The organism is Methanococcoides sp. NM1 (genome assembly GCF_900774285.1).
GTDB lineage: Archaea > Halobacteriota > Methanosarcinia > Methanosarcinales > Methanosarcinaceae > Methanococcoides > Methanococcoides vulcani.
In genome coordinates this window covers 1-115,343 of record NZ_CAAGTW010000005.1, presented here as the reverse complement: position 1 = coordinate 115,343, position 115,343 = coordinate 1, and the positions used below count along the sequence as shown (strand labels likewise).

Annotated in this window: 118 protein-coding genes, 3 tRNA genes and 4 pseudogenes (1 of these 125 running past the window's edge); 64 read left to right on the top strand and 61 right to left on the bottom strand. The window is 45.0% G+C overall.

The window, feature by feature from the left end:
- Both E7X56_RS06495 and argC read right to left on the bottom strand, forming a co-directional pair.
- Positions 1-172 carry the 5' end (the start) of a CBS domain-containing protein gene (locus tag E7X56_RS06495; RefSeq protein WP_135605989.1) on the bottom strand. 293 nt of this gene lie to the left of the window's left edge, so 172 of the gene's 465 nt are visible here — the first part of the coding sequence; its start codon is at positions 170-172; its stop codon lies beyond the left edge, outside the window.
- Positions 173-195: 23 nt separating this feature from the next.
- Positions 196-1,209: an N-acetyl-gamma-glutamyl-phosphate reductase gene (gene argC, locus E7X56_RS06490; protein WP_135606096.1), complete on the bottom strand. Its 1,014-nt coding sequence runs from the start codon at positions 1,207-1,209 to the stop codon at positions 196-198.
- A 410-nt stretch (positions 1,210-1,619) separates the two neighbouring features.
- Here argC and E7X56_RS06485 point away from each other — a divergent pair, with 410 nt between their 5' ends.
- The 3 genes from E7X56_RS06485 to E7X56_RS06470 all read left to right on the top strand — a co-directional run bounded on the left by E7X56_RS06485 (position 1,620) and on the right by E7X56_RS06470 (position 4,579).
- Positions 1,620-2,504 (top strand): DUF1616 domain-containing protein, encoded by an 885-nt coding sequence (locus E7X56_RS06485; protein WP_135605987.1) that lies wholly within the window; start codon positions 1,620-1,622, stop codon positions 2,502-2,504.
- 1 nt (position 2,505) lies between these two features.
- Entirely contained in the window at positions 2,506-3,447 is a 942-nt protein-coding gene (locus E7X56_RS06480; protein ID WP_135605985.1) for a CPBP family intramembrane glutamic endopeptidase, read from the top strand.
- A 703-nt stretch (positions 3,448-4,150) separates the two neighbouring features.
- Entirely contained in the window at positions 4,151-4,579 is a 429-nt protein-coding gene (locus E7X56_RS06470) for a nucleoside 2-deoxyribosyltransferase (protein ID WP_135605981.1), read from the top strand.
- An 18-nt stretch (positions 4,580-4,597) separates the two neighbouring features.
- Here the strand turns inward: E7X56_RS06470 and E7X56_RS06465 are convergent, their stop codons facing one another.
- The 5 genes from E7X56_RS06465 to E7X56_RS06445 form a co-directional block, all read right to left on the bottom strand.
- On the bottom strand, positions 4,598-5,200 hold the full coding sequence (locus E7X56_RS06465; RefSeq protein ID WP_135605979.1) for a TIGR00296 family protein: 603 nt from the start codon (positions 5,198-5,200) through the stop codon (positions 4,598-4,600).
- 21 nt (positions 5,201-5,221) lie between these two features.
- On the bottom strand, positions 5,222-6,466 hold the full coding sequence (locus E7X56_RS06460; RefSeq protein ID WP_135605977.1) for a phosphoglycerate kinase: 1,245 nt from the start codon (positions 6,464-6,466) through the stop codon (positions 5,222-5,224).
- Positions 6,467-6,581: 115 nt separating this feature from the next.
- Complete coding sequence (locus E7X56_RS06455; RefSeq protein WP_135605975.1) at positions 6,582-7,649, bottom strand: phosphotransacetylase family protein; 1,068 nt, start codon at positions 7,647-7,649, stop codon at positions 6,582-6,584.
- Between the two features lie 49 nt (positions 7,650-7,698).
- Positions 7,699-9,789 (bottom strand): acetate--CoA ligase alpha subunit, encoded by a 2,091-nt coding sequence (gene acs / locus E7X56_RS06450; protein ID WP_135605973.1) that lies wholly within the window; start codon positions 9,787-9,789, stop codon positions 7,699-7,701.
- A 99-nt stretch (positions 9,790-9,888) separates the two neighbouring features.
- Complete coding sequence (locus tag E7X56_RS06445) at positions 9,889-10,431, bottom strand: dihydrofolate reductase family protein (RefSeq protein WP_244603434.1); 543 nt, start codon at positions 10,429-10,431, stop codon at positions 9,889-9,891.
- Positions 10,432-10,640: 209 nt separating this feature from the next.
- Here E7X56_RS06445 and E7X56_RS06440 point away from each other — a divergent pair, with 209 nt between their 5' ends.
- Together E7X56_RS06440 and E7X56_RS06435 are read left to right on the top strand one after the other, a co-directional pair.
- Positions 10,641-11,204 carry a flavodoxin family protein gene (locus tag E7X56_RS06440; RefSeq protein ID WP_135605968.1) on the top strand — a complete coding sequence of 188 codons (564 nt, stop codon included), beginning with the start codon at positions 10,641-10,643 and terminating at the stop codon, positions 11,202-11,204.
- Positions 11,205-11,316: 112 nt separating this feature from the next.
- Positions 11,317-13,056 carry a chloride channel protein gene (locus E7X56_RS06435; RefSeq protein WP_135605966.1) on the top strand — a complete coding sequence of 580 codons (1,740 nt, stop codon included), beginning with the start codon at positions 11,317-11,319 and terminating at the stop codon, positions 13,054-13,056.
- Between the two features lie 60 nt (positions 13,057-13,116).
- On the opposite strand, the gene E7X56_RS06430 is transcribed toward E7X56_RS06435, so the two are convergent.
- From E7X56_RS06430 to cgi121, 3 genes are all read right to left on the bottom strand, one after another.
- Complete coding sequence (locus E7X56_RS06430) at positions 13,117-14,409, bottom strand: tRNA (N(6)-L-threonylcarbamoyladenosine(37)-C(2))-methylthiotransferase (RefSeq protein WP_135605964.1); 1,293 nt, start codon at positions 14,407-14,409, stop codon at positions 13,117-13,119.
- 12 nt (positions 14,410-14,421) lie between these two features.
- Entirely contained in the window at positions 14,422-15,510 is a 1,089-nt protein-coding gene (glpX, locus tag E7X56_RS06425) for a class II fructose-bisphosphatase (protein WP_135605962.1), read from the bottom strand.
- An 89-nt stretch (positions 15,511-15,599) separates the two neighbouring features.
- A complete protein-coding gene (cgi121, locus tag E7X56_RS06420; RefSeq protein WP_244603433.1) occupies positions 15,600-16,133 on the bottom strand; it encodes a KEOPS complex subunit Cgi121 in 534 nt (177 codons plus the stop codon).
- A 157-nt stretch (positions 16,134-16,290) separates the two neighbouring features.
- Between cgi121 and thrC the strand changes: the two genes are divergently transcribed.
- A complete protein-coding gene (thrC, locus tag E7X56_RS06415) occupies positions 16,291-17,499 on the top strand; it encodes a threonine synthase (RefSeq protein WP_135605960.1) in 1,209 nt (402 codons plus the stop codon).
- Between the two features lie 27 nt (positions 17,500-17,526).
- Complete coding sequence (gene leuS, locus E7X56_RS06410) at positions 17,527-20,409, top strand: leucine--tRNA ligase (protein ID WP_135605958.1); 2,883 nt, start codon at positions 17,527-17,529, stop codon at positions 20,407-20,409.
- A gap of 63 nt (positions 20,410-20,472) precedes the next feature.
- On the opposite strand, the gene E7X56_RS06405 is transcribed toward leuS, so the two are convergent.
- Complete coding sequence (locus E7X56_RS06405) at positions 20,473-21,081, bottom strand: hypothetical protein (protein WP_135605956.1); 609 nt, start codon at positions 21,079-21,081, stop codon at positions 20,473-20,475.
- A 238-nt stretch (positions 21,082-21,319) separates the two neighbouring features.
- On the opposite strand from E7X56_RS06405, the gene E7X56_RS06400 reads away from it, so the two are divergent.
- From E7X56_RS06400 to E7X56_RS06390, 3 genes are read left to right on the top strand one after another with little or no spacing between them, the layout of a single operon-like run.
- Positions 21,320-21,829, top strand: a complete 510-nt coding sequence (locus tag E7X56_RS06400) for an ArsR family transcriptional regulator (RefSeq protein ID WP_135606094.1) — start codon at positions 21,320-21,322, stop codon at positions 21,827-21,829.
- On the top strand, positions 21,826-22,614 hold the full coding sequence (locus E7X56_RS06395) for a winged helix-turn-helix transcriptional regulator (protein ID WP_135605954.1): 789 nt from the start codon (positions 21,826-21,828) through the stop codon (positions 22,612-22,614). Before E7X56_RS06400 ends, E7X56_RS06395 begins: the two co-directional genes overlap by 4 nt.
- 38 nt (positions 22,615-22,652) lie before the next feature.
- Entirely contained in the window at positions 22,653-23,183 is a 531-nt protein-coding gene (locus E7X56_RS06390) for a metallophosphoesterase (protein WP_135605952.1), read from the top strand.
- Between the two features lie 360 nt (positions 23,184-23,543).
- Here the strand turns inward: E7X56_RS06390 and E7X56_RS06380 are convergent, their stop codons facing one another.
- The 12 genes and pseudogenes from E7X56_RS06380 to E7X56_RS06330 all read right to left on the bottom strand — a co-directional run bounded on the left by E7X56_RS06380 (position 23,544) and on the right by E7X56_RS06330 (position 36,826).
- Complete coding sequence (locus tag E7X56_RS06380) at positions 23,544-24,110, bottom strand: RPA family protein (protein ID WP_135605950.1); 567 nt, start codon at positions 24,108-24,110, stop codon at positions 23,544-23,546.
- Positions 24,111-25,373 carry a replication protein A gene (locus tag E7X56_RS06375; RefSeq protein WP_135605948.1) on the bottom strand — a complete coding sequence of 421 codons (1,263 nt, stop codon included), beginning with the start codon at positions 25,371-25,373 and terminating at the stop codon, positions 24,111-24,113. It lies immediately after the preceding gene.
- A gap of 106 nt (positions 25,374-25,479) precedes the next feature.
- Entirely contained in the window at positions 25,480-27,312 is a 1,833-nt protein-coding gene (locus E7X56_RS06370) for a cation:proton antiporter (RefSeq protein ID WP_135605946.1), read from the bottom strand.
- Between the two features lie 202 nt (positions 27,313-27,514).
- Positions 27,515-28,918 (bottom strand): annotated as a pseudogene (gene mtbB / locus E7X56_RS06365) ([dimethylamine--corrinoid protein] Co-methyltransferase).
- 23 nt (positions 28,919-28,941) lie between these two features.
- Positions 28,942-29,607: a dimethylamine corrinoid protein MtbC gene (gene mtbC / locus E7X56_RS06360; RefSeq protein ID WP_135605944.1), complete on the bottom strand. Its 666-nt coding sequence runs from the start codon at positions 29,605-29,607 to the stop codon at positions 28,942-28,944.
- Between the two features lie 124 nt (positions 29,608-29,731).
- Positions 29,732-29,890: a hypothetical protein gene (locus E7X56_RS11765; protein WP_167879458.1), complete on the bottom strand. Its 159-nt coding sequence runs from the start codon at positions 29,888-29,890 to the stop codon at positions 29,732-29,734.
- A gap of 12 nt (positions 29,891-29,902) precedes the next feature.
- Positions 29,903-30,199: a hypothetical protein gene (locus tag E7X56_RS06355; protein ID WP_135605942.1), complete on the bottom strand. Its 297-nt coding sequence runs from the start codon at positions 30,197-30,199 to the stop codon at positions 29,903-29,905.
- Position 30,200: 1 nt separating this feature from the next.
- Entirely contained in the window at positions 30,201-31,247 is a 1,047-nt protein-coding gene (locus tag E7X56_RS06350; protein ID WP_135605940.1) for a DMT family transporter, read from the bottom strand.
- A gap of 129 nt (positions 31,248-31,376) precedes the next feature.
- On the bottom strand, positions 31,377-32,027 hold the full coding sequence (locus E7X56_RS06345) for a B12-binding domain-containing protein (RefSeq protein WP_135605938.1): 651 nt from the start codon (positions 32,025-32,027) through the stop codon (positions 31,377-31,379).
- 41 nt (positions 32,028-32,068) lie between these two features.
- Positions 32,069-33,559 (bottom strand): annotated as a pseudogene (gene mttB, locus E7X56_RS06340) ([trimethylamine--corrinoid protein] Co-methyltransferase).
- Between the two features lie 842 nt (positions 33,560-34,401).
- Positions 34,402-36,024, bottom strand: a complete 1,623-nt coding sequence (locus E7X56_RS06335; protein ID WP_135605936.1) for a methylamine methyltransferase corrinoid protein reductive activase — start codon at positions 36,022-36,024, stop codon at positions 34,402-34,404.
- 214 nt (positions 36,025-36,238) lie between these two features.
- Positions 36,239-36,826: a hypothetical protein gene (locus E7X56_RS06330; protein WP_135605934.1), complete on the bottom strand. Its 588-nt coding sequence runs from the start codon at positions 36,824-36,826 to the stop codon at positions 36,239-36,241.
- A gap of 428 nt (positions 36,827-37,254) precedes the next feature.
- Here E7X56_RS06330 and E7X56_RS06325 point away from each other — a divergent pair, with 428 nt between their 5' ends.
- On the top strand, positions 37,255-37,569 hold the full coding sequence (locus E7X56_RS06325; RefSeq protein ID WP_135605932.1) for a DUF6951 family protein: 315 nt from the start codon (positions 37,255-37,257) through the stop codon (positions 37,567-37,569).
- 56 nt (positions 37,570-37,625) lie between these two features.
- Here the strand turns inward: E7X56_RS06325 and E7X56_RS06320 are convergent, their stop codons facing one another.
- A complete protein-coding gene (locus E7X56_RS06320; RefSeq protein WP_135605930.1) occupies positions 37,626-38,489 on the bottom strand; it encodes an RPA family protein in 864 nt (287 codons plus the stop codon).
- 5 nt (positions 38,490-38,494) lie between these two features.
- On the bottom strand, positions 38,495-39,796 hold the full coding sequence (locus tag E7X56_RS06315; protein ID WP_135605928.1) for a Single-stranded DNA binding protein: 1,302 nt from the start codon (positions 39,794-39,796) through the stop codon (positions 38,495-38,497).
- Between the two features lie 210 nt (positions 39,797-40,006).
- Between E7X56_RS06315 and E7X56_RS06310 the strand changes: the two genes are divergently transcribed.
- Positions 40,007-40,228 carry a histone family protein gene (locus E7X56_RS06310; protein ID WP_135605926.1) on the top strand — a complete coding sequence of 74 codons (222 nt, stop codon included), beginning with the start codon at positions 40,007-40,009 and terminating at the stop codon, positions 40,226-40,228.
- A 15-nt stretch (positions 40,229-40,243) separates the two neighbouring features.
- Here E7X56_RS06310 and E7X56_RS06305 read toward each other — a convergent pair whose 3' ends face one another.
- From E7X56_RS06305 to E7X56_RS06255, 11 genes are all read right to left on the bottom strand, one after another.
- Entirely contained in the window at positions 40,244-40,750 is a 507-nt protein-coding gene (locus tag E7X56_RS06305; RefSeq protein ID WP_135605924.1) for a small multi-drug export protein, read from the bottom strand.
- Between the two features lie 4 nt (positions 40,751-40,754).
- Positions 40,755-41,729: a replication factor C small subunit gene (locus tag E7X56_RS06300; RefSeq protein WP_135605922.1), complete on the bottom strand. Its 975-nt coding sequence runs from the start codon at positions 41,727-41,729 to the stop codon at positions 40,755-40,757.
- 150 nt (positions 41,730-41,879) lie between these two features.
- Positions 41,880-42,212: a DUF4870 domain-containing protein gene (locus E7X56_RS06295; protein ID WP_135605920.1), complete on the bottom strand. Its 333-nt coding sequence runs from the start codon at positions 42,210-42,212 to the stop codon at positions 41,880-41,882.
- 16 nt (positions 42,213-42,228) lie between these two features.
- Positions 42,229-43,026, bottom strand: a complete 798-nt coding sequence (gene rnfB, locus E7X56_RS06290; protein WP_135605918.1) for an Rnf electron transport complex subunit RnfB — start codon at positions 43,024-43,026, stop codon at positions 42,229-42,231.
- A complete protein-coding gene (gene rnfA / locus E7X56_RS06285) occupies positions 43,023-43,613 on the bottom strand; it encodes an Rnf electron transport complex subunit RnfA (RefSeq protein ID WP_135605916.1) in 591 nt (196 codons plus the stop codon). Before rnfA ends, rnfB begins: the two co-directional genes overlap by 4 nt.
- Before the next feature lies 1 nt (position 43,614).
- Positions 43,615-44,226, bottom strand: a complete 612-nt coding sequence (gene rnfE / locus E7X56_RS06280; protein ID WP_135605914.1) for an Rnf electron transport complex subunit RnfE — start codon at positions 44,224-44,226, stop codon at positions 43,615-43,617.
- Positions 44,227-44,237: 11 nt separating this feature from the next.
- A complete protein-coding gene (gene rnfG / locus E7X56_RS06275) occupies positions 44,238-44,810 on the bottom strand; it encodes an Rnf electron transport complex subunit RnfG (protein WP_135605912.1) in 573 nt (190 codons plus the stop codon).
- A complete protein-coding gene (gene rnfD / locus E7X56_RS06270) occupies positions 44,803-45,732 on the bottom strand; it encodes an Rnf electron transport complex subunit RnfD (protein ID WP_135605910.1) in 930 nt (309 codons plus the stop codon). Before rnfD ends, rnfG begins: the two co-directional genes overlap by 8 nt.
- Position 45,733: 1 nt before the next feature.
- A complete protein-coding gene (gene rnfC, locus E7X56_RS06265; RefSeq protein WP_135605908.1) occupies positions 45,734-47,092 on the bottom strand; it encodes an Rnf electron transport complex subunit RnfC in 1,359 nt (452 codons plus the stop codon).
- A gap of 13 nt (positions 47,093-47,105) precedes the next feature.
- Positions 47,106-48,581: a methanogenesis multiheme c-type cytochrome gene (gene mmcA / locus E7X56_RS06260; protein WP_135605906.1), complete on the bottom strand. Its 1,476-nt coding sequence runs from the start codon at positions 48,579-48,581 to the stop codon at positions 47,106-47,108.
- A 12-nt stretch (positions 48,582-48,593) separates the two neighbouring features.
- The gene (locus tag E7X56_RS06255; protein ID WP_135605904.1) at positions 48,594-48,995 is read right to left on the bottom strand and encodes a hypothetical protein; all 402 of its coding nucleotides are present in this window, start codon (positions 48,993-48,995) and stop codon (positions 48,594-48,596) included.
- A gap of 257 nt (positions 48,996-49,252) precedes the next feature.
- Between E7X56_RS06255 and E7X56_RS06250 the strand changes: the two genes are divergently transcribed.
- Positions 49,253-50,149 carry an FAD:protein FMN transferase gene (locus tag E7X56_RS06250; protein ID WP_371413357.1) on the top strand — a complete coding sequence of 299 codons (897 nt, stop codon included), beginning with the start codon at positions 49,253-49,255 and terminating at the stop codon, positions 50,147-50,149.
- 77 nt (positions 50,150-50,226) lie between these two features.
- Here the strand turns inward: E7X56_RS06250 and thpR are convergent, their stop codons facing one another.
- Entirely contained in the window at positions 50,227-50,772 is a 546-nt protein-coding gene (gene thpR, locus E7X56_RS06245) for an RNA 2',3'-cyclic phosphodiesterase (protein WP_135605902.1), read from the bottom strand.
- 123 nt (positions 50,773-50,895) lie between these two features.
- On the opposite strand from thpR, the gene E7X56_RS06240 reads away from it, so the two are divergent.
- Positions 50,896-51,792 (top strand): diadenylate cyclase, encoded by an 897-nt coding sequence (locus E7X56_RS06240; protein ID WP_135605900.1) that lies wholly within the window; start codon positions 50,896-50,898, stop codon positions 51,790-51,792.
- A 3-nt stretch (positions 51,793-51,795) separates the two neighbouring features.
- Here the strand turns inward: E7X56_RS06240 and E7X56_RS06235 are convergent, their stop codons facing one another.
- Positions 51,796-52,839: an mRNA surveillance protein pelota gene (locus tag E7X56_RS06235; protein WP_135605898.1), complete on the bottom strand. Its 1,044-nt coding sequence runs from the start codon at positions 52,837-52,839 to the stop codon at positions 51,796-51,798.
- Positions 52,840-52,888: 49 nt separating this feature from the next.
- Complete coding sequence (gene rqcH, locus E7X56_RS06230) at positions 52,889-54,886, bottom strand: ribosome rescue protein RqcH (RefSeq protein WP_135605896.1); 1,998 nt, start codon at positions 54,884-54,886, stop codon at positions 52,889-52,891.
- 143 nt (positions 54,887-55,029) lie between these two features.
- On the opposite strand from rqcH, the gene priS reads away from it, so the two are divergent.
- The 9 genes from priS (at position 55,030) to E7X56_RS11760 (ending at position 60,550) form a co-directional block, all read left to right on the top strand.
- On the top strand, positions 55,030-56,202 hold the full coding sequence (gene priS / locus E7X56_RS06225) for a DNA primase catalytic subunit PriS (RefSeq protein ID WP_135605894.1): 1,173 nt from the start codon (positions 55,030-55,032) through the stop codon (positions 56,200-56,202).
- Positions 56,192-56,902: a hypothetical protein gene (locus tag E7X56_RS06220; RefSeq protein WP_135605892.1), complete on the top strand. Its 711-nt coding sequence runs from the start codon at positions 56,192-56,194 to the stop codon at positions 56,900-56,902. The genes priS and E7X56_RS06220 overlap by 11 nt, the downstream gene beginning before the upstream one ends.
- A 29-nt stretch (positions 56,903-56,931) precedes the next feature.
- The gene (locus E7X56_RS06215) at positions 56,932-57,210 is read left to right on the top strand and encodes a 50S ribosomal protein L44e (protein WP_048195501.1); all 279 of its coding nucleotides are present in this window, start codon (positions 56,932-56,934) and stop codon (positions 57,208-57,210) included.
- A complete protein-coding gene (locus E7X56_RS06210; RefSeq protein ID WP_048195503.1) occupies positions 57,207-57,392 on the top strand; it encodes a 30S ribosomal protein S27e in 186 nt (61 codons plus the stop codon). Before E7X56_RS06215 ends, E7X56_RS06210 begins: the two co-directional genes overlap by 4 nt.
- 11 nt (positions 57,393-57,403) lie before the next feature.
- Entirely contained in the window at positions 57,404-58,204 is an 801-nt protein-coding gene (locus E7X56_RS06205; RefSeq protein WP_135605890.1) for a translation initiation factor IF-2 subunit alpha, read from the top strand.
- A gap of 7 nt (positions 58,205-58,211) precedes the next feature.
- Positions 58,212-58,382: an RNA-protein complex protein Nop10 gene (locus tag E7X56_RS06200; protein WP_135605888.1), complete on the top strand. Its 171-nt coding sequence runs from the start codon at positions 58,212-58,214 to the stop codon at positions 58,380-58,382.
- A complete protein-coding gene (locus E7X56_RS06195) occupies positions 58,375-59,148 on the top strand; it encodes a proteasome assembly chaperone family protein (RefSeq protein WP_135605886.1) in 774 nt (257 codons plus the stop codon). Before E7X56_RS06200 ends, E7X56_RS06195 begins: the two co-directional genes overlap by 8 nt.
- A 9-nt stretch (positions 59,149-59,157) precedes the next feature.
- Entirely contained in the window at positions 59,158-60,381 is a 1,224-nt protein-coding gene (locus E7X56_RS06190) for a TIGR00375 family protein (RefSeq protein ID WP_135605884.1), read from the top strand.
- A gap of 51 nt (positions 60,382-60,432) precedes the next feature.
- Positions 60,433-60,550, top strand: a tRNA-Ser gene (locus E7X56_RS11760).
- 49 nt (positions 60,551-60,599) lie between these two features.
- Here the strand turns inward: E7X56_RS11760 and E7X56_RS06185 are convergent.
- The 3 genes from E7X56_RS06185 to E7X56_RS06175 all read right to left on the bottom strand — a co-directional run bounded on the left by E7X56_RS06185 (position 60,600) and on the right by E7X56_RS06175 (position 62,768).
- A complete protein-coding gene (locus tag E7X56_RS06185; protein WP_135605882.1) occupies positions 60,600-60,941 on the bottom strand; it encodes a DUF3795 domain-containing protein in 342 nt (113 codons plus the stop codon).
- 177 nt (positions 60,942-61,118) lie between these two features.
- On the bottom strand, positions 61,119-61,955 hold the full coding sequence (locus tag E7X56_RS06180; RefSeq protein ID WP_135605880.1) for a protease inhibitor I42 family protein: 837 nt from the start codon (positions 61,953-61,955) through the stop codon (positions 61,119-61,121).
- Between the two features lie 120 nt (positions 61,956-62,075).
- On the bottom strand, positions 62,076-62,768 hold the full coding sequence (locus tag E7X56_RS06175) for a DNA alkylation repair protein (RefSeq protein WP_244603432.1): 693 nt from the start codon (positions 62,766-62,768) through the stop codon (positions 62,076-62,078).
- A 104-nt stretch (positions 62,769-62,872) separates the two neighbouring features.
- Here E7X56_RS06175 and E7X56_RS06170 point away from each other — a divergent pair, with 104 nt between their 5' ends.
- Both E7X56_RS06170 and E7X56_RS06165 read left to right on the top strand, forming a co-directional pair.
- On the top strand, positions 62,873-63,982 hold the full coding sequence (locus E7X56_RS06170) for a hypothetical protein (protein ID WP_135605878.1): 1,110 nt from the start codon (positions 62,873-62,875) through the stop codon (positions 63,980-63,982).
- Positions 63,979-65,154: an ABC transporter permease gene (locus E7X56_RS06165; RefSeq protein WP_244603431.1), complete on the top strand. Its 1,176-nt coding sequence runs from the start codon at positions 63,979-63,981 to the stop codon at positions 65,152-65,154. The genes E7X56_RS06170 and E7X56_RS06165 overlap by 4 nt, the downstream gene beginning before the upstream one ends.
- Before the next feature lie 285 nt (positions 65,155-65,439).
- On the opposite strand, the gene cofD is transcribed toward E7X56_RS06165, so the two are convergent.
- Entirely contained in the window at positions 65,440-66,360 is a 921-nt protein-coding gene (gene cofD / locus E7X56_RS06160) for a 2-phospho-L-lactate transferase (protein WP_135605876.1), read from the bottom strand.
- A gap of 64 nt (positions 66,361-66,424) precedes the next feature.
- On the opposite strand from cofD, the gene E7X56_RS06155 reads away from it, so the two are divergent.
- The 8 genes from E7X56_RS06155 to E7X56_RS06120 all read left to right on the top strand — a co-directional run bounded on the left by E7X56_RS06155 (position 66,425) and on the right by E7X56_RS06120 (position 70,363).
- Positions 66,425-67,621 (top strand): HD domain-containing protein, encoded by a 1,197-nt coding sequence (locus tag E7X56_RS06155; RefSeq protein ID WP_135605874.1) that lies wholly within the window; start codon positions 66,425-66,427, stop codon positions 67,619-67,621.
- A gap of 18 nt (positions 67,622-67,639) precedes the next feature.
- Complete coding sequence (locus E7X56_RS06150; RefSeq protein ID WP_135605872.1) at positions 67,640-67,987, top strand: hypothetical protein; 348 nt, start codon at positions 67,640-67,642, stop codon at positions 67,985-67,987.
- A 2-nt stretch (positions 67,988-67,989) separates the two neighbouring features.
- The gene (locus tag E7X56_RS06145) at positions 67,990-68,541 is read left to right on the top strand and encodes a UbiX family flavin prenyltransferase (RefSeq protein WP_135605870.1); all 552 of its coding nucleotides are present in this window, start codon (positions 67,990-67,992) and stop codon (positions 68,539-68,541) included.
- A 219-nt stretch (positions 68,542-68,760) separates the two neighbouring features.
- Positions 68,761-68,838, top strand: a tRNA-Pro gene (locus tag E7X56_RS06140).
- A gap of 115 nt (positions 68,839-68,953) precedes the next feature.
- Positions 68,954-69,238: a ubiquitin-like small modifier protein 1 gene (locus tag E7X56_RS06135; protein WP_135605867.1), complete on the top strand. Its 285-nt coding sequence runs from the start codon at positions 68,954-68,956 to the stop codon at positions 69,236-69,238.
- A gap of 41 nt (positions 69,239-69,279) precedes the next feature.
- Positions 69,280-69,672, top strand: a complete 393-nt coding sequence (gene crcB, locus E7X56_RS06130; protein ID WP_135605865.1) for a fluoride efflux transporter CrcB — start codon at positions 69,280-69,282, stop codon at positions 69,670-69,672.
- Positions 69,656-70,021 carry a fluoride efflux transporter CrcB gene (gene crcB / locus E7X56_RS06125; protein WP_135605863.1) on the top strand — a complete coding sequence of 122 codons (366 nt, stop codon included), beginning with the start codon at positions 69,656-69,658 and terminating at the stop codon, positions 70,019-70,021. The genes crcB (E7X56_RS06130) and crcB (E7X56_RS06125) overlap by 17 nt, the downstream gene beginning before the upstream one ends.
- 21 nt (positions 70,022-70,042) lie before the next feature.
- On the top strand, positions 70,043-70,363 hold the full coding sequence (locus E7X56_RS06120) for a DUF190 domain-containing protein (RefSeq protein ID WP_135605861.1): 321 nt from the start codon (positions 70,043-70,045) through the stop codon (positions 70,361-70,363).
- 3 nt (positions 70,364-70,366) lie between these two features.
- Here E7X56_RS06120 and E7X56_RS06115 read toward each other — a convergent pair whose 3' ends face one another.
- The 3 genes from E7X56_RS06115 to E7X56_RS06105 form a co-directional block, all read right to left on the bottom strand.
- Complete coding sequence (locus tag E7X56_RS06115; RefSeq protein WP_135605859.1) at positions 70,367-70,633, bottom strand: YhbY family RNA-binding protein; 267 nt, start codon at positions 70,631-70,633, stop codon at positions 70,367-70,369.
- An 89-nt stretch (positions 70,634-70,722) separates the two neighbouring features.
- Complete coding sequence (locus E7X56_RS06110; RefSeq protein ID WP_135605857.1) at positions 70,723-71,424, bottom strand: RAD55 family ATPase; 702 nt, start codon at positions 71,422-71,424, stop codon at positions 70,723-70,725.
- Positions 71,425-71,656: 232 nt separating this feature from the next.
- Positions 71,657-72,190, bottom strand: a complete 534-nt coding sequence (locus tag E7X56_RS06105; protein WP_135605855.1) for a molybdenum cofactor biosynthesis protein B — start codon at positions 72,188-72,190, stop codon at positions 71,657-71,659.
- A 326-nt stretch (positions 72,191-72,516) separates the two neighbouring features.
- On the opposite strand from E7X56_RS06105, the gene E7X56_RS06100 reads away from it, so the two are divergent.
- The 5 genes from E7X56_RS06100 (at position 72,517) to E7X56_RS06080 (ending at position 78,146) form a co-directional block, all read left to right on the top strand.
- Positions 72,517-73,035, top strand: a complete 519-nt coding sequence (locus E7X56_RS06100) for a 50S ribosomal protein L16 (RefSeq protein WP_135605853.1) — start codon at positions 72,517-72,519, stop codon at positions 73,033-73,035.
- Between the two features lie 32 nt (positions 73,036-73,067).
- A complete protein-coding gene (locus E7X56_RS06095) occupies positions 73,068-73,676 on the top strand; it encodes a translation initiation factor IF-2 subunit beta (RefSeq protein WP_135605851.1) in 609 nt (202 codons plus the stop codon).
- Positions 73,677-74,062: 386 nt separating this feature from the next.
- Positions 74,063-75,274, top strand: a complete 1,212-nt coding sequence (locus tag E7X56_RS06090; protein WP_135605849.1) for a radical SAM/SPASM domain-containing protein — start codon at positions 74,063-74,065, stop codon at positions 75,272-75,274.
- 68 nt (positions 75,275-75,342) lie between these two features.
- Positions 75,343-76,641, top strand: a complete 1,299-nt coding sequence (locus E7X56_RS06085) for a tryptophan--tRNA ligase (RefSeq protein ID WP_135605847.1) — start codon at positions 75,343-75,345, stop codon at positions 76,639-76,641.
- A gap of 23 nt (positions 76,642-76,664) precedes the next feature.
- Positions 76,665-78,146 carry a phenylalanine--tRNA ligase subunit alpha gene (locus E7X56_RS06080; protein ID WP_135605845.1) on the top strand — a complete coding sequence of 494 codons (1,482 nt, stop codon included), beginning with the start codon at positions 76,665-76,667 and terminating at the stop codon, positions 78,144-78,146.
- 65 nt (positions 78,147-78,211) lie between these two features.
- Here E7X56_RS06080 and E7X56_RS06075 read toward each other — a convergent pair whose 3' ends face one another.
- From E7X56_RS06075 to larE, 5 genes and pseudogenes are all read right to left on the bottom strand, one after another.
- Entirely contained in the window at positions 78,212-78,664 is a 453-nt protein-coding gene (locus tag E7X56_RS06075) for a DUF362 domain-containing protein (RefSeq protein WP_135605843.1), read from the bottom strand.
- A 203-nt stretch (positions 78,665-78,867) separates the two neighbouring features.
- Positions 78,868-79,563, bottom strand: a pseudogene (locus tag E7X56_RS06070) (DUF362 domain-containing protein); the annotation flags it as partial.
- Between the two features lie 5 nt (positions 79,564-79,568).
- On the bottom strand, positions 79,569-80,129 hold the full coding sequence (locus tag E7X56_RS06065) for a DUF531 domain-containing protein (RefSeq protein ID WP_135605839.1): 561 nt from the start codon (positions 80,127-80,129) through the stop codon (positions 79,569-79,571).
- A 3-nt stretch (positions 80,130-80,132) separates the two neighbouring features.
- Positions 80,133-80,567 carry a GNAT family N-acetyltransferase gene (locus tag E7X56_RS06060; RefSeq protein ID WP_135605837.1) on the bottom strand — a complete coding sequence of 145 codons (435 nt, stop codon included), beginning with the start codon at positions 80,565-80,567 and terminating at the stop codon, positions 80,133-80,135.
- Between the two features lie 2 nt (positions 80,568-80,569).
- The gene (gene larE / locus E7X56_RS06055) at positions 80,570-81,391 is read right to left on the bottom strand and encodes an ATP-dependent sacrificial sulfur transferase LarE (RefSeq protein ID WP_244603430.1); all 822 of its coding nucleotides are present in this window, start codon (positions 81,389-81,391) and stop codon (positions 80,570-80,572) included.
- 114 nt (positions 81,392-81,505) lie between these two features.
- Between larE and E7X56_RS06050 the strand changes: the two genes are divergently transcribed.
- From E7X56_RS06050 to E7X56_RS06000, 11 genes and pseudogenes are all read left to right on the top strand, one after another.
- Complete coding sequence (locus E7X56_RS06050) at positions 81,506-81,967, top strand: hypothetical protein (RefSeq protein ID WP_244603429.1); 462 nt, start codon at positions 81,506-81,508, stop codon at positions 81,965-81,967.
- A 43-nt stretch (positions 81,968-82,010) separates the two neighbouring features.
- On the top strand, positions 82,011-83,135 hold the full coding sequence (locus E7X56_RS06045; protein WP_244603428.1) for an ATP-binding protein: 1,125 nt from the start codon (positions 82,011-82,013) through the stop codon (positions 83,133-83,135).
- Positions 83,136-83,148: 13 nt separating this feature from the next.
- Positions 83,149-84,744, top strand: a complete 1,596-nt coding sequence (locus E7X56_RS06040; protein WP_135605835.1) for a VWA domain-containing protein — start codon at positions 83,149-83,151, stop codon at positions 84,742-84,744.
- A 57-nt stretch (positions 84,745-84,801) separates the two neighbouring features.
- Positions 84,802-85,374: a hypoxanthine/guanine phosphoribosyltransferase gene (hpt, locus tag E7X56_RS06035; RefSeq protein ID WP_091688180.1), complete on the top strand. Its 573-nt coding sequence runs from the start codon at positions 84,802-84,804 to the stop codon at positions 85,372-85,374.
- A complete protein-coding gene (gene dph2 / locus E7X56_RS06030) occupies positions 85,361-86,356 on the top strand; it encodes a diphthamide biosynthesis enzyme Dph2 (RefSeq protein ID WP_244603427.1) in 996 nt (331 codons plus the stop codon). The genes hpt and dph2 overlap by 14 nt, the downstream gene beginning before the upstream one ends.
- A 7-nt stretch (positions 86,357-86,363) precedes the next feature.
- Complete coding sequence (locus E7X56_RS06025; protein WP_135605830.1) at positions 86,364-86,969, top strand: METTL5 family protein; 606 nt, start codon at positions 86,364-86,366, stop codon at positions 86,967-86,969.
- Positions 86,970-87,118: 149 nt separating this feature from the next.
- Positions 87,119-87,889 (top strand): exosome complex RNA-binding protein Csl4, encoded by a 771-nt coding sequence (locus E7X56_RS06020; protein WP_244603426.1) that lies wholly within the window; start codon positions 87,119-87,121, stop codon positions 87,887-87,889.
- Positions 87,890-87,922: 33 nt separating this feature from the next.
- Complete coding sequence (locus tag E7X56_RS06015; RefSeq protein WP_135605828.1) at positions 87,923-88,198, top strand: DNA-directed RNA polymerase subunit L; 276 nt, start codon at positions 87,923-87,925, stop codon at positions 88,196-88,198.
- Positions 88,199-88,285: 87 nt separating this feature from the next.
- Positions 88,286-89,440, top strand: a pseudogene (gene pscS, locus E7X56_RS06010) (O-phospho-L-seryl-tRNA:Cys-tRNA synthase).
- A gap of 136 nt (positions 89,441-89,576) precedes the next feature.
- Positions 89,577-89,648 (top strand) — tRNA-Gly (locus E7X56_RS06005).
- 252 nt (positions 89,649-89,900) lie between these two features.
- Positions 89,901-90,095 carry a YegP family protein gene (locus E7X56_RS06000; protein WP_091688150.1) on the top strand — a complete coding sequence of 65 codons (195 nt, stop codon included), beginning with the start codon at positions 89,901-89,903 and terminating at the stop codon, positions 90,093-90,095.
- A gap of 333 nt (positions 90,096-90,428) precedes the next feature.
- Here E7X56_RS06000 and E7X56_RS05995 read toward each other — a convergent pair whose 3' ends face one another.
- Positions 90,429-91,190 carry a site-specific integrase gene (locus tag E7X56_RS05995; RefSeq protein WP_167879461.1) on the bottom strand — a complete coding sequence of 254 codons (762 nt, stop codon included), beginning with the start codon at positions 91,188-91,190 and terminating at the stop codon, positions 90,429-90,431.
- Positions 91,191-91,224: 34 nt separating this feature from the next.
- Between E7X56_RS05995 and E7X56_RS05990 the strand changes: the two genes are divergently transcribed.
- Together E7X56_RS05990 and E7X56_RS05985 are read left to right on the top strand one after the other, a co-directional pair.
- Entirely contained in the window at positions 91,225-91,626 is a 402-nt protein-coding gene (locus tag E7X56_RS05990; RefSeq protein ID WP_167879460.1) for a CPBP family intramembrane glutamic endopeptidase, read from the top strand.
- A gap of 87 nt (positions 91,627-91,713) precedes the next feature.
- Positions 91,714-92,298 carry a metal-dependent hydrolase gene (locus E7X56_RS05985; RefSeq protein ID WP_135605822.1) on the top strand — a complete coding sequence of 195 codons (585 nt, stop codon included), beginning with the start codon at positions 91,714-91,716 and terminating at the stop codon, positions 92,296-92,298.
- A gap of 143 nt (positions 92,299-92,441) precedes the next feature.
- Here E7X56_RS05985 and E7X56_RS05975 read toward each other — a convergent pair whose 3' ends face one another.
- From E7X56_RS05975 to E7X56_RS05965, 3 genes are all read right to left on the bottom strand, one after another.
- Positions 92,442-92,960 (bottom strand): phosphate-starvation-inducible PsiE family protein, encoded by a 519-nt coding sequence (locus E7X56_RS05975; protein ID WP_244603425.1) that lies wholly within the window; start codon positions 92,958-92,960, stop codon positions 92,442-92,444.
- Between the two features lie 130 nt (positions 92,961-93,090).
- A complete protein-coding gene (locus tag E7X56_RS05970) occupies positions 93,091-93,606 on the bottom strand; it encodes a GNAT family N-acetyltransferase (protein WP_135605820.1) in 516 nt (171 codons plus the stop codon).
- 61 nt (positions 93,607-93,667) lie between these two features.
- Entirely contained in the window at positions 93,668-94,270 is a 603-nt protein-coding gene (locus tag E7X56_RS05965; RefSeq protein WP_135605818.1) for a YigZ family protein, read from the bottom strand.
- Positions 94,271-94,398: 128 nt separating this feature from the next.
- Here E7X56_RS05965 and E7X56_RS05960 point away from each other — a divergent pair, with 128 nt between their 5' ends.
- The 10 genes from E7X56_RS05960 (at position 94,399) to comE (ending at position 105,488) form a co-directional block, all read left to right on the top strand.
- Complete coding sequence (locus E7X56_RS05960) at positions 94,399-95,532, top strand: aldo/keto reductase (protein WP_135605815.1); 1,134 nt, start codon at positions 94,399-94,401, stop codon at positions 95,530-95,532.
- Positions 95,533-95,619: 87 nt separating this feature from the next.
- Complete coding sequence (locus E7X56_RS05955) at positions 95,620-97,617, top strand: PAS domain S-box protein (protein WP_135605813.1); 1,998 nt, start codon at positions 95,620-95,622, stop codon at positions 97,615-97,617.
- 241 nt (positions 97,618-97,858) lie between these two features.
- Positions 97,859-100,609 carry a PAS domain S-box protein gene (locus E7X56_RS05950; protein WP_135605811.1) on the top strand — a complete coding sequence of 917 codons (2,751 nt, stop codon included), beginning with the start codon at positions 97,859-97,861 and terminating at the stop codon, positions 100,607-100,609.
- 48 nt (positions 100,610-100,657) lie between these two features.
- A complete protein-coding gene (locus E7X56_RS05945; protein ID WP_135605809.1) occupies positions 100,658-100,891 on the top strand; it encodes a cytochrome b5 domain-containing protein in 234 nt (77 codons plus the stop codon).
- Positions 100,892-101,074: 183 nt separating this feature from the next.
- Positions 101,075-102,334: a cysteate synthase gene (locus E7X56_RS05940; RefSeq protein ID WP_135605807.1), complete on the top strand. Its 1,260-nt coding sequence runs from the start codon at positions 101,075-101,077 to the stop codon at positions 102,332-102,334.
- Positions 102,331-103,095, top strand: coding sequence for an ATP-binding cassette domain-containing protein (locus E7X56_RS05935; protein WP_135605805.1), 765 nt, complete (start codon positions 102,331-102,333; stop codon positions 103,093-103,095). The genes E7X56_RS05940 and E7X56_RS05935 overlap by 4 nt, the downstream gene beginning before the upstream one ends.
- Positions 103,092-103,790, top strand: coding sequence for a GTP-binding protein (locus E7X56_RS05930; RefSeq protein WP_135605803.1), 699 nt, complete (start codon positions 103,092-103,094; stop codon positions 103,788-103,790). The genes E7X56_RS05935 and E7X56_RS05930 overlap by 4 nt, the downstream gene beginning before the upstream one ends.
- 3 nt (positions 103,791-103,793) lie before the next feature.
- Positions 103,794-104,420 carry a (Fe-S)-binding protein gene (locus tag E7X56_RS05925; RefSeq protein WP_135605800.1) on the top strand — a complete coding sequence of 209 codons (627 nt, stop codon included), beginning with the start codon at positions 103,794-103,796 and terminating at the stop codon, positions 104,418-104,420.
- A gap of 4 nt (positions 104,421-104,424) precedes the next feature.
- A complete protein-coding gene (comD, locus tag E7X56_RS05920; protein WP_135605798.1) occupies positions 104,425-104,922 on the top strand; it encodes a sulfopyruvate decarboxylase subunit alpha in 498 nt (165 codons plus the stop codon).
- On the top strand, positions 104,919-105,488 hold the full coding sequence (gene comE / locus E7X56_RS05915; protein ID WP_135605796.1) for a sulfopyruvate decarboxylase subunit beta: 570 nt from the start codon (positions 104,919-104,921) through the stop codon (positions 105,486-105,488). The genes comD and comE overlap by 4 nt, the downstream gene beginning before the upstream one ends.
- On the opposite strand, the gene E7X56_RS05910 is transcribed toward comE, so the two are convergent.
- The 6 genes from E7X56_RS05910 to E7X56_RS05885 all read right to left on the bottom strand — a co-directional run bounded on the left by E7X56_RS05910 (position 105,451) and on the right by E7X56_RS05885 (position 112,207).
- Positions 105,451-106,728, bottom strand: coding sequence for a methanogenesis marker 16 metalloprotein (locus E7X56_RS05910; protein ID WP_135605794.1), 1,278 nt, complete (start codon positions 106,726-106,728; stop codon positions 105,451-105,453). The genes comE and E7X56_RS05910 overlap by 38 nt on opposite strands.
- Before the next feature lie 19 nt (positions 106,729-106,747).
- The gene (locus E7X56_RS05905) at positions 106,748-108,748 is read right to left on the bottom strand and encodes a cation:proton antiporter (RefSeq protein WP_135605792.1); all 2,001 of its coding nucleotides are present in this window, start codon (positions 108,746-108,748) and stop codon (positions 106,748-106,750) included.
- A 136-nt stretch (positions 108,749-108,884) separates the two neighbouring features.
- Entirely contained in the window at positions 108,885-110,021 is a 1,137-nt protein-coding gene (locus E7X56_RS05900) for a hypothetical protein (RefSeq protein WP_135605790.1), read from the bottom strand.
- Between the two features lie 99 nt (positions 110,022-110,120).
- Positions 110,121-111,074, bottom strand: a complete 954-nt coding sequence (locus E7X56_RS05895; RefSeq protein ID WP_135605788.1) for a tyrosine--tRNA ligase — start codon at positions 111,072-111,074, stop codon at positions 110,121-110,123.
- 120 nt (positions 111,075-111,194) lie between these two features.
- Positions 111,195-111,926 (bottom strand): tRNA(His) guanylyltransferase Thg1 family protein, encoded by a 732-nt coding sequence (locus E7X56_RS05890; protein ID WP_135605786.1) that lies wholly within the window; start codon positions 111,924-111,926, stop codon positions 111,195-111,197.
- Between the two features lie 8 nt (positions 111,927-111,934).
- Complete coding sequence (locus tag E7X56_RS05885; RefSeq protein ID WP_048195595.1) at positions 111,935-112,207, bottom strand: PRC-barrel domain-containing protein; 273 nt, start codon at positions 112,205-112,207, stop codon at positions 111,935-111,937.
- 180 nt (positions 112,208-112,387) lie between these two features.
- Between E7X56_RS05885 and E7X56_RS05880 the strand changes: the two genes are divergently transcribed.
- From E7X56_RS05880 to E7X56_RS05870, 3 genes are all read left to right on the top strand, one after another.
- On the top strand, positions 112,388-113,149 hold the full coding sequence (locus E7X56_RS05880) for a ribonuclease H-like domain-containing protein (RefSeq protein WP_135605784.1): 762 nt from the start codon (positions 112,388-112,390) through the stop codon (positions 113,147-113,149).
- A gap of 49 nt (positions 113,150-113,198) precedes the next feature.
- On the top strand, positions 113,199-115,004 hold the full coding sequence (uvrC, locus tag E7X56_RS05875) for an excinuclease ABC subunit UvrC (RefSeq protein ID WP_135605782.1): 1,806 nt from the start codon (positions 113,199-113,201) through the stop codon (positions 115,002-115,004).
- 236 nt (positions 115,005-115,240) lie between these two features.
- Positions 115,241-115,343 (top strand): helix-turn-helix domain-containing protein (locus E7X56_RS05870; protein WP_135605780.1); only part of this gene is annotated, 103 nt, incomplete at its 3' end.

Genomic DNA, 115,343 nt, shown 5'->3' with positions numbered 1-115,343 from the left:
TCTCCAGAAGTTTTAGAAGATCACCTTCTGAGACAATACCCATAACATTACTGGCAGAAACCACAGGAACGCCGCTTATGTCCTCTTTCTTCAGCAACTGTGCAACACTGCTGATGGAATCTTCAGGACTGCATACAATGACACTACTGCTCATAATATCCTTTACTTTCATGATCATATCTCCTTTTTCTTTATTTACGGTGAAGTTGCCGGCATCCAGATGCCAGTGGTCTCATCAAGCCCACACATCACGTTCATGTTCTGGATCGCCTGCCCTGAAGCACCTTTCACAAGATTGTCTATCGCTGAGATCACAACGATGCGACCATTATTAGCATCTACTTCAAATCCGATATCGCAGAAGTTCGAGCCCCTTACAGCACCAAGGGATGGGATGTCATCCAGTACCCTGACAAAAGGTTTGTCCTTGTAGAAATCTGCATAAATGTTCCTGACATCTTCCACAAACAAGCTGTCATTTACGAACAGGTGGGCTGTCGTAAGAATTCCACGAATAGATGGAATAACGTGTGGTGTAAAGCTTACATCCGTCAGTTTGCTGTCCAGACGATTCAGTTCCTGGAAGATCTCAGCCCTGTGCCTGTGGGTCGTCAGCTTGTATGCCTGCACATTCTCTGCCAGATTAGGATAATGGGATGACGGTGTTGGATTGATACCCGCACCTGTGATTCCTGATTTGGAATCGAAGATCGCCATTTTGAGAAGCCCGGCAGCAGCAAGTGGTGCTGCAGAAAGAGTTGCTCCAGTGGGGTAGCATCCCGGATTTGCGATGAATGACTGCCCCTTTATCTCAGGATGGAGTTCGACAAGGCCAAAGACCGCATCTCTGGGATCAGCGTGTTCCATTCCATAGACCTTTTCGAAAATATCGGTATTCAAACGATAATCTGCGCTCAGGTCAATGACCTTCACGTCATTGTCGATAAGCTCAGGAACTATGTTCATTGCGGTTCCATGTGGTACGGCCACAAATACGACATCGCAACGCTCTTTGATCTCTTCCAGACCAAGATCTTCGAACTTAAGGTCAGAAAATCCACGCAGGTGTTTGTGCGTATCACTTACAGCTTCCCCTGACAATCTGCGGGACGTTGCTGCTTCAATGTTAACGTTCGGATGGTTCAAAAGCAGGCGCATCAGTTCGCCACCTGTGTAACCGGAGGCACCGACTATTCCTGCATTGATCATATCGGTCATGCATTTATGTATAGTTCCAAGATTAATTAAGGTTGTTATATTTACGGTACTTTTATCCGGTTGTGCTTTACCGCTAATCTTGAAAATTTTTTGTCACATACACCATCATGGCAACAACTGAAAACTTTTGTGATTTGCTTCTTTGAACCAGATAATCAAAACACGTTTATTTATTTCGACCTACACACGAATATTTTATCTGCTTTTGAGCTTATTGTAATTATACAAGAATTATATATAAAGTGGTCAAAATGTTTATAAAGATTGGATGCAACTGTACTGATAACTTTTTGGATTTGAACTGCAAAAGCTGAATGCCGTACAAAGATTTTCAAGCATATTTATAAGGCATAACACATCATTTCGGTGTGTAGCAAAACATAACCCATTGAGAAATAACAATGTTCCATAAAAAGAATATTCCCTCTGATATCCGAGTTGTCATAGCACTTGTTATACTTACCTGCATATTCATAACGATCCCAACCTTGAGTAATACGCCCATACGAACAGCCCTTGGGCTTCCAATGGTCTTGTTCTTGCCAGGTTATGCATTGATAGCAGCACTTTTTCCGGGCAAGGATGACCTGGACGGGATCGAGCGATTAGCACTTAGTTTTGGTCTTAGTATTGCAGTAGTTCCCCTTATTGGCCTTGCCCTCAACTATACACCATGGGGAATAAGGCTATTCCCTATACTGATATCACTTTCAGCTTTCACCGTCATAATGTGTGCAGTAGCAGTGTTCAGAAGGAATAATCTTCCGGAAGATGATAAGTTCACCGTTCCCTTTTACTCAGTATATGTTTCAGCAAAGGAAGAGATCTCAAAGAAACCGGAGAACAAGATCGACAGAATCCTGACAATTCTTCTCGTAATATCAATAGTAGCTTCAATAGTAACTCTTGCATACGTTGTCGTTACACCAAAAGAAGGTGAAAAATTTACTGAATTCTACATACTCGGACCTGAGGGGATAGCTGATAACTATCCCACCAATCTCCAGTTTGGTCAAAGCGGTACCGTTATCATTGGGATTGTGAACCATGAATATGCAGATACTGAATATTCCATAAAGCTAATGCTTGAGAATAATTCACAGATGATGGGACAGGATCTACATCAAATAATCCTTCAACACAACCAAACGTGGGAGAAAGAAGTAACATTCACACCTGCATCTGCAGGTGAAGACATGAAACTGCAATTCTTGCTCTACAAAGACAACAACATGACAGAATCTTATCGAGACCTTCTTTTATGGATCGATGTGAAGGAGATGTGAAATGGAGACAGGAACTGAAGATGTTGTTGTGGAAAATGATCTCTTCAACAAGATAGGGAGAATGGACCAATTCAAAATCGATCTTCTTGTTATAGCCATCCCTTCATTAATGATAATAATTGCGGAGATGTCATTATTTGCGGGCATGACAAAGTTCACGTTGTGGACACATTTTATCCTGCTGATAATTTTAACATTGTCTACAATGATATTTAACGACAAGAACAAACAGCATATATTGCATGCATTCATTCTCCTGTCCTTGCTAAGGATACTCAGTCTATTAATGCCAGTGTTCTTTGAGATGACACTTTATTCCTATGTATTCATCTATGCACCTCTGGCAATTCCGATATATATTCTTGTAAAGGACCAGGGTCTTGGGCTTTCAGACCTTGGTATTACCAGGAATATAAGGTACTATGACCTGCCTCTTGTCCTGATAGCAAGTATTGTGATCGCAGCAGGGGAATTCCTTATCATCAAACCCAGCTATCTTATACCGGATCTATCATTATTGAACTTACTTAAGTTATCTATCATAATGATTTTTTTTGTAGGTCTGATCGAAGAACTTATATTCAGATCAATACTGCAAACGAAGCTTGAAGAAATGATAGGCAAGTACCAGGGACTTATCCTTGCAACTATACTTTTCGCAGTTATGCATTCCGGATATGGTACGCAATATGAGATAGCATTTGCCGGGTTTGCAGGTTTTATACTTGGAACCATGTACTTAATAAGAAGAAATCTGTTACTCGTGACGATGACACAGGGACTTGTGAACATAATGCTCTTTGGAGTACTCCCTCACATAGTAACTCCCAAATTGGATACTTCAGAGTTAGCTACGGAAAATAACAAGTTGATAGTTGGTTTAATAATTTTGGTCTTATCAATCGTTGCAATCGGATTTATTGAATTAAGAAGGAATAAATAAGTCAAAAGAAAACAAATCCTTTGACCTAGTTTAATATGAGGTCTGCTTCAATTGATGGTCAGACTTTATAAAAGCAAATATAATTTCATAACATCCATATAGTATACTACTAATGTTTTAATTAAGGGAGAGAGTAGCAAATGCTAACGAGCATAATTTCAACTACTAGTACTGTATCAATGATGACAGATATAGGGTTACCTGAATATAGTGTACTAACAGTCATTGTTCTTATATTTCTATTGTCCGCAAAAGAGATTTTATCTGCTTCAAAGTACTGGACTAAATCCTTAGGTACATCTCTTAATATGGACATATTCGCACTTCTCGTAGTATTTACAGGCATTGTGATCTTCAAGATCACAGAAATAATTTAAAATTAATATCAAATTAGTAGGAAAAGTTTTTCCTTTAACCTTTTTTCGACTTTTTTTAGCTTTTTTCTTGCATATGAGCATCTTGAGAAATAGTCTCCACAGGTACATCTTCAAACGGCTCCTCAAGAATAACTTCACCCCAGTTTTCAACTGGATTTCAATTTCATTGGAAACGCTCACCTTGTGAAAGGAAGGCGGATTAACAACATCGGCAATAATCGGAAATAGAACTTATGCCCAAAAGCTCAACTACAGTTGAAGTCTCCAGAATGATTATGAATCTTAACTTACATTACTAGAGGGCAGAATTAAGACAAGGAGATAAAATGAGCATAACTAAAAAAATATATCTTGCAGCACCCCTGTTCTCTGAAGCTGAACAGGAATTCAACAAAAAGCTGGAAACTGCACTGGAAGAGCTTGGATTCTCGGCCTTTGTACCCCAGGAGGATTCGAACGATACAGAAGCAGCAAGAGAGGACATGGATTCCAGTAATATATTCCAATTAAATGTTGAAGCCATCGATGCCTGTGATATACTGGTCGCTGTTCTTGATGGTGGCACTGACGTGGACTCCGGGACCGCATGGGAGATAGGGTATGCCTATGCAAAGAACAAGACAGTAATAGGCATTAAAACCGATTTCAGGACACTGGGACCCGAGGGTCTTGTAAACCTTATGATAGGGGAATCTGCTAATGAGCTTGAGACCAGTGTCAAAGCCCTTCTGAAAAAGATGGAAAAATACAGATAAGAGGAATCCACACCCTCTTCACTTACAACATGAATTGAACTTTTCTTCTTCAATATTACCCCGCGGGCTTATCTCTTTGAAGATCTGACCCTCGAACCAATACATTTGTGCACCTGTCAGCCAGGCATCGTGTGACAGACCGGCCTTTAAGCAGGTGTGACTCAAAAAATCTATCGCATCAAAATCGTTCTCAGGTGCCACCTGTGGAAGCAGCAAGCCCTGGTACGGACCGTCCTTAGCAATCAGGCCGTGTCTGCCTATCTCTATGACATCAGGGAGCTTTTGAGGAGGTACATCAATAAGCTCAGGTTGTGTCAGTATAGTGACCTCCACAACAATGCCATCCATCTCAGAGATAACCACTGCAGGAAAACGAGGATCCCTTGTTGCTGCCGAGATAGCAGAATCAATGATAGCATCACTCAAAGGAGAATCAGGATATGGATGACCGATACAGCCTCTCAGATCACCTTCGATCGTCAATGTCACAAAGACCCCGCGCAATTCATCAAAAACTTCCGGCAAACCGGATACCTGCATTTTCTTTCCATTCTCAAGGAACAGTTCGATCGTATCCCTTGCAAGAACTACCGCCTTCTCACCTTCGAAATCACTGAGCATATTCAACCCCCCCCATCACATTCATTCAGTGTCAAGATATTTCTTTGCAGCCACTTTCAAGGCCTCTATACCGGGTAGTGCATCCCCTGCAAGATAATCGATACATGCCCCGCCGCCGGTGCTGATATGTGAGAACTTATCCTCATAGCCCATATTGCGCACCTCGGCAGTGATATGGCCGCCGCCGGCAATCGAATATTCGGCATTCGCTGCAGCCTTTATTATCTCAAAGGTCCCGATCTCAAAACCATCGATCTCCGAAACACCTGCAGGACCATTCAGGACAACGGTCTTTGCATTCTCGATCTCACCGGAATATGCAACAATGGTCTCAAGACCAATGTCATTTATCGGAAGGTTCCTTGAACCAACTTCTTCAATGCTAACATTGACCCTGTTGCCCTTATCGTTCAGTGCAGCATCGCGAGGCAGTCCGATCTTTCCTTCGAATCTGTTAAGGACCTGTTTTGCTTTATCGATCTGGCCCAGGTACCCCTGAGATTCTATGAACTTCATATTGGGTTCACCAATATCAACACCTGATGCAGCAAGCATGACGTTTGCCACAACACCTGTGACAAGAACCCTGTCAGCACCGCCACTGGAGAGAACGTTCTCTGCAACTTTGATGGAATCATCCGCTTTTGCACCCCCAAGTACGAATATACATGGGCACTCAGTCCCTTTCAGGCTCTTGTCAAGAGCTGTGATCTCCCGCTCCATCAAACGCCCTGCACCACATGGAAGCAGTCCGGTAAAGCCAACGATGGACAGTTGTGACCTATGGGACACTGCAAAAGCATCATTAAGGAAAATATCAAAAAGCGGAGCCAGTTGTCGTACCATGTGAGTACCCTGCTGTTCGCTTACAGGTCTTTTCAGGGATTCTTCCGAATAGAAACGCACATTCTCAAGAAGTATAACATCCCCGTTCTCCATTGCAGATATACTTGACCTTGCATACGTGCCAAAGATATCATCAATATAGGTCACCTTGCGATCAAGGTGTCCGGACATTATCCGCGCATGTGCCTCCATGGTAGAAAAATCGTTCTTCCCGGGTCGGCTCTGGTGGGCAAGAAGTACGACTTTTGCGTTCTCAAGGTCTCTCAGAGTGGGAATATGACTATTGATCCTCATGTCATCAAGAATGCCGCCCTCCGGATCCATTGGGGAGTTCAGGTCAACCCTCACAAGAATTGTTCGATCCTCAATGTCAAAATCGTCGATCGTGAGAAAATCTTTAGCAGTCAAGGTATTCATCACCAGTATCAATATTTGGATTAGTAAGATAATTTTGTTTTTAAGCGAAACGAATGCGATGCATGACACTATATAGCAATTATATATTTATCTATATCCATCTGAAATTTTCTAAAGCTCATAAACCTATAATTGATAACAAGCTATTAACGTCCACATTGTTCTCGATAAGCTCGACCATGCGATCAAGTTTATGCTCTTTCCTGAACCTTGCATGTCCGATCAGGCCTTCCATCCTCCCTATGGTAGACATGGTATCGCCGCGAACAAGTACTACAGGAATTCCTGCCTCATCCGCACTTCCCAATACCGCACCACTTGGCTGGAGATTGCCGGTAAGTACAAGACATTTTACACGCGCTTCAATGGCAGCCATCTGAATATCTGCCCTGTCACCGCCGGTGATGACAACTGAGCCAGGGGTGCGTCGGAAATACTTGATAGCCGAGTTGACCTCCATTGCACCTACAAGATAGTGCTCTACAAGCTCTTTAAGGTGCTCTGAACCTGCAAGAACCTCCGCATGAAGGTCTTCCACGATCTCTGAGATGGGAACTGAACGAAGTGTTGAGTCCTTTGGCAGAACACCAACAACCTTGATGCCCTTATCCTTCAGGAAAGGGACCACCAGTTCACAAACATACGTCATCTGGCTTTCGTCGACCTCGTTGAGTATAATGCCTGCAAGCATATCAGGATCGTGTATCAACTCAATATCACAGAGGATACGATCCACAGCATGGACAGAATCATAGCGTGTCACCAGAAGCATCTTTGTTCCAAGTATAGAACTGATCTGGGGATCGGAAAGACCATACATCGCACCCCCCCCGATGCCACCGGTCCCTTCAATGAGAACGACATCCTTGTCTTTCGAAACTTCAGAGAATGCATCAGCAAGGGTCTTATCAAAATGTTTCTCAACCCCTGCAAGAGCATCTTCCGCGAGGTTGTCGGTCAGCAATATAGGAGTGATATGATTTCTATCGTCCTTCAGATCGAAGACCCTGCGCATCTGTTCCGCATCCTCATCGGAGAGGATACCGTTAACATCCACCAGCATGTTACCTATCGGTTTCATGTAACCGACAGAATAACCCTTGTTCTGGAGGATGATACCAATTCCCGTACAAAGGGAGCTTTTACCCGAGTATTTTTCAGAGGAACTTATCAATATAGATGCCACAATAACCACCTTTGTTGTTCTATTATCTCAAATATCAATGTTAGCATGTTCATTCGCCCCCAAGGGTCAGCCTGATGTCCATTGCAACGCAGCCCTGACCTTCAGGCAGCACCATAAGCGGGTTGATATCAAATTCAAGGATCTCCGGGAAATCCATTACGAGCTGTGACACCTTGCAAAGGGTATCAACTATTGAATTAAGATCAGAAGGACTCTCACCACGCACACCCGTCAATATCGGATAGGTCTTGATCGAAGAGAGCATCTTTCGGGAGATGTCCTTGCCTATGGGAGCAACACTGAAAGATACGTCCTTAAGCACCTCCACATAGGTACCCCCAAGGCCGAACATTAGCAGGGGACCGAACTGGACATCCCTGTTCATGCCAATGATAACCTCTTTCCCACCTGTGACCATCTTCTGTATCTGCACACCCGATATAACGGCGTTTGGCATGTATCGCCTTACATCCGACATCATGGTATGATATGCTCTTACAACATCATCTCGGTCCTTAAGACCAATGCGAACACCTCCGACATCGGTCTTGTGGGAAATGTCAGCAGAAAGTACTTTCATTACCACAGGATATCCCATTTCCTCAGAGGCATCAATTGCTTCCTGCAAGGTCTTCACGTTGGAAGTTCCCACTGTGGGGATCCCATATGCCTTCAGGATATCAAAGGATTCCAGTCCAAGTGTGTGCCTGGTCTCAGAACGTGCTTTTTTCAATATGGAAGATACAGATTCCGTATCCACATCGATTAGTTCAGGTTTCAAGTGAACGCGTTTCCTTATCACTCCATAATTGCACAGCGCTGCCATACTTGAAACTGCCCTTTCCGGAAAAGCAAAATTTGGAATATGATGCTGATCAAGTATACCCTCGCCTTCCTCGATCCTGGTACCGCCAACAAAACTACACAGGATAGGTTTTCTGGAATCTGCGCATTTCTCTGCAACCACTTCAGCGATGCTCTTAACGTCCGTCATTGCCTGTGGTGATGTAAGTACGATTATGCCATCAACATTGGGATCATCAAGGATCGTTTCAAGTGCATGCCCGTAGATATCCGGATGTGCATCACCAAGCACATCCACCGGATTGTAGAAATTTGCCGCAGGAGATAGCTTCTCCCGAAGGCTATCGATCGTGGATTCATCAAAAGAAGATAGTGAAAGACCTGCATAATGACAGGCATCAGCTGTCAGTATGCCCAGACCGCCCGCATTGGTAACTATGGCAATGTTCTTTCCATCCGGCACGGGCTGGCTGGAGAATGCACGTATGTAGTCAAGCATCTGCTCAACGGAATCTGCCCGCATCACACCGCTCTGCGCAAATGCTGCATTGTAGGCCTCATCTGAACCCGCCAGCGTACCGGTGTGAGAAGATACTGCTCTTGAACCCACAGCAGTCCTACCGGATTTCACCACAATGATAGGCTTCTTGTGTGATACCTCGCGGGCAATCTCCATGAACTTTGGCCCGTCCTTCACGCCTTCAAGATAAGCTGCTATCACCGAAGTGCTGTCATCATCAGCCATCTCAAGCAGGAAATCGTTCTCTGAAAGGTCTGCCTTGTTCCCGAGACTGATGAACTTCGAAAACCCGACCCCTCTGGCATCTGCCCAGTCAAGCGTAGCAGTACATATCGCACCGGACTGAGACATCATTGCAATATTGCCTTTCTTTGCCATGGATGCAGCAAAGGAAGCATTCAGACCGGATCCGGTGTCAATGATACCAAGACAATTGGGGCCGACCATTCGCATCCCGTACTTCCTGACGATATCAGCACATCTTCGTTCCAGTTTCGCTCCTTCGATACCCGACTCCTTGAAGCCTGCAGAGATAACAACAACGTTGCTTACATCTGCAAGGCCACATTTTTCCAGTGCATCAGGAACCATTGCTGCAGGCAGGACAACGACTGCAAGCTCTGCTGTATTGGGAGCATCCAGAATGGTCGGATAGCAGCGCAGGCCAAGGATCTCATCAGCCTTCGGGTTTATAGGAATTATCTCGCCCTTGTAGCTCTCGATAAGATTATCAAGTACCGCCCGCCCCACTTTCCCTTTCGTACGGGAGGCACCAATTACCGCCACAGAGGTTGGTTCAAATAATTTTTCAAGCATTGTTATACCTGTAATTTTCTACCTAATATTGAAGATAAAGGTAGATAATGGTTTTTATTAGATATTGCTTAAAATATTCAATGAAGATAGCTTATCGTTTCAGGAACCATCAACTACTCTGTAATGCACTTGTACCATGCCTTTTAGATAGCTGCTTATATCCAACAGTTCCAGTTTAGTTTCACCTGACCCCTCCTGGAAAAGAGGAATACCATCGCCTAATAGGACAGGCATAATTCCAATAATGATCTCATCGATCAAGCCGGAAGTTAAAAATTCACTGACCACTACCCCTCCGCCCAGTATCCAGATATCCTTTTCTGTCCTGGAACTTATCTCATCAACGAGTTCATCGACCGGGGAGTTAGTAAAGCTGACAATATCAGTATCATTAAATTCATCACTGCTGGTCAGAACGAAACAGGGAATTGATCCATATGGCCAGTCGATATCAAAGGAAAGTATCTTTTCATATGTTTTTCTTCCCATTATTATAGATCCGATGTTCTCAATGAACCGTTCATAAAAATCATAACCCGGATCTTCTACCAGCCAGTCAATATCCCCTGACCTGGTTGCAATGTACCCATCCAGGCTCATGGCAATATACAGGATCTTTTTCAGTCCCGCCTTTTCACTCACAATAGAAGTCATACCGTTAATTGCAATTCACCCCATTTCATCCCACAATATAACAATAATAGAGCATGACCTTTAAGGTTAAGTAATAAACCGGATCCTCCAAAAGGACTTCTGTAAAAACTGTTCATCAACAGGTTTAAGAAGTTACAGCCCGGAAACGGTACCCAAATACTAATAATACCGCACTGACTATGCGTATCGGTGATCATATGAAGATACTTGGAATATCCGGAAGCCCTACAAAAGAAGGGAACAATGAGAAGATCATAAGCGTAGTTCTTGAGATCGCAGGAACAAAAGGTTTTGAAACAGAAAGCATACTGCTCTCCGAAAAGAAGGTCAACCCATGCATCGCATGCGGGACCTGTGCACGCGGTGAGAAATGTCCGATCAATGATGACATGCAGGAGATATACACCAAGCTCGCAGAGGCAGATGCAATCGTGTTCTCATCCCCGGTCTACTTCGGCGGAATGACAGCACAGCTCAAAGCACTGTTTGACAGAAGTGTCCTTCTCAGAAGGCAGGGATTCCAGCTCAAAGGCAAGTTCGGTGCAGCCATGGCAGTGGGAGGATCACGCAACGGTGGGCAGGAAAAGACCATCCAGGGAATCCATGACAGCATGCTCGTCCACGGTATGATGCCTGTGGGAGACGGTGCACACTTTGGAGGCATTGCACAGAAACCGGTGGATGATGACGAGATCGGAATGAAAACGGTCATTGACACCATCGAGAACCTTTGCGAGACGCTGGAAAGGATAGAAGCCTAAAAAACCAAGTCCACATTAAAAGTTCGTGCAAAAGAGCAGGCAGGCCCTGTTCTTTTTAATTTGTTCTTAATGGCTCTTCCAAGAACCATTTAGTGTTTCTAAGAGGCGCTTCTTGACCAACAGGTTCACCAAATGGGACATAAGGAATGCAGTATTCAGAAGACTGCATTCAGAACCAGGAATATCAAATAATCTGGCAGTACTGATAGGTATCTTCACAGGCCTTACTATCGTTGCATATGACCTTTGCCTGAAATATGCAGAAGGTTTGTTCTGGAATGGAGGGGTTTCAGGCCAATATTATGTGATATTTATCCCTGCAATCGGAGGACTGTTCGTCGGGCTCGTTACCCACCTCTACAAAGATCTGAAACGATGCAATGTAGCTGAAGTTATCGAAGGCACTGCATTACACGGAGGAAGGATCCGCATACGTGAAGCTTTCAGGGAAGTCTTGCTATCCATAGTATCGATAGCCACCGGTGGTTCCGTAGGAAAAGAAGCACCCGGGATCCTTGCCGGAGCAGGTATAGGAACTATTTTTGCCAAAACCATCAATGCACCTGACAACCGTTACAGGATATTTCTTGGCTGTGGTGCTTCCGGAGGCATAGCTGCCGCATTCAACGCTCCCCTTGCAGGAGTTGTCTTTGTCGTAGAAGTGATATTTGGAGAACTTGAAACAAGGACGTTCATACCCATCGTACTGTCCTCGGTCTTTGCGACACTTGTTGCAAACCTCATTTTCGAAGTACATCCAATAGAAGTTTCCTATTACGGGTTTGTAGACCCTATCAGGGAATCCGGCCTGTATCTTGTATTGGGCATCCTTTGCGGCATCACATCTGTTATACTGATACGAACCCTCTACATCACCCATGATGCCTTCCGGACAATACCGGTACATCCGGCATTCAAACCGGCTATTGGCGGACTTTTTGTAGGTATCATTGGATACTTCTACCCACAGGTAAGAGGCATAGGATATGAGGTGATCACAGAAGTTCTGGCTAACAACTTCACACTTCAGTTGCTACTGATACTTCTTGTCCTTAAGATCCTTGCCTTTTCGTTCACCATCGGATCAGGAAATGCAGGAGGTTCCATCGTTCCTTCGATGTTCGTAGGCGCTATGCTGGGTGGTGCATACGGAACTATCGTGCATCAGCTTTTTCCCGCAACTACCGCCGTTTCCGGAGCTTATGCACTTGTAGGGATGGCAGCGACCCTTGCCGGAACCGCGAGGGCTCCCCTTACATCCATGCTGATCCTCTTTGAGCTCACAAAGGACTATAATCTAATTCTCCCATTGATGTTCGCCTGCGTTGTAAGTAACTCGATATCAAATGGCCTTCATGAAGAATCCATATTCACAGAAGTTCTCAAAAGACGCGGATTCACAATTCGCCGGGGAAAAGAGATCAACGTAATGGAATCCATGCTTGTAAGAGGCAATATGAGAAACGATGTCCATACGATCTCAATGAACGATACTGCAAAGGACCTGCTTGACCTTATGCAGTCAAGCCGTCATGCAGGATTCCCTGTCCTTGACGAGAATAAGAAGCTCTGTGGCATTGTGACCCTGGAAGATATGAGAGAAAAAGTGAAGTATGGAGAACTTGACACAAATATCCGTGACATCGCAACCCTTGAACCAGTGGTGGCATATCCTGATGAATCACTGGACGTTGTCCTTAAAAGACTTGCAATAAGGGACATAGGAAGACTACCTGTGGTTTCCAGGACCGATGAGACCGAACTAGTGGGAATAATCACAAGAAGTGATGTTGTCAAATCCTACAACAAAGAGATAGTCAACAGTGTTCGTGAAAAGGAAGCAAAAAAATAAAGGATAATTCAGCCAATCGATCAGCAGATCAATCAATCAATCAATCAATCAATCAATCAATCAATCAATCAATCTTGCAAGGAAATAACCTGCAGTGGTATCGTAGATCTCAACATTGCATGAACTGCCAGGCTGAATGGAACCTTCGGGGATCACCACAGGTTTGTAGGAAGACGTGCGTGCCATAACTCCTTTGACCTTGGCATCCATGGATACGAACACCTCACCTTTCCAGCCGACCATTTTTTTCTTCGACCCTAGCTTTATCTCATCGCATAGGCGGTGAAGACTATTGGACCTGTTCACAACGATCCGGCTGTCGAGATTTCGATATTCAAGTGCTTTCGTGAGAGGGCGTGGAGTGTAGCGGGATATGTTCACTTTATCCGGCCTGATATCCTTCACCCATTCAAGTGTCCTGTCGAAATCATCATCCGTCTCTCCGGGAAAACCGACAATAATATCGGTAAATATCGTCAATTCCGGGAAGACTTCCTTAAAGCGTGCGATGATGTCATTGGTTTCTTCTATGGTGTGGAAACGGTTCATTCTTTTCAGGACAGCATCCGATGCAGACTGTATCGGCAGGTGAAGTATCTTGTATATCTTATCCGACCTGAAGATCTCAATGAGATCATCAAGTATAGGCGTCACTGAAAAAGGATTCATCATACCCACACGCACCTTAAAATCGCCTGGTATCGCCACGATACGCCTCAAAAGTTCCGGCAGCAGCACATCCCTGTCAGTGCCATACTGCCCGTTGTCCTGCGAGGTCAGCCAGATCTCACGGCATCCTTCAGAAACTGCCATACGAACATCCTCAACTATCGAATCCGCATCAAAGGACCTTAGATTACCTCTTGCGATCGTCACGATACAGTAAGCACAGCTGTAATTGCAACCCTGTGATATCTGGCAGATATGAATATTGGGATTGAACCTTGAATGAGCGGTCTTAAGGAACCCTTCCGGTTCGGCACTTAATAACTGTACCCTTTCACGTGAACCGCCATTACGGGAATCTTCGATGACATTCAGGACCTTGCCGATCTTTGCAATGGAATTCACGCCAAGGATATGTGCATCAGGGTTCTTCTCAAGTATGGCTTCCAGTTGAACCTGTGGCATGCATCCGGTGACAACCACATCTACACCTTTGTGTCCGATATCCTCGATCTTGAAGAGGATCTTCTGTTCGGTGGCATACTTCACAGTACATGTGTTGATCACAACAACATCGGCATCCTTTTCATCAACAAGCTCATGTCCAAGATCCCTGACCGATGCGATCATGATCTCGGACGATGCCTGATTTGCCGAGCATCCGTATGTTAGGACATGCACTTTCATTTTTTACAAAAATTACAGACGAAGCGGAGTATCCTCTTTGTCTCCTATGTAGATCGAATCAGTGAACTTCACAACACCGGAACTTCCCATGGAGATGCTGTTCACCCTTGCATCGCCGCCACCAAAGAGGTTGACCTGATGCAGGAACTGGCCCGGCGTGATACCTGATGCTGCAAAGATAACATCCTCTCCAGGCACAAGTTTGTCCGTGTCAAGTATATCATTTATGTTCTCCTCGGTGATACCCATGGTCCTGAGCCTTGGCATCTTCTCTGCCTTTTCCTTTTCGATCTCCTCATCAGACATTCCATTAGCAACCGATGGGAGGACAAGCCTTGCAAGGACCTTGCCACCGAGTATCTTTATGGCAGAAGCCGTAAGGACTGCCTCGCCTGAACCGCCTGAACCCATGACAACGTGCACACCTGAACCCCTGATAGCCGTTGAAACACCAGGCATCAAATCACCGTCAGTAACAAGGCTCACACGAGCACCGGTTGCACGGATCTCCTCGATCTTGTTCTTGTGACGTTCCCTGTCAAGGATAACTACGACCAGTTCCTCGATGTCCCTGTTGAGTGCCTTTGCAACGATCTCAAGGTTCTTTGCAACAGGAGCATCAAGTTCGATCTTCTCATCAGGGTGTTCCTTCTCGTATTTCACGACCTGGGAACCTACCACGATCTTGTCCATATAGACATCAGGACCATGGAACAATCCACCAGGTTCTGCCATTGTCATGACCGAGATCGAACCGGGAGTTCCGTCCGCAGTAAGGTTCGTACCCTCGAGCGGGTCTACAGCGATATCCACTGCAATATCACCTTCACCGGTACCCACTTCCTCACCGATATACAGCATAGGGGCCTCATCGCGCTCCCCCTCACCGATCTTGATAACACCTTTGATATCAAGACAGTTCAGCATCCTGCGCATGGCTTCCACAGAAACGTGATCGGCATAGTTCTTATTTCCCCTTCCCATTTGATAGGAAGCGGCAATAGCTGCAGCCTCTGTGACGTGAATGAGGCTGGGTAACAAGGCAGTCTCAATAGGGCCTGCACTTTTCATCATGTTCTCTGCTGTCTTTGGGTGAGGCAAAATATCATCTCCAATAAATGTATGTAGCTGACTAATGTTCCAAAGTTATTAATATTTTCCACCGGCTCCACTTTTCTTCCGGAGTACACTTATTTCAGGACATCCACAAGAGCAACGCGTTCCAGTACCAGCTCAGGGATCATTTCATCCCCCACAGCTTCAAGCTCATCCCCGGTGATGCAGAACTGTGAAACGATAGCATCCTTTTTTGAATCCGAGTAATCCAGTACAGATGCTGGTTTTATTGATCCGGAAAGACTTTCCATAATGCCTTCTACTGAAACAGTTTCCCCGATGACGATGAATAACACATTCATCTGGCCTTCCGTAAGACCAATTGAAAAAGCTTCCCCGATCTGTCTCTTCCCGGAAGCGTAGCGCATGATCTCGACACCCAGGTCCTTGGCCACATTTGTACCATTGTCCATTGAACGCATGGCTTTTCTGATGGCACTGTCCACATGATCCTTACCTGCGACCTTGTCTGCATTGATCCCCTGTATGATGACATCATGTTCTGATGCCATTGTGGAGAGTCTTCCCAGGTATGAACGCAGATCATCAATGAAAAGTGAACCTTCTACAAGCCGGATATCCATGGGTGTAAAGGATGCTATTTTCATTCAATAAGTATAACGGTCGGAATCATGAAAAGAAAAGAACATTTCCCAAAGCTGAACGTTCATTCCGCTTCTTTTATTTAGGTTGTCATTTATTAAACACATTATAATCAGACACTGTAATGAGACCATTGATGCTCTTATTTTGAGGAGACCTTTGATGTACCATCTGGAATGCATAGAATGCGGTCAAAAGTATACAAAGTCAGAAGTCATCTATACCTGCAAATGTGGCGGGTTGCTCGATGTAATCTATGACTATTCCACTATTGAGCTCGATATGCAAAAACTCCGAACAGAAGCACCATCTGTCTGGAAATACAGTGCATTGTTGCCTATTGAGGCAAACCCTGTCAGCATTCATGAAGGTGGCACACCACTCTACCGTTGCGATCGCCTTGCTGAGAAGATCGGGATCAAAGAGCTGTACGTCAAACATGAAGGGCTGAATCCAAGCGGTTCTTTCAAGGACCGTGGGATGACTGTAGGAGTTTCAAAGGCAATCGAGCTTGGGATGAAAACATTGGCATGTGCATCCACGGGAAACACATCCGCATCCCTTTCCACCTACGGTGCTAAGGCCGATCTGCCTGTTATTGTATTGCTTCCGGAAGGGAAAGTAGCTCTTGGAAAGGTAGCACAGGCATTGATACATGGTGCAAAGGTCTTGAGCATCAGAGGAAATTTCGACGAGGCAGTGGTCCTTGTACGTCAGCTTTGTGATGAAGAGAAGATCTACCTGCTTAATTCTATTAATCCATACAGACTTGAAGGCCAGAAGACCATTGGTCATGAGATCATTGACCAGCTTGGTTTCAATGTTCCTGACAGGGTCGTTGTTCCGGTAGGTAATGCAGGAAATGTCGCTGCTATCTACAAGGGTTTCAAGGAGTTCATGACGCTTGGGATCACTGATCGTGTCCCGAAAATGACTGGAATCCAGGCCGAAGGAGCCTGCCCGGTCACAAAAGCATTCAAAAACGGCGTTGAAGATATTGTTCCTGAAAAGAACCCGGAGACCATTGCAACGGCAATACGCATAGGCAACCCGGTCAATGCAAAGAAAGCTCTGAGGGCGATCTATGAGTCAGGCGGTAATTCAGAAGCAGTGTCAGACGAAGAGCTTGTACAAGCACAAAAGGATCTTGCACAGCTTGAGGGGATTGGTGTCGAACCTGCGAGTGCAACTTCTGTGGCAGGACTTAAAAAACTTGTAGATACAGGCGTAATTGGTCGTGATGAAACGGTCGTATGTGTTACAACAGGTCACCTGCTAAAGGACCCTGAAGAAGTTATTAATATATCTGCAGAACCAATTACAGTGGATGCTAATATTGAAGCTGTCCGCAAGGCGGTTTTCTCCAAATGATAAAAAATTGTTGGAACGGTGTTATTCATGCAACAAGATTATATTTCACGTGATATCGAACAGAAATGGCAGCAAAAATGGAATGAAAGCGGTGTATTTGAAGCTGAACCTGATGAACGCGAAAAGTTCTTCATCACCATTCCATACCCTTACCTGAACGGGAACCTGCATGCCGGACATACAAGAACATTCACCATAGGAGATGTTGTTGCAAGGCACAAGAGGATGCATGGATACAATGTTCTGTACCCAATGGGATTCCACGTAACAGGAACACCTATAGTCGGACTTGCCGAACTTATCCAGAACCAGGACCCCCAGACCATGAAGGTCTATTCCCAGTTCCACGGCATACCAATGGAGATATTAACGGGACTTGACACACCTGAGAAGATCGTGGAATACTTCAGTGTGGAAGCTGAGAGATCCATGCGTTCAATAGGTTATTCCGTTGACTGGAGACGCAAGTTCACGACCACTGATCCAACTTACAAGAAGTTCATTGAATGGCAATTCAATCTCTTATACGAAAAGGACCTGATCGTAAAGGGTTCCCACCCTGTAAAATGGTGTCCAAATGACAACAACCCTGTGGAAGACCATGACATTCTCCACGGTGAAGAAGCAACAATTGTCGATTATACCCTTATCAAGTTCAAGTACGACGATATTGTACTGCCCTGTGCTACCCTCAGGCCTGAAACAACCTTCGGTGTAACGAATCTCTGGATCAATCCTGATCTGGAACATGTCAAGATCAAGGTCACATTCGAAGGCCGGGAAGAGTTCTGGGTCGTCAGCAAGGAAGCGTACCACAAGCTCACATTTACTGACAGGGAAGTCGAGTTCATTGAAGATGTGGACGCAAGATCACTTATCGGTATCAAAGTGAAGAACCCGCTAACAGGAGCAGAGATCATCACCCTTCCGGCATCCTTTGTAAAGGGTGAGAACGGAAGCGGTATCGTCATGAGTGTACCATCACATGCACCTTACGATTATCTCGCTGTACGTGACCTTTACGACAAGGACCTCAGCGAATATGGCATTACAGAAGACCTTCGTGACATTAAGTTCATTTCACTTATCAAGGTCCCCGAGTTCGGGGAACTCCCAGCTATAGAAGCTGTGGAACAGTTCAACGTTAAGGACCAGAAAGACCCTAAAGCAGAGGAAGCAACAAAGGTAGTCTATCGCCGTGAGTTCCACGGTGGTATCCTCAAAGAGAACACCGGAAAGTATGCGGGAATGGCAGTCTCCAAGATCAAGGATGTACTTACAAGAGACCTGATCGAGCAGGGACTTGGGGAAGTGTTCTATGAGTTCAGCGAGCCTGTTGTCTGTCGCTGTGGAACTCCCTGTGTTGTCAACATGGTCAAAGGACAGTGGTTCCTGAACTATTCCAATCCGGAGTGGAAGGACAAGGTATACCGTTGTATCGAGAACATGGATATCATCCCTGAGGAACTAAGGGTCGAGTTCAATAATAAGGTAGACTGGCTCAAGGACAAAGCATGCGCCAGGAAAAAAGGTCTTGGTACACTTTTACCATTTGACAAGGACTGGCTTATCGAATCCCTCGGAGATTCCACCATCTACATGTCCTATTATATCGTTGCCAAGTTCATAACAGAAGGCATTGGAACGGAACAGTTGGTTCCTGCACTCTTCGACTATATTCTTCTTGGAAAAGGAACTGTTGAAGATGCTGAGGCACAGAGTGGTGTCAGTTCAGAGATCCTTGGGCAGATCCGCAATGATTTCGAATACTGGTATCCTGTTGACCTGAGATCATCAGGTAAAGACCTGATACCAAACCACCTTCTGTTCTTCCTGTTCCACCATGTTGCGATCTTCGACGAGGATAAATGGCCCCGTGCAATCGCTATCAACGGCTTTGTATCACTGGAAGGGAAGAAAATGAGCAAGTCCAAGGGACCTTTGCTTACCCTCAATGACGCGATAACCAACTATGGTGCAGACATATCCAGAATGTACATCCTGTCCAGTGCTGAACAGATGCAGGATGCTGACTGGAAGAACAGCGGGATCGAATCTGCAAGAAAGCAGATCGACAGGTATTACAAACTTGCGAAGGACATCATCGAATCCGGAGCCACTACCGGTATTGGCAGTGATATGAAAGGTATCGACAGATGGATGCTGAGCAGACTGCAACAGCGCATCCTTGAGACTAATGAAGCCCTGGATACCATAAGAACAAGACATGCATTGCAGAACTCGTTCTTCCTGCTGCTCAATGACCTGAAGTGGTATCAGAAGCGTGGCGGAAGCATACTTCTTTACGATATTCTTGAGACATGGGTACGCCTTATGGCACCGTTCACACCTCACGTATGTGAAGAAATATGGGAAGCAATGGGCAAGGACAACATGGTTTCTCTTGCAGCATATCCGGTATATGATGAAACACTTGTCGACAACCGTGCTGAGTTTGCAGAAGAACTCATTGGCAGCACAGTATCAGATATTGACGAGATCATAAGGGTTACAAAGCTCACCCCGCAAAAAACTATCCTTTACACAGCACCTGAATGGAAAACAAACGCCTTCAAGACAGCACTCTCAATGCAGAAGGAAGGGGCACTTAACCCCGGTGCACTGATAAAAGGATTAATGAGCAATCCGGAAATGAGACGCTATGGAAAAGAAGTGTCTAAATTTGCACAGAAACTTGTTGCAGACATCACATCCATGAGTGAGGATACGTTCAACACACTGGTAAACTTTGATCTTGATGAGAAGATCGCTCTTGAAGAGAACATCGATTTCTTTGAAAAGGAGATCGGATGCCCGGTAGAAGTATATTCAGCTGACAATGCAGAGTATGATCCCGAGAACAAAGCCAGATTTGCGTTCCCATTAAGGCCAGCGATCTATCTGGAATAAGGTGAAAGGGGCATCCCTTCACCACTATTAATTTTTACAGAACGACTCACAGAGAAGATTCACTTAGATAAGAGTTACCTGTTTGGTCTTAGGTATAAGACCGCTCAGATCGGACATGTCCTTTGTCAGTGCAATGAGAACAGAACCTTTCAGTGCAATGAACTCGTCTGTGGCTGAATATTTGTCCGATTCATATGCAGGATCCGGATCGGGGACCCGTATCCTTGTAATAGACCTTCGAAGATCACGAATGTCCTTCCCGGTTGTTTCTTTGACAATTAACAGAGAACGACGATAATTCCTTATATGCGAATCATTGATCCCCATCATCTTTAGCTCTTCCTTAAAGACGGGTCTCTCAAATATGGAGGATAAGATGCAAACTGCTGCCGGAAAACGAGCATCCGGATCAAGTGCATGAAGATGTTTGGCCATCAGGGAATAAATATCATTATCCAATGTTTCAGACCCTTCTACACACACATAGATCTTTGATGGAGGTATTTCCACCTCATTGAGCTTGTGCATATCCCTCAGTGCACGAAGATAACCTGTCAAAATAAGGCGATGCTCATCAAAACCCTCTGCTTTCAGCTCCCTGCTGATCCCACTGATGGACAATTGCTTCTTTTCAAGTATTCTGCATATCTTCGCGTAGAGGTCTTCAGACATAATATCTAACCAATATTGGTAACAAAGTTGGATAAATGTATCGGTCAATTAAAATGATGTGGAATTTCCAACAAAAGCATCCTATAACAACAAAAAATCCGGCCTGTAAACAACCTTGCCACAACACATTTATTTAGTTAGAGTTGCATATGTACCAAAGCTAAGTTAACAATCGAACTGGATTCATATCTATTATATTGTATTATCCCCCTACGTACCCTAATAAGAGGTATTAATGATGCCCAAAAGGACTCGAATTATAAATGATCCCTCAGAACTAGTTCCCCTTCTCCAAACCTTTCAGTCAGGACAACATAAACAGGTCTTCAATCTTCTTTTGGTTGAATGGATGACAAAAGGAGACTTGGAAAATAAAATGGGTTGTGATGTTTCTGAAAGTATCACAATATTGAAAGAATGTGGCTTGCTCGAAAGCCAGTGGCATATGCCAGAACCGGGTAAAAAACCTGAAAAAGAGTACCATTCATCCTATTCCAAAGTGCAGACAAATTTCCAGTGTTCTTTTGAAGATCTAAGCGAAATTATAATGCTCACATTCCACCCTTATGAAGAAATAAAAGACATAATCGAGGAACTGGAAGAACTTGTGGAAAAGGGCAATCACTCAATGAGCAGCTTGACACGTGCAATGAACAAGAGTCCAATATATGTTCGTTCTCTGGCAAGAAGGTCACCTAAACTCACTGTTATGGGACAAAGACTCAAGATCAATGAGGAAACTGAATGATAGATATTCTCCAAAGCAAAAGCGGCATCACTAAATTTCAGATCCTGACAGAAGTTGCTGCTCATCAGCCTAACGTTCGTCAAAAAGAAATTGCTGAAAAGATCGGTGTGACACCACAAGCTGTATCTGAATATATCAAAGACCTTACAGCCGAAGGTTTCATCTATTCAGATGGAAGGGTAAGGTATCGGATTACGAAAAAGGGCGTGGAATGGGTACTGGAAAATGCCGCTGATATGAAACGTTATGCTAATTTTGTCATGAGTGACATCATCAGTCATGTTTCTACATGGACAGCTATCGCGGATGAAGATATTGAAAAAGGGGAAAATGTATATCTTCAGATGAGAAGCGGATTGCTTTATGTGAGCAAAATCATTGAAACCGGTGCAACGGGCATGACCATATCTGCTGCTGAGAAAGGCGATGATGTGGGCGTCACCAACCTTTTAGGCATGATCGATCTTGAAAATGCCAGTATTACGGTCTGCAAGGTTCCACGTAGTGAACGTGGAGGATCACGCAATGTTGACCTGGAGAGGTTACAAAAACTTGCCAGCTCAAAATCCTATATAGCAGCGATAGGCGTCGAATCCCTTGTTGCGTTGAAGAAGATCGACATTATCCCTGATGTCATGTACGGAGCTAAAGAATCCGTTGTTGAAGCAGCTTTCCACGGATTATCATCTCTGGTGCTTGCTATTGATGAAGAAGTACCCCAGATCATGAGTAGATTGGAAATGGAAAATCTGGATTACGAATTAGTTGACCTTACCCTGCAATGAACTGGCAACAGCAGGTTATGAATGAATAAGGGATCGATATGAAGATAATTGCTCTTTCTGATACCCACCTTACGAGAGGGAAGATCCCCCCCACATTCAAAGCCCTTCTTGATGACTGCAATATAATAGCCCATGCAGGCGATTTTACAACGATGGAATGTTACCAGGCCTTTGCCGATACTGGCAAGCTTAAAGCAGTCCATGGGAATTCTGATGATAGCGAATTAAAAGAACTATTGCCTGAAAAATTGGTCTTTAATGCTGATGGTGTCAAAATAGGTCTTGTACATGAAGGAGCCCTATCAATTATGGATACAACCCCATTACGATATCTTGCACTCGAGATGGGAGTTGATGTTTTGATATTTGGCCATATCCACAGGCCACTGGTGGAAACAAGTGATGTGATACTTATCTGCCCGGGATCACCTACAAATCCCCGCATGTCTGATCCTTCCATAGTAGAGATAAACGTTGATAATGGTAAGATCTCTGCAGAGATAGTGGAAATAGAGGGACATTCATGTGGATTTATTGATTTCTCCCGTAAGCTTGAAGGTATGAAGTAAAAAGAGAATGGGAGAATTCCTGTTTATTCATCCGCCCCATTAATCGTTTCGATCTTGAACATTTACCTGTATCATGAAGATTTAAGTGGACCTTGTCTCCAAACCTCAATATCTCATCAAGATCAACGTTGTTGCTCCAATCATAGACATGATCATATGCCCCCTGAATTGGTTTGAAACCCATTGACATCGATCTTCTATTGACATCTGAAGGCTGGCACCATTACTGCAGAACCATATCAATGGGTATGTTTTCATTATTACCCAATCAATAACAAAGATAGACTTCATTATCATTTTTGTGGTTAAAAAAAGATAGCTACTGCACGTAATGTGCAGTAATACATATCAAAATACAGATCAAATATCTTCTTTCAATGATCTCAGGGCTTCCTTTACCATTGAAGAATATTGTGCATTATCAGCACCATAGTGCTCTTTTGCCTTGATAACATTTGGATCCATACTATCAAGGTCTTTGATACGTTCAAGTGTTCTTTTTGCAGTGTCTGCAACCCATAGATCACGTGTAGCACCATCTACCAGGGAAATGGATTCAGGTCTGACAGATGTAAGGACCGTGCCTTCTGCTGTCGTATATGTACTTGGTTTTCCTACAATGGCTACAAAGGCAGGTGTTTCACATTCCGCAAGGAACTGTGCTGCCTCGGGTTGATACTGTCCGGCATATATCATGAAGGATCCTGTGGGATCTGACACTCGCCCCCTCCAATATTCGGAATCGGTACCAATGTCTTCTTTTTCAATAAGTGTTCCCACAATAAAGAGACGATTTACTTTTGCACCTGTGGGTGTTAACAGGTACTGTGGAGAATATTGATCATCGCCATCCTTGAATGTCAAATTGGATTCCCTGAACTCCTGTGCAAAAATACGGCGTGAAACTTCTCTTACATATCCGGCCATTTACAACACCTCCGCCTCTGAAATAAGTTCATCAATCGTTTCCGGGCTCAACTCCGCCTGCTGCTCAATAGAATCAACCAAGATATACCGGTCCATCTTGGAACCTGTGACAATGAAATATTTTCCAAGAAGCTTGAGTTTCATCTGATCAAGAACAACACCCTGATCAAGAGCATCTGCTGCCATGGAGATAGCATCGTCGAGGGTCAAATCCGAGATCTGTTCCGCAAGCTCCCTCTTTAGAAGGGCTTCCTGGGCAATGTTCCCGTCATCAAGAACCGATTTGATACGAAGATCATAAACGCCATCTACTTTGCCATGTTCCATACATGCCCCTTTGGTCAATGCCCTGTTGCATGTAGGACAACGTTTTATCAGACCTGATCCGGACTGAACATCCACCATTACACCACTAAAAGTAACAGAAGATGTGCCGATGTCCACTTCCTCATCAAGCTCCTCTATTGTACTGTTCTTGTTGAGGGTAACTTCAAATCGGTCATTCCATTCCTGAGCAACCACGTTGTTGAAAAGATAGCTTTTCTCTTCTTCGATATCCGGAAGACCAGCACTTGTCCACTTTATGAATTTGATGGTACCGGTTCCATCTCCTATCAGACCGACCTGAGATATGGATTCGTGCGTATTGTCCCAGAGCTGTGACACCCTTACCTTCAGGGAGATCCACTTACCATCTTCGGTAATATCAGCAACACTTACCATAGGTGCAGGCTGGCCATCTCCCGGAGAAGACAGTGCAGTGGATGCCACATCGATATCCTCAGATATCTCTTCGATAACAGTGTTCTTGTTAAGCGTTATTTCGAACCTTCCGTTCCACTCATTGATGACAACATTGTTGAACTGGTAGTTTTTACCTTCCTGGACATCAGGGACATCATCGCGTGCCCACTTAATGAATTTGGTCGTTCCGGTATCATCGCCTATAAGACCTACCTGAGATACGGATTCATGGGTGCTGTCCCAGAGCTGCACGACCTTTCCTCTGATGTTTACCCATTTGCCACCCTCGTTGACCTCATTGATCTTTACAAGAGGTGTTGATGCCTGACCTGTGAAAAAATCATTCCTGTCAATATTGTATTCTTTTAAGAAATATGCTATAACACTCCTGCGGGCTTCATCCACAGGAACCTTGAACTTTGTGACAAGTTTGTCGAGTCTCTCAGTAATGTTCTCAATGGGTATATCTACACCAAGTTCCAAAAATCTGTTCTTTATATTCTCTGCTGTCTTATCCATATTAATTCCTCAAGCCTCTTGTTTGTATCTGATTTGAGAGGCAAGTCAAGTTATACCTCATAACTATATAAAAGTAAAGTTAGCAAGGTGAAAGTATTCACCTTACTTATCTGCCTAACAGGTCTGCAACGATCTTTGCAGCATCCCCTTCGCCTATGACCGTGACCATATCATCGAACTCCAGTACAAGGTTTCCGTTTGCGATGAATGACTCATCACCTCGTCTCACCATCAACAACAAGCTATCCTCAGGAAGTGATAGCTCTTTGATGGCCTTACCGGCAATCTTTGGGTTCGTGACCTTGACCTCAAGGATGTCACCACCTTCACCTACCTCACACATCGAGAACATATGTGGTCTTCCAACCATATTGTCAAGGAAAAGAGCGGTACTCATGGCCGGACTCATGGCACGGATCTCAAGATCCCAGAACGCATGAAGGTTCTCCATGTTGTTGACCCTTGCAATGATCTGATCTTCCTTGAAACCGAACTTGGTCTTGGCTATCTGGCAGACCAGAAGGTTAGTATTGTCCTGATCAGTACTTGCAATGAAATACTTTGCATTTTCGATACCTGCTTTCTTAAGCACATTAACATCTTCGGCATCCCCATGAACCACGCGTATTCCGGATCTCATCAAACGCTGGCAGTTCTCTTCAGAGGATTCAATAACAACAACATTTTCACCCCTCTTTTCAAACCTTTCAGAGAGGATCCTTCCGACCTCCCCTCCACCTACTACAAGAATTTCCATCGGTATCACTCCTAAAAATCTAGCCACATGTTTTGACAGGAAACCTGTCATGAACACAGTAATAATTACAGTTAAGAATACCAGACCAACAAGTTCCTGACCACCTGTTATATTCAGACCATTGAGCTTAATTGCGAAATAGGTTGCAATTGATGCAGGAACAACACCACGTGGTCCTACAAATGAAATGAACAGCTTTTCTTTTGTCCTGAAAGTTGTCCTTGCAGTACTGGCAAACACGGAAAGCGGCCTGACAAAGAATATCAACAGCAATACAACAATGATCCCGACAGTTCCAATCCTAAAGATGTCCTCGAACTTTAGCATTGCAGCCAGAAGAATGAATATCAATGATAGCATCATGGCCACAAGGTCTGATTTGAATTCCTTCAGCACGGGTTTGTGAGGAATGTTAGAAGTACCTACAATAATACCGAACAGCGCTACTGCAAGAATTCCAGATTCAGCACCTAATGACTCAGCTATGACAAAAGTTGCGATCACGGATGTAAATGTCACAATACGGACCACTTGTTCAGAAAGAACAGAACTTGATAAAAACCGGGTAAGCAAAAAGCCACTTGCCACACCCATAATAAGACCTATCATCGCCCTGTAGAGCAAAAAGCCCACAACTTCAAATCCTGAAAGTTGGGAAATAATTACCTCGAACACAAGTGCAGCCAGAATTACACTCACGGCATCATTAAGCACTCCTTCAAGTTCAAGCGCTTTGCTGACCCTGTGGTTTACACGCACCTGCCTTACAACAGGAGTTATCACAGTTGGTCCCGTTGCAGTGACCAATGCTCCGAATACAGCAGATATCTCCAGTGGAAGGCCGACTATATAGTAGGTGAAAAATGTTGCACAGATGAATGTGATCATCACACCCACCGTAACAAGACTAAGCACACCCTGATGGATAGACCTTATAGACTTCACATCGATGTGGAGTCCACCATCAAATACGATCACTGCCACAGATAATGAAACGATCGCTGTCAGACCTTCACCAAGAAGTGCCGGGTCCAGTATACCAAGAACTTCAGGCCCTATGATAATACCTTCAACCAGCAGGAAGATAAGAACAGGCATCTTGAATAATTTGCTCAGGCTCTGGGCCAGCAGACTCATTATAAGCACAGCAAGTACGATCTGCAACAAATATATAGATTCCACGATCAATCTCCAGAATGTACGTTATTATACGCATACCAAAATAACATTGTGGAAATAACGCAATTAAAATATAAATTGTTTTTCAAAACCTGACACTAATTGAGGTCACATTATAAAATTGACAGACCTATAGAATGGTCTTAATATACTTAGTAAAAAGAAGAAATACAGACCGGGTAAACCCCGGGTCTGTTTATTGAATTTATGCAATGGTTTCCCTGAACTTGTCACAGCAGTTGATGTTGATACCGAGGAGTTTCTCGATGTTCATCTTAGCTGCAATACCTTTTGCGCATCCAGGAACTGATGTGATTACACCAATGTCGAGCTCTTCCCTGATCTCTCTCATGACGTACTCGTCGGAAAGATCTGCGTTTGAGACACCGAGCTTCTTTGATACAAAGTCCTTTGCGTCACCGATTCTCATGTTCTTGCTGAATTGCATCCTTGCAACAAGGTCACCAGCTGCTCTCATTCCGGTCATACCTGATGCCATGATGTGTGCAATTGGCATACCGAGTGGGTCACCAACACCGATCTATATACCATCGACGCCTGCGATCTCGACCATTGCCTTGCTTGCTCTGGTTACTGCATCTATTGGTGGAGTCTCAAGCATTGGAATACCGCCGACACCCATACCCATATCTACGTGACATGGTATTGGAGATGCCTCAACAGCTGCTTTCATGAATGTAACTGAACGACCAAGGTTCCATGCGGAGGTCTTGCTGGTGTTGGTGTTACATACAGGACCGAAGATGTTTGCCCCTGCCTTTGCAGCAAGTCCTACCTGCTGGTGTGGCCAGAGACCTGCCAGTACTGTGCCGTCATACTCAAGTTCACCGTGCATACCGAGAACGAGTTCTCCTGCCATACCTGCATTGATGTACATGTTAGGGAATTCTTTCCTCAGTGCTTCGATAGAATTAAGTGATGCATACATGTCACCGTCACCGGCTGCACCGATAGTATCGAAGTTGACACCGTCACAACCGACGTGCTGGAGTCTCTGCATGATCCAGACCATGTCACGAATTCCGTGGTCACCAGCGTTCTTGATGGATTCCTGAGCTTCAGATATCTTGAATGCTTTCATCAGGTCACCTGGGTTCTCGAATGGACCATCAGGTGTGTAGTACAGACCCATGTTTGGCATTGCACCGTAGAGCATAGGAATGACCATGTTCTGCTGGCAAATTTCCATTGTCTGCTGTTCCTGGGAGATAACTGGCTTGACAGGCTTGTAACTGTAATCGATGTGACCGAGTTCCATTGTATCTGCACCGAATGCGCGCTCGTGGATCATGGAACCGACGAGTCTGCTTGCAGGAATACCTACACCACTGTTACCCTGGTCACCGTCGATCCTGATCGCACCGATGTCGTGTGTTACCGGAACTTCCATTCCTGGCTCTACACCAACGATCCTGCCAGGAGATGTGATGATATCGAGCATTTTCTCCATTTCATCTTCTGAAAGGGATGGGATGTCACCAAGGTCAGCTGCATCTGCACAACCTGCTTCGATGTCAGCCATGATGTCTTCCTTGCTCATGAAGATCTTTGCGCCGTCACCCATTCTTAAGAAATATTCTGTTGCCATGTTTACACCTTAATTAGAGGAACTTATAAGAGGAGTTCTTTTGCTTTTACTACAGCTTCGCTTGCATTTTCTGCATAGCAGTCTGCACCGATCTTCTTTGCCCATGCGTCTGTTGCTGGAGCACCGCCGACCATGACCTTGATATCGTCTCTGAGACCGTTCTCCTTGAGAAGCTCAATAACGTCTTTCTGGCCCTGGAGTGTGGTTGTCATAAGTGCGGAGAGACCGACCATGTCAGCATTGGTTTCCTTGATCTTGTCGATGAAGTTCTGGAGTGGAACATCTCTGCCAATATCGTGGACTTCAAAGCCTGCTGCCTGGAGCATTGTTGATACGATTGCCTTACCGATGTCGTGAACGTCACCCTCGACGGTACCGTTTACAATAACACCGAGCTTAGCTGATCCTTCACCAGCTGAAAGCTCATCCTGAAGTAATTCAACACCAGCTGACATTGCATCTGCTGCCATCATAACGTGTGGAAGGAAAAGTTTTCCTCTCTCGAAGAGTACACCGACTTCGTTCATACCTGCTGCGAGACCGTTGTCGATAAGTTCTACTGCTGGTGCCTGGCCCTTTGCCTTGCCCACTGCAGCTATTACATCATCTTTCTTGCAACTTACTACCGCATCGGATAGTTCTTTGAATAATTCTTCTGTTGTCGTTTTAAAACCTCCTTTGAAAACAATTCTATGACAATCCCACAGGGATTTTATAGAAAATGTAAATGTAGTTGGCGGATATGCCCCGGGAATATTGCCCGGTGCTTACCCAAAAGTCCAACTACATATATATATTTTGTGTTTTGTGCCCTTAGAATTGGGACACAAATGTCCTTGCCTGCCACAATGCGACCAAAGCAATAATGATGATCGCAATCATCCAGGTATATTCTGCCATGGGTACAGGGGCCATGGTCATATCAAAGCCTTCGCCATAGTAACCCACCATATAGTCGTTTATTGCTCCCATATTCAAACCTCCTTATACGTACTCCAGACATGCATCGGATGCACGAACCTTTCCGAAATCAGTGATGACATACTTGTGCAAAAGGAAACCTTTCTTGTATATACCATCTTCATCGACCTTTGACTCCACAGATTTGAGCATACCACCTGAAGCAAGCTCGAGGATATCGAAGTTGAGCGAATCCCTTCCGAAATTGCTGTTCATGTTGTATTCTTTCTGCATCTGTGTGACGATCTCGTTGTTCCAGTGCTCCTTCTCATCAGAGAATAGCTCAAGCAACCTGAATTTTATTGGGCGTTGTCCAGCCATATTACTCACCTCTCAGAGATTCCATTTCACCTGTTTCTTCAGAGATCATTACAAAACTACCGAGGACACAAAGTGCACCACCGACAAGTACTGTCCATGCTGGAACCTGTGCAAGGAACAGGTACATGAAGATCACAGCACAAAGACCGTAAAGGTTTCCGATACCCTGACCTCTTCCAACACCGATAAGTGGGAATGACTTATACCAAGTGACATAACAGAAACCAAATGTGATGCCTGCAAATGACATTATCAGTATTGACATTGGGTTGAATGCTGCGATCGCATACTCGAAGATTGGATATCCAGCCAGTGCGACTGCAGGTACGAGAATGACCCACCAGATAAGGTTCTCACCAAGGAACCTGAGTGTAAGACCTACATCGGGTTCTGCGATGTCAAGACCTTTTCCGGCAATTGCGCCTTCAATACCCCATCCTAATGCTGCCATCAATCCACCGACATATCCGATCCATGCGATGTCACCGGCTGCGATCTCAGAGATTGCTCCACCGACGAAGATAGTAAGACCACCAGCAATGATAACAAAGATACCAAGAGCTGCGCGCTTGCTGATCTTCTCACCATACCAGTAGTAAGCAAGGACCGAACCGATCACAGGGTATAACAAAGCAGCGACTGCTGCAAATCCTGCTCCGATAAATCCTATAGCGATAAATGAACCAAGGATAGCGATAGGTCCACCAAAGATAGATGCAAGGAAGAACCATTTACTACATGGGTGGAACTCTTTCAATGTCCTCTTCATCTCACCGAACTTACCAAGCACACCATTCCATACCAAAAGTGCAATAATAACGGTCAGAGCATTGATTGCGGTTATCAAAACAGCGCTTACAAGCAATGCAGATGTAGCACCGTGGGATGCTGTTATTACATCATACATTTCAGGAAATGGAGGTACTGCCCAGATAATAGTACCTGGAATATACCATATACCCCATAACAATGCACAGAAAAGGGCCCACATATAACCCTTGTTCATTTTCCTTTTATTTTCTAATTTCTTCAACTCTCTTATGTCCAAAATAACTCCTCCTCCAACTCTTTTATAATGATGATAATTGACACAAGTTATAATATATACAGATATATCAGCTTAAAGAATAACAGTGAAGAGTTCTTACGAACACTCCACTGCTCTTCCAAAGCAAATTTACTCAGCAGCTGCGTTACATTTTACGACTGCGTCTGTTGCGTTCTCAGCGTAGATGTCTGAGCCGATCTTGTCTGCCCAGTCCTGTGTGACAGGTGCGCCACCGACCATAGTCAGGACAGTGTCACGGATACCAGCTTCCTTGAGCTGTTCTTCGATCTGCATCTGAAGGACCATTGTGGTGGTCATAAGTGCAGAAGAACCGATTACAAGTGGCTTGTGTTCCTTGACTGCATCGACGTATGCACCGATTGCAACATCTCTGCCAAGGTCAACGACCTGGAATCCAGCGATCTTGAGCATTGTTGCAACAATGTCCTTACCGATGGAGTGGATGTCACCCTCAATGGTACCGATGACGACCTTTCCTTTGGATTTTACAGATCCGCCCTGTGCCTCAAGGACAGGGGTAAGTACTGCGACACCAGCGCTCATTGCTTCGGATGCTGCAATGACGTGTGGAAGGAAAAGGGTACCCTGTTCGAACTGGTCGCCCACTTCGTTCATACCTGCAGTAAGACCGTCCTGAATAAGGGATACTACATCGACCTTTGCTTCGATTGCTTCTTCACATACTTCTTCGACTGCTTCGTCATCGAAATCCATGACTGCAGCTTTTGCTCTTGCGTTAATTTCATCCTGTGATACCATTTTTAAAACTCCTTTATTTATTTAGATAATTATAGGCCAATTTACATGCTGGCTCTGAAGTCAGCATCTGCCTTGTCCACTACAGCCTGCATGTCTGCTAAGAGATCCGTGTCGATTGCCTTGACCTCGTGGTTCTTCATGATGTCAACAACCTTCTCGTGTGCGACGGTTGCAAGTTCCTTGGAACCTGCTGCTTCCCAGTCTCCGAACATGTCCCTGTCAATGAGCTCTGGAGCAGATACGAGGCCGATGTGGTTCCTGGAGTCCTTGTGTGCAAGGAAGTTGTTACCGATTCCTATCTTCTGGATAGATGTTACACCAAGTGTCTCGTCTGATACTGGGACACCGCGCATTGCGGACCTTGTCATCTTAATGATATCAGCATCGATTACAAACTGCTCAAGGGAGAATGTCATACCGAGCTCGAGCATACCTCCACCGTAGATGGTGTTACATCCGGCGAATGCTGGGAGCAGGGTGGTCATTGTCTTCTCGTGACCTGCCTGTACATCTGGGACCTTGGAATCTGACTAGGTACCTGCAACATAGGATGGGAGGCCATAGAACTGACCCATCTTACCTACTGCAGCGCTGATAAGGCCGAGTTCTGGTGCACCGACCGGAGCTGTTCCTTTCCTCAGGTCGAAGGTTGTGGTTGAGCTACCGTAGAATACTGCTGCGCCTGGCTGGACGAGCTGCGCAAGTACGATACCTGAGAGAATCTCTGCGTTGTGTGTAACGAGTGTACCTGCTCTGAATACTGGAGAGGATGCACCGGACATTGCCATACTCAGGACGTTCACTGGCATACCGAAGCGTGCACCTTTAATGATGACCTGACATGCGTTGACACTGAGCTCGAGTGGGCTGGTTGGGCAGAGAAGCATGGACATGATTGGCCTCTTGCGAGCTTCCTCAGAGTCGCCACCATAGTATGCGTCGACAATTCCCTTGTAGTACTCGACGTTCTCACCGACAGGGTCGATGTGGTGGAAGTGTTTGGTAGTGCCTGCGAGAGGTGTGAGGGTCTCGTGGACATCCTGTGCTCCCTTTCCTGCCCAGTCCCTTGCGGAAACGGTAAGTGAGAAGTAGCTGAACTCATCGAGGTAGTCACAGACCTTTGCGGTATCTGTAATGTCCTGCTCAACAGAGTCGATTGTCTCGTACTTGCCTGGTGAAACGTAGTTACACATCTTGACACCGGTACCGAAAGGTATGTAGTGGACCTTACCTTTGTGTACCATGTCGACGGTCTTCTTCTTGTCACGACCATAAAGCAGGAACCTTGATGGTGCGTCAATGAGTGCCCTGTTCACAAGGAACTCTGGAATCTTTACGATCTGAGTCTTCTCATCGACTTCACAACCAGCTTCCTTGAAGATTGCCCTTGCTTCTGGGTCAGATACCTGGATACCAGGGTTAAGGAATACTTCCATTGAAGCGTAGTGGATAGCTCTCATATCATCGTCGGAGAACAACTCTAACTGTACACCCTGAAGTGGGAATCTAGCTGGGTAAAAACCTTCTACCATTTTCTTTACAACTCCTTTATTTGTTTTTTTAGTAAGGCCAGGTCACATCCTAACCGAATGATACTGACCATAATACTGACAGATCGCATCCAAAAGCAGACCATGAAGGTCATATCGCCACACAGACGAACCAATGAATGCAGTCATGCCAACATTAAATGTTTCGAAATGAAACCCTGCAAAATGTTTCATGCATGCAGCATAATGCCAATCCCGTAGGAATACATGCAGATCCATCATACAGCATTTCATATGGCGTATTGCAACATCCTGTGGAAATCCATCATTGCATCCCAGGCAAATATCTACAAGAGATCCATGCCAAAAGGATGTTTATCTGAGTCGTTCCACCATCCGTTGTCAGACACACTTTCGATTTAACTGATAGTACCTTGTTTTCAACACGCATATATATATTTACTGGTCTGGTTATCAAAAAATATATCATATACAATGTCCGGATGAGGATAATTTTCGGGAATATGAAGCCTGCTTTTTTTTTATAATACTGACAAATCAAGCATATTTGCCCGCCAATTGTATAGCACACAAATAGCCGGATTGAATTAAAAAACACAAACATGAAAGCCCGATAATAAATAAATGAAGAATATGGAAAAAATAACACAAGAAAAGTTGCCCCTAGAACTGGAATATACACATGTGCCAATTTACAGTATAATAATATTAAAGATGATCGTTGGCGTATAACACCATCTTTCAAAAGACATGTATTAGGTAAAAAAGAAAACCATTTTTGCAAAAGGCTTAAATAGCAAAAAGAAACGCCGCCCTGACTCCCGGGCGACAGAAAATAGTGCATCACAATAGAAAGGCACAGATCATTCCTTAATAGAAATGTTCTTGTAATGGATCGCAGACACCGGACAGATCGAGACACACCGCCTGCAACTGGTGCCAAGACACCTTTCACTATTATAGTTTGCAAAAAGCTTACCATCACGTTCAATCATGGTGATAGCATCCTCAGGACATTCCTCCTCACACTTGTGGCAAAGAATACACTCGGGCGCTTCCTCTTCAATAAAGATCCCAAGATCACTGACGATCTTCAAGCCTTCTTTTCCAACCTCATCAATGTCCTTTGCAACCCTCTTTTCGATCCTCGGGTTCATGAACATCTCTGGAAGCTCGGGCAGATTGTACATGCCGAGCATCTGGTTATACATATCAAGAGGCATACCCTGGGTCCAGTAGGAAAGCTCACAAACATAGATGTTAGAGAATTCATCACTTGTAGCCATCATCAGGTGATCTGCTTTGATCTTCTGTGCGATCTCGATAACCTCGTCCAACTTGGACTCATCCATTACAAGATCCCTTGCAAGAGCAACTGAAGTATTACCAAATTGCACAATATTGTGTGCGAAATTAGGACATGAACCCAACTTTCTTGCCTTGTCTGCATTTACATACGCACCGGTAGCACCGGACATATACATATTCTCAAGGTCCTTGTACTCAGTACCAGCTGCTAGCATAAGTGTCAGATGTGCAGCCCTGATAGCACCAATTGCCTTTCCTGCCTCTTCAATATCCTTCTCAGTAATTTCAATTCTATCCCCAAGTATAAGTTTACCATTTGGTATCTCAGGGATCTTTGTAATAATACCAGTTTCAATAGCCAGAGAAAGTGCAGCAATAGCACCTGTACCGGTCACACCTTTTGCAACAATTTCTGAAGATTCCTTGATCACGCCGGTAAGCGGATCTATCAAATGCCCTTTGCGCTCGTTCATAAGCCCATCGAGGATCGTGACCCTCCAGTAGTCACCTTCAACATTAACATCAGAGATAGCTCCGGGACTTGCCAGCATACCACAGCTCATACCCTGACCTTCTATTGCCGGCCCGGCTGCAGCACTTCCGGTTATGATCTTGTCACCTACTTTAATGGCCATTTCTGCATTTGTACCATAATCAGTTACCATCGAAGGGACTTCCATGTCCATGAAATCGGTCTTGATCATCATAGCCAGTGCATCTGCGCCGATCTCGTGTTTGATAGCAGGAGGCACGATCAAGGTACAATTGGGAAGATCCACGATGCCCTCGAACAATTCGCTTGCAGGAAATACCCTTGCATCACGAGAAACATTCTCAACACCAAGTTTCTTTTGTTTGTTCTCACCGGCATAGGCAAGGTCCCTGATCTCTATATTCTGGAATAAAGACAACTGAATAGGATTACCACACACAGCAAGCCTCTTGATGAGAGTAGTGTCCACATCCAGTTCATCAAATATCCTGCTAACAGTGTCCAGTATGATCTCGTGTGCAAGATCAGCACCCACCTGAATAGCAAAGTCCAGATGATCCATTACATTTCCACCAGGAAGCGGGTGCCTCATGGTAATAGCAGTCTTTAAGACTTCCTTAGCTTCCAGATCGATCAATTGAGCACGAAAACCACTTGTTCCCAGATCCAATGCAATACCATACATTTTGATTACCTCTGACTTGTAATAGTTTATTTCAGTAATAAATAGACATATGCATTAAAAAAAACAAGTTAATGATATATAAGGGCTTTGTATAAACCATGCAAAACCCCGTAACGTGTGTTAACATTCGATAACAGGAGGAAAAGAATAATACATAAAAGAAAATAAAAAAGTAAAAAAAGCAAAATTCTAAAAGAATTTAAGAGGGAATTAATTACTCACATTCGCACTCAATGTCGAACCCAAGAAGAAAGCTCCCAGTACCATGTTCGCTTTCAAGACCCATCAGTTCCTTCAAATACTCATCCGTTGGCGGAGAAGGTGATGCCAGGGTCGCATTGCAGACATGAGGTAACTCTTCGATCTCGTTACAGGGTTTGGAAGGCAATACCACAACGAGAGGCTCGGACTTACTATTAAGAGATGTCAGTACCGATTTATCATATATTACAATATTCCCGATCACAAGGGAATCACTGCTTTGTTCCAGTGACTTTATTTTGTCCGCATCATCAATGTCCTCACCAACAACCTTGTCATCATGCATAAGGATCACATTAGGCCCACATGGCCACTTATACTCCATTGTTGTCTGGAAAGGTATAATGACATCACGCTGAAGAACGGTCTTTACACCTTTATTGTCACCCCTGCCAAGTCCCATCAAGGTCATTTGGTCTGCTTTTTCCTCAAGTTGAGCTATGGTCTTACGGTCCTCCTCATTAAGTACCAGTGTTTTACCAACACCGACCATACATTCTAATCCGTCTCGTACCGTTTTGATAATCTCATCTTTTTCCATGACAATCCCTATACCTGCTTGTAGGTTCAAATTAACATGATCACAGAGGCAATTTGAAGAGATACAATAGCGAAATTACCTATTCCACTTTGCTTATATAAGTATATCGAATACACTTTAAAAAATCAAAGTGATTAGACGTAACAAAATTAAGTGAAGAAAAATAATTGAGTATTTCGATAAACCTATATTTTCAGGTAATCGCTTAATGTATGAATTATAAGCAACTGCTTGAATTTTAGGGTTAATCGAAATCCTCAATTGAAAACACAAAGCATAAAATGATTTCAAATTGATCGAGATGTCCCGGTTTTGCACATGCCTCACAAACCCCTTATATACAAAGTTTACCATAGTAGATAATAGCCCATCGAAATGACGATAAATATTGCTTTTAATTGCTTTCATTACCCATATAGAGGATCAACATGACAGACATCACAGTGAATTCAAGAATTTGTGGTTTTACACACAAAATACACGGAACCAAGGACGGGAAGAACGTTAAAGTAAAGATAGAAACCCAATGTCCAAAGGTCAAGAACATTTCCGAGCTTGAAGTGCCAATGATGCAGCTCTTTGGGATCAAAGAGAATATTGTCACTGCTAAAGCACAGGAAGGAAACTGTTGCGCAACATGCCTGGTACCATGCGGAGTTCTCCATGTATGCAACCTTGAACTGGGACTTATCTCCGAAAAACTTGCAAAAAATGTAGGCGATCTTAGCATCGAGTTCGAGTGATCCGTAAACGATCGATATAATACGCTCCGACCGACATTATCAAAATAAAAATAATGTTATGAGATCGGCTTAATGATGCCGATCTTTGGCTCATAACATTGTCCTTTTGAAAGCAAAGACCTGACTGCTGAATCCACTGCTTTTTCATTTATATTGCGGGAATTTGCAACTGAAAGGAGGTTCATATACTCCACACCTTTCCCCTCATCAAGCTCTTCCAGCAATTCCATTACGACAACATCCAGGTCTTTATCGCCATCTGCAGAAGATGCAAGGTCAATGGAAACAATACACTTTTTAACTACGGACCTCAGCTCATTCAGATAATCAGCATCAGTACCATAATTATCAATGGCCAGGCAGATGCCCTCCGATAAATTCGATGGAATAACCATATTTTCCATGCAACTGCACGAATTAGGATCATTTTCGCATAAGGACAACATTTTTGAAAAAGTATCCACCCTGTCAAGAGTCAGTTCTGCAGTATCAATTACCCAGCAGTTGCGCATACCTTCATCGGCCAGATGGATCTCTTCGGGCCTCAGGGATATGATCGGACTTCCGGGATCCGGCTTATATACACGCACCTTCCCCACTACGGAAACGAATGCAGGAGTTTCAACAGACGAGAGGAATATAGCTGCTTGTAGCTGATACTGGCCGGCATATATTGTAAAAGCACCTGAGGGATCAACCACACGGGCTTTCCATGTATCCGTGTCAGTGCCTACATTATCGACCTCCGTGATAACACCAACAATGAAAACACGATTAACCATTGTTCCTACTGGAGTAAGAAGGTAATTTGGAGTATGGCCCTCTGAATTTATCGCCTCGTCGATAGTAGAATGTATTGTAGAACTTGAATCGTTCAACTCTTTTGCAAATATCCTGTGTGCAATTTCACGCTCCACCATAAAGATCACTCCACCCCTTCAAGTCGCTCCAGAAGAGCTGATACCCGCTTATCAAGATCTTCAGACGGAACCCACACTGATTTTGCTACGAATGTAACACCATACTCGATCTTCGAAGTATTCCCACGCACACCGAGATAACGCCCCGTAAGGATACTTTTCATATCGTCATAAACAACATTTGCAGACATTGCCTTACCCATAAGAGACTCAGACTCCTGAAGTGTTTTACCATAAACGATCTCGGAAAGTTCCCGATTCAGCATAACAAGAAGAGAACCAGTCCCATCATCGAGGATGAGCTTGATACGCATGTCCTGAATCCCTTCTACCACACCATGTGAGCGACAGGTGTTCTTCATGATGACACGATTACATTCCGGGCAGCGGGCGATCACGCCGGAACCCGGACGTACAGAAACAATGTTCCCTTCCACAGATACATCGAACATACCTTCGTTTTGTAAAACTTCTCCTATAGGCAATGGTGTTGGGGGCAGGTTCACTGATACAAAAGTGAAAGGCAGGTGTTCATCAGGCTCTACAATATGAACTGAGGTCGATTCATTCAGATGTATGGAAGGTACACCCCTATACATGCTAACCGATGCATCCTCGAAACGCAATATGGTGCCGATATCAACACCATCGAGAAGAGACCATGAAACAAAAGGCAAGCGACTGGTCTCATCAGCCATTACACCTTCTATAATAGTAAGATCTTTTCCTTTTACATTAACATCCCTGTGATATAGTTCAATGACTGCCGCCACTGAACTTATGAACATATCCGAATAGCCAACCTCATCCAGTTTTTTAACAGGGGTTACTGAAAGTTCTGAGATATCAGGAAGATATGTTTCCTCAAGAAGTTCCACTTCCGAGCGATCCCCTATACTAACTTCCGCCCTGTTATGCCAGGCCCTTACAGTGGCATTCCGGATCCTAATAGCATCCCCGGGATTCAGTGAGATCGGTTTCCATGATGTGAAAGAGCATAATCCGGTCTCATCAGCAAGTGCACCGGAAAAGATAGTAGCAGTATCACCGCGTAAATTAACATTCTTTTCATTGATATTAAGAATACGAACCTCAAGAGCTATTCCTTTGTCACCGATGGCAAGATATTTTACCTTTTTTGATACCAGAGAATCGTTTTGGAATTTCTTAAGAATAGATCTCTTTGCTTCATCTATAGGTACACGGTACTTTAGCAACAGTTCCAGTTCATCTTCTATAGTTGATCTGCTTATATTTCCTAGCGCCTTTGTTAGCTCTTCAATATGAGGCGCAAATTTCTTGTCCATGCTGTCTTCCCTCACGTATGAGATGTTTACATAATCTAAGCTATACACACATAAATAAGATATACCTGCATCATTAGAAAGTGAGATTTTTAAAAAAATACATTTCTGTAGCTTTTTCAGAGCATACAAACATATTTATAGATTTTTGACTAAATTAAGGCTATAAATACAATTAATTAAATATAGAAGAGATAAAAGAGGTTGAATAAAATGCCCATACTACCATTAGCTTCTGTAGAACGTTTAATTCGCAGCGCAGACTCAGAAAGGGTCAGCGAATCTGCAGCATCTGCCCTTTTAGAGATACTGGAAGATTACGGTGTAAAAATATCAAAGGAAGCTATAATCTATGCAAACCATGCAGGAAGAAAAACTGTAAAGGCTGAAGATATAAAGCTTGCCTATGACATGCTCACAAAGCCCCGTGACTAATGTCATATTCCTTTTTTAATTTAACAGGTCAATAGCACCCATTCCTGCAAGGGTCAACAACGTTACCACAATACCTGAGATCATAACACCTGCTGCGATCGCCATCATGGCATGCCTGAACTTTATACCAAACACAAAAGCAGCTGCACAGCCAGTCCATGCACCTGTAACCGGTAATGGAATTGCCACGAACAGCGTAAGTGCGAGTGTGCCATAGCGTTCCATATTCTGAGAATGCTTTTGACGGGTCCTTGTAAAAAGCCAGGTGAAGAAAGAATCCCCTATCCTGAACTGTCTGAGGAAAGAAGATACAGGATCCAAAAAAAGTAAAAGAGGGATCACCGGGAGCATATTTCCTACAATTGCAAGCAAATAGGCATCTATCGGATCAATGCCATAGATCCCGATAGCAATAGGGATCGCACCACGAAGCTCTGAGACCGGCAATGCACTGAGAACTACCGTTGCCAGCCATGAGGGAACGCTTACGAGTGCATCCAGCAATTGCTCTTCGAATGGCATTGCCTTATTGCTCCTTTGTCAGCGCAAAATGTGCCAGTAAAGCATCAAGCTGTATTCTTTCGTTAGCACCTTCGGTAAGCCTGAAATCAACTTCCCCTATCATATCCATAAGATCAACCATACGCTGGCCGGATACTTCCATGTCAAAGATAGCGCGATATATCTGCCCGACGACATCTTCTCCTGAAAGACCTTTTTCCAGCATCAAAGTATCAAGTTTCTTGCGTGCCAGTACAAAATTGCCGGATAGTGCAGTCTTGAGGAGTTCCATGATATCTTCCGGGTGAGCTGTTGCAGTTATCCTGTATATAGCATCCTTGTGGATCGTCTTATCAAAAAGAGCTGCTGCCTGAAGTGCATTTATTGCTTTTCTCATGTCACCCTGGGCAACATACTTCAATGCTTCCATACCATCATCGGCAATTGAAAGACCTTCCTTTTCTGCAATATGCCCGCACCTTTCAGCTACAGAATCTTCAGTAAGGTGGCGGAATCGGTAAACAGCACATCTTGACTGGATAGGTTCGATTATCTTTGAAGAGTAATTGCAGGACAGGATAAAGCGACAGTTACTGGTATAGCGTTCCATTGTACGGCGCAGTGCAGACTGTGCATCGGATGTCAAAGCATCTGCTTCATCAAGGAAAATTATCTTGAAATCGGCACCTCCAATAGGAGATGTCTTCGCGAAGTTCTTTATCTTCGTTCTCACAACATCGATACCGCGCTCATCTGACGCATTGAGTTCCGTGAAGTTCTCGCGCCAGCCATCCCCGAACAATTCCCTTGCAATGGACACAGCAGTTGCGGTCTTTCCAACCCCAGGAGGACCTGAGAACAACAAGTGAGGAAGATTACCGCTCTTTACGTATGAGATCAGCCTTTCTGTAGTTTCCTTTTGACCCACAATGTCTTCAAGCTTAAAAGGCCTGTATTTCTCGATCCATATCTCTTCTTTTATTTCGAACCCTCCAGTCATAACTGATAATCTATGATATCGATGCAGGAAGAATAAGGTTGATTTTACTTTTTAATCTTTCGTGACGTGACAGGAAAAAGAAAATGGAATATAAGGGTCATGTTTCCCGGATACATGATCCCTTAAGGATGAGAACGGAATGATCCGGACTCACTTATATACATAGTTGTAAGCGATCTTGCCGATCACCGGAACCTTGACCTTTGATCCCCTCCAGGCAATGAACATGAAAGAAAGCCAGATGAAGAGAGAAAAGAATCCTCCGAAATCAGCAAGCAACCAGCCGACGTATGGAATCCATGCGACCAGGAAGACGATCGCTGTCAGGATCATAAAGACCATTGCTGACTGGATTGCGTGGAAACGAACAAACTTGTTCTCTTTCTCAATAAAGAGGAAAAGAACACCAGTCATCCAGAATCCCAGATAGCACAATATCCCTACAATGTTCTCATTAAGTCCAATGGAAGTCTTGTATGTCATATAATCACTCCACTCCTTACTTTATTTCAATGCATTTCTGCGGGCATTTCTCAACACAGATCCCACAGGCAGTACATTTATCCTGATCGATCTCTGCAAGAAACTTCGTTACTGTGATAGCGTCTTCCGGACAGTTCTTCTCACATATCTTACAGCCGATACATCCGACTTCACAGACTGCCTTTACAGCCTTACCTTTGTCATGAGAATTACACTGGACATGAACCTTCTCGGAATCCTTTGCGAACATGAGCACCTCGTTGGGACATGCCTCAATACAAAGACCACAGCTTTTACAGAGGTTCTTGTTCACAATAGGAAGACGGTCCTCGCCGATCGTAATAGCATCGAACGGGCATGCACGCACACATGTTCCGCGACCCATACATCCGTAATTACAGCCCTTCTCACCGTCAGAGAGCATGATCACAGCAGTACAATCCTCGATACCTACGTAATCGAACCTGTCAACACAGTGGATGCCACCATTACACCTGAGGTATGGATACTCTTTCTCTGCCTCTGAAACTTCCTGTCCGAGAATTCCACCGATCTCCTTTACAGTCTCAAACCCTCCTACAGGACAGCCGTCAAGAGGAGCATTCTCATTCACAACACGTTCTGCAAAGTCTGCACATCCTGCAAACCCACAGGCACCACAGTTAGCACCTGGAAGAACCTCTACGACCTCTTCAACAAGAGGATTGGTCTCCACTTTGAACAACTTTGATGCTGCGATCAGCATGATACCGATCACAAGACCAAGCCCACCAAGTGTTGCCATTGCCTGGATAAGTAAAGTGGCCAGGCTCATAATGGGATCACTCCGAAGTAGTTAACAAATGCCATTGAGAGCATTGTTGCGATGAAGAAAGCCTGAGGAAGACCACGAACCGAAGACGGAACACTAACAAGAGTACTACGCTCCCTGATACCGGACATCATTAACATGACTATGGCGTAACCGATACCTGCTGCAACTCCGAACACAACACTCTGTATGAAAGAGTATTCATTCAGGACATTGAGCAACACAACACCAAGAACTGCACAATTGGTTGTAATAAGCGGGAGATAGATACCAAGTGAACGGTATAATGAAGGAACATTCTTCCTGACAACGAACTCCACGAGCTGTACAAGAGCTGCGATCACTACAATGAAACTGATCAGGCTAAGGAACTCGAGCTTTAACGGTATCAATACGAAAGCGTATATGAGATAGGATACAGTTGCGGCCAGTGCCATTACAAAAATAACAGCACCTGACATTCCTGCAGCGCTCTTTGTATCCTTGGTAACACCCACGAATGAACAGAGACCAAGGAACTGGATGATCAGGAAGTTCTTTATGAACACACCATCCATGAAAATCTGGAAAAGACTGACATCAGCTGCCATTTTAGCCACCTCTTGCGAGCTTCTTTGCTCTTCTATAATTGACTATTGCCATCAAAACACCTATTGTAAGGAAAGCCCCTGGTGACAGAATCATGAAAGTGATTGGATTAATAGGGATCTGGATGATCTGCACACCAAAGGTCACGATCTGACCTGTTCCCAGAAGTTCCCTGATACCTCCAATAAGCACAAGAACAAGAAGGAAACCAGTTGATGAACCCAATGCATCAATGAGCGAATCGAACATGTTGTTCTTATTAGCATATGCCTCTGCACGTCCGATGATGATACAGTTGACAACAATAAGAGGAATGAAGACACCCAATGCCGCATACATTGGCGGGAAATAAGCTTTCATTACCATCTCTACGATCGAAACGAACGTTGCTATTATCAAAATAAATATTGGCAATCTCACAGAAGCAGGGATCTGCTTCCTCAGACCTGAGACCATCAGGTTGGAACAGATAAGTACGAAAGCTGTTCCGGCCGACATACCAATAGCATTTTCAATAGACGTGGTAACTGCCAATGTAGGACAAAGACCCAATACCAGACCAAATATAGGGTTATCTTTTGTAATTCCACGAATAAATTCACTTAAAGCATTCATAATATCACCTTTTAAGCCTCTGCTCCCTGTATCACTTCAACCTGGGAACTCAGGGCATCTACTACTGCCTGAGATGATATCGTGGCACCGGTAATAGAATCAATTGCGCCACCAGACTTTGACAAACTCAGGTCTGCTACTTTCACGTTCTTGAACTGATCCTTGAAAGCTGGTTCAGTGATCTTGGAACCTAATCCGGGAGTTTCGGAGTGGGACATGACACTCATTCCACTTATCTCATTAAATGAAGCATCAACACCACCTGCAATTACCAATAATCCCTGTGCTCCGGCTTGTTCCCTGAAGAACGCATATCCGATAAGATTGCCGGAACTATCTTTTGCACGGTAGTATAATATTTCCCTGTCACCCTCATCATTAATGATCTCATCACCGTACACTGCCTCAAAATCTGCTGCCTGAGGCATTAGCTCAGCAAGCGTTACAGTTCTCGCTTCTTCATAGTTCTTCTTTAATTGTTCACTTGTAGGCACATATGTTATAGCCAGAAGTGCTGAAGCGATCACCGAGATCAGAACCAGCTTACCTATGATAACTATTACATCCTTGTTTGAATCAGTCATCTAATAACACCTCCAGACGGTCCTTGAAAGGGACCTTTGAAAGGATACGCTTGTACTTGCGCTGCAGATAGGTCTCTGAACCATAAGATCCCGGAAGTGTGTTGTTATCGATCAATGCTGAAACACAGTTTGCAAGGAACAGACCATAGAAGGTCGCATCAATGTAATTTGCAAAATGGCCATATACTACGACCAGAACACCACAAACGATCCCGTAGATCACACGACCGTTCTTTGTTACAGGAGAAGTTGAAGTGTCGGTTGCCAGGAACAGTACTCCAAACAGGACAACACCAAGAATAACGTATGATAAACTGTCACCCAACAGCACTGCAAGCAAAATTGTGGTCACGAAGAAGGAAACTGGAATTCTCCATTCCACATACCGAAGTAATATGAGTATGCAACCTGCCAGCAACAATGCAAGCGGAGATACTCCTGCCATTACACCTGCACCGGTTTCCAGTACCAGATCGGACAAAGCCGTCGTCTGCGGATAGGATGCCGGAGCCATTATTGAACCCCATGCAAGACTAAGGAATACCCATGCAGCAAGGACCGGGTTGAACACATAGGACCCGATTCCACCAAAAGCATGCTTGCCAATTCCGATCGCAAAGACAGAACCGATCATCGGCATCCACAATGGAACTTCCGGCGGGACCACCATCGCGATCATTAAACCGATCAGAACGGCGCTTCCGTCTGCAATTGTTATCTTCTGATCAAATGCTTTCTGTATTGCGACCTCTGTCACAACTGCTGCCAGAATGCTCGCAATGACTATTCCTAGTGCAGGAAGGCCAAATAGATATACAGACAGCAGGACCACAGGCATAAGAGCAATTATCTTAGCCAGGGTCAGCTTGTTAAAAGTAATAGATTCTTTCTTGTGAGGGGGAGCTGAAATCGTAAATGTCATCTTATTCGCCTCCACTGCAGCCACATCCTAACTTAAGGTTAGTAGATGATTCTTTTGGAGCAAAGTCCTCGTATGCTTTTTCAATAGAGCTCTTTGCATACCTTATAAGCTGCAACACGTGTATCTTTGAAGGACAGACAGCTGCACATCTGCCACATTCCACACAGTTCATAATATGCATTTGACGGCACTCGTCAAAACGACCCTGGTCAGCAAGTGCTGTTAACCTGCTTGGCACAAGGTTCACAGGGCATACATCAACACATCTTGCACAGTGAATACATGCAACCGATTCACCCCTTACGACCTCATCGACCGACTGGACGAATATGGATGTCGTTGTCTTGCTCACCGGTACATCATCAGTGTACTGTGCCACACCTGTGATCGCACCATTTGCAATGAGCTTGCCAGCTTCACCTATGTAGCCACCACATGCTTCAATTACATCTTTGAAAGGCGTGCCTATCCTTACAAGGATCTTCTGCGGATCTTTAACTTTTCCGGAAACTGAAACTACGGTCTCGATATATGGTTTTCCCGCATTCACTGCATCGTAAAGTGCTTTTGCAGATTTTACACTGCAGATAGCAACACCGACATCAGTAGGGTCACAACCGAAAGAAACCTTCCTTCCGGTCACATTATAAGTGAAAAGGTCAAGAATCTTTCTTCCATATATGTGGTCCTGTGATACGACCACAATATCCGATGCCATATCTTTAAAGTAGTATTTGACCTTCCTCTTGCCGACCAATGGAGCAACAGTGATGTTCTTTCCATCAAAGTTCAATCCATCAAACGCGCTGATGGATTCAAGGTCATCATTCCTGAGAACGATCGCACCCCTGGAAGCACCTGCTGCTTTCATCAATAATTTCAATGCATCAAGCACCTGTGATGAATACTGGGAAGGTGTATCATAATGCCCGCCTATCCATTCTGAAGAAGTAGCATTTACCAGAACGATATCGATATTTTTACCCTCGGGTTTTAGGACCATATGGGTAGGAGTTCCATAATGCTCAACGATACCAGCGTCCTTTATAAGATTCGCAAGTTCAGAAACCGAAACATCCTTTGGTTTAAAATCAACGCATTCTGCATCTTCAGATGGCTGGATCACAACACTGTTCACCTTATTGCCACTTGGATGGGGAGCTTCCTCAATGGAGACGACTTCCCCGGACACGCTTGAATGGACAGATGCGGAATCATACGATCCGCATTCACCGATCTTCTGCCCTTCACAGACCATATCCCCTTTCTTCACAAGTGGTTCACATATACTACCATCATGCTGCTTTAAAGGAATAATTACCTTCTCAGGCATATTTTTCATAATATTGACCTTTGTCACAAACACCAACTCCTTAGAACGCAGGCTCCCTGTCAACTTCAGGAGGTTTTGCTCCCGGTATGGTCACATCGATCGTCTTTAATGTGAAATCTGTTGGCGGATCGGTCTGTGCCGGATCGGAATCATAACCGATCAGTTCCCAGTCAATTGCTGTTGCAGTTGAACCATGGCAATCAGCACATTCAAGTGGATCTGCCATTCCCACATCTGAACCTGCGATGTTGTGGCTCAGCCTGTAATAAAGCGCAACGGTCCTGAGCACAGCATTCGGATAATCAGCTTCACCGTCATTATCTCCGTCATAGCTTCTCATCTCATCGACTGTCACCGTGCCATCCTGGTCTGAATCGGCAGCTTCCACATATGACACAGCTATCGGGTCACCGACCTCCTTGCTTGTGTCAGGTGACTCTGCAACTTCAGGGTTCAAACCTTCATCCCACCAGATACCAGTTACGATATTGAAAGGTGCAAGTTTAACCTCGGGACCATCCTTTACATCAGGGATGTTCAGTTCATCCTCACCGACGCCATTGGACCATGCAAGTACAGGAATAATAGATTCCATCTTGTAAGAGTCAACGCGTTCACCGTTTGACCAGTCAAAGGATCCAAGGGTAGTTCCACCTGGAAGTTCCCCTCCCGGAAGCGCAGGAATGTGACATGACTCGCATTCTACGGTCTCAAGGTGAGCATCAACGATAGGTCCATGTGAGATGCCTGCATGACAGTCTGCATCATCACAGCTGCGGACCTCGGCTTCTAATTCATGGATATCTTCAACATCCGTTTTTAGCAGAAGACTTGAATGTGATATCTCATGACACTCAACACAATTGACCTCAGCGTGTACATCATAGTCTGCATAATCAGGCGAAGACCACATTACAGCCGTTGTAGGTATATTTGCCACATGGCAATTGTCTGAACATGATTCTTTTACAGGAGCTCCATTTACAGTGTCGTGGAACAACAATAACAATGGAAGCGGAGTAACAGCATTGGAGAAATAAGTGAACTTTCTGATAGCATCGGTCTGCACTGCAACATTTGCATCCACCATTGCTGCTGCATTTGCATTTTCAAAATCCCCTTCAGTGAACTTCATAGCACGTGCTTCGACATCATACCTACCATATTGCTCATGGCAGATCATACAATCAACATCTACACCATACTCTTCCAGTGCTCCGCCACCAGGATGATAAGCACCATAGAGTTTGACCCATTCGTCTTCGCCCTCTACCTCAATATCAAAGTTTGTCAGTGGATCCCATTCATCGATATCTCTTTGAATATGGGTGTTGGTCTCCACATGATCAGATACCGTGAAGTGACAACCTCCACAACTTGAGTCCGACCATTCTCCTTCGGTCATATAGTGATGAGCGATCGCTTCATTACCACTATAACCCATGCTTGCGAAAACGCCTGCAAATGCGAAGATGAAAATGGCGGCTGCCAATAATATTACCTCTAATTTTGCCATATGATCCCCCTCTTAATCCTCTGCCACGTCCTCCAATTCCTTGAGGACAACGCCGATAATCGTAGTCATATGCTGCTCTTCCAGAACAGTCATATCATCAGAAACGTATTTGTGCAGCTCAAAGCTCTTGGGGATCTCTCTTACATTAAAATCAAAGATCTTATCCAAAAGACCTTTCTTTGGCGTTATGCCTAAAAAGTTTACATCAAGACGATTTCCAACCTTGTGTGCCTTCACTTCTACCTTGTCCAATGGAGAACCGGACTTTACGTAGATCATGTGATGATCGCCGCCAAAGTGTTTTTCTATCCCCTTCCAACCATATTTTTCTATGATCTGATGAATTGCAACAGCGAGATACTTGTCTTTACCGGCATTCCCACCCGATGCAATTCCTGCACTAGAATCACTCATACAAACACGTCCTATCATGAATAATAATTAACATCCGTCGACTAATATAATTGCCAGAATCATTGATTGTGAATATTTATAGGTTTCGAAATAAGCTTAATATTAAGCATATCTATCCATACAGCATGGACAAAAAAACAGTTCTATTGCTAGTATTAATCGTTATAGTTTCTATTTCATTCACAGTATTATATGAGGAGCAGGAGGACAATTTAACTACCAAAAATGAAATATTTCATACTGATTCGCGCAGTATAATGGACACAACAGTTACAATCGCCATCTATGATTTTAGTGAAGAACATGCGGTACAGACTGTTGACAAAGCTTTTGGAAGAGTTGGCGATGTCGACGACGTCATGAGCAGTTACAAAAATGATAGCCAGACCAGTATCCTGAATGAAGGATCAAGACTGGAGGGCGCCTCACCAGACCTTATCTACGTTATTGAACGGTCTAGGTATTATTCTACTATAAGCGATGGTGCATTTGACATCACAATAATGCCAGTACTTGACCTCTGGACAAGCAAGTTCAGTCCCGGCGGAACATACCAGCCACCTACACAGGAAGAAATAGACACAACTCTCGAACTTGTTGATTACAGCATGATAACCATCGAAGATGGAAATATCTCCATGGAACCAGGCATGAAGATCGCACTTGGAGGAATAGCAAAAGGATATGCTGTTGACCAGGCCATAGGATCATTGACATCAGAAGACATAACCAGCTGTTTTGTTGATGCCGGCGGAGACGGACGGTACATTGGCACAAAGCCCGATGGGACCATGTGGACAGTAGGACTCCAGAACCCCGACAAACAGGGAGATTTCATCACTGTAATGCAACTGGAAGATATGGCTGTCGCAACAAGCGGTAACTACGAGCGTTACTTCAGTGATGCTGCAAAGGTTTCCCACATCTCCGACCCAAGGACCGGATACTCAGTGAACGAATTGATCAGCGCAACGGTTATTGCGGAAACAGCTATGGATGCCGATGCCCTGGCAACCACGGTGTTCGTACTTGGGGAAAAGGAAGGAATTGAACTTATCGAAACCCTTGACGGGGTCGAATGTCTGATAATCACATCAGACAAAAGGATACTTCGATCAACTGGCTTTGCGGAATACGAAACAACCCAGGAATAATTGAGATTAACAGGAACAGTGGCCAAAAGCCATTTTCCTGTTAATATTATAGTATATTATTTTGTAGTGTAGTATTATTACCCTAACATGACCTCATGAAGTGTCTCGTATATAGGACCCTGTGGTGTCAGAGTACTTTTCTTTAAACTTATCCTGTCAACTACCATGTTCCCAAGTTCAATATCATTAAGCTCATCAAGTAATCCCAGGAATTCATCCATCTGGCCTGCAGGCATAAATTTTACCCTTGCCAGAGTGGCATGTGCGGTGAATTTCTTTTTATCCTTCTTGAATCTGAACTTTGAGAGCTTTGATTCCACCTCATCATGAAGAAGCTCAAAGTTCCCTTCTGCACCCAACCAGACAACCCTTGGAGCTTTGGGCTTTGGAAAAACCCCAATACCGCCGACAAGAGCATCGAAAGGTTTGCATTCAATGGCCTCCAGGGCTTCTGCAACCTCCGGCACTTTTGATTCCTTTACCTCGCCAATGAACTTCATAGTAATGTGCACAAGATCAGGGTCAACCAACTTCAACTTCAGCCCGGAAAAACGCGTTTGTATGACCCGGACCTCATCACGGAATTCCTCTGGCAGATCGACTGCAATAAATATTCTGGCCATATAAACAAAATTGGCTGCATGTATGTTAAATGGTGCCGTTGGATCCAGATGGAAATGTTTGATAGATAATATATATAATCGATAATTACCATAATTAATAATAGAGAATATCTGAGGGAATGGATGGATACTATTAACACACCAACCGTACTGGCAAGACATGCAGTTCAGATCGCTAAAGAACTGGGAGCTCCAGCCATAATAGTATCCGGAGACATTGACCTTGAGAGTGTTGAAACCGATATTCCGATATATTATGTGACCCGGCGGCAAAAAAGCATAATTGATAACCTGATATCCGACACCTCCGATGAAGGCGAAAAGCTGAAAAAGATCATTGAACCCATTAACAGGGAAACATCCGGAAATGTCCGCTATATCGAAGAAGCGGCTGCAATCGAGCATATTATCGGGGAACTCAGGAAAGGCACTATCGTCGGCGTGATCCAGACAAAGGAATCCAGCGCAATCGTGATCCACGAGATCTCACAAAGTCCCCTTATCAGAACACTTCAGGAATGTGAAGAAAGAATAGAACCTGAGGTCATGCGAGCAGCTCTCACCATAGCATTTGATATTGCTGCAAGCGGAAGAGAAGGACACAAAATAGGAACTGCTTTTATCCTGGGTGATACTAAAGAGGTCATGCAGCGTTCCCATCAGATGATACTCAACCCTTATGCAGGCCATAAGGACGAACATAGGAACATACTGGACAGGATGAACTGGGAATCCGTCAAGGAATTTGCCCTTCTTGACGGTATTTTTGTGATATCAGAAACTGGCATTGTCAATGCTGCAGGCAGATATCTCGATGTTGATGCAAAAGACATCAACATTGAGAAGGGGCTTGGAGGAAGACATGTTTCAGCAGCTGCGATCACAAGGGACACTTTTGCAATAGCTGTCACAATATCCGAATCCGGAGGTACTGTCAGAGTCTATATGGATGGCAAGGAGTTACTTTGCCTTGATTACATAGAAAGACCTTCATTACGTAGTGGCAAACCCCGGTATTGAGGATCATATCTTAAATCTTAACAAGGCTGCTATACCACCAAGCGAGTGCAATTTCTGCCCTGGCTCGAACTCTGTACTGAATACCACCATAGTACCCTGTGCATGCTCGACTTCCTGTATCATAGCATCGATGTTACCTGCTTCCCGCTCCAGGCGAAGCAGCTCATCGGCTACAAGAAGTGTTTCGACCGCACCATAATCGATCGCTGTTTTTACTTCATCCATACCATACGCGACCTTGCCCCCAAGAGCCATCTCCCTTAAAAGTTCATCCATAAGTGAAGACTCTCTGGCGATCCTGGACTCTTCCATTATCCTGTCAACAGCACCCCTTCTAAGCACTTCCTGAAAACCGGACATGCCTATGGAAGATGTATCCTCAACAAGGATACCTGCTGCCAGTTCGGAATTGTTTGCAGAGATGTACTTCATAAGATCATCCTTGGTAAAACCAGGTCCTGCAACAACGACCGACTCCGTCCCGCACATGGCATGACTCAACTGCTCGAAGATGGTGCTGAAGAACAATTCACGAAGCGTGCCTTCACCTTTTCCTGATGACTGGCGAATATGGGAATAAAGCTCTATTCCATAGTGACGTACAAAACCAATGTCTGCATCGCCTTCTTCAATGGCCACGATAATGACCTTTGGCCTTTTGGACGCAGCTTCTGCCTCGTTCACACGCTCGACCTGATCCTTTTTCCAGTGCTTTATTATAGAGAGAGCAGTTCCCTCCTCAATATTGAGAGTATGGTGATAACCGGCATCCATCCCATGTTCAATAAGACCGTGGACCCTGAGACGATTGGAGAACTTATGGAACTCAAGGTCATCTACCCTGATACCAAGTCTCACGTTCTTTTTCTCGACCTTCTCCGGCCTGAGCTTATCACTGGCAGCATCAGCTTTCCTTTTAGTAAGAGCAAATACAAGATCGCCTTTCTCGATGATGTATTTCAAATGCCATAGATCATCCAGTGTCTCCGGAGTAAGGGCTATCTCACCTTCCTTATTTCCTCTAAGGTCTCTTTTTGTTACTCTCATAATAATACCCAGCAATTCAGACAGTTATATATCCATACTCATCAAAAGGTCACTTTTTGATATCCGATTCCCCTGGCGGAAGCATCCTTGCAATACTATCAGGAGATGCTACCTGTTTGACAAATGAAGGATCTTTTAGTTCATCTACATAAATGCGATAGACCTTCTTTGCAATATCGTTCTGGTTGAACTTACCGGGAAGCAGCTCGACCACATATTTGCCGGAGCGTTCGATAGCCGACACCGGACCTCCTATGACGCGGGTCTCCGCACCAAGTTCCAGGCCAACAGCAACACCTACAGGAACATCCTTGTAATAATTGCGTTCTCCGCGGATAACGAAGGAACCTTTCCTCAGGTATTCACCGGATTCCGGTGTCTTGGAGACCTGTTCAGGTTTTATCCAGTAACAGTCACCGCTGAACTGTCCTGCTTTCCAGATGCTGGAATAGGAAACCACGAATCTTGCAGCTTCCTCAAGGGTCGTTTCCGGAACATCCTTACCCTCGGTCTTGATAATTGTAATAGGTGCGCCGGGTACCTGCGTGTGGAACACGATGTCTCGTTTTTCCATATACTTTTTCACAAGCTCCTCATTGGTATCTGCATCCCTTCCGCCAACAACAAGGAAACCGTCGGATGAGAAGAACCACCTGAACCGGTCATACCAATGCTTCTTGAAGAAAGCCTTTCTCCTTTTGGATACTTTCTTCTCCCTTTTCTGCATTGCAACCTTCGTATCCTCGATCGCACGCAAAGCACCATCACGTTTTTTGCTTAACTTTTTAGCTTTATCATAATAGATCTGAGCATTTTGCGGAACTGTCTTACGAATATTGATACTCGCATTGATACCGTCAAGATCAACTACGACAAATCCTTCCGCTGAATCGATACTTATGATTAAGCGTGCTGCAGGCAGGTCATCTTTTGCCTTTTTGAGTATAGAACGGATCTCAGCCCAGGAATAACCTTTATTGCGTGCATTCTCCAGAACAGCAAGCACTTGTTCAATGCTCTGGTAATGCTCATAGACCTTCTCTGCAATGGCAGTGTACTTTTCTGAGTCCTTCTCGAACTTCTTGATAGCTTCCTGCTGTTTATGAAGCCTTCTTTCAAATACGTCAACTTTTTCCTTCTTTTTAGCAACTACCTGCTCAATTACTTCTTCAGATGCTTTTTTTCCGAAGAATTCGTCAAGGGCCTGATTGAAAGACGGGAAATATTCTTTCTCATCGGCAGAATACTGCTCAAGCTCCAGAGGGGCAACATCAATTGCCTCTAACTCGCCATTCACCTTCTTTTTGACAATACAGGGCTTCAGCCTATGTTCCACAATCGGGGAAAACACGACCTTTACGGCTTCACAAAGTGCTTTTACATCATCCGGTGTGGCATCTTTTGCTGCTGTTTTCTTATCAACACCTGCCCTCAGGCAGACTTCCTCTGCAAGAACACCGCCGAGATTGTAACTGGTTGCTATCGTCCTGACAACATCTGAAGTGGAAGATGCAAACAGATCTGCCATTCCGGCCTCTTCAACATCAAGCGGACTTAGCTGTGCTTCAGGGTATTCATATATTTCACCACTGCGAATCCTGCGCCCCCTGAAGGTCACGGGATTCATCGGTAGAATGATCTTACGGTCACTGTCAAGAAGAACGATATTTCCTCTTGAGAACAACTCGCATACAAGAATTGTCTCGATGCCTCCGCGGATCACACCAATCTCAATAATCCTGTCAAAGTCATACTGATTAACAGAAGTTATCCTGCCTGCCGATATGTGCTTTCTCAGCAACATAGGAAATGCATGAGGTAGTTTCGGACTCGGGCGCAGATACTTGCTCATGTGCGCTCTCTTGCCGGCCTGTATCACAAGATTGTCACGCCCTTTTCCGAATATGAAAAGATTTATTCTGATCTCACCCGGAACCGGCTGGTAGATCTTATCTATCTTTGCATCGATGAGTGATCCTTCAACATCGACGTTTCCAAGTTCGGATACAAGAGCAGCTACATCTGCACTCGTCATCTCCTGTTTCATAGATGCTTATAGAGTTCGACCTGACTTAAGGTTTATCCATATTGACGCACCTGACAACAACAGGTTGAAGTAATAAAGAAATAGATAAACACATCAATTGGTTGGAGTCTTGAGCAGCAGACAATATCAGCAGGAAACAAGCAATGAACTTTAAGACAAAGTATTTCCTCAAATCGAAGTTCCAGGAATATTACAAGACAGCGGAGATACACATCCCGTCCAGACTGGAAGCTCGCGAATGGGGATTCATCTCTTTTGATGAGATGCCGGAAACCGTGATGAGAAGACATAAGTCATTTGGATCACGCGGAGAGGTCGAGGAATATCTTGCAGGTATGGCACCTGCACATGCATACCATTCTGTTGCATACTATACATATCCCAGTGCACCTACCATGAAAGAGAAACAATGGCAGGAAGCAGATCTTATCTTTGACCTTGATGCAGACCACATCCCCGGTGCACCCAACTCATATTCAGAAATGCTTGATCATGTCAAGAAGGAGACATTAAAGCTCTATGACCTACTGATAAATGATTTCGGTTTTAATGAAGAGGATATACGGGCGGTCTTTTCAGGTGGCAGAGGTTACCATTTCCACATAAGTGACCCGCGTGTTCGCTCCCTTGAAAGCGCAGAAAGAAGGGAGATCGTGGATTATATCAGCGGAAGGGGACTCAATATTGAAAAGATATTCTACAAGAAAGCGATCAGTGGTGATGCAGGTAGTGAGAACGTAAGGATGAACATGCTTTCACCGGAGAGCGAGGGTGGCTGGGGAGGAAGGATCAACCGATACCTTGTATCCTATCTCACGGATCTTGCAAGTAAGGAAGACGCAGAAGAGCTCTTCACCGGTTTCAAGGGTATCGGCAAAAAGACCGCACAAAAGATGATCGACATATTAAGGGACGAAACGCAGGTCGAGTTGTTACGCAAAGGAAACATGGAAGCCCTTTCAAAGGTCAATAAGGGTATTATACAGACCCTCGCATTGCAGGCAGTGAATGACATGTCAGCAAGTGTGGACGAACCTGTTACCGGCGACATAAAAAGACTTATACGCCTGGGCGGGTCACTTCATGGAAAATCGGGAATGCGTGTTACAACACTCTCCATTTCAGAGCTTGAGGCTTTTGAACCATTGACCGATGCCATCGTGTTCTCAGACAAGCCGGTAAAATTAAAAGTGATAAGACCTTTTGCAGTACAAATGAAGGGTAATGACCTCTATGTAGAGGAAGGCACACAGGAATTGCCTGAATACGCAGCCGTGTATCTTATGTGCAGAGGTGCAGCAGAATATGGATCGTAATGAGCTCAAAAGCATACTCAGGGAAGAGAACAGTTCGGCTTTAAGGGCGTTGCCGAATGGGTTCTACCGTCTTGTAGATGATTATATCCATGAGCTTGAAGAAGAGATCAGAAAGATCAACAATCCACGCTCTGCTGAATCGAAGATACTCGAGGATGAGCTCCAGAGTGCCATCAATGATGTGGAAACCATATTCATTCGCAGGGTACGAAAGATCACTTCAAGAGCCACGTCCAATGCATTCTCAAGCAGCTCACCAAGACAGGACCTTGACAAACTCCTTCCTGCAGAGCAGGCGGTATATGAAGCAACGCTTTCGGCAATACAGGTAGCAAGAAACGGATTGCTCGAACCGATACTTGACCCGTCGTCATCCGCAGCCCCTGCAAATGACCAGGAATACACAAAACAGGAAGTATCCTCACAAAAAGTCACAGGTGAACCAACTGCCACAGGATCAGTACAAGAAGCATCAGCATCGGCAATTGTCACCAATGGAGAGGTAAGGGACAAGACACAAATAGCCAAAAGGAATATAAATGAAGAATACTTTGTTGTCCGAATATTGAAAGACCTACCGACATTTAATGCCGTAGATAAGCGAAATTATACTACCCATGCAGAAGATGTCGTTGTTTTACCCGCAATGAACGCAAATGTTCTGGTAAAACGAGGTGCGGCTCATCTTATCACAAAATAAAAGATTCAAATTGATAAAAGGTGTAAATAATGAAAATTCCAAAGAGGTTCAGAACATATTGCCCATCCTGCAAAAAACATACTGAACACATTGCAGAAAGAGTAAAGAAAGGCAAGGCATCGGCTATGACACATATTGCCAGACAGAAGAAGAGGCAATCAGGCATCGGAAACAGTGGTAAGTTCTCAAAGGTTCCCGGAGGAGACAAACCAACCAAGAGAGTACAGCTCAAATACCGCTGCGCCGAGTGCAACAAGTCACACCAGAGGCCATGCTTCAGAGCAAAGAAATTCGAGTTTAAGGAATGATAACAATGACACAACCAAAAAGCAGATTCTTACGCGTAAAATGCAACGACTGCTCCAACGAGCAGGTCATCTTCGGTAGTGCAAGCCGCAAGGTCACATGCCTCGTATGCGGAAGAACACTTGCAGAATCCACCGGCGGAAAGTCAACAATTACAACACATATCCTGGAAGTCCTTGAATAAAGTGGTGTAGAATGGATAATAATAACTGGCCAGAAAGCGGCGACTTTGTAGTTTGTACTGTAAAGAACGTAGTCGACTTTGGGGCCTATACCACCCTTGAGGAATACGGGGGTAAAGAAGGATTTATCCATATCTCCGAGATCAAGGCCGGATGGGTCAAGTATGTCCGTGATTACGTAAGGGAAGGCCAGAAGATCGTCTGCAAAGTGCTGGGCGTAGACCCGAACCGACGTCACATTGACCTTTCCTTAAAGGATGTCAACGAACACCAGAAGCGTGCGAAAATCCAGGACTGGAAGAACGAACAGAAAGCTGAGAAGTGGCTCCAGTTCGTAGCTGAGGACACAAAGACCAGCCCGGAAAAGATGGAAGAACTAAAGTCCCTTTTCATGGAAGAGTTCGGAAGCTGCTACACTGGCTTTGAAGAAGCTGCCATCAACGGAAAGGAAGCTTTCGAAGACATGGCCATCAGCAAGAAACTTGCCGCAAAGATAGCAGACATCGCTCAAGAGAATATTAAACTTCCATTCGTAGACATCGCAGGATACGTGGACCTTACCTCCAATAGCCCTGATGGGATCGATATTATCAAGAAATCCCTCAAATCAGCTACCAAGATCAAGACAGATGATGATGTCAGGATAGACGTTACATACACAGGCGCACCAAGATACCGGATAAAGGTCATCGCACCTGACTACAAGACCGCGGAAGCTGTTTTGAAGAAAGCTTCTGAGAAAGCTATTGACTATATCGAAAAGAAGGAAGGAAAAGGAATTTTCCACCGACATATCGAAACAGCAAAGGCGTGATGTTCCATTGGGAAACAAGATCCGAAAGTGTGCTCAATGCAATGTTTATACATTGAAAGAGAGCTGTCCGGAGTGTGGAGAACCTTCCAGGAATCCACTTCCGGCACGATTTTCCCCGCTTGACCCCTATGGCAAATACCGCCGAATATCTAAAAGGAGGGAGATGGAACATGCGTGAAACAACTGTGATCCGCCTTAAGGATGATATCCAGCTAAACGACCCCATACTACTTGTTGGCCTTCCGGGAGTCGGGCATGTTGGAAAGCTTGTTGTCGATCACCTGATCGAGAAACTTGAAGCAGAAAAAGTATTTGAGATCTATTCCCCTCATTTTCCACCACAGGTAATGGTGAGCGAGGAAAGCACCGTCAAGCTTGTCAATAACGAGATGTACATTTGCAAGACTGACGAAAGGGACCTCGTACTTCTGGGTGGAGACCATCAGAGCACAACTACAGATGGTCATTATGAACTTGGAGGCATCTATATCGAACTTGCCGCCGAACTGGGCGTATCAAAGATATACACTCTTGGAGGATACCCGACAGGCAAGCTGGAGCACACCGACGAGGTAATGGGTGCTGCCAATGATGCAGAGCTTATCGAGGAACTGAAGGAATTCGGTGTTACTTTCAAACCTAACGAACCCGGAGGAGGTATCGTAGGTGCATCAGGTCTTTTGCTTGGACTTAGCAAGTTCAAGGACATAAAAGCTGCATGTTTGATGGGATTGACCTCAGGATATCTGGTTGACCCGAAAAGTGCACAATCCCTTCTGGCGATCTTAAGCAAGCTCCTGAACATCGAGGTCGAGGTAAGTGAACTCGAAGAGCGTGCAAAGGACATGGAGAAGATCGTTGCTAACCTCATCGAAGCAAAACAGCAGCAACAGGGCGTGTTGAGAGATACGGCCGTTGAAGAAGACCTAAGATACATCGGCTAAGGTGGGAACATGCAGATCAATGCTGATCTCCACCTCCATTCTAAATATTCCATGGCGTGCTCCAATAAGATGGAGCTGCCAACAATTGCCGTAGAGGCAAAGAAAAAAGGCATCGACCTTGTGGCTACAGGCGACTGTATCCACCCGAAATGGCTCGATGACATTAAAAATGCCGCTACGGATGATGAGACAATTCTCATCAATGACACTTATTTTATTCCCACCACAGAGATCGAGGATAAGAACCGCGTCCACCATCTCCTGATCCTGCCATCCATCTCAAAAGCCGAGGAGCTGGCAGAGACCATGTCAAAATATGCCGACCTGGCAGTGGATGGCAGACCCACGGTCAAACTCGACGGCAGTGAGATCGCACAGATAGCAAAGGACGTCGGTGCACTGATCGGACCCTGCCATGCATTCACCCCCTGGACAGCCCTGTATGCATACCATGACTCGCTCAAAAGCTGCTACGGAGATCTGACAGACTACATCTCTTTCGTGGAACTGGGACTCAGCGCTGATACCGATTACGCAGACCGCATCAGTGAGCTTCACAGGCTCACCTTCCTGACCAACTCGGATGCACATTCCCCCTGGTCCAACAAACTTGCACGTGAATTCACCCAATTCGAAGTTCCTTCCATCGATTTTGAGGGACTGGAAAAGGCCATCCTTCGCAAGGAAGGCTACAAAGCCACCCTGAACGTCGGATTCTTCCCTGAAGAGGGAAAGTACAACGAATCCGCATGCATCAAGTGCTTCACCCACTACAACCTTGAGGAAGCTATTCAGAATAACTGGCGATGCCCCCAGTGCAGGGGACAGGTCAAGAAAGGCGTATCCGACAGGGTGAACGAGCTAGCAGACCTGGAAACCCCTATACACCCCGACCATCGCCCGGATTATCTCCACCTCGCACCCCTTGCAGAGATCATCATGATGGCACTGGGCCATGCAAGCATCACGACCAAAGGCGTAAGAACAGCATGGGAATCCCTTGTGGAAAAGTTCGGCAACGAAGTTGCAGTTCTCCTTGATGCCAAAACCGACCAGCTTGACATCGTAGACCAAAAAATAGTCGATGCCATACTGGCATTCCGAAACGGCGAGGTCATCATCCACCCCGGAGGCGGAGGCCAGTACGGATGGATAGAACTTCCGGACTCAGAACACAAGCCAAACCAACCTCCCGCCAAAAGCAAGAACCAGAGTTCCCTTTTCGACTTCTGATCCACTTTTTCGACATCTATATAACCCATAAACGCCTTCAAAAACAACAATGCCGGGGTGGCAGAGCGGACTAATCCAACGGTGAATTACAGCCGCGGAGTCTATACGCGGCAGGCTCGAGACCTGTTTCTCCTAACGGAGTGCTTGGGTTCAAATCCCAACCCCGGCGTCCTGATTTTACTGTGGCTTTTTTTGAGAGGAAAAACTTTCACTGAGATTCAATCAAGCTTCCCGTAATGGTTCTTCCACTTGTCAGCCCTTTTAATGAACTCCTCATAGCCTTCTTTTCGGATAAATTCAATTGAATCCCTGCATTTCCTGCGAGAATATCCCTTCGCGTACCATTCCTGAACAATATCACAGGACTCCCATTCCGGGCAATCGGCACAGGTCTTATACCCCTTATCCCTGAAACAGCAGAGCTTCATCTTACACTTGACCCTATTGATGTCCCGTCCCCCATCTTCATAGCCCAACCTGCATCCACGACAGTTCTTGTTCTTTAATTCACGACAGGTCTTACAATACGCCCCACAGCAACCGATCTCAATTGTAGACATAGGTACCCCATACTAATTTTAGACCAGATACTGCAAATAGCTTTTGGAAAACAAAGGTGCTGTAAAAGAGGCATCGCACAGGAAATGTAGACCATATCAGATGAGAGCTCGAATGTTCCCTGAAGAAAAAAAATAAGAGGAAAGGATCTGGAAAAGAATGAGGTCCTTCCTTAAACCTCACTCGATCACATTGTCAACAGTAAACTCGAACGTATCCGTAACACCGTTCACGTTCACTGTATAGACACCTGCTTCAAGACCATACACATCCAGAGGGATGTTCACTTCAAAAGGTACAAGTGCCTGGGTGCACATGGCATCTGCCGGTCTTTTGGTCTTCAGGGCTACATTAAAGATGTTACCATCCCTTGTGACCTCGATGTTGTCCTCATCGATGACAGTGCATCCATCAGGAAGGTTTCCTACAGCATTCACACTTACCTGTAACGGGAATGATTCCATTATGAAGATCTCGATGTCATCGACCACGGCATCACCAATGATGTATTCAGTGTCATCCCCATCCAGAATCGTACCATCTCCATCAGCATCATGTTCACCTGAAGCAAGTACAGTTACTGTCATGCTGAAGGTATCCTCGTCACCAGTAGTGTTTTCCCAGGGTCTCTTGTAGATCGCAGAGATCTCATAGGTACCTTCGGTTTCTGCCTGGAATTCCCATTCATGGATGCCACCTGCTCCCACCAGACCTTCATCCTCCGGAGCAATTACAAAATCGTCCCCGATCAATGTCATGCCTTCAGGAACTGTGAGATTCCAGGAATAACCTGTTGTAGGGTTCTCTTTAAGCTTCAGCACAATGAGATCATTTTGTTCCATTGTAACCTCACTGGCGTTTGCATCCTCAGTTAACACCGTCCCCGATTCAACGATCTCCACATCGTCGGTAAGATCAATTTTCCCATTTTCTGTGCAACCCATAGAAAAAGCAGCCATGGTAACTGCCACAATCGTTATCAGGACCAGAATGCCCATACCTGTATATTTTGACATGATAATTTATCTCCTGTATCTATACAAATGAATGGCTCGTAGCTATATAGCCATTACTTAAGCTACAAATTGATTTGAAGTCATCCAATAACGATTATACAACACAGGAAACACAAACCTTCATTTGTGCAGACGCTTCTGGACAGCTTCACTGGTAAGCTCTTTCAGTGCATCAGTACCTATCCATCTGGCACTGACCAGATTCGATCCGGTAAGCCTTTGTGACACTTCGATGGCTTTTTTGTTCAACTCGATGTTGCGCTTGCCGATCTGTCTTAAGGCCCAGTTGACGGCTTTTTTCACAAAATTGCGTGCATCGATGGATTCCTTTTCGATCAACGGGAAGAGATCCTCGAAAATGGGATCTTCTGCCTTCTTGTCCGCCACAGCCATCCTTGCCATGAGCACAAAACCCGAGCGTTTTACGAACTCCTCTTTGCGGGAGCTCCACTCGATAGCTTTCCTGTAAGAGTGAGGGGTTTTCTGGAAGAGGTTCATACAGCACTGGTCACATATCTCCCAGTAATCAAAGTCCCTGACCCACACTTCCATCTGCTTCTCCGTAACCTGCTTTGGATCATCCACCATGGAAGCAAGAATCATCGTCTCCCTGTAGCCTGCATCCCACAACATGAGAGCCAGTTTATGATCCTTACCGGTATCTTTTGCAAGGTGTCTCAGCTCCGGAATTGATACACCATAGCACTTTTCAGGAGTGATCCAGAAATGTGCCATGCCTTCTATAGCCTCAGGATCGCTCAGTTCTTCCAGTTTAGTGATGATCTCATCAAAGATTTCTTCTGTTGTACCCACAAGAACAGTCCCCGTGTTTTCAATTTGTCACATAAGACATTGTATGGATGCTTTTTAAATATTATTAGAGGATACTTTTTTATTAAGTAAGAAGGGGAAACAACATGAGAGGCGTAATGAGTAAACTGGTTATCTGTATCCTGATAATACTGTTCGCAACAACAGCCCTTGCATCAGCGAACACCGGGAATGATGCTGATACAATGATCGAGATCGGTGAGATATACAGCAGCATTGATACCTGTGATATTGCCCTTTACTCCTCTTCGACAGTAGAAGACCTAATCTTGGAAGTACAGCTTGTACGTGAAGACAGGATCATCGATAGTACCACCATCCCTGTTGACAGGATCAGCGTGAATTCCAGGGTCATAAAAGTGGTCCAGTGGGAAACAAAGACCGCCGAGGATGGCGCATATGAAGTACATGTACAGGTCCTTAATGATGAAAAGGAGCTCAGTTCTACCGAATATGAGTTCGTTCACGGCAGGCAGGTAATCCCGGAGGTCGTAATAGAAGGCACGATCTCCAATTCCGAAGGTGTGACCGCGGTCATAAGACCTGTTGATGCAACCCTTGTCGACATAGAATACATGCTCGTGGATGGTTTTGATGTCATCTACATTGCAAAGGACGAAAAAGTATCCGTGCATACAACCCCCCTTACAGTTCATAAGAGATGGAACACCCTTCTTTTGAACGATAAGGAATACACCGGACTTGTAAAGGTCAGGCCATCCAATGAAAAAACTGCTATTGTGGTAACAGACGCATTCATTTCACGGGATGATGCAAAGATCACCGATGTATATAAGGATGAGATCGGTGCAAGTGCTACCATTGCAGGAAATTCCCAGGTACCTTTCGACGGTTATGTACAATTCACAGTTTATGATGAGAATGGGGAGAATGTCGTCGAATCCGCGATCATGAGATCACCCATACTGCTCACAGATGATGACGAAACAGTAGAAGCCATCTGGGAGAACAGGCTCCAGGAAGGCAAATACAAACTTGTGATCGAGATCATAGGCAATGATGGAGACGGCCTCGACATCCAGGAAACCATTATCGATGTGGAAGAAAGTGTGACCATATCAAATGATGTTCCTGAAGAAGCGGAAGAGGACAACAGCATACCATCATTCCTGATCACACAGGCAGCATTTGTTCTTGCTACTGTGGCATTTGTGCTCCGCAGAAGAAATGCATGAAAAAGGTAATTCAAATGCCATACGAGCTGTTCATTGCCCTGAGACATCTCAAAAGCAGGCGTCGTCAATCGCTCATATCCATAAGTGCCATTGGGATCGCGGTCACTATACTCGTGATCTCGAACGCTTTTATGGCAGGATATACAGAAGAGATCTATGATGTTACCGTCGAGAACCTTCCTCATGTGGTCGTTACTCCTGGTGAGGAAGAGGAATACATTCATTTTTACAATAGCATCATTCCACTTATAGAAAGTATCGAGGGAGTGGTAGGAACCTCGCCTGCCCTGGAGGGGGAAGCTACGCTTCGATACAAGGAGCAAACACTCAACGTCTTTATGCGAGGGATAGAACCCGAAAAGGAAGATTCTGTATCCCGCATCTCAGAGGATATAGTAGAAGGAGATCCCTACAAGCTTATCCACTCCAAGAATACAATTGTGATCGGTGACAGCCTTGCAGAGGATCTTGATGTGAAGATCGGCGATAAGCTATCCGTAAACTTCCCCACAGCAAACCCGGCCTCTTATGAGATAGTAGCGATCTTTGATACAGGAACACCTGCAGATGATATCCTTACATACACATCCCTAAAGACGGCACAGGAATTCTATGATACCGGTGATGCCATCAATGTGATCAACATCCGTCTGGCAGACTATAACGAAGACAAAAAGATCGCAAAAGAGATCGAAGCTCTCGGTTACGAAGCATCGGGATGGACAGGGACAAATCCTGAGATCCTCCAGACCATCACCATTGAAACAACGTCCAATAACATAATACTCGCACTCATACTCCTGATAGCATCGTTCGGGGTGATCAGCACACTGAACATGGTGGTAATGGAGAAGGTAAAAGAAATAGGCGTCCTGATGGCCATGGGAGCACCTGCTTCCGCCATACGCAGGATATTCATTCTGGAGAGCGGCATCCTGGGATTGATCGGTGCGGTCATCGGATCCATACTTGGAACTGCCATTGCCCTGATGATAGGGAGTTATCCGGTTCCTGCTGAGTTTTATGGCATTGAGAAGATACCAGTGATCATCAGTATATCAGATATACTTATAACTGTTATAGTCGTATTTGTACTCAACTTGATTGCAGGGGTTTACCCTGCTCAGCGCGCAGCCGGGCTGGATCCGGTAGAGGCAATTTCAACACATTGAGAATAAATAAATTATCAAGCTCTTTTTGCCACAACACATTCTCAAAAGTGGTAGTGTTGATAAGAAAATACATTAAAAGAAACTTTTCTGCCGCAAAGTGTATATACAATTACTAAATAGTAGTCTTTGTGTAATGAGCGGGATCCTAATTTCTTTTCAAGTACCCCCACTCCCCAACCCGCTCATACCACCTTTCATAAAATGTTCACGCAATAAACTGTTTTTCTGAAGATGTTAACAAGGTTACTTTAATGCATTATTGTATACCGGACATTTATATAAATATCAAATAGTAGCAAACATATCAATGATGCTCCTTGAGAGATCCTTGCTTATATCCACCGATCTCATCAAAGTATCCTTAAAAAAGACATCTATACCCATGTCCTTTATAGCATCCCCTGCTGCGTCATCCCGAACATCAAGGACCATAGCATCAAGGATATCATTGTAGCACTCTGCAACACCAACTGAAGAAACATCGAAGCCACATGCACTCATTAGTTTTCCTGCCGGGCCGCTTATTGGTTCCTTTCCTATGATAGGGCTTACCGCAACCACTTTTTTTTCTTTGAGGATTTCGCGCATACCAGGCAGGTTAATGATCGGACCTATACTTGTGATCGGATTGCTTGGCCCTATCAGGACCTCATCCTCCTTTTCAAGAGCTTCAATTGCCCCAAGAGATATGGATGCTTCCTCGATCCCATCCTGTGAAACCTCGATTACATCCACCTCACCGTGTTGTTTTACCCAGAAATCCTGAAAATGTATCCTGCCGGATGATGTTGTTATCATTGTAGATACAGGATCATCGGACATAGGGAATATACTTGATCTGATCCCGAATGAAGAGGTCATTTTCTGTATAGCTTCTGTAAGGGACATATCCTGCCTTAGCAATTCAGACCGCATGATGTGGGTAGCCCTGTCAAGATCGCCTATCATCATTCCCTCGTCATGACCGGCAAGCTTCATTGCTTCATGGGTACTGAAGGTATCATTTCTTACACCCCACCATTTCTCCTTATCGATCCTGTCAGAGAGTAAATAGAGCACAGTATCAATGTCAGGTGTGATCAGATTTCCAGATACCCACAGGTCTTCAGCTGTGTTCACGACCACCGTTATATCTTCTTCAGGAAGGACATGTCTTAAGCCATCAAGCAATTTGGGAGTTCCGGTTCCACCCGATAATACGATCATACAACAACCTCGGTTTCCTTCAAATAACGGAACATCATTATACAATGAACACTATTTAAAGCATATGAAAGTCATTCGGGATCCGGTACACGGGTACATAGAACTGGACCAGCTTGTATTGTCATTGATAGATACACCTCAAATGCAGCGTTTAAGGAGAATTCAGCAATTGGGTCTGTCCAATCTTGTATATCCCGGAGCTAACCATACTCGTTTTGAACATTCCCTTGGAGTAATGCACCTTGCAACCACCCTGACATCCCAGCTAAACTCGATCGAGAAAGATGAAAAGGATGAGATCCGTGCAGCTGCACTTCTTCATGACATCGGCCACGGGCCACTGTCACATGTCACAGAGAGTATCATAAAACAGTATACTCGCCAGAGACATGAAGATGTGAAACCTATCCTCAAAAAAGGCGAGATCGCAGAAATACTGGACGAACATGGACTTGATCCTGTGACCATTGCAGACCACATAAAGGGTGAGACCTCACTGGGAAAGATAGTGAACAGCGAGATCGATGTTGACCGCATGGACTATCTGGTAAGGGATGCCCATTACACAGGTGTTGCGTTCGGACTTGTGGACCATGCACGCCTGATACATGAAATGCAGTTCTACGAGGACAATCTGGTTGTCGGACTGGGAGGCCTGAAAGCTGCAGAATCACTTCTAGTCTCACGTTTCCTTATGCATCCAGCGGTCTATTACCATCACGTATCCAGGATAGCCGAAACGATGTTCACGAGGGCGGTCCAGGACCTTATCAACAAGAAGACACTCGACCCGTTCAAACTGCGCCAGATGGAAGATGCCAGATTGTTCGAGATGATCAGGGCGGACGAGGGATACGCAGGTGAACTTGGAAAACGACTTGATGAAAGAAGACTTTACAAACGTGCCCTTCATGTTGGCATTGATGTTGTTGGTGAGAACGTCCTGCGTTACAGGGGAAAGGTCGACCGGGTGGAAAATGAGATCGCTGAGATGGTTGGTATCGACAGCAGCGAGATCCTGATCGATATCCCAAAGAGACCAGAGATCGCAGAAATGAAGGCACTGATCAAGGTCGACGGGAAGATGCTGAGGCTTGATGAAGCCTCCAATATTGTGGCGACGATAGAAAATGCCCACCAGGATAACTGGAGAATGGGAGTATACACTATTAAGGAACACAGGGAAACTGTCAGGAAGGCTGCACAGGAATTCTTTGACACAAAAAAGGGAACAAAGCAGTTCAGACTTACAGACCTATGAGGTGATACTTTGCAGGAAATGAGAACACAAACAAGCAGAGGAGAACTTTTACTTGAACATCGGATCATCGGCGAAGACCTGGTGATAACACTTACAGGCGGTAAAGGTCACATTGGAGCAGTAGCTGTAGGTTACTATGACAGGGTTCCAGGACATGCATCCTCATCGGTGATCACCCTCCCATCCCACAGGGATGACGCTATCGCTCTTGATGCTGCAAGGCGTATAAGTTCGGTCACTCATAGCACAACAGTTGTTACCGTAGGAATAAATTTCGAGAATATTACAGTTGAAGAGATCGAAGAAGTGTTGTCCGCTTCGAACGAACTGATAGAGGAGTTCATGGGATCACTGAAGGAGAGATAAGAATGGAGGTAGTTATCGGGATAAGTGGAGCCTCCGGTGCACAATATGGTATCCGGTTGCTTGAGCTTCTGGCAGATATGGATATAGACACCCATCTGATACTCACAAAGGCCGCAGAGAAGATCATCGAAGTCGAGACAGATCTTACACCTGAAAACATAAAGGAACTGGCAACATCGGTCCATGATGAGAATGACTTCACCGCACCCATAGCAAGTGGATCACACCCCTTCGCAGGCATGATCGTAGCGCCCTGCAGCATGAAAACACTTGCATCAGTGGCAAACGGAACCTCAGACAACCTCATTGCACGCACAGCGGATGTATGCCTTAAGGACAGGAGAAAGCTCATCCTCATGACCCGGGAAACCCCGCTCAGTGGCATCCATATCGAGAATATGCTGAAAGCACATAATGCCGGAGCTATCCTGCTACCAGCCTGTCCTGCATATTACAACCGGCCGGAATCCATCGACGACCTCATCAATTTCATGGCAGGACGAGCACTCGACCTTATAGGTGTCGAGAATGATGCCTACAAGCGCTGGAAGTGAAATTTCACATATCCGGCCCATGTCAGGCATATTAATCGAACATGACATCCGCATCAATAACAACTAAACAATATTCATACAAAGAGCACTGAAAATTAAGCAATAAATTACCAAAGATGCGAAACCTGATAGTTAAGTATATCTACTATGACTTCTATTTAGGGGAACGTGCTTCCAAAGGCACTGCATGCGAGGTCTTTTGCATGCAATGAACATGATGGGATAGTAGGGTAGCCTGGTCGATCCTCGAGCGTTTGGGACGCTTGGACTGCGGTTCAAATCCGCGCTATCCCACCAGATTTCTAACTTTTTTAATTAACACTTATCATTGACATTTACAACATGCTACTGAGAAGTCATTTTTGGCGTATTTGGATTAGTTTTATTTAATATGCAGTAGTCAGAAATTCTCATGGTTATGGCAAAAATAAAGTTATTTGCAAATCTCAGGGAATCAGCAGGAGAATCTGAAATGGAGATGCAAGGAGAGAACGTACAGGAAATCCTTGATGGCCTTCTCACAAGATTCCCACAGCTTCAGGAACTGATCTTCAACGATGTCGAAGGGAACAGGAAACTTCGAAGCTACATCAACATACTCATAAATGGAAACAACATCCTGCATCTTGAAGGACTGGATACCATTGTCAATGATGACGATGAGATCGCAATATTCCCACCGGTATCCGGTGGTTGATCTTCTTAAGACGCTGCCTTCATTGAACTTCAATTTCAGAAATGACACTCCCGGAACGAACACAGGACCTGGTAAGCATCGCATTCGGAGGTTTTTTGGGTGCCATATCCAGATATGCAGTTTCATCCAGCACCATTTCACCTAATGGAACACTGGTTGTGAATGTATTTGGAAGCCTTCTTCTGGGAATGATGATGTACGATTATGATTACCTTGGCCACATAAGCCAGAGAACACGACTGACATTTGGCACAGGTTTTATGGGGGCTTTCACGACCTTTTCTACTTTCGCCGTTGAAACCTACACGCTTGGAGGGACCTCTGCGATCTTAAATATCGGAAGCAATCTCGTACTGACCCTATTAGCAGTGTTCCTCGGAAGAGGCATTATCGTCTATCTGTTCAGGAGGAAAGGAAATGGCCATCGGAATTGAAGCATTACTGCTGGTGGGACTTGGAGGCTCTATAGGAGCCTGCCTCAGGTATCTTGTTTCAGGGACCGTACCGCTTCTGAAAGGGCTTCCCACAGGAACCCTTCTTGTGAATGTTATCGGAAGCACCATACTATCCACACTGACATTTCTCTCTGTACCATACGCCAGCTTTCACCTTATCAACATAGGGATCCTCGGCTCCTTCACAACGTTCTCAACCTTTGCATATGAAAGCTTCAAGCTGCTCGAAGAGGGGCGTACAGCATTATTTGTGTCCAATATCACACTCAACCTGTTGCTTTGTCTTTCAGGGGTTTACATCGGACAGCAGATAGCAAGTTTAATCTAATTTGAAAATAGAGATTGATATATGACATCAGCTATTCTCAGGATATACCTCAGTGAGAACGATTGCTGCGATGGAAAACCTGCACATGAGAAGATACTTGAATTTATGAGGGATTCAAAGATCGCCGGTGCAACCGTCCTTCATGGCATCGAAGGATACGGAGTTCATAGCAAGATACATACAACAAGCATCCTGAGACTCGGCACAGACCTGCCAATTATTGTGGAAGCAGTCGATTCCGAAAAAAAGATAAGAAGGATTCTCCCTGAACTTTGCAGTATGGTTCCAAAAGAACTTATCACCTTGCAAAAAGTTGAGATCATTTCAGGGGAGAATGTCTGAACATTAGCGGTAAAGTACTACAGAATGACCCCTTACATCAATGATGGTCGCCCTTGTGGCATCTGCAAGCTTTTCAGCAATACCGTCAATTCCATCCTCGTCCTCGTAAGAAGCACTCTTTAAGACCTTAACTTTGACAAGATGACGATCTTTAATGAGTTTTTTCAGTTCGGTTATCAGTTGGTCGGAAACCCCGCCTTTGCCTACATTTATTATAGGTTTTATGTGGGTTGCTTCGGACCTTAGTTTGTACAGCTTTTCTTTATCCATATGAACCTACACAAAATTTATGCCAATTATACCTTGCGGCAGTATTTGCATGTGGTAATGCAAAATAGCCGACTTTAATAAGAAACGGTTTATTCAGGCTTCCCGATACTTACATTGCTGCCATCGACCTCAAACTCATACCACGGAGTGGGTTTTGGAGTAATGCCCAATATCCTGATAGAATAACCGGAATCTGTTTCCTTTATTTCTATCATCCCATCAAAAAGCTGTTTCAGGGTCGCTACTGTCTGTGGATCATGCATTTCGTCTTCCACAATGAAGATACCAAAGGAATTTGATGCTTTAACACGACCTGTGAAAACATGTAAGAACCTGAACAATGTCTGAAGATTGGAATACATCAGGATAGTAGAAAGGGAATTGATACAAAATCTCAAACCAGGGGCTTCTTTCTGAACAAGGAACTCCTCGAAATACTGGCCTATCCTTACTCCGATACCTGTAAGATCCACAGGACTCGCTGCCCTTTTTATATGATCTTTGTCCAATGCAGGGATACCAAGTGTTTTCGTTACACAATCCACAACACCGAGATTGGCAGTGTCAGTATCCAGGCCGTTATTCGAGAACCAGTCCAGTACACGTTCCCCGGTCTCACGGGTAGAGACAATAATGGAAGAATCGCCCTCTTTAAGCCCGTTGTATATAATAGTATTAACAAGATCATCTTTTCCACTCATAGGAGGACCGATAAGCATCAGGTTGGTGCCCTCTTTAACACCACCGATCAGATCGTCAAGTTCTTTGATACCAAACAAATATTCAGTCATGTAAACCTTCCTACGACGGATTAATTCCTGTTAACGCATAAAATCACAGGTATTTGATTTGACTTTGCATTATCTCACAGTAACTTAAGTGGAATTTAATCCACATTCCAAATAGTACCTATTAAACTATATGCATTATGGATACATCTAAGGGACAATCATATTAATAATATATCTTTTGCAGGGACTATGTAAATATATTGAGTGCATTGTCCCGGAAATTATTAAAGATTTACCTTATGTGTTTTACAACATGACCTGCTTCCGGAAGGATGATCTCTGAGAGTGCAAGTTCCACTGCACCTGGTGATCCGGGAAGACAGAAGATCGCTTTATCCCCTATAGTTCCAGCAGCTGCACGGGTCAGTATCACTGCAGAACCTATCTGATCAATGCTCTTATATCTGAAAAGTTCCCCGAATCCGGGCATCTGTTTCTCGAACATAGGTGCCAGGGACTCGATGGTAACATCAGTGGGGGTCAGACCGGTACCACCAGTAGTAACAATAACATCTGCTTCTTTTTGCAGGGCATCCATAACAGCCTTTTTTATATATGAGGGTTCATCGGAAACAAGCTCATAGCCCAGTACATGATGACCATTCTTTTTCACAAGTTCTTCCATCAATTCACCGGATATATCCTCAGCATCTTCAGGTGACCGGGCTGAGCCATATTTGGCAAACCTTGAAGTAGATATTGAGATCAAATAAAAACCAATACTTTTTCTGGCATCTTTCCTGTGCTTCTGAGTAACAGAGTCCATATGGGAAATTATATACATACAATATATATATATATTGATTTCCAGAAGGTGTCTGTTTGAATATATACGTAAAATGCTCCCAAAACCCGGATATATAAGATGTAAGTTAGAACTGCACAGGAAAAAATGAAAATAGATTTTCTATTGATAAGACTTATAAACCCCTAAGTAGTAGGGGGATGCATCATTGACACATTTACAACTTAAAGATTTTCAAGACGCGTTGCCAACATATCCAGAACAACGATCTGGCAACCAGATCAAAAAAGCAGGAAACTCAATGCGTTCTTAAGATCACACTGATCATATTAAGGAGGTTCAATCTCATGGTAAGAAAACCAGCAAGTATGTACAGAAACGTAAAATCACGCTCAAACACAAGACGAAAATATATGGGCGGTGTTCCAGGCAGCCACGTAATCCACTACGATGATGGAAACAAGACAGCTGAATTCCCGGTGAAGATCACATTGATCTCAGAAGAAAGATGCCAGATCAGGCACACAGCTCTCGAAGCTGCACGTATCACTGCAAACAGAGCAATGACAACAGCAGCAGGTCGTACCGGCTACCATATGAAGCTCAGGGTATATCCTCACGAGGTTCTCAGAGAGAACAAACAGGCCACAGGAGCAGGAGCAGACCGTGTCTCAAGTGGAATGAGAGCATCATGGGGCAAGAATGTAAGTACTGCAGCAAGAGTTTCTGCAGGACAGAAGGTATTCACAATATCTGTGAACAAAGAGCACTTCCCTAACGCAAAGGATGCTCTCCGAAAAGCTGGCCAGAAATTGCCAACCCCTGTAAGGATCGTTGTCGATCAGGGTATGGAACTGGTACAGTAAAAAGAACATTGATCAAACAAGAGGGTATCAAAATGGATGATTACGAAGCGCTATTGGAAAGGGCAATTGAAAACCTGCCAGATGTGGAAACTACGGATGTTCGTTTCGTAATTCCCGAACCCAGGATATTTGTGGAAGGTAAGACCACCGTCCTTGAGAACTTTGGGAACATTGCGGACGTACTGAACAGAGATCCGGACCACATTATGAAATACCTCACAAGGGAAATGGGAACTGCCGGAAAGCTTGATGGAAGTCGTGCAATATTCCAGGGAAAATTCCCAAGAGAGAATATCAAATCAAATATCGACGCCTACGTTGAAGAGTATGTCATATGCTCCGAATGTAATCGTCCGGATACCGAGCTTGTCAAATCAGGTAGGATACTTATATTAAAATGCGCAGCTTGTGGTGCACACCGTCCTGTTAAAAAGAGGAGGACCACAATTGCAACACCCCGCGATGCAGTCGAAGAAGGCGAGGAGTACGAGGTCAGGATCGATGCCGTTGGTTCAAAAGGAGACGGAATCGCTAAACTTGCCAAGTTCACCATATTTGTCCCAGGCGCTGCAAAAGGCGATGTCGTAAAGATCAAGATCAAGAGGATCAGCGGGAACCTTGCATTTGCAGAACGCGCTTAAGCAGCGTTCTTTGATCAGAACATCATTGATCTACACCCTTTCCGAATGTCTGCCCGGAACGATCCTATCAGGGCAGATAATGAAGGAAACATGATATAAAAGAGGGTTTAGATGGACCGGGAACCAATTTCAAGGCCAGAGTTCGATGGACTTATTGAAAGCGGTTTTCCAAACAATGATGTAATATTCTTTACAGAACGAAACTGGCAAACCCGGTTTCGGAGTTCATTTTTTGCACATAATAAATATCAGCAATGCCTAACCGATGGTTTATACAAATGTAAATGAGACTTTTTAAAGATCATCAATATAATACATATCCAAAAGGCATTCCCATAAAACATGATGCAAAAGGTTGTAAGACCTGACATAGAGAGGAGTTTGAAATGGCTAACACTGACAGAAAAACAGATTCGGACCAAAGTGAAGAAGACATTACAGTACTTTCGGTTCCAGGCCTTACCATTGACCTGAAGCATCAGAACGGATTTTTACAACTGGAAGCAAAAGGACATTTACGTGGTGTTTGCTCTCCTTTCCTGAAAAAGTTCAATTCCACCCTTGAAGCTGAAAAACCAGCCCTTGTTGAGAAAGACAGGGTCATAGCATCCACATGGTTACCACCCATACCGGGTAAGGTATTCAAAAGACTTCTTTTTGCAGAAACACAGATCGCACTTGGAAAATATATTCCCGAAACGGTCTCCTTTGAGATCACAAGGCAGTGTAAATGCAACTGTGACCATTGTTTAATGAGTGGCGGTGAAGGAGACCTTGATGTAGATACTGTAAAAAGGGCAATCGATGAAGCCCTTGACATGGGCGCTGTGGTCATCACATTTACCGAAGGGGATCCCCTTCTTCGCGAAGATATATTCGAACTTATTGATTACGTTGACAAGGACCGTGCCATTGTCAACATGTACACACCGGGCACAGATATGACACCGGAAGTTGCTGAACGGCTAAAGGAAGTCGGACTTCACAACCTTTTGGTGAGCATATATTCCACTGTTCCTGAAGAACACGATGATGTGCGAAAGCTGGAAGGCGCTTTTGAAAAGGCGACCGATGCGATCAGATACGGACTCGACGCAGGCCTGCTAGTTACAATGTGCACCCATGTTTCCCCAAAGAACATTGAGAAACTGGCATCCATGTACCAATTCGCAAAAGAACTCGGAGTACATGAATTCTCATTATGGGAGTCCGTGCCAAAGAAACCCGAAGACCCCATAATCACAGATGAGGACAGGGACATCATAATGAAAATGTACCGCAGGATAAATGCCACAGAGGACGGACCCCGAATATTCGCAAATACATATTTCGAAGGGGAGATGCTGGGATGTATGGCTGGCCAGCGCTGGTTGCATGTCTGCGTGGAAGGATCAGTAAAACCCTGCCCCTACATACCATTCAGTTTCGGGAACATCAAAACAGACCCCCTCAAGACGATCTGGAGCAGGATACGCAAGGTCAGTGACTTTAAAGGAGAGAGGCACTCCTGCCTTATGCAGGAGAAGGATTACCTGAAGCTTGTATCGAAAATACCAGAGGATGCCGGAACACCATACGACTTCGATCTTATCAGGTAACCGATATATACGTTTAAGCGATTCAAGGATAATAACAATATTTAAGCGGAATTTGACAGAGGCAGCACATGAATATGAAACTTGACCCCTGGGGTTCAGTCAATATTGACGATTACTCAAAATTGTTCGATGAATTCGGAATCCTTCCATTTGAGGATATTTGTTCTGAACTCCCTGACCCACACAGGTACATGCGCAGGAAGATAATCTTCGGCCACAGGAGCTATGACCTGATCACAGAGGCAATGAAGAACAAGGATCCTTTTTCGGTCATGAGCGGATTCATGCCCACCGGAGGCGGACATCTCGGACACAAGATGGTCATGGAAGAGATCATCTGGCACCAGAAAATGGGAGCTGATGCTTTTGTGGGCATCGCGGACAGGGAAGCCTACTCTGTAAGAGGAATTTCATGGGAAAAATGCCGTCAGATCGGAATTGAAGATTACATCGTTAGTCTGATTGCCCTTGGTTTTGAGCCGAACGGCCACATATACTTCCAGTCAGAATCCGACAATGTCAAGGAACTTACGTTCGAACTCGGTTCAAAGACAAACTTCTCCGAGCTCAGTGCTATCTATGGATTTAGCGGAGAGACAAGCGTATCACACATGACAAGCACACTTTCCCAGAGTGCGGATATACTCCAGCCACAGCTTTCAGAGTATGGTGGTCCAAAGCCCACGGTCATTCCTGTGGGTGCTGACCAGGACCCACACATGCGCCTGACACGTGGAATCGCACACAAGATGAACATGTTCAGGATCGAAGGACGCGAAGATAAGAACAAAGACAAGTATTTCAGTGTTCGTAGCAAGGCTGCTCCTGAAGGTGCACTTGCGGATGTCGCGGAAAGACTGCCATGGGATACAAAGCTTTTCGAAGGACATGTCGATGTCTTCGGAGCTGATGACTACAGCAAGCTCCTGAACACCGTAAGGGAAGTTGAGATCGAGTACGGAGGCTATGCTTTTGTGCCGCCTGCTTCCACCTACCACAGGTTCATGTCAGGACTGCAGGGAGGTAAAATGTCCAGCAGTGTCCCTGAGAGTATCATTTCATTAAAGGAAGATCCAAAGACCGCTGCAAAGAAGGTAAAACGTGCCAAGACCGGCGGCAGGATGACACTTGAAGAACAGAAGAAGCTTGGAGGAGATCCAAATAACTGTTCTGCCTATGAACTCCTTATGTTCCACCTCGTCGAAGACGATAAAGAACTGGAAGAGATCTACGATGAATGTGTTTGCGGAAAACGTATGTGTGGCACCTGCAAAGCCCTTGCTGCAGAACTGATGACCGAATTCCTGACAGAACACCAGGAAAAGCGTGAGCTGGCAAAGGACCGGCTGGACGATTACGGATTATAAACCCAAAAAGGACCCTGACCGACATGAGCAACTATAAACTTACTACGAATGAAAAAAATGTGCTGCTCGCACTGGATGAACTTGCATCCACAACCCCGGAAGATCTTGCAGAAAAAGCATCCATGAAAGTGGAAACTGCAATGCAATCCGCCTTTTTGCTCTCAGAGAACGGACTGGCAGAAGTAAATGATACAATTACTGAACTTTACACACTGACAGACGAAGGTCGTACCTATGCAAAGGAAGGGCTTCCTGAGCGCCAGCTGATCAACGCGATCCAGGAACCAACCCCTATCGATGAGCTAAAAGAAAAGCTCTCACCAAAGATGGTAGGTATCGCAACCGGCTGGCTCCGCAGGAAAGGCTGGGCTAACATCGAGAACGGCATGATAGTCCCATCCGGCGATGCAGGAGAGGCAGAAGACGAAAAAGTCCTTGCAAGATTTACAAAGGAAGCACATACCCTTGAAGAGCTTGGAACCGATAACAAGATCATAAAGGACCTTATCAAACGCAAGCTTGTTTCAAAGACCGAGGATAAGGACCGTACGGTCTCCATCACAAATGACGGAACTGAACTTGTAAAAGCAGGCATCACCATTGAGGAAGAGATCAACCAGATCACATCCCAGTTATTGAAGAGTGGGGAGTGGAAGAACAAGAATTTCAGGCCTTACAATATCCAGACACCTCCAAAACCAGTGTATGGTGCAAAGGTACACCCATACCAGCGCCTTATCGACCAGATGCGCCAGATCTTCCTTGAGATGGGATTCACCGAGATCAAAGGAGATGTTGTACAAAGCTCATTCTGGAACTTCGACGCATTGTTCCAGCCACAGGACCACCCTGCCCGTGAGATGCAGGATACGTTCCACCTGTCCACCCGTTCAGAGCTTCCTGAAGACTACACGGAAGGAATCAGGGACATGCATGAACATGGTGGTGACCTCCAGTCCACCGGATGGGGAGGAAAGTGGAGTGAGGATATTGCAAAACGCGATGTATTGAGAACCCACACCACTGCTGTTACCATCAAGTACCTTGCAGACAACCCGAACCCGCCGGTAAAGGCATTCTGTATTGACAGGGCATACCGCCGCGAGACCATCGATCCAACACACACACCTGAGTTCGAGCAACTCGAAGGTGTGATCATGGACGAGAACATGTCATTCGCAAACCTGCTTGGCTGTCTTGAAGAGTTCTATCACAGGATGGGATTCGAGGATGTTAGGTTCAGGCCGGGATACTTCCCATACACAGAACCAAGTGTGGAACCTGAGGTATACATTGACGGACTCGGCTGGGTAGAACTCGGTGGAGCCGGAGTGTTCCGCAAGGAAGTAACCGAACCTCTCGGGATCAAGCAGCCTGTTCTTGCATGGGGCCTTGGTGTCAGCCGTGTAGCCATGCTTAAGCTCGGGCTCAAGGACCTGCGTGAGCTGTACCAGTCAGACATCGAATGGTTACGCAAGAGCCAGGTCTGCCAGCTAAAAGATTAAAAATAACAATGAATATTACATAAGCGGCCCTGTGCCGCTTAACCCTTTTTTAAGCATATCAGAGATTAGTCCCTGTTCCTTATCTTAAGCAATAGCTTTGCAACAAGTGAACGTTTCATTTCCACAGCACCTGAAGGACAGAGCTCACGGCAACAATAGCAGAGAATACATTTATTGTGGTTGATCTTCAGCCGACCGTCTTTCTGTTCAATAGCATGCGCCGAGCAGTTCAAAACACAGGCGCCACACATGGTGCATTGCGAAGTATTGATAAAAGGCTTGATAGTGAAAAGTTTCCCAAGCCTGCTGACAAGGAAAGGTGGTGCACTTCCCACAAGGGTCGTGCCTGATAGCTTGAACTTCATACGCACATCATCCAGAGGAACTCCTGATACTTCCGGATCCAGAGTACCATATCCCCTCTCAATTGCTGCCTTGTTGGTCGGGACTACAATCGGATCAAGACCAATTACCTTTGATGCTACAACATCCAGGGATACGCAGTCATAGCTTGCCATCACTATACCCGGTTCTCATTAACATCGAGTGGGTAATTTTAACGTCCTGCAAGCAAATATTCGCAATTATAGATAATCTCCCTGTACAATCCTTTAATTGTGATGTGGTATTTTTGCTCATTCGATTGCGATTTGCATTCGTTCTTTGAATTCCATGACGCATGAAAGGTAGATGTGAATAAATTTAGTTACCCACACGATGTTGAAGAGATCCCTATACCCACATTCACAGGCGTGCCTCTTGCAGGACCATTGCCTTCCATTCCCACAACACCATCCATTAACACAAGATGGGGGACCCTTGCGGAATATATATCCACTACCGCCTCTGAGAAAAGGTCCTTTTTACCAAGCATATGGGCTTCCTTCCTGAGCTTCAGGGGGATCGCACCGAACATATTCTTTACAGCACCTGTATAAAGGGTCAGTTCATGGGTCTTAAGTTTTGGAAGTGATATTACCACATCTGCATCCAGTACAGGCTTTGCAATGTAGAGCTTAGAGAAATGTGATGAGGCGGGAACATCAACAACCTCATAGCCGGATGTCTCAAAGCTCAGAACTTCAGCACCTGCTTTTTGGGCTGCTTCCCTTATACCCGATATATCCAGGGCTTCCTCAGTAACTCCCGGATGAGTTATACCTGCCCCATCACCTACAATGGGGATACCTCCTGCCTCCACAACAAGTTCACACATTGCAGATACAATGGCAGGATGTGTAGTGACCGCTTTCTCAGGAGGCATTGCAGCAAGAAGATTAGGTTTGAGAAGTACCCGTGCACCTGGAAAGATAATAGGTTCAAGCCCGCCGATCAGTTCAACTGCTTCTCTGACAGCTTCTTTGGCATGCGAATAATCTTCACAGCGCACTATGGATACCTGAAACCCTGATGTCATCCCTTTTAATGCCCCCTGCCTTTGGAAGTATCTTTCAGCTTCTTTCTGGTGTTAACAATACCCATTATGTAGGAGGGTATCGTGCCGATAGCAGTGCATGTCTCAAGAGAGATCCCTTCACATGTAATGTCAAGATGGTGATCCGAAAATGAGAACAATTTTTTGGGCAGACCTTTCCTGCCAAGCCCGACAAGCAGAAGATAGGACTGATTATGCTCCACTCCATCCGCGATCTCTTCAGGAGTTACAGCGTATTTTACCTCCGGCTTTGAACTGGTTATCACAGCAGTTCCGAACTGGGACTGGAAGCCTTTCTTTGGAAGGTCGAAAACGAACAAGCGGTTGCTTTCATGAAGCAATTTCAGGTATTTCCCGGACTCACCGATGGTCGTCTTGTCCATTACATATTCCACAAGTTCTTCCGGGGTCATCTTGAAAGGAAAATCAAAAAGACAAAGGGTAAAACCATAAGCATAACAAATTGGTGCAGCCCTTGCAATTGCGCGGTAATGGGCATCAAGCACCTTAATTTTATCATAAGTATTCACAATACCAAGAGTTAACACAGTTCAGACCTCATCCATTTGAATGCACATCACGTGCTGTTTACATCTGTCAAATCTATCGCATTTCCGACAATCATCCCATAAGTTAGCTTTCTCAGACATCGGAAGTTCTATAAAACCTAATTTTCTGAAAAAGATAGGCGAAGTGGTCCTGACGTAGATCCTCTCTTTGTTTACACTTTCAAAGATGGAGGAAACCATCTTTGAACCGATCCCGTTACCACGATAATTGGGATGTACCGCTATAGAGTGGATCTCACAGCAGCTCCTGTCCGCAACAGCTGCAACACCCACGATCTTGCCACTGGCCTCTGCAACAATGAAATCATCGATCGGAACTTCATCCATGTCAAGGAAATACGTTGAAAGAAGACACTGGACCGACTCACCATCCTTTTCACCAGCCTCCCTGATCGCCACGTCAATGTATTCGGACATTCTTATAGCACCTCATCCATGCTTCCACTTCTAAATCCTTCCATGTCAAGCGTAATGTAGGAATAACCAAGTTCTTTGAAACGGGACAGCAATTCCTCCCTTTTTTCATGAACAACAGGGAAATCTACCGGCAATACCTCAATACGTGCAATGTCATTATGTTCACGGACCCGGATATGTGTGATCCCAAGAAACAGAAGGAACTCTTCTGCACGTTCAATTCTCCTGAGGGCTGAATTTGTTACTTCTGCACCATAAGGCAATCTTGATAACAGACATGCATTAGAGACTTTATCGGCAACTTCAAGTCCCAGATGGCGCGCCATCTGACGCACTTCCTTTTTTGTGATCCCGAACTCCGTATAAGGTGTAAAGACAAGATCTCCTGCCTCATTTATTGCAGCCCAGCCCGGCCTTCTTCCGGTGATCTCGGAAGCATTGGTGCCTTCAAGCAGCACATTCAGGCCTTCCTGATCAATCACATCCTTCAATGTTCTCATGAAGAGCTTCTTACAATAATAGCATCTGTCCGGGTCGTTCTGCCTGATCATTTCATTGGACAGCATGTCGTGTTCCAATACAATATGACGGATACCGATCTGTTTTGCAGTCCTCTTTGCATTCTCCAGCTCACTTTTGGGGATCGCACAGGAATCAAGCGTCACTGCGAGGGCATTATCCCCCAGAACTTCAAAAGCAAGGGCTGCCAGAGTTGTACTGTCCACACCTCCGGAGAATGCAACCAGTACTTTTTCTTTTTCAGCTATCGCCCCTTTGATCATTTCGATCTTTTCTAACAGGGATGGATCTTCAGGTATGCTCACAACAGTTCCAAAGTTCCATATGGATAAATAAGTAGTGCAAGCTGCAAAATAAGACAATATACAGATAAAGTTTTATTAATTCAACAATATAAATGAAGTAAATTACTGATAATTATGATGATAGCTCGAGGGATGAAGAGCTCATTTACAATAAGAGAGAAAGGTGAAAAAGTGGAAAATGAATGGCAGATCGACTTGAAATTACCGGATATCGGAGCCATGGCCACCCTTCTGGCAACCTCCATATGCTCTGCAATACTGGGTGCTGCAGAGATCGCGTACACTATGATGTGGATAACCTCCGCCTATGAACGCCACGGAAAGAGCTTCTTCATAGACCTGATAAATGCAAATGACCTTACATGGACCGCTGAATTCATAGTCGTGGCAGGATCATTGCTACTACTTTCATCGATAGTGTTCCTGATAACCATGTTATATTCCCTGATAGAGCTAAATGCATTGAGCAAACCGGAAAAGACTGTCAGGATGAAGATCGTATTCATACTGTTCATCATTGGGCTGATACTGCTGTTCATAGCACTCACTTCTGCCCTGATCCTGAGATACATGTGACCAGAATAACATCTATGCTAAAAATTCACAGGATGGAGATATCATGAGCTTTACCAATATCACAGGCAGCATAAAGGAAGTCCCGAAGCCTAGAGAAGAGAAAAGGACCAGATTTGAGGACAGACAGAAAACACCGACCAAAACAAAGAGGGTAATGTATCCCATCTCTGCCATTGTCGGGCAGGAGATGATGCTTCGTGCACTTATCCTGAACGCCATTAACCCTTCTATTGGCGGTGTGCTGATAAGAGGACAGAAGGGGACAGCAAAATCAACCGCTGTAAGGGGACTGGCAGAGATCCTTCCGGAGATCGAGGTCATTGGAGGATGTAAGTACAACTGTGACCCCCTTGACCCGGAAAAGTTCTGCTGGGAATGCAACGATAAGCAGAAAAAAGGGATGATCAAGATAGAGAAGGTACCCATGAAAGTCGTGGACCTGCCGGTCGGTGCCACAGAGGACAGGGTAGTAGGCAGCCTTGACATCGAAAAGGCGGTCAAGGAAGGAGTGCAGGCCTTTGAGCCCGGGATCCTGGCAAATGCTAACAGAAATCTCCTGTATGTTGATGAGATCAACCTTCTGGATGACTTCGTTGTGGATGCCTTACTGGACGCCGCAGCAATGGGCGTTAATACCGTCGAAAGAGAAGGGGTCAGTGTCAGCCATCCTGCCAACTTCATCATCGTTGGAAGCATGAACCCCGAAGAGGGGGAACTTCGACCACAGCTCCTTGACAGGATAGCCCTGCAGGTGGAAGTTGAAGGTATTGCTGATATCGAGCAGCGCATAGAGATCATTGAAAGAAGGAACCAGTTCAACAAGGACCCGCAACAGTTCAGAAGGGATTTTGAGAACGAACAGGAGAAGTTGCGTACCAGGATCATCAAGGCAAAGCAGTTGCTTGGAAGGATCACGACCACACGTGAGAACCTAAGGACCATCGCACAGATATGCGTGGCATTCAATGTTGATGGTCACAGAGCTGACATCATGATCGAGCGTACTGCACGTACAAATGCAGCTTATGAGAACCGTGAAAGGATCACAAACGAGGATATTATCGAGGCTGCCGAGATGGTGCTGCCCCACAGGATGCGAAAGAAACCTTTCGAAGAAGAGGAGTTCAGTGCAGAACAGCTTCGCGCTGTGGTGAACGGAAGTGTCTGATAAGGTATAACGGATGAAGGGCAAAGTTACTGCATCGCGTATGCGAAGAGGTCTTGACCGGGATTATGATATAAAGGTCTTCAACCCCGGGAGACCTGTTCTCAGCATCAGATTGCCGCTGGAAGAACTTTCACAGATCAGCGCGGAGAATACATTAGCAGTGCATGAGAAATTGCTTTCCATGACTGAAAAGCTGCATCCGGAAGATGTGGAAGACGTTTTTATAATCTCTGATAACGACCATGTTGTTGTAGAGCCGATAGCTTTTTTCACTTCAATTGAAGAGGAGGTCAGCGTCCCGAAAGCTCCTGATGAAGAACTAAAAGACGAAACTGAACCTCTACCCATTGATGACACGATCGAAGTTATGAACATCAAGGTCACCGAAGAGATTGAAGAATGCAGTGATGAAGATGTCCAGGTTCATCTTGTTCCAACAGAATACGAACCATGTGTTAAGAGCGGACCGAGAAGGATAAGGAAAAAGGCTCCGGTACTTGTCAAAAAGGCCAACAATAACAACAACAATAACGACACAACAGCTGTGGTCAGGGCTCCTGAGACCGCATTACAAACCGTTTCGAAAGACACTCTGCCGGCAGAGATCCGACCACTGGTAGAGAAACAAGAGGAGGAGCAAGTACAGGCTGATTCGGATGCAGGTATAAGGTCAGAAGCAGAAACCCCTTCAGTCAAAGAAACACCTGCAAACGGGCAGAGGAAAGATTCTTTAGAGGATGAGAAGGTCGTTAGCAAGATACTCACCGATTTTGCCAGGAACAAGCAAAAAAAGAAGGTCGTGACAGGCAGGCTCAAATCGGGCAGGCGTGCAGAAGTACTTACCAAAAGCAAACGTGGGAGGTATGTCAGATACCGGATGCCCGGTGACAAGATCACGGATATTGCTATTGCTCCCACCATTCGTGCAGCAGCACATCGTGCTGTGGACGGGAAGATCGTTGTCAAAAAGAGCGACATACGGGAGAAGATAAGGCGTCGGAGAATATCCACGCTCATTAACATCGTCTTTGATACGTCCGGCTCCATGGATGAGAGCGAGAAGATAAAGATCACAACTGATGTTGTACTTGCATTACTAAAGGATGCATACCAGAGAAGAGACCGTATTTCACTGGTCACGTACAGCGGAAGGTCAGCAGAACTTGTACTGCCGTTCACATCATCGGTGGAAGCTGCAAAGAGGTATCTGGAAATGGTCCCGTTCGGAGGCACGACCCCAATGGCATCAGGAATGCTTACCGGGCTTGAGACACTGCTTCAGGAGGTTAAACGTGAACCTGCTGCGGTTCCTATTATGATACTGGTCACAGATGGTACGGCAAACGTCCCGATGCACCTTGGAGGCAACATCAAACGGGAACTTATGCAGGTGTGCAGGAGGGTCGCAGACCACAAGGTCAACATGCTGGTCGTAGACATCAGCAACAGTGGCAGCGTGCTTGCCGAGGGTCTGGCAGAGGTTGCCGGTGGCAGGTATTACCATCCAGTACTTTTAAGTAAGGAAACACTTTATTCTGCAATAAAAGAGGAACGTGACGATCTGACGGATATTGCATCTTCTGCTTCGTCTAAAGTGACGAAAGCATGATCGTAACGGTCCGAGGCTGTTAATATGGCCTGACCTAAATTGAAAGGGCACGATAATATGTTAGAAGTTCTTCAGGAATCACTCCGGAAAGCACCTATTGTGAACAGAGGCGAATACCCTTATTTCATTCACCCGATATCGGACGGCGTACCATCACTCGAGCCCGAACTGCTCGATGAGATCGCTGAACACATGATCAGCATCGCAGGTACCGATTATGACAGGATAGTTTCTATTGAGGCAATGGGCATCCCCCTTGCAACTACCCTGTCCCTGAAGACAGGCATCCCATTCTCCATTGTAAGGAAGAGGCAATACGGACTCGAAGGAGAGGTAATCCTGTCCCAGAGCACCGGCTACTCAAAGGGAGAACTGTACATCAATGGCGTGAACAAGGGCGAAAAGGTGCTTGTGGTTGACGATGTGATCAGTACCGGAGGTACACTAAAAGCACTTCTGCCAGCCCTTGAGAAGATGGGAGCACAAATCACTAACGTGATCGTTGTTATCAGCAGGGGCGATGGTGCCATTCAGATGCGTGATATGGGCTATGAGATCGACACCCTGGTCAAGATCGATGTTGACCAAAACGGAGTCTCCATTCTGGAGGTGGCTGGTGAGCAGCAGTGAACCCTTCGACTTCAGGATCGAACATATAATTGATATCATAAAGGATGCACAACCTGCAATTATCGGATTGCAGTTCCCTGAAGGCTTTAAAAGACGTGCACCTGCCATCGCATCACAGATAAGTGAAGCTACCGGTGTTGACATACTGATCTCTGCAAACCCCTGTTATGGTGCATGTGATCTTGATGTTGCCATCCTTGACAATGTTGACATTTTGTTCCATTTCGGCCATGCTCAGCTTGATGATAACAGCTACAGTGAGAAGGTCATTTTTATCGAAACACGCTCCGATGCGGACGTGAAGGAAGTTGTCAGGAAAGCTGTTCCTGAGATAAGAGGCAAGCGTGTCGGAGTGCTCACCACGGTACAGCATATACAGAAGCTGCCGGAGGTTTGTGATATCCTTGAATCCGAAGGAAAGGAGTGCCTTATAGGAAGAGGGGACAGCAAAATAGCCTATGCAGGCCAGGTTCTCGGATGCAATTTCTCAGTTGCTGACGGTCTTGACTGTGATGAGTTCCTCTACATCGGAAGTGGGGAGTTCCACCCCCTTGGAGTTTCACTGGCTACCGGAAAAAGGGTATTGGTCGCAGATCCGTTCTCAAATGAGGTGCGTGAGGTAGATCCCAGAAGGATACTAAAACAGCGCAGTGCGGTTATTGCCAATTCACTGGATGCGGAAACCTTCGGGATACTGGTATCGACAAAACCCGGGCAATACCGAATGGCTCTTGCCAGGCAGTTGAAAGAGCTTGCTGAAAAGAGAGGCAAGACCGCTTATATACTCACAATGGACCTGATAACACCTGACCAGATGCTGCAGTTCAAGGTGGATGCTTTTGTGAGCACCGCCTGTCCAAGACTTGCAGTTGATGAAGTTGGCAGGTTCTCTGCACCTATGCTGACCCCACAGGAGTTCGAGATCGTGATCGGAGAGCGCGAGTGGGAAGAGATAACCTTTGATGAGATAAGGGGAGAGTAAGGAAGCAATGAAACAACGCAAGCTGGAGATACTTCTTGAAAAGGTGAGAAGTTTTGATTCCCCGGATGTCACACTTGAACAATATTCGACTCCGGCTGTACTTGCTGCGGAACTGCTTCATTTCGCGTTCATGAAAGGCGACCTTGATGACACCGTCTACGACCTGGGCTGCGGCACAGGGATGCTGGCAATTGGTGCTAAGGTCCTTGGTGCAAAGAGGGTTGTCGGCTTTGATTCCGATCCTGCTGCCCTTGATATTGCAAGGGAGAACGCAGAAAAGCTCGGTGTTGAAGTGGAATTTGAATGTCTTGATGTAAGACAGGTGAGGGGACATGCACATACCGTTGTGATGAACCCGCCATTTGGAGCACAGGTCAAAGGCAGCGACAGGCCGTTCCTTTCAACTGCCATGAAAGTTGGGGATGTTACGTATTCCATACATAATAGTGGAAGTCTGGCCTTTGTCAAAAAATTTATAGAACCTGCTGTTATTACAGAATGGTATAATACAGGGTTTCCAATAAAACGAACCTTTAAATTCCATAAAAAAGATGTAGAAAGAATTGAGGTAGAAATCTACAGGATAACAAAGGAAAATGACCAGGACAATTGAGCAAAATAACCTGGCATATCTAATCTACAAGAGGGATTCCTATTAGAATAAGAAACCGTAAGAAAACGACCAGAAGGAACATTAAGTCTTCAACTGAAGAGACCAAGGTCGAAGAAGAAACAGTAAAGGCTGCCAGCGAAAAGGTAGAAGTGGCAGAGAAAAAGACCGGGGACAGGGAAAAGAGCAGGGCTCCTAAGAGAGACAGCACCCCCAGGAAAGACAACCGAGATTCCAGAAAGGACAACAGAGGATCCAGGAAGGACAGCAGAGACTCCAGGAAAGACAACAGGGGCAGATCCAGACCTAAACCGGAACCAGAAGCAGAGCCTGAAATTGAGGAACTTGAACATATATCTCCTGAAGAGAAGACCTTTGTACTGCCGGGAGACCTTATCGGTACTACAGAAGAGTTCGAAGGCGGAGACAACACATATACGATCAGGGGAGATATCCACACCTTGGCTACCGGATATGTAATGGTCAACAAGAAACGCAGGAAGATCACAGTCAAGCCAACCACAAGCATACCTCCGACCATTAGCAGAGGAGATATTATCGTTGGAACGATCATGAACGTGCGCGACTCCATGGCGCTTGTCCAGATCGGCGGGATCAAAGGAAATGATGACCGTGAGTTCATCAATCCGGGCATCGCTGCGATCCACGTGTCCAATGTGAAGGAATCATATGTGAAGGAAATGTCACAGGAGTTCTCCGTTTCAGATGTTGTTAAGGCAAAGATCATCAACACCGATAACATGAGGATGACCACTGCCGGAGATGAGCTTGGAGTAATGACCGCACGATGTGCCAATTGTGGTACCACCCTTCAGCTCGATGATAATAAACTGAAGTGCCCTGAGTGCGGACATATTGAATCACGCAAGTTGTCTTCAGGCTATGGCACAGGTGTAATTTGATCATATCACATAATCATTGCAGGAGATCATTTAATGGAACTTAAGATCTTAGAGAAATCAGAAGATGAAATGAAACTTGAGATTATAGGAGAAAGTCATACACTCCTGAACATGCTCAAGATCATTCTTCTTGAAGACGAACGTGTCCATACGGCATCATATGACATGAAACACGTTACGATCAGTGAACCGATCCTGTTCATCAAGACAGAGAACGCTGATCCTATAGATGTTGTCAAAGATGCTGTTGCAACACTGATCACAGAGTGCGACGAGTTCATCTCAGTCTTTAACAAGGCTGTTGAATGAACCTTTTTTCTTTTTGCAACTTACAGCAATAGTTGAGACTTTACAAAAAATACGGCTGTATTAATAGCCCGACCCTGATGTGAATATATGACACTTGATGATGCATCATTACAGAAATTTGGATTTATCGAACGCCCGGCCAAGGGTTTGATCAATATCGACCCCCTGCAGACCGGAGGAATACTTACAGAAGATGCCAGACGCGCACTTGTCGAATGGGGAGATGGTTATTCCATCTGCGACAACTGCGGAGGCGTCCTTGACCTTATCAAGAAACCCCCGGTGCAGGAGTTTGTGCATAATGCCCTCCCGGAATTCCTGGGAGTGGACGAAGCAAGGATCACCCACGGCGCTCGTGAGTCAAAGTTCGCTGTGATGCATTCGGTGGGATAGGAAGGCGACACGGTGGTCATGGACGGCCTTGCACACTACTCCTCAGTGGTCGCTGCACAGCGTGTCGGCATGGAGATCAGAAAGGTGCCACACACCGAGCGCCCGGATTACTACATCGATCCTGAAGGCTACGGCACCACCATCGAGGAAACCATCAGTGAGACCGGCAAGGCCCCGGCACTGGCACTCCTGACATACCCCGACGGCAGTTACGGAAACCTTGCAGATGCCAAGAAGATCGCTTCCATCTGCCACGAGTACGACGTCCCTCTGCTCCTCAACTGTGCATATTCCGTGGGAAGGATGCCGGTCAACGCCAAGGAACTGGGCGTTGACTTCATTGTAGGAAGCGGACACAAGTCAATGGCAAGCTGCGGACCTATCGGAGTCCTCGGTGTCAACGGCGACTATGCCGAAACCGTGTTCAGGAAATCCCCCACAAACAAGAACAAGGAAATAGAGCTTCTGGGCTGTACCGCCCGCAGCGCTACCCTGATGACCATGATAGGATCTTTCCCCGAGGTCGTCAAACGAACCCGCAACTGGGACAACGAGGTCGCAGATGCCCGCTGGTTCTCCGAAAAGCTTGAGAACCTCGGCCTGATCCAGATGGGAGAGAAGCCCCACAACCACGACCTGATGTTCTTCGAGGCCCCCAACCTCTATGAGATCTCCACAAGGGCCAAGAAAGGCAGATACTTCCTCTACAAAGAGCTCAAGAGCAGGAACATCCACGGTATCAAGGCCGGCCTTACCAAATACTTCAAGCTCAGCACTTTCGGCGTCGGCAGGGAAAAGCTCTCATACATCGCAGATTCTTTCGACGAGATCATCCAGAAATACGAGTGAGGGTAGCCTCACTTTCTTTTTTTATTCTTTTCATTCTCTTTTTTCACTTGATCGCTAATCACAACGCCCCACAAATCGCCACCGACAAACCAAAACAGCTATAATCTAAAAAGAATAAAGAAAGATAGTACAGTGTGCGGCTGTGGTTTAGAGGCTATGACCTGAGCTTCCCAAGCTTAGAACCCGGGTTCGAATCCCGGCAGTCGCATGGGTTTCTGATAGTGATTTTACCTGTTGTTCCAGTGAAGCTACTCTTGTTTCGAGGTCGGAATTGTCACTTTTTTGTACAACTTTTATGTCGCCATCGAAGTTTTCGTCGAGGGAGATTATGAACAAAGGCTTTCCGGACGAAAAGCATTTAAATCAAAACAGCATTAGAATTTAATAGAAGTCAATAATCGGTGTTATGCTGCTGTGTAACACATTGTTAATAGATTATTTTACTGAAAGGGGTGAGAATATGTCAAAGTTTGAGATATATACTGACAAAAGTGGAAAATACAGGTTCAGGCTCAAAGCAAGGAATGGAGAAATCATAGCAACAGGTCAGGGCTATTCGACCAAAGCAGGCTGCTTGAATGGTATAGAGTCTGTCAAGAACAATGCTATGGATGCCGAGATAGTTGAGATCGAAACACCCTCTGAGGAAGAATAAGTTTTCATTCCGGATATTCGGAATGGATTTTTAAACATATATAAACTTTTTAATATTTTAATATGTTGTGACTGCCCACATTTCCACTGGAAATCAAAAGCAAATCATTCGAATGCGAGTCCTCCAACATCGGCTTTGTTATTGTATCCACCAATAAATATGGGGGGGAGGAATCCGAACCTCCTATTCCTTCAAAATCGGAAATGTCAAACAGATGCTCCTTCTACTGTAGCTATTTTCCATCACCCCATCAAACTCTCCACATGCTGCTTAATCAAGTCCCTTTCAATATCCGGTGTAATCCTCGCACAATACTTCGCAGTAGTCATCGTACTATATATGATTCAACCTGAACGAAATCACTTCCATAGGAACACCTTGTGACAGCAAATACGTCGCCAATCCATGCCTGAAAAGGTGTGGATGAATCTTCCTTATTCCTGCAATTTCCGAGTACTCTTCAAGCATCCTATTGACATACTGCCTCGTAATCACCTTCTCGTCCTTGCCAAAGCCCTTGAAAAGCACGCCTTCAACCTTCCATGTCCTGATATAATTGGAAATAATCAATGCAATATCCGAATCAATACTCAATGTATGCCAAATCCTCCTCTTTTTCACATAGAAGCGGATTGTCAGTTTGTTGAAATCAATATCCTCAGTCCTGATACTCAGAACATCGCTAATCCTTCCTCCAGTAACCCACATCATCTGCAAGAGGAGTTTGTTCCTTTCCTTAATCTGAAGGTTCCTGAGAGCCTTCCTCTCCATTCCATCATACTTCATCTCAACTGCTCTGAGCAGGGTTTGATACTCGTTGATTGTGAGGTGGTCGGTCTGTTCGCACTGGGAGGTATCGGTCCGGCCCTCAGTGCCATTGTGCTGACATACCGTACGCAGGGTCGGGAAGGAAGACGTGATTACTGGCGCCGTATCATCGATCCGAAGCTTATCGGTAAAAAGTGGTATGTGGTGATCTTTCTCACGGTGCCGCTGGTGGCTGCTGTGGAGGGGGTGCTGGATGTGCTGCTTGGGGGGTGTCGGGATGCAACCGGAGGCTCTGGCGCGGTTTATTGGGGAGCCGGTTGCGATCATACCGTTCATGGTCTTTATTTTGTTGTTCGGTCCTGTGCCGGAAGAGATCGGGTGGCGTGGGTATGCTCTTGACCGGCTTCAGGCAAGGTGGAGTGCGGTCGGGTCAAGTCTCATATTGGGATCGGTCTGGGCGCTGTGGCACATGCCGCTGTTCTTTATTGAAGGGAGCTACCATTACGGGCTGGGGTTCGGGACGACGGGCTTCTGGTTGTTTGTGCTAAATCTTATCCTGGTGTCCGTTGTTATGACGTGGATCTACAACAACACCAACCGCAGCACGCTGTCTGCCATCCTGTTCCACTTCATGATCAACTTTGTCGGGGAGCTTTTTGAGCTGCCGGGGTCGGCAGAGGTGTATCAGTTTTTGCTGTGGGCAGGAGTGGCTTTGATAGTAGTTTTGGCGTGGCAGGTGGATGTGGTGATGCGGAATGCTTGATCATTTCATTGGATAAGTGGTAGAACAATTCAACGCCGCCAGCACATCTCAGATAAATTTATACGCACTGAGGTTCTATCTATTAATATGCCATATCCAGTTGCGCATGTTATGTTCTTCGTATTCTGTATCTGTGCAATAGCAGTCTATACTACCTTTGTAGGGCTCCTTCGCAGAGAGATCTCATCCAGAGATATCGGGCATATCCTGTTGCTGCTGTTTATAGGAGCTTTCTTTGCACTGTACCCGGACATTATGACTGTTTATAACATTCTTGTAAATGGTACTATAGAACACTGCCACATTGGACCAATCCCAACGCATTCACTGCTGTTCAGTTCCTCTGCGCTCCTAATTGGAACATTTGTTGGATATATGCTATATCGGGAATTTGGCAAGGCCGTGTACATGGGGCTTTTTGCCGAGTCTGCGTCCCTTTCACATCTATTGCTGGATGATCTTGCCAGATACGACATGGACTATTTTTATCCGATATACAATAGACCAATCAGCATATTTTCGTATGTGGATATGGAATTTGCAAGAGTTGATTTCCTTCATTATCTGCTGGCGTGCTATGCATCGATCTTCTTTATCGCTGTTGTGATAATGATGGCATTGTTTGCGTTGAATCACCTTGGTTTTGAGTTCAGATATAGGTCCGAAAAGTAATTTTCTACTGACATTTGACAAGCACACCAAACTTGTGGTCACAAATGCCATTTATTTTAATGGAAAATGGGAAGAAAGCATAACAAATTCCCGAAAGCAACTAACAGGATGAACAGGACCCATACCTGTTATTTTGTCTTTCATTAATTTTCCATTTCCTTTTCTTTTTGCTTCCCGGCCATAAATGGCGGTACAATATCATGCAGGTCCTCAGGGGAATACCTGATCGCAAGCACACGCACAATTCCCAGTACCAGTATCAGTGCTGCAAGAGCAAGGATGAATCCGGACTCAAACTCCTTTGCGTACATGCCCACAGCGATCTCGCGCATCACGATCAGGATGGTGGCGTCAGTAACATATGTCAGTTTGATGCGCTCATGCTCGTGGTAATCTACGAAAGTGTTGAACAGGTCGATCAGTATGAAGATCGTGAGCACGCTGGAGACCATGTGATTGAAGCCAACATCCAGAGATGAGAATATAGTGAACCTCAGGTCCAGCACTGTTTTAGCCATTCCAACGACCAGTGTCAGGAGAAGGATGTACAGGACAAGGGTCGTTATTGAATTGATTATTTTCCTGAATATTTTTGTATTGTCTATCATAATGTTGCCTGAAGGAGGAGCCATTTTTACGACCCTCAGACGAGGAATAGGCATTGCAATATATAGAGCTTGTCTGGATAGAATATAGATAGGACTGTAGAATAAATAGAGTATATAGATAAAGAAGGGAAGAGGAGAGAATAACCGGAGAGTTGAATTATGGAAAAGCCTGGTTTAAAGAACTTCAGACCTCACAGAATTCCTCAGGATATTCCACAACACCTCTGACATTATCCAGTGCGCCATCAACAAGCTCTATTGCCATGAATGCCTCATCCGGTACATCTTCAAAAGGAGCTCTGATATCCCACTGAGATGCAAGCCTGAAACCAAAGCGCGGATAGTACTCGGGATGTCCGAGAACAATGACCGAACTGTATCCGAGGTTCTCAGCCACAGTAAGTCCTTCCTTTACAAGGGCACTGCCAATACCCTGCTTCTGGAATTTTGGGAGAACGGACATTGGTGCCAGTGAAAGGGAATCAAATTCCTTGCCATCGTCAACAACTTTGATCGGGAAGAACAGGATATGCCCTACAACCTTGCCATCTACCTCGGCAACCAATGAAAGCTCAGGAACAAAATCGGAGTGCATCCTTAAGTTTACAATAAGCTGGCCCTCGTACTCCTGGCCAAAAGCATGATCGTTCACCTCTGTGATCGCGATATAATCGGTATCTTCTTCTTTTCTGATCCGCATATATGATCCCCACAAAAAAGATAGATTGCCTGAAATAAATAGTTTACTTGTAAGAGGGAGATCAATCATTAATATATGCCACATTAGCCCTGTTCCTTGTCAGGTCCGTGATCTGTGAGATGAAAACGTCCTCGGTGCCTTTTCTCACTTCAACAGATAGTTCCACAATATCGGTGTAGTTCTCATTTAGCAGGTTACCATATTCTTCGATCAGCTTCTTCACAGGCTGGATGTCGGAATAGGTGACCTTCAGTTTCAGGGTCGTCATCTCATGCACTTCAATGATACCGGCTTCCTCGATGGCTGCTACTGCTGCCTCCCTGTAGGCTCTGGAAAGGCCTCCGAATCCCAGTTTTATGCCACCGAAATAACGGGTCACCACCACTGCCACATTGCTCAGCTCTTTAAGTTCCAGCACCTTGAAGACCGGCTTCCCTGAACTGCCTGCGGGCTCGCCGTCATCATCATACTTTGCCACAAGGGTGCTGCCGTTCTTGATCAGATAAGCAGAAACATTGTGGTTAGCATCACCATATCGCTCCTTAACGGCAAGCAAAAAGGCCTTTGCAGCAGCTTCATCCCTTATAGGAGCAGCATGGCCTATGAAGACCGAGTTCTTGAACTCCTTTTGGGCAACACCATCAGACCTGACCGTTCGATACAAAGGATCACCAGCACAACGAGTGAATATTAATAGCGGTAAACATCTATCATAAAAACTGTAGAAGAACTTCGATGCAATACCGTGCAACCTCAAGAGATAGCTGATGATACATAAAATAGAGGGATGAGATGTTATACCGCAAATTTGGAAGAACAGGAGAGAACGTTTCAATACTTGGCTTTGGGTGTATGAGGTTTCCTGTCATCGATGGAAAAGATGACCAGATCGATGAAGAGCAGGCAACCAGGATGATAGAATACGCCATCGACCAGGGTGTGAACTATTTTGACACAGCTTATCCCTATCATGAAGGAAAAAGCGAGCCATTCGTGGGAAAAGTGCTGAACAGCGGTTATCGTGAAAAGATCTATCTTGCAACAAAACTTCCACTATGGCTGGTGGAAAAGAAAGAGGATATGGACCGCTATCTTGACGCTCAGCTTCGCAGGCTTCAGACAGACTACATCGATTTCTACCTCATGCACGGATTTACCAGAGGCCACTGGGAAAAGATGAAAGAGCTGGGAATGTTCGACTTTATTGAAAATGCAATATCAGCCGGGAAGATAAAGTATATCGGATTCTCCTTCCATGACGATATCGAAGTGTTCAAAGAGATCGTGGATGGCTATGACTGGGACTTTTGCATGATACAGTACAACTTCATGGATGAGAACTACCAGGCAGGAAAGGAAGGTCTGCTGTACGCTGCCGATAAAGGCCTTGGTGTTGCCATCATGGAACCACTGCGTGGCGGAAGTCTTGTCCGGATCCCCGATGACGTGCAACAGATATGGGACAGTGCAGATGTTAAACGCACACCTGCAAACTGGTGTCTGCAGTATCTCTGGGACCAGCCACAGATCAGCATCGTCCTGAGCGGAATGAGCAATTTCGAGCAGGTGGAACAGAATATCGCCTATGCCGAAAAAGGGGTTGCAGGATCGCTTTCTGAGAAAGAGCATGAGCTCATCGGGAAAGTTAAGGACATATATCTTGAAAAGATCGAAGTTGATTGTACCGACTGCAAATACTGCCTGCCATGTCCTTCCGGAGTGAACATACCTGCTGCATTTACCTACCTGAACAGTGCTTCCATGTACGGGAATCTTGAAAAAGCACGTCTTCACTACGATCTGTTCGTACCACCTGAGGAAAGAGCATCCAGATGTGTTGAATGCGGACTCTGTGAACAGAAATGTCCACAACATATTTCGATACAAAAGATGTTAAAACACGTTTCAAAAATACTTGAGAACTGAAGAAATAAATACATACTCAAAAAAATTCATATAGAATTAAGTACTCATAATTATAAGTATAATTTATTTTTTTGTAGGCAGCCCAAAATGACAGGTCATATAGAGAGCGTCACCATGCATGATGCATTGAATGCGGAAGAAAATAGATGCGACTTCCTCATCGAAACCATCAGCGATATATCCTATATCTTAGATTCGGAAGGTGTTATAGATTACATCAGTCCCCAGATAAGGAAATATGGGCTGGACTCTGAAAAGATGTATGACACTCATTTTTTGAACTATATCAATTCATCAGACCGTGAAAATCTGGCATCCGGATTCCAGAAGATGATGACGGAAAACACATCTTTTGACACATTGCTCAGGGTCTTTGACCAGTATGGGAAAGAACACTGGCTTGAGAACCATGCCGAATTCCAGAGCGGTAGAAATGGGAACCCTTCCAGGATCATCGGCATCATGAAAGATGTCACTGAACACATCGCAATGGAAAAAGAGCTGCAGAGATATCGTGATGAATTTGATGAAAGCCTGGTACTTCGAAATGCTGAACTTACAAGGCCCAGGGAACCCCTTGAACAGGAGATAGAGGACCTGAAAAGAACAGAAGAAAGGATCGTCAGCCTGAGCCAGTTCCAGCAAACCGTCATTGAGAACGCGGACATATGGCTTGATGTGCTTAACAGGGACGTGGAGGTCGTTATATGGAACAATGCTGCAGAAACGATCAGTGGTTACACAAGGGATGAGGTTGTCGGCAGCACGATGATCTGGGATCAGTTATACCCGGATAAAGAATATCGCGATGAGGTCTTTTCAACAATTTCCAGGATCATAGAAAAAGGATCGGAGATATCCGACCTGGAGACCACCATCACAAGAAAGGATGGGGAAAAACGTGTCGTTTCATGGAACTACAAGAAACTCCTGAACTCAAAAGGCGAGAACATCGGAACTATCGGCATCGGTAATGATATTACCAGAAGAAAAGAAGCAGAAGAGATGCAAATAAAGCATGTCCATTTCCTGCAGGAACTCATTGATGCCATACCTGCACCTATATGTTACAAAGATAAAGAGGGGGGTTATCTTGGATGCAACAAAGCATTTGAGAACTTTTCCGGTATCAAAAAAGAAGATATAACTGGAAAAATAACCTCAGAACTACAGGTTGAAGACCCGACCGGTGAATCATATTACACGGACAGGGAACTCATCGAGACAGGCGGATCAAAGACCTATGAAAAAGAAGTCATCTACGCCAGTGATCAGAAAAAGCACAACATTATGGTCAATAAATCTGTTTTTACTGACATAAAAGGGAATATCCTGGGAGTTATAAGTGTAATTCTTGACATCACTGATCGCGTCAGATCTGAAATGATCCTGAAAGAGTATGCTGAACAACTTGAGCATTCCAATGAACTTAAAGAAATATTCACGGATATCATGCGTCATGATCTCCTGAACCATGCAAATGTGGTCAACGGATTTGCATACATGCTTCTTGAGATGGAAAAGGATGAAATGAAGATAAAGAAGCTGGAGAACATCGAGTTCAGTAACCGTAAGCTTATGGAACTCATAGAATCCGCAGCATCTTTTGCTAAGTTCGAAACGATCGATGACATCAAGTTCGAGTCAATAGAACTTGCAGGAATGTTAAAAGATGTCGTGAAACATTTCCAGTATCAGGCCAACCAGAAAAACGTTTCTATCGAACTTCCGATACACGGAGAATACAATGCATTGGCCAATCCTATGATAGAGGAAGTGTTTGCAAACCTGATATCGAATGCCATAAAGTATGGTCCCGATAACTCAAAGATTATTGTTAATATCCTGGATAAGGACAGGGATTGGATGGTCACAGTTACCGATTTTGGAGAGGGTATACCGGATGATGAAAAGTCACTGGTGTTCGACCGTTTCAAACGTGTGGACAAAAAGGGAGTGAAAGGTACCGGACTCGGACTTGCTATCGTTAAAAGGATCGTTGACCTCCATGGAGGAGATCTCAGTGTGGAGGACAATCCAAGAAACAGAGGAACTGTGTTCGGGGTAATGTTCAGGAAAGTATGAAATATCTCCAATTATCCTATGGATCAAAAGTAGCTGTCAGATCACAGATCAGGCACTAATAATTTTAAGTTTTGATTCTCAACTTTGTAGGTCACAGATTATACATTCGCAGAAACACTTTGCAAGTACCATTGGGTCGATAAGTATCGCTTTTTTAGACCAGACAAATATAGTTATATACTTCATCAGAGCATAATAATATTCTGTTTTGTTTTTTTACTGCTCAAGGGGACAAACTACAATGACAGCTACTGCAGACTATGTTTCCATAGACGATCTGGTGAATAAAGGGGAAGAAAAATACCGATACCTGATCGAGAACACCAATGATATGATCTACATCATAAATGAAGAAGGTGTTGTACTTTACATAAGTCCTCAAATTAAACGCTATGGGATCGATCCTGAAGAGATGGTGAACAACTATTTTGAGAATTACATTCATCCGGGAGATCGTGAAAAGGAAGTAGCTGATTTCAAAAAAGGAATGAGGGAAAAGAAAGCATTTACCACTACATTTCGATTGCTCGACAGTGAAGGAAATGTGCACTGGATTGAGAACTACCCATACTTCCAGAGCGATAAAGATGGTAATTCCCCGGGAATAATTGGCGTGATCCGGGATGTCACCAGACACAAGATCGCGGAAGATGAGCTAAAAAAGTACCGTAACCGTCTCGAAGAGTTCGTCGAACTTCGAACTTCTGAACTGGAAAAAGCCAATGATCAGCTCAAAAAAGAGATACTAGAAAGAAAACGTGCTGAAGAGACGTTAAAACAGAAAGAGAAACATATAAGTCGTCTTTTTGATGTTGCTCCGATCGGAATGGGAGTTACGTGTGACAGAAAAATATTGGATTCTAATGAAGAAGCTTCTCACATACTTGGATATTTAAAAGAGGAGATCCTCGGAAAAGACACCCGTATGTTCTATCCATCTGATGAATGTTACAGGATCGTCGGGGAAGAAATGGAGGCCGTTATCAGGGAAAAACGCACAAGAACAACACAAACCCGATTCAGGCACAAAGACGGAAGAATTATTAATATTTCCATGAAACTTGCACTTCTGGATAAGGAAGACCCATCCAGAGGGATCATTTATACATTGCAGGACATCACCGAGAAAAAGAATTATGAGAAGGAGATCAAGGAAAAGGAAGCAAAGATCAGAAGTGTATTCCTTGCAACACCGATAGGAATTGGGGTGGTTTGGGACAGGGCATTCAGAGATGTTAATGACAATATGTGCGAACTGGTCGGATATTCAAGAGAGGAAATTGTGGGAGTTAATTCAAAATTCCTTTATCCTGATGAAGAAGAGTACTACAGAGTCGGCAATATATTGAAAGGACTGGTCGAGGACAAAGAACCAATCCAGGCACAGGGAAAATGGATACGCAAGGACGGAAAGAAAATTGACGTTGCCTTTACTTTTGCCCTTATCGATCCAAAGAACCCACCATCAGGAATTACTTTTACAGTAGAGGATATCACTGAAAAACTACTGGATGATGAAAAGATATGCAACCTGACGCAATTCCAGCAAACCGTTATTGAAAATGCAGATATATGGCTTAACGTTCTCAACAAAGATGCAGAGGTTGTTATATGGAACAATGCTGCAGAAAAAATAAGTGGATACGCCAGAGAAGAGATTATTGGCAGTACTAAGATCTGGGATCTGCTGTATCCAGTAGAAGAATATCGTAATGAGGTATTTGCAGAAGCCAAAGCTATTTTAGAACAAGGTAAGCGAGTAGCCGGACTTGAGACCACTATCACAAGAAAAGATGGTGAAGAACGTATAATATCATGGAACTCGAGAAACCTTGTTAATGAAAATAGGGATGTTATTGGGTCGATCGCTATTGGAAATGATATCACACAAAGGAAAGAGGCTGAAAAGGTTCAAAAGACATATTTCCATTTCCTGCAGGAACTTTTAGATGCTATCCCCTTACCTGTGTTCTACAAGAATAAAGATGGCATGTATCTTGGATGCAACAAAGCATTTGAGGATTTTATAGGAATAAAAAGAGAAGAACTCGTCGGAAGAACTGTTTTTGAACTGGCTCCCGAGGATCTTGCACAACAATATTATGAAAAGGACAATGAACTTTTCGAAAACGGTGAAATACAGGTATATGAATCATGGACCGAATCAATAACAGATGGTTCAAGACGTAGAGTCGTGTTCAACAAATCATTATTCACATATCTGAACGGGGAGAAAGCCGGACTTGTCGGAGCAATTTTTGATGTGACCGAGATCAAGGAAACTGAGGAAATGCTCAGGAAATATGCAAAGCAACTTGAGAACTCAAATGAATTTAAAGGTATTTTTACGGATATCCTGAGCCATGATCTTCTGAACCATGCAACTGTCATAGACGGATATACTCATCTTTTGCTTATCGAGGAAGATGATGAAAATAAGTTACAGAAGCTGGACAGAATTGATAACACAAATCAAAAGCTCATCGAAATTATCGAATGTGTGGCAGCTTTTGCCAAATTGGAATCGACGGATGAGATCGATTTTGAACCAGTGGACATTACAAATATCCTGAATGATTGCCGATCTCATTTTGAATACCAGGCAGCCCAGAAAGAGATGGAGATCGTGCTTGAAACAAAAGGCAGGTATGATGCACTTGTAAACCCGATGATAGAGGAAGTTTTTGCAAATCTGATATCAAATGCTGTAAAATACGGTCCTGAAAACGAAAATATCAAAATTGACGTGAAAGATCAAGATGAATACTGGAAGGTCACAGTAACTGATTCAGGAAAAGGTATTGCAGACGAGGACAAAGACCTGATATTCGATCGTTTCAAACGAGCATCGGGAAATTGCAAAATAAAAGGAAGTGGCCTTGGTCTTGCAATTGTGAGGAGGATCGTTGAACTTCATGGCGGGGAAGTCGGAGTTGAAGATAATCCGGATGGAACCGGTAGTATATTTTGGGTAACGTTAAAGAAAGCGTAAATAATTATTAACACAGAATATCAGATATTGAGAACGGAGGTTATAGAAGTGGAAGAATTCACAAAAGAAGAACTTGCAAAATACAACGGCAAGGATGGAGCAAAGTGCTACATAGCATATCAGGGAGAAGTCTACGACGTAACTGACAGTATGCTGTGGGATGATGGGGATCATCAGGGCCTCCATGAAGGTGGCATAGATCTTACTGAGGAAATGGACGATTCACCCCATGATGATGACGTTATGGAAGATTTCACTGTTGTCGGGAAATTGATCGATTAAAGATCTTTTTTGAGATACGTGATCCCTTTTAAGGGCATGACTGAAAATGCCCATAAATATTTATTATACATTTTCGTATATTTGTCACCCAATAGTCCATACGATTAAGCAGAATGAGCCTAAACCGGCAAATTTTGCCCATTTAATGAAAAAGTATATAAGCAGATTCCCCGACTTGAACCCATGAATAAGTATGTCGTGAAATGTCCAGAGTGTGGACAAGTCAGGGATCCGTATGCATTACATTGCCCTAATGACGATGCATTGCTGCGTACAGAGTATTCTAAGAAACAGATAGAACCGACAGACATGCCTGGCATATGGAGATATTACGACTGGCTGCCTGTAAACGGTATTATAGAGGAAGGTTCCGGCAGACCTGTGACATACAAAAGTGAGGGGTTTGCAAAAGAACTTGGAGTAAAGGACCTGAACATCACTTTCAACGGCTACTGGCCTGAAAAAGAGGCTTTCATAAGAACATGTAGCTTCAAGGACCTTGAGTCCTTCCCCACAATGCAACGCTTGATAGAAAATAATGAAGACCGGATAATGGTGGTTGCATCTGCCGGCAACACTGCCAGGGCCTTTGCACATGTGGCATCCATAACAGGACAAAAATTACTGCTGATAGTACCAAAGAACAGCACACACCGGGTCTGGACAACGAACGATGAAACTTCCTCTATCTGCACGGTAACCGTGGACGGGGACTACTATCAGGCTATTGTAATGGCAGAAAAGATAGCATCAAGAGATGAATTTGTAAGCGAGGGCGGTGCCCGCAACATTGCCAGAAGGGATGGAATGGGAACCGTGATGCTGGATGCAGTACTTACGACCGGAAGCCTGCCACAACACTATTTCCAGGCAGTGGGCAGCGGAACAGGCGGGATCTCGGCCTGGGAAGCATCGATGAGGCTCCTTGAGGACGGACGCTTCGGAAACAACATGCCGCGATTACATCTTGCACAGAACCTGCCATGTGCACCACTCTACTCATTGTGGACAGGTATTGAACTTACAGGATGCTGTCCTGAAGAAATGCATGATGATGTGCTCTACAACAGGAAACCGCCATATTCAGCAAGTGGCGGGGTAAAAGATGCACTGGATGACACGAACGGGATGATCTACGGGATCACTAACAAGGAAGCTGAGGCCGCACAGAAGCTCTTCGAAGAGAGCGAAGGTATCGACATACTACCGGCACCAGCTGTTGCCTGTGCTGCACTGATCAGGGCAGTGGATGCAGGCGAGGTCAAACCTGATGAGCAGATCGTACTGAACATAACCGGAGGGGGGCTAAAACGATTACAAGAAGCATTGTCTACAAAGCAACTGGGCGTCGATCTTACCGTATCCCAAACAGATCCGGATGCAGAGAAAAAGATACTGGAAAAGGTTTCCGAACTTTTCAGTAAAGGAGGTTACTTAAAATGAGCAATTCTATCAAGCTGACGATCATCGGAGGCGTTAACAAAGATGGTACAAAAGAACAGGTGGACAGGATCGAAGTGAATCCCGGAGACATACTTGGAATAGTCGGTCCCACAGGCTCTGGAAAAAGTACACTTATTGATGATATCGAGCAACTGGCACAGGGAGACACACCAACCGAACGCAGGATACTTATCAATGACGAAGAACCGGATGCAAAAATGAGGGTTGACCCACGCCTGAAACTTATAGCACAGCTTTCACAGAACATGCATTTCCTTGCTGATATGAGCGTTTCTGAATTTCTGCAAATGCATGCCAGAAGCCGGGGAAAAGATCCCGAGCTTATGCACAAGGTCGTCGAACTGGCAAACACCCTTACAGGAGAACCCATCCATGAGAGTGACCAGCTTACCGTCCTGAGTGGTGGCCAGTCACGTTCCCTGATGACCGCAGATATAGCAGTGATCAGCGATTCACCCATAGTGCTTATCGATGAGATCGAGAACGCAGGAATTAAAAAACAGGACGCTTTGGCCCTTCTTGCAGGTGAAGGGAAGATCGTAGTTGTAGTTACACACGACCCTGTACTGGCACTTATGGCATCCCGCAGGATAGTCATAAAGAACGGGGGAATGTCCGATATAATCACGACAAGCACTGAAGAGAAGAATGTCGGGAATCGTGTCTCAGAAGTTGATAACTGGATGATGGACCTTCGCGAGATCATTCGACGAGGGGAGATCGTGGAAGGTGTTGTATGAAACTCGTAGTTGTTGCAGGAACCCCTGGTTCCGGAAAAACGTCCGTATTATTGCATACCATAAAGGCCTTGAAAAGACGTGGCAACAAGCCTGCAGTAGTCAAGGTCGACTGTCTCTGGACAGATGATGACAAGAGGTTTGGAAGGCTTGATGTGCCAATTCGGGTAGGTCTTGCAAAGGATATGTGCCCTGACCATTTTACCATCTATAATACAGAACCTATGCTGCAATGGGCAGAAGAAGAGGGTGCCAACATCCTGCTCAATGAGACCGCCGGACTGTGCTTAAGATGTGCACCATATCCCGATTCATGTTTAGCGGTCTGTGTCATCGACGTGACCACCGGTCCGAACACACCTTTGAAAGTAGGACCGCTACTGACAACTGCAGATATTGTGGTCATGACAAAGGGCGACATCGTCTCACAGGCAGAACGTGAGGTTTTCAGGGAAAGAGTACTGGAAGTTAACCCTGATTCTCTTGTGGTAGAAGCTAACGGACTTAGCGGAAAAGGTGCCATCGAACTTGCAGAGCTCATCGAGGATGGAGTTGAAGCAGGAGAAGATATGGTACTCAGGTATAACCCACCACTCGCCATCTGTACCCTTTGTAGCGGTGAAAAACGCGTTGGACGCAAATACCACATGGGAGTTCTTCGCCACCTTGACGGATTCATGGAATATAAGGGGGAGTGATCAATGGAAGGGATACTTGAGCTGCTTCCCGGATATAATTGCGGCAAATGCGGATACAATCAATGCCGTGATCTTGCAGAGAATATGAGAAAGGCCGAGGACATAGGCCTCTGCCCTTTCATGGGGAAACAACAGTTCTCTGAGAACAGGAAGAAGCTAAAGGAACTGTTGAAGGACAGGTCTGACGGTACGAATATTATTGGTGTGATCGATGGTCTCGAAGCAGACTTCACCCTTGCGCCACTGACCGGTGAACCATCATGCAGGGAAGACATTCATCCTATCGACGGCACCGAGTTCAAAGCAGGTGATCTCGTACGATACCGACCACTTGGTTGCCCTATAACTCATTTCGCAAAGGTCATTAAAGCATCCCGTGGAATGAACACCATCCACATGGTGGGTCCGCTGCAGCGTCTTGGAAATGAAAATGTTGAATTTCTCGATGCAGGGATATGCCTGATATTCGCTTTTGACGGTAAGGTAGAAAAAGGACGTATTCCAAGAGTAGGTGAGACCGTGAAGTTCATCCCCACGCATTGCATGATGCAGAAAGTGCATTCCGGTATCGTCGTGGGAGTAGAGGAAAGGAACGTCAGGATCGAAGCTATCGACCTGAAAGTATGGTGAGAAAATGGATCCAAGCACATCGGTATTCAATGGTATGAGGATGACAGGAATCGACCTTGTTGTCAGTGTACCCTGCATCAACCTGAAGGATATACTTCCGATGATCGACAGTGATCCTTCCATGATCCACGTGCCTGTGACCCGTGAAGAAGAAGGTGTGGGCATCTGTGCCGGCGCTTACATGGGAGGAAAGATCCCTGCAATGCTCATGCAGAATTCCGGGCTCGGAAACTCCATCAACGCACTTGCATCTCTTAACAAACTATTCCACATCCCCCTGCTGTTGATCGTGAGCCACAGGGGCGTAGAAGGTGAAACGATCTGTGCCCAGGTACCCATGGGTCAGCTTACAACCTCTTTGCTTGATGCACTTGATATACCATATGTCGTGCCTACCATTGACAATGTGGAAGAAACAATACTTCATGCATGGGCGATCGCATCTGAAAAGGGGCGACCTGTTGCAGTCCTTCTCGAGATTGGTTTCTGGGAGGGAGAATGAAACGCATAGACGTGATCTCCATGATCGCCAGGAAGGCAGAAGAGAAGAATTCCCTCATCGTGTGCAATATTGGATTACCTTCAAGGGAACTGCACCACGTGAAGGACAGAACCGGGAACTTCTACATGCTTGGTTCCATGGGACTTGCATCTTCCATTGGTCTCGGGCTTTCTCTCTCAGTTCCAAAAAGACATATTATTGCAATTGACGGAGATGGTTCTGTTCTCATGAACATGGGCAGTCTGGCAACCATTGCACACCAGAGACCTGAGAACTACCTGCTTGTTGTGATAGACAACGGCACATACGGTTCGACCGGAGACCAGCCTACAGCTACATCCCTTGGAACTGACCTTGGTGCTGTTGCAAGGGGAGCAGGGGTACAGGAAGTTCATACTGCAGACAATGAAAATGAGATTGAACATATACTCAAAAAAATTGACAGGGGAGTGATAGTTGTACGTGTGGATGCCGGAAATGCATCTGTACCCGTGATCGGCCTGTCCCCTGAAGAGATAATCGAGCGTTTCATGGCTGAATGTGCTCGACCATCTGAGTCAGTCTGAAAGAGCCTTCAAGGATCTTTTCTTTTAATTTTTCTGAAAGCTCCAAAGCCCTTTTCTTGTCAGACTGGCGTAGGACGATAGGAACGTTCGCCGAATGGCCACCGAGCTCGAAATTGATGGAGCCCATCTTACCGGTGAATACATCTCCCACACACAACGTTGTGCATAGCCCACAGTTAAAGCATGCATACCTGTCAAGCTTCACTTTGTATTCATCAAAGCTTATAGCAGCCATGGGACATTGTTCCTTAGGCTCACATACAGCACAATTGATGCATTCCTTCGGATCGAACTTTACTTCCAGATCCACATCTTCCCACACGTCACCATAAGTGGAATAACCCACACATGCCCTTTTGTCCACGGCCATTACTGACATCTTGAGCTGCCTGTCACGCTCTGCTATTGCATCCATTACTGAAGGATCGGTCACAGCTATGGGCACTGCCCATGAAACTATACATTCCGGACCTGCTGATGTGAAAAAACCACCCATGTATTCAGGGTCCATGTCATGCATATCCGCAAAGGCCGTCAGGTTTGGTTTCTCTTTCGCACTACGAGTCCCAGATCCCAGTATGAACCCTTCTGAACCGTTCATGAGGATGCGTGTTCCCACACCGATGGATCGCAGCAACGGATCGTTCTTCACAGGATTTATCTGCCCACATCCGGAGATCGTGGCCTCTGTAAGCCTTGGTCCGAAGTCCATTGCATGGAATATGGAAGATACCGGGTCATCTGAGGTGTTAACAAAAGCGGAATAGTTCTTGAAAGCGTGACGGGTACCATACATCATGGCATATGGCATATCACCAAGTGTCACTTGTGTCGTGAAGGTAACATCGCTATCTGTAACGACCTTTACGTCCACAGGATTCCCTGCTGCAAGGTCACGGAAGAGATGTCCTGCACCATAATGATGGTCGTCAAGACTGTGATCGGTACCAAAAAGCATCAGGTCAAGGATACCCAGCCTTTCATTGGGACATGGACCTACATGGGCAGGAACCCCGTTCATATAGACTTCCTTCGCACGCAGGAAACTGCAGGGTGCATCCACCGGGAAAGATAGTATTGCATAGGTCCCGCTCATAATAGCACGTGTTGCTGCTGTCACAACATCCACTTTTTCGATATTTTCCCCGCGGTCTGCAAGTTCACAGACCTCCTGTGCAGTAAGCACAATAGCTTCACCTTTTCCGATGCTTTCGTTTATACTTTCAATGCTACGTTCCATATTAACCCCTCCATGTTACTTATTTCACATCCCCACCTGCAAATAACGGATCTACTTTTGAGATCATTTCCGGCGTACCCATCAGTACGACCACGTCACCCGAGATCAGGGAGATATTAGCATCCGGACTTGCAAGAATTTCCGAGTTCCTGCGGATCGCAAGTATTGTGACGCCATATTTTTTCCTCAGACCAAGCTGGGAAAGTGTTTTGCCGACCACATATGAAGATGACCTCACCCTTACATTCGTAATGTTCATTTCCGGAATATCAACTTCCATGTCATAGATGTTCATTGTACCTGACAACGTCCTGAACATCTCATAACCGTCCGAGCGTATCTCTGAAACTAATTTGTCGATCTCATCCTTTGGAATAAGATATCTCTTCATCAGTCTTACGAATATCTCGATGGATGTCTCAAACTCCTCAGGAATGACCTCATTTGCACCCAGTCCATACAGAGGTTCCATTTCCTGCAGATACTGTGTACGCGTAATAATGTGCAGATTCGGATTTAATTTCCGGGAAAGTGCAACCGTTCTTCTGGTTCCCGCCGGATCGGATATACATACCACAAGTACCCTTGCATTCTTGATATCCGCATGCTCCAGTACACCTTTCTGAGAAGAATCCCCATAATAGACCAATTCACCCTTTAGCTGTTCCTTTCTCACCGTTTCCGGATTTGTATCGAGAATGATATAAGGAATTCCTGCCACTGTTGCTGCCTTTGCAACGGTTCTGCCATTGAACCCGAATCCTGCAATGATCAGATGGTCTTCAAGATGGGTCTTTTTATCCAGAACATCCATCATCGCCCCGGGGTGGAAGCCACATTTGAGCTTTGATGGCAGAGGAAGGTTCACTACCCGGTCTGCAATCCTGGGTGAAAGCGACATGACAGATGAAGTAACTGCCATTGTAAGGATGGAGACCACAAGGAACAGCTGGTACACATCCTGATCAAGGATACCAAATTCCAGACCGAACCTGGACAGAACGAATGAGAACTCACCAACCTGTGCAAGTGCAAGTCCGCCCAGAACCGCAGTACGCAGAGGGAAGCCGAGTAAGTATGAGGCCAGGCCGGCTATAACTGATTTTAACAGCAGTACCCCGACAGCCACAAGTATGAACAACACCGGGTTCTCAAAGAAATGACCAATGTCAAGCAGCATCCCTATGGAAATGAAGAAAAAGCTCATGAAAATATCACGGAAAGGAATGAGATTACTAAGTGCCTGATGGCTGTACTCGGACTCAGAAATGATCAATCCTGCAAGGAAAGCACCCAATGCCAGGGACAGGCCCATGCTGGATGTCAGCCATGCGACCGAAAGACATACAACAATGATGCTCAGGAAGAAAAGCTCTGAATCGCGGGTCTTTGTGATCTGATAGAGAACGGTTGGAACGATCCACTTCGCACTGACCATAACCAGAACGACCAGGCCTATACCTTTTGCAATTATGGGAAGGAGTGCTGCATCCCCTGTAGAACTCACCCCTGCTAAGAACGGTGTCACCAGTATCATTGGAACCACAATAACATCCTGATAAAGCAGAATTGCAAGAGACAGACGTCCATGCGGAGCATGCAACTCACCCCTCTTCTGCAAAAGCTTGAGCACGATAGCCGTACTACTAAGAGAGAACAAAAAACCAATAAAAACGGATTCCGCAAAACCGGACCCGATCCAGGAAGATATGAAATAGACAACTGCTATTGTAAGCAGCACCTGTATAGAACCGCCAATAATAACAGCCCGTTTCATGCCCCAGAGATCCTTTAACGATAGCTCGACACCGATCGTAAAAAGCAACAGTACGATACCAATCTCGGCAAGTACTTCTACTTCTTCAATAGCATCTATGAGACCATAACCATGAGGTCCTAATAACATGCCCGTGAAAAGAAATCCGACGATTATGGGTATATGAAGACGGTGACAGAAATAAAGGATGGCAATGGACAAACCGAAAATTATAGTAAGATTATTTATTATGAAAGATTCCATCAAGCCTTCCCCCGAATAAATATCAGAGAGATTCTAATGTTAACCTCTGTTTCAGGTAATATATATGATAATAAGATAATGAAATAGATAAAAAGATAGGTCATATTAGAGATATGACCATCTTGATCTGAAAGTATCAGGAGCTCTCTACACCAAGAAGGCTTGCGAGTTCCAGGCCTTCACTTCCAAACTCTGAAAGCTGGTCGAACAATTCGGCCTTGCCAACATATTTCTCGGTTCGGGTCCCATCCGTCTGCTCGATCTTTATTGTGATCTCGCCATCAACATAACCTCTATCAATGCATTCGTTAATGATCTCCGTGAACTGCTCAGCTATTAGTTTCAGGCAATCAAATGTCTGGTTGTTACGAATAGCATCTTCACCATCAAGCATAAGCCTGACAAGGGTCTTCTTCTTAACATGGGACCTGATATAGTTTCTAAGAGCATCCAGCATTGATTTGACATGCTCTTCTTTGACAGAGTTCATGAGTGCGGGGTCTGCTGTGACCTCATTGCCATCATAATATATCTCAAGGGCATCTTCACCCATATCCACCTTTAAGCGCTTGCTTGCTTTCTTGTTAACGAATGTAGCACTAATGTGATGATCATCAAAATCCAAAGATGACAGAAGGAGATCGGAAACGTCTTCCAGCTTCACTTTATCTTCCTTGTATATGATACCGGATCTTGTCCAGGTAGGTAAAAAGAGAGTGCCATAGAGCCCCCTTATGGTGATCGTATTATCGGTGAAGGTCAGTTCGGACTCATATTCCATTCCAACAACAGTTGACGTCAGCTTACCTCTCAGAACATTTCGGTCCATTGAAGCAAAATACTTTTCCGTGATCCCATAAATGCCACCTTCAAAAAACGGATTGAGTATGGAGAGGATCTGTTTTTCCACATCATCCAGTCCGCCATCTATATCCTTGTTAATGATCTCGATCTCGGAAAGCATGGCACCTGAACTCTTGTTGAAAGAAGTTTCACATGCATCAAGAATAGAGTTCCTGTAATCAAGGAGATCTTTTTCTTCAACTTCTCCGGTGATGCTGTCAATGAAATCCAGGATCTTACTATTGATGAACTCCAGTTCTTCAGACCCGTTTTCCAGAGATATGCGCCTGCTGATTAGATCTGCATTATTCTCAATGGAAGCGTTCTCAATAGGAAGAACTTTTCTTGATGTATCAACAAAATCCTGAAGATCCTGTATAACATCTCTCTGGATGGATAATTCATTAGAATCTTGAAATGTATATCTCATGTGGTTCCCCAATTCGACTAATTCTCATTGAGTTAATTCTTATAGTGCAAACGATAAATAGGTTACGTAGGCAACAGTGATTCTGCTGCCCCTACCACATTATCCAAGAACTGCCCTTACGGGGTCAAGTATCTCATTGAGGTACTTGCCGGCACCGTTCTTCAGGTCCATTGGATGAAGACTTCCGTCTGCAAACACAGTCTCAAGGTCTGCATAGCTCTTGCAAACAAGGTCACCGCCAAACTTTTCCGGCCTTTCGAAGACGATCTCATCATAGCGAGGCATTATGTGATACTTGAATAGCTCAAGCATCGGATTATCTTCAACAACACCTGCAGGACAGAAGGCTTTCTTAAGTTTCTTCTTTATGGATGCTTCATCATCGTCCACTGAAATGTAGTTCTCGTTAGATGATGACATCTTGGTACCGTCCAGTCCTAGAAGTATTGGGGTATGGATACAGAGCGGAGCTTTGAAGCCAAGTCCTGGAAGGCCTTCTCTTGCAAGCATGTGGATCTTTCTCTGGTCGATGCCACCTACTGCGACATCAACTCCGAGAAGCGCAATATCGACAGCCTGCATGATCGGGTAGACCATCTGGGAAACCTTAGGATCTTCCATCTTCCTTCCCACCTCATCCATGCTTCTCTTTGCCCTGTTCAGTGAAGTGGACTGGGTGAGCTTGAGCACATTGAGCATGTAGTCAGGAGAAAGCTGGAAATCAGAGCCATATACGAAATTCGTTCTTTCCGGATCCAGTCCGAGTGCAAGGAAACATTCCTTATTGTAGTCCGCGGTCTTGCGCACCTCTTCCATCGTACCTTTCTGGTTCAGGTAGGCATGGACATCCGCAAGAAGGATAGTGATCTCAAACCCTGCTTTCTGAAGGTCCATTAACTTGTTCACAGTAAGAACGTGACCCATGTGGACCTTCCCACTAGGTTCGTAGCCGGCATATGCTGAAGGGTGTTCCTTGGTCTCCAGCAATGTTGTAAGCTCCGCTTCTGTGACAATCTCCTGCACGTTTCTTTTTATAAGATCGATCTTTTCCATGAATTCACCTTCAATATCATAGTAGAATTTAAACGGATCACTATGAATGATGGGACTTTAAAGTCAGATCATCACCATATAGATTACGGTACATTAGTAACCAGCATAGAGTACTGTACATCAGTGACCCATAATATATTTTTTCAAAAAATCAGTCCCATCATCGGATGAGAACATAGGAATATCCCAATTCTGGACCACTTTGGTCCTTTTACTTCGGGTCCTTTCGTTTTTCACAGGGTCAAAACCGGTCTTATGGTACTCGGTCTTATGTATAACAACACCCCTTTTTTGCCATGGTGGGACCTTATCAAGATTTATGCCACGCTGAAATAGCATCTCATGTATGTCCTGCGCTTTCTTGCCCTTGATAGCAGCTGCAGCGTCCTTCTCACTCAAGCCTTCTGAACGCAGCGTGTAATATCCATATGAGCTGACACAGTTCCTCCAGGCCTCGTTCTGGCGCCAGACCAGATACTCCGGGACCTGCCCTTTCTCGATGGGAATGATCCTTGAGTCAAATGACACAGGCTCATCGAGGCCCATCTTAATAGTAAAAGCACTGCTAAGGTAGCTGGCGACCACTGAATCGAGCTTCTCCACCCTGCCATCAAAGGGAAGGTCGAAGAAAAGAATGCTCGCCTCGTCAGAAAAAGTATATGCTAACGCTGCACTCATTCCGCTTTTCTTGAAAAAAAGTTCCAGAGAATCTGCCATGGCAGATGCAAACCTTTCATCATACGGCTTTTCACAACCAAGCCGTGATAGCGTATGTTTGAACGTCCTGCCATCAACACGTATGATCACAGGAGGAATGCAACGCAGATCTGAATAGATCTCCCGCTGTTTCATGAGAAGGATCAGTCTTCTTTTTCTTCCTCTTTTGCAGGTTTCTTGAACCTTTTTACGATATCACGTATGAGGACAATGTCCCCTGTAGTTACCACCCAGCGGTATGGAAGGATGACCCCTCTTGTTGCAACATCGAAGATGTCACGGTTGATGTCTGAAAGAGCAAGGCCGGAAACGACCCTCTCATCCACATCAAAGACAAGATCGTTCACTTTTCCCACATACGTACCCTGATTCGTATACACATTTAATCCAAACAGTGATGTTATATCTGCGCGCATGATAGCCCCTGTTGTATTGATCTATTAAAATTGTAAATATGATTTACATGTTGATGATATATATAAAATGCGTACTCTTACGCCTTAAATCCTTCTAAATACCTGATATTAACAACGCATCATCCAACGCACCATAATTAAATAGAAGTATAGCTGAAAGGTTCGAAGGGGCAAAAGAACATGCTTACAAGCACCTACATACATATTCCCGGCATAGGGAAAACAATTGAAAAACGAATATGGGAAAGCGGACACTGCCAGTGGGACGAATACCTGGAAAACCAGGACTGCGTTTCAGTACCGGCAACGAGAAAAGAGAGGATCGAAAAGGGGATCAGTGAATCAAAAGATCACCTTGAGATGAGGGACTTCGAATACTTCGCGAACTGTCTCCCGGGTGCAGAACACTGGAGAGCTTTTGAGCATTTCTCGGATTCTGTCGCTTATGTTGATATTGAGACAACCGGCCTGTCTGCTAATAGTTCTTATATTACCGTGGTCGGGATCTACGACGGGAAGGATGCGAAAACGTATGTCAAAGGCATTGACCTTGATGACATCGTAGAAGAGCTGGAAAAATACGAGCTTCTGGTCTCCTTCAATGGGGCACGCTTCGACCTCCCATTCATCAAACACGAATTCCCGGAGATAAATTTCAACCAGCTTCATGTGGACCTTATGTATCCGCTGCGCCGCATTGGGCTCACGGGAGGGCTGAAGGCCATCGAGAAAATACTGGGGATCCAGCGAACTGATGAAACGGTCGATATCACCGGCTTCGATGCAGTCCGGCTCTGGCATGAATACGAGCGCGGAAGTGAGGAAGCACTGGACCTTCTTCTTGAATACAACCGGGAAGATATTGTTAACCTGAAGACCATTATCATGCAAACATACCCGCAGTTCATCGAAAGGACATTCCAGAAAGCCCTCGGAAAATGATAGTTATCGTCATTCTTTTCCTGCGATATACAAAGGATGATCAAGTATAATGAAACCGGACATATCCAACATTCCTAACCTGCCGGGCGTCTACCTGATGAAGGATGGTTCCGACAACATCATCTACATAGGAAAGGCAAAGTCCCTGAAGAAAAGGGTCAGCCAGTACTTCCAGTCCGGAAAGAACCATTCTTCAAAGACCAGGGCAATGGTCAGGAAGATCGAGGACATCGACTACATTGTCACCGATTCCGAAGTTGAGGCACTGATACTTGAGGCCAATCTTGTAAAGAAGAACAGGCCCCATTACAACATCGACCTGAAGGATGACAAACGGTATCCTTACGTAAAGGTCACGGTCAACAAGAAATTCCCGAGGATCTTCATAACACGCAAGAGGCTCATGGACGGGGCACTTTATTTCGGGCCCTATACCAACGTTAAGCCTGTACGCCGTACACTTGACATGATATCACAGGTGTTCAGGATAAAAAGGTGCAATCGCAAGATAGACGGGAAGAAATCGCGCCCGTGCCTTAATTATCACATCGGGCGCTGCTATGCTCCATGTAACGGTTCTATTTCCGAAGAAGAATATCGCAGGAACGTTATGGAGGCAGTGAAGTTCTTCAAAGGAGACACCTCGAGCATTCTTAATTCCCTCCAGCAAAAGATGCAGGAGCATGCAAAAGCGCAGGAGTTCGAAACTGCTGCTGCAGTGCGTGACCAGATAGCAGCCCTCAAAAGCCTGTCCGAGCAACAGACCGCCACCGCCGGCAACAATGACAGTGACCTGATAGCTACGGCTGCCGATGAGGATAATATTTTCGTGCAGATCTTCTACATCCGTGACGGGAACATGGTAGGCAAGGCCGACTTCTCACTTTCATGGGGAGATGCAGCGGGGGATATCTCCAAAATTGTCGCGGAGTTCATCAAGCAATATTATCAGGATGCGCCGGTGCCACCGGAGATCCTTGTGCAGTATCCCATACCTGAGAAGGAACTTATCACAAAATGGCTATCCGAAAAAGCATCGAGAAGCGTCCATGTACAGGTGCCTGCAAGAGGAGATAAGAAAAAACTACTTGACATGGCTGCAAGGAATGCGATCATGACAATGGAACAATCCCATATCAAGAGAAGTGACCGGGAGAATGCCCTGCAGGCACTGGTACAGCTTCGTGATGAACTTTCCCTGCCGACCCTTCCGGCACACATCGAGGGTTTTGACATATCCAACATATCAGGAACTGACGCTGTAGGATCACTTGTAGTTTTCAACAACGGCATGCCTGCAAAGGATAAGTACAGGCATTTCAATATCAAGACCGTAAAGGGTATCGATGATTTTGCCATGATGGCAGAAGTGGTCAAGCGCCGGTACAAAAAACAGAAAAATGAGGATAACAAACTACCTGACCTGATCCTCATCGACGGTGGACCGGGGCAGGTTGGTGCAGCAATGGGATCGCTCAGGGAACTGGGACTTGACATCCCACTGGTCGGACTGGCGAAACGATTCGAGCACATCATCGTCCCAAAGGAAGGCCAGGATGAGGTTGTCATACTTCCACACACTTCCGATGCGCTCAGGATGCTCATGCAGGTGAGGGATGAATCACATCGCTTTGCAGTTTCTTCACATCGGAGGAGACGTACTGCAAGGTTGTCCCATTCCGAACTGGATTCAATACCCGGCATCGGTTCATTCAGGAAAAAAGCCCTGTTGAACCATTTTGGGTCTATTGAGAAGATAAGACGAGCTTCTGTAGAGGAGCTTGCGGAAGTGGAAGGTATCAGCAAAGGGCTTGCTGAGAAGATAGTAGACCATTTCGTGAGCAAGCGGGATTGAACATGGAGAGTGTCCAAACTCGATACTAATACAGCCTCAGGCGTTATTCCCGGACAGATGAAAAAGAGACACACTGAACTCAGGCTTTGAAACTTAGATAGTATTTTATCTTATAAGACGAGAAGACTCCTTGCGTAAGCTGGGATGAAAGTCGTACTATCTACAATGTAACCGAAATATACTCCCCTTCACATTAACGTGAATTATATATGGTGTTAAATGGTATTATATATACGATGTTAAAAGCCTACAAGTATAGACTGTATCCAAAAAAAGAACAAGAAGTAATGTTCTTAAAACATATTGGGGCGTGTAGGTTTACATATAACTGGGCTTTGG

Coding starts and splice junctions, on each gene's coding strand:
- argC (WP_135606096.1), bottom strand. CDS start 1,209: ATGATCAATGCAGGAATAGTCGGTGCCTCCGGTTACACAGGTGGCGAA.
- E7X56_RS06485 (WP_135605987.1), top strand. CDS start 1,620: ATGTTCCATAAAAAGAATATTCCCTCTGATATCCGAGTTGTCATAGCA.
- E7X56_RS06480 (WP_135605985.1), top strand. CDS start 2,506: ATGGAGACAGGAACTGAAGATGTTGTTGTGGAAAATGATCTCTTCAAC.
- E7X56_RS06470 (WP_135605981.1), top strand. CDS start 4,151: ATGAGCATAACTAAAAAAATATATCTTGCAGCACCCCTGTTCTCTGAA.
- E7X56_RS06465 (WP_135605979.1), bottom strand. CDS start 5,200: ATGCTCAGTGATTTCGAAGGTGAGAAGGCGGTAGTTCTTGCAAGGGAT.
- acs (WP_135605973.1), bottom strand. CDS start 9,789: ATGCTTGAAAAATTATTTGAACCAACCTCTGTGGCGGTAATTGGTGCC.
- E7X56_RS06440 (WP_135605968.1), top strand. CDS start 10,641: ATGAAGATACTTGGAATATCCGGAAGCCCTACAAAAGAAGGGAACAAT.
- E7X56_RS06430 (WP_135605964.1), bottom strand. CDS start 14,409: ATGAAAGTGCATGTCCTAACATACGGATGCTCGGCAAATCAGGCATCG.
- cgi121 (WP_244603433.1), bottom strand. CDS start 16,133: ATGAAAATAGCATCCTTTACACCCATGGATATCCGGCTTGTAGAAGGT.
- thrC (WP_135605960.1), top strand. CDS start 16,291: ATGTACCATCTGGAATGCATAGAATGCGGTCAAAAGTATACAAAGTCA.
- leuS (WP_135605958.1), top strand. CDS start 17,527: ATGCAACAAGATTATATTTCACGTGATATCGAACAGAAATGGCAGCAA.
- E7X56_RS06405 (WP_135605956.1), bottom strand. CDS start 21,081: ATGTCTGAAGACCTCTACGCGAAGATATGCAGAATACTTGAAAAGAAG.
- E7X56_RS06400 (WP_135606094.1), top strand. CDS start 21,320: ATGCCCAAAAGGACTCGAATTATAAATGATCCCTCAGAACTAGTTCCC.
- E7X56_RS06395 (WP_135605954.1), top strand. CDS start 21,826: ATGATAGATATTCTCCAAAGCAAAAGCGGCATCACTAAATTTCAGATC.
- E7X56_RS06390 (WP_135605952.1), top strand. CDS start 22,653: ATGAAGATAATTGCTCTTTCTGATACCCACCTTACGAGAGGGAAGATC.
- E7X56_RS06380 (WP_135605950.1), bottom strand. CDS start 24,110: ATGGCCGGATATGTAAGAGAAGTTTCACGCCGTATTTTTGCACAGGAG.
- E7X56_RS06375 (WP_135605948.1), bottom strand. CDS start 25,373: ATGGATAAGACAGCAGAGAATATAAAGAACAGATTTTTGGAACTTGGT.
- E7X56_RS11765 (WP_167879458.1), bottom strand. CDS start 29,890: ATGGGAGCAATAAACGACTATATGGTGGGTTACTATGGCGAAGGCTTT.
- E7X56_RS06355 (WP_135605942.1), bottom strand. CDS start 30,199: ATGGCTGGACAACGCCCAATAAAATTCAGGTTGCTTGAGCTATTCTCT.
- E7X56_RS06345 (WP_135605938.1), bottom strand. CDS start 32,027: ATGGTATCACAGGATGAAATTAACGCAAGAGCAAAAGCTGCAGTCATG.
- E7X56_RS06335 (WP_135605936.1), bottom strand. CDS start 36,024: ATGTATGGTATTGCATTGGATCTGGGAACAAGTGGTTTTCGTGCTCAA.
- E7X56_RS06330 (WP_135605934.1), bottom strand. CDS start 36,826: ATGGAAAAAGATGAGATTATCAAAACGGTACGAGACGGATTAGAATGT.
- E7X56_RS06325 (WP_135605932.1), top strand. CDS start 37,255: ATGACAGACATCACAGTGAATTCAAGAATTTGTGGTTTTACACACAAA.
- E7X56_RS06320 (WP_135605930.1), bottom strand. CDS start 38,489: ATGGTGGAGCGTGAAATTGCACACAGGATATTTGCAAAAGAGTTGAAC.
- E7X56_RS06315 (WP_135605928.1), bottom strand. CDS start 39,796: ATGGACAAGAAATTTGCGCCTCATATTGAAGAGCTAACAAAGGCGCTA.
- E7X56_RS06310 (WP_135605926.1), top strand. CDS start 40,007: ATGCCCATACTACCATTAGCTTCTGTAGAACGTTTAATTCGCAGCGCA.
- E7X56_RS06305 (WP_135605924.1), bottom strand. CDS start 40,750: ATGCCATTCGAAGAGCAATTGCTGGATGCACTCGTAAGCGTTCCCTCA.
- E7X56_RS06300 (WP_135605922.1), bottom strand. CDS start 41,729: ATGACTGGAGGGTTCGAAATAAAAGAAGAGATATGGATCGAGAAATAC.
- E7X56_RS06295 (WP_135605920.1), bottom strand. CDS start 42,212: ATGACATACAAGACTTCCATTGGACTTAATGAGAACATTGTAGGGATA.
- rnfB (WP_135605918.1), bottom strand. CDS start 43,026: ATGAGCCTGGCCACTTTACTTATCCAGGCAATGGCAACACTTGGTGGG.
- rnfA (WP_135605916.1), bottom strand. CDS start 43,613: ATGGCAGCTGATGTCAGTCTTTTCCAGATTTTCATGGATGGTGTGTTC.
- rnfE (WP_135605914.1), bottom strand. CDS start 44,226: ATGAATGCTTTAAGTGAATTTATTCGTGGAATTACAAAAGATAACCCT.
- rnfG (WP_135605912.1), bottom strand. CDS start 44,810: ATGACTGATTCAAACAAGGATGTAATAGTTATCATAGGTAAGCTGGTT.
- rnfD (WP_135605910.1), bottom strand. CDS start 45,732: ATGACATTTACGATTTCAGCTCCCCCTCACAAGAAAGAATCTATTACT.
- mmcA (WP_135605906.1), bottom strand. CDS start 48,581: ATGGCAAAATTAGAGGTAATATTATTGGCAGCCGCCATTTTCATCTTC.
- E7X56_RS06255 (WP_135605904.1), bottom strand. CDS start 48,995: ATGAGTGATTCTAGTGCAGGAATTGCATCGGGTGGGAATGCCGGTAAA.
- E7X56_RS06250 (WP_371413357.1), top strand. CDS start 49,253: ATGGACACAACAGTTACAATCGCCATCTATGATTTTAGTGAAGAACAT.
- thpR (WP_135605902.1), bottom strand. CDS start 50,772: ATGGCCAGAATATTTATTGCAGTCGATCTGCCAGAGGAATTCCGTGAT.
- E7X56_RS06240 (WP_135605900.1), top strand. CDS start 50,896: ATGGATACTATTAACACACCAACCGTACTGGCAAGACATGCAGTTCAG.
- E7X56_RS06235 (WP_135605898.1), bottom strand. CDS start 52,839: ATGAGAGTAACAAAAAGAGACCTTAGAGGAAATAAGGAAGGTGAGATA.
- rqcH (WP_135605896.1), bottom strand. CDS start 54,886: ATGAAACAGGAGATGACGAGTGCAGATGTAGCTGCTCTTGTATCCGAA.
- priS (WP_135605894.1), top strand. CDS start 55,030: ATGAACTTTAAGACAAAGTATTTCCTCAAATCGAAGTTCCAGGAATAT.
- E7X56_RS06220 (WP_135605892.1), top strand. CDS start 56,192: ATGGATCGTAATGAGCTCAAAAGCATACTCAGGGAAGAGAACAGTTCG.
- E7X56_RS06215 (WP_048195501.1), top strand. CDS start 56,932: ATGAAAATTCCAAAGAGGTTCAGAACATATTGCCCATCCTGCAAAAAA.
- E7X56_RS06210 (WP_048195503.1), top strand. CDS start 57,207: ATGATAACAATGACACAACCAAAAAGCAGATTCTTACGCGTAAAATGC.
- E7X56_RS06205 (WP_135605890.1), top strand. CDS start 57,404: ATGGATAATAATAACTGGCCAGAAAGCGGCGACTTTGTAGTTTGTACT.
- E7X56_RS06195 (WP_135605886.1), top strand. CDS start 58,375: ATGCGTGAAACAACTGTGATCCGCCTTAAGGATGATATCCAGCTAAAC.
- E7X56_RS06190 (WP_135605884.1), top strand. CDS start 59,158: ATGCAGATCAATGCTGATCTCCACCTCCATTCTAAATATTCCATGGCG.
- E7X56_RS06185 (WP_135605882.1), bottom strand. CDS start 60,941: ATGTCTACAATTGAGATCGGTTGCTGTGGGGCGTATTGTAAGACCTGT.
- E7X56_RS06180 (WP_135605880.1), bottom strand. CDS start 61,955: ATGTCAAAATATACAGGTATGGGCATTCTGGTCCTGATAACGATTGTG.
- E7X56_RS06170 (WP_135605878.1), top strand. CDS start 62,873: ATGAGAGGCGTAATGAGTAAACTGGTTATCTGTATCCTGATAATACTG.
- E7X56_RS06165 (WP_244603431.1), top strand. CDS start 63,979: ATGAAAAAGGTAATTCAAATGCCATACGAGCTGTTCATTGCCCTGAGA.
- cofD (WP_135605876.1), bottom strand. CDS start 66,360: ATGATCGTATTATCGGGTGGAACCGGAACTCCCAAATTGCTTGATGGC.
- E7X56_RS06155 (WP_135605874.1), top strand. CDS start 66,425: ATGAAAGTCATTCGGGATCCGGTACACGGGTACATAGAACTGGACCAG.
- E7X56_RS06150 (WP_135605872.1), top strand. CDS start 67,640: ATGAGAACACAAACAAGCAGAGGAGAACTTTTACTTGAACATCGGATC.
- E7X56_RS06145 (WP_135605870.1), top strand. CDS start 67,990: ATGGAGGTAGTTATCGGGATAAGTGGAGCCTCCGGTGCACAATATGGT.
- E7X56_RS06135 (WP_135605867.1), top strand. CDS start 68,954: ATGGTTATGGCAAAAATAAAGTTATTTGCAAATCTCAGGGAATCAGCA.
- crcB (WP_135605865.1), top strand. CDS start 69,280: ATGACACTCCCGGAACGAACACAGGACCTGGTAAGCATCGCATTCGGA.
- crcB (WP_135605863.1), top strand. CDS start 69,656: ATGGCCATCGGAATTGAAGCATTACTGCTGGTGGGACTTGGAGGCTCT.
- E7X56_RS06120 (WP_135605861.1), top strand. CDS start 70,043: ATGACATCAGCTATTCTCAGGATATACCTCAGTGAGAACGATTGCTGC.
- E7X56_RS06115 (WP_135605859.1), bottom strand. CDS start 70,633: ATGGATAAAGAAAAGCTGTACAAACTAAGGTCCGAAGCAACCCACATA.
- E7X56_RS06110 (WP_135605857.1), bottom strand. CDS start 71,424: ATGACTGAATATTTGTTTGGTATCAAAGAACTTGACGATCTGATCGGT.
- E7X56_RS06105 (WP_135605855.1), bottom strand. CDS start 72,190: ATGGACTCTGTTACTCAGAAGCACAGGAAAGATGCCAGAAAAAGTATT.
- E7X56_RS06100 (WP_135605853.1), top strand. CDS start 72,517: ATGGTAAGAAAACCAGCAAGTATGTACAGAAACGTAAAATCACGCTCA.
- E7X56_RS06095 (WP_135605851.1), top strand. CDS start 73,068: ATGGATGATTACGAAGCGCTATTGGAAAGGGCAATTGAAAACCTGCCA.
- E7X56_RS06090 (WP_135605849.1), top strand. CDS start 74,063: ATGGCTAACACTGACAGAAAAACAGATTCGGACCAAAGTGAAGAAGAC.
- E7X56_RS06085 (WP_135605847.1), top strand. CDS start 75,343: ATGAATATGAAACTTGACCCCTGGGGTTCAGTCAATATTGACGATTAC.
- E7X56_RS06080 (WP_135605845.1), top strand. CDS start 76,665: ATGAGCAACTATAAACTTACTACGAATGAAAAAAATGTGCTGCTCGCA.
- E7X56_RS06075 (WP_135605843.1), bottom strand. CDS start 78,664: ATGGCAAGCTATGACTGCGTATCCCTGGATGTTGTAGCATCAAAGGTA.
- E7X56_RS06060 (WP_135605837.1), bottom strand. CDS start 80,567: ATGTCCGAATACATTGACGTGGCGATCAGGGAGGCTGGTGAAAAGGAT.
- E7X56_RS06050 (WP_244603429.1), top strand. CDS start 81,506: ATGATGATAGCTCGAGGGATGAAGAGCTCATTTACAATAAGAGAGAAA.
- E7X56_RS06045 (WP_244603428.1), top strand. CDS start 82,011: ATGAGCTTTACCAATATCACAGGCAGCATAAAGGAAGTCCCGAAGCCT.
- E7X56_RS06040 (WP_135605835.1), top strand. CDS start 83,149: ATGAAGGGCAAAGTTACTGCATCGCGTATGCGAAGAGGTCTTGACCGG.
- hpt (WP_091688180.1), top strand. CDS start 84,802: ATGTTAGAAGTTCTTCAGGAATCACTCCGGAAAGCACCTATTGTGAAC.
- E7X56_RS06025 (WP_135605830.1), top strand. CDS start 86,364: ATGAAACAACGCAAGCTGGAGATACTTCTTGAAAAGGTGAGAAGTTTT.
- E7X56_RS06015 (WP_135605828.1), top strand. CDS start 87,923: ATGGAACTTAAGATCTTAGAGAAATCAGAAGATGAAATGAAACTTGAG.
- E7X56_RS06000 (WP_091688150.1), top strand. CDS start 89,901: ATGTCAAAGTTTGAGATATATACTGACAAAAGTGGAAAATACAGGTTC.
- E7X56_RS05995 (WP_167879461.1), bottom strand. CDS start 91,190: ATGATCGCAACCGGCTCCCCAATAAACCGCGCCAGAGCCTCCGGTTGC.
- E7X56_RS05985 (WP_135605822.1), top strand. CDS start 91,714: ATGCCATATCCAGTTGCGCATGTTATGTTCTTCGTATTCTGTATCTGT.
- E7X56_RS05975 (WP_244603425.1), bottom strand. CDS start 92,960: ATGCCTATTCCTCGTCTGAGGGTCGTAAAAATGGCTCCTCCTTCAGGC.
- E7X56_RS05970 (WP_135605820.1), bottom strand. CDS start 93,606: ATGCGGATCAGAAAAGAAGAAGATACCGATTATATCGCGATCACAGAG.
- E7X56_RS05960 (WP_135605815.1), top strand. CDS start 94,399: ATGTTATACCGCAAATTTGGAAGAACAGGAGAGAACGTTTCAATACTT.
- E7X56_RS05955 (WP_135605813.1), top strand. CDS start 95,620: ATGACAGGTCATATAGAGAGCGTCACCATGCATGATGCATTGAATGCG.
- E7X56_RS05950 (WP_135605811.1), top strand. CDS start 97,859: ATGACAGCTACTGCAGACTATGTTTCCATAGACGATCTGGTGAATAAA.
- E7X56_RS05940 (WP_135605807.1), top strand. CDS start 101,075: ATGAATAAGTATGTCGTGAAATGTCCAGAGTGTGGACAAGTCAGGGAT.
- E7X56_RS05935 (WP_135605805.1), top strand. CDS start 102,331: ATGAGCAATTCTATCAAGCTGACGATCATCGGAGGCGTTAACAAAGAT.
- E7X56_RS05930 (WP_135605803.1), top strand. CDS start 103,092: ATGAAACTCGTAGTTGTTGCAGGAACCCCTGGTTCCGGAAAAACGTCC.
- E7X56_RS05925 (WP_135605800.1), top strand. CDS start 103,794: ATGGAAGGGATACTTGAGCTGCTTCCCGGATATAATTGCGGCAAATGC.
- comD (WP_135605798.1), top strand. CDS start 104,425: ATGGATCCAAGCACATCGGTATTCAATGGTATGAGGATGACAGGAATC.
- comE (WP_135605796.1), top strand. CDS start 104,919: ATGAAACGCATAGACGTGATCTCCATGATCGCCAGGAAGGCAGAAGAG.
- E7X56_RS05910 (WP_135605794.1), bottom strand. CDS start 106,728: ATGGAACGTAGCATTGAAAGTATAAACGAAAGCATCGGAAAAGGTGAA.
- E7X56_RS05905 (WP_135605792.1), bottom strand. CDS start 108,748: ATGGAATCTTTCATAATAAATAATCTTACTATAATTTTCGGTTTGTCC.
- E7X56_RS05900 (WP_135605790.1), bottom strand. CDS start 110,021: ATGAGATATACATTTCAAGATTCTAATGAATTATCCATCCAGAGAGAT.
- E7X56_RS05895 (WP_135605788.1), bottom strand. CDS start 111,074: ATGGAAAAGATCGATCTTATAAAAAGAAACGTGCAGGAGATTGTCACA.
- E7X56_RS05890 (WP_135605786.1), bottom strand. CDS start 111,926: ATGAAACAGCGGGAGATCTATTCAGATCTGCGTTGCATTCCTCCTGTG.
- E7X56_RS05885 (WP_048195595.1), bottom strand. CDS start 112,207: ATGCGCGCAGATATAACATCACTGTTTGGATTAAATGTGTATACGAAT.
- E7X56_RS05880 (WP_135605784.1), top strand. CDS start 112,388: ATGCTTACAAGCACCTACATACATATTCCCGGCATAGGGAAAACAATT.
- uvrC (WP_135605782.1), top strand. CDS start 113,199: ATGAAACCGGACATATCCAACATTCCTAACCTGCCGGGCGTCTACCTG.